This window comes from Microbacterium sp. P5_B6 (assembly GCF_056400345.1).
On sequence record NZ_JBFULL010000005.1, the window covers coordinates 56,768 to 171,172 of the forward strand.

At 69.0% G+C, this 114,405-nt stretch carries 102 protein-coding genes (1 of these 102 running past the window's edge); 31 read left to right on the forward strand and 71 right to left on the reverse strand.

Annotated elements, in window-relative coordinates; all coding sequences use genetic code 11:
• Positions 1 to 36 precede the first annotated feature (36 nt).
• The gene (locus AC1DP3_RS08365) at positions 37 to 462 is read left to right on the forward strand and encodes an OsmC family peroxiredoxin (RefSeq protein WP_477292699.1); all 426 of its coding nucleotides are present in this window, start codon (positions 37 to 39) and stop codon (positions 460 to 462) included.
• 19 nt (positions 463 to 481) lie between these two features.
• A complete protein-coding gene (locus tag AC1DP3_RS08370; RefSeq protein ID WP_477292700.1) occupies positions 482 to 1,456 on the forward strand; it encodes a TIGR01777 family oxidoreductase in 975 nt (324 codons plus the stop codon).
• On the opposite strand, the gene AC1DP3_RS08375 is transcribed toward AC1DP3_RS08370, so the two are convergent.
• Complete coding sequence (locus tag AC1DP3_RS08375) at positions 1,453 to 1,905, reverse strand: hypothetical protein (protein ID WP_477292701.1); 453 nt, start codon at positions 1,903 to 1,905, stop codon at positions 1,453 to 1,455. The two genes, AC1DP3_RS08370 and AC1DP3_RS08375, sit on opposite strands and share 4 nt — an antisense overlap.
• Positions 1,902 to 2,714, reverse strand: coding sequence for a 4-hydroxy-tetrahydrodipicolinate reductase (locus AC1DP3_RS08380; protein ID WP_477292702.1), 813 nt, complete (start codon positions 2,712 to 2,714; stop codon positions 1,902 to 1,904). The genes AC1DP3_RS08375 and AC1DP3_RS08380 overlap by 4 nt, the downstream gene beginning before the upstream one ends.
• Positions 2,715 to 2,770: 56 nt before the next feature.
• Here AC1DP3_RS08380 and AC1DP3_RS08385 point away from each other — a divergent pair, with 56 nt between their 5' ends.
• Positions 2,771 to 3,268: a GNAT family N-acetyltransferase gene (locus tag AC1DP3_RS08385; RefSeq protein ID WP_477292703.1), complete on the forward strand. Its 498-nt coding sequence runs from the start codon at positions 2,771 to 2,773 to the stop codon at positions 3,266 to 3,268.
• On the opposite strand, the gene AC1DP3_RS08390 is transcribed toward AC1DP3_RS08385, so the two are convergent.
• From AC1DP3_RS08390 to AC1DP3_RS08400, 3 genes are all read right to left on the reverse strand, one after another.
• Positions 3,256 to 3,858: a histidine phosphatase family protein gene (locus AC1DP3_RS08390; RefSeq protein WP_477292899.1), complete on the reverse strand. Its 603-nt coding sequence runs from the start codon at positions 3,856 to 3,858 to the stop codon at positions 3,256 to 3,258. The two genes, AC1DP3_RS08385 and AC1DP3_RS08390, sit on opposite strands and share 13 nt — an antisense overlap.
• A 94-nt stretch (positions 3,859 to 3,952) precedes the next feature.
• Positions 3,953 to 4,990 (reverse strand): aldo/keto reductase, encoded by a 1,038-nt coding sequence (locus tag AC1DP3_RS08395; protein ID WP_477292704.1) that lies wholly within the window; start codon positions 4,988 to 4,990, stop codon positions 3,953 to 3,955.
• A 264-nt stretch (positions 4,991 to 5,254) separates the two neighbouring features.
• The gene (locus tag AC1DP3_RS08400) at positions 5,255 to 7,546 is read right to left on the reverse strand and encodes a polyribonucleotide nucleotidyltransferase (protein ID WP_477292705.1); all 2,292 of its coding nucleotides are present in this window, start codon (positions 7,544 to 7,546) and stop codon (positions 5,255 to 5,257) included.
• A 376-nt stretch (positions 7,547 to 7,922) separates the two neighbouring features.
• On the opposite strand from AC1DP3_RS08400, the gene AC1DP3_RS08405 reads away from it, so the two are divergent.
• Genes AC1DP3_RS08405 through AC1DP3_RS08415 form a run of 3 tightly spaced genes read left to right on the forward strand, consistent with a single transcriptional unit; the run spans position 7,923 to position 8,483 of the window.
• Positions 7,923 to 8,105 carry a DUF5302 domain-containing protein gene (locus AC1DP3_RS08405; RefSeq protein WP_477292706.1) on the forward strand — a complete coding sequence of 61 codons (183 nt, stop codon included), beginning with the start codon at positions 7,923 to 7,925 and terminating at the stop codon, positions 8,103 to 8,105.
• 15 nt (positions 8,106 to 8,120) lie between these two features.
• On the forward strand, positions 8,121 to 8,276 hold the full coding sequence (locus tag AC1DP3_RS08410) for a hypothetical protein (RefSeq protein WP_477292707.1): 156 nt from the start codon (positions 8,121 to 8,123) through the stop codon (positions 8,274 to 8,276).
• A gap of 27 nt (positions 8,277 to 8,303) precedes the next feature.
• Complete coding sequence (locus AC1DP3_RS08415) at positions 8,304 to 8,483, forward strand: hypothetical protein (protein ID WP_477292708.1); 180 nt, start codon at positions 8,304 to 8,306, stop codon at positions 8,481 to 8,483.
• Between the two features lie 57 nt (positions 8,484 to 8,540).
• On the opposite strand, the gene AC1DP3_RS08420 is transcribed toward AC1DP3_RS08415, so the two are convergent.
• A complete protein-coding gene (locus AC1DP3_RS08420) occupies positions 8,541 to 9,989 on the reverse strand; it encodes a cation:dicarboxylate symporter family transporter (protein WP_477292709.1) in 1,449 nt (482 codons plus the stop codon).
• 175 nt (positions 9,990 to 10,164) lie between these two features.
• On the opposite strand from AC1DP3_RS08420, the gene AC1DP3_RS08425 reads away from it, so the two are divergent.
• From AC1DP3_RS08425 to AC1DP3_RS08435, 3 genes are all read left to right on the forward strand, one after another.
• A complete protein-coding gene (locus AC1DP3_RS08425; protein ID WP_477292710.1) occupies positions 10,165 to 11,424 on the forward strand; it encodes a sensor histidine kinase in 1,260 nt (419 codons plus the stop codon).
• A complete protein-coding gene (locus AC1DP3_RS08430) occupies positions 11,421 to 12,104 on the forward strand; it encodes a response regulator (protein WP_477292711.1) in 684 nt (227 codons plus the stop codon). The genes AC1DP3_RS08425 and AC1DP3_RS08430 overlap by 4 nt, the downstream gene beginning before the upstream one ends.
• A gap of 129 nt (positions 12,105 to 12,233) precedes the next feature.
• Complete coding sequence (locus tag AC1DP3_RS08435) at positions 12,234 to 13,043, forward strand: DNA/RNA non-specific endonuclease (protein WP_477292712.1); 810 nt, start codon at positions 12,234 to 12,236, stop codon at positions 13,041 to 13,043.
• A gap of 3 nt (positions 13,044 to 13,046) precedes the next feature.
• On the opposite strand, the gene AC1DP3_RS08440 is transcribed toward AC1DP3_RS08435, so the two are convergent.
• Both AC1DP3_RS08440 and AC1DP3_RS08445 read right to left on the reverse strand, forming a co-directional pair.
• Positions 13,047 to 13,691, reverse strand: a complete 645-nt coding sequence (locus tag AC1DP3_RS08440) for an FMN reductase (protein ID WP_477292713.1) — start codon at positions 13,689 to 13,691, stop codon at positions 13,047 to 13,049.
• Between the two features lies 1 nt (position 13,692).
• Positions 13,693 to 14,892, reverse strand: coding sequence for an LLM class flavin-dependent oxidoreductase (locus AC1DP3_RS08445; protein ID WP_477292900.1), 1,200 nt, complete (start codon positions 14,890 to 14,892; stop codon positions 13,693 to 13,695).
• 195 nt (positions 14,893 to 15,087) lie between these two features.
• Here AC1DP3_RS08445 and AC1DP3_RS08450 point away from each other — a divergent pair, with 195 nt between their 5' ends.
• Positions 15,088 to 16,284: an acyltransferase family protein gene (locus AC1DP3_RS08450; RefSeq protein ID WP_477292714.1), complete on the forward strand. Its 1,197-nt coding sequence runs from the start codon at positions 15,088 to 15,090 to the stop codon at positions 16,282 to 16,284.
• Here AC1DP3_RS08450 and AC1DP3_RS08455 read toward each other — a convergent pair.
• Positions 16,272 to 17,150 (reverse strand): SDR family NAD(P)-dependent oxidoreductase, encoded by an 879-nt coding sequence (locus AC1DP3_RS08455; protein WP_477292715.1) that lies wholly within the window; start codon positions 17,148 to 17,150, stop codon positions 16,272 to 16,274. The genes AC1DP3_RS08450 and AC1DP3_RS08455 overlap by 13 nt on opposite strands.
• A 128-nt stretch (positions 17,151 to 17,278) precedes the next feature.
• Here AC1DP3_RS08455 and AC1DP3_RS08460 point away from each other — a divergent pair, with 128 nt between their 5' ends.
• The gene (locus AC1DP3_RS08460; protein ID WP_477292716.1) at positions 17,279 to 18,304 is read left to right on the forward strand and encodes an isopenicillin N synthase family dioxygenase; all 1,026 of its coding nucleotides are present in this window, start codon (positions 17,279 to 17,281) and stop codon (positions 18,302 to 18,304) included.
• A 456-nt stretch (positions 18,305 to 18,760) separates the two neighbouring features.
• Here the strand turns inward: AC1DP3_RS08460 and rpsO are convergent, their stop codons facing one another.
• On the reverse strand, positions 18,761 to 19,030 hold the full coding sequence (rpsO, locus tag AC1DP3_RS08465) for a 30S ribosomal protein S15 (protein WP_019180606.1): 270 nt from the start codon (positions 19,028 to 19,030) through the stop codon (positions 18,761 to 18,763).
• A 193-nt stretch (positions 19,031 to 19,223) separates the two neighbouring features.
• Positions 19,224 to 19,790, reverse strand: coding sequence for a YceI family protein (locus AC1DP3_RS08470; protein WP_477292717.1), 567 nt, complete (start codon positions 19,788 to 19,790; stop codon positions 19,224 to 19,226).
• Positions 19,791 to 19,992: 202 nt separating this feature from the next.
• Here AC1DP3_RS08470 and AC1DP3_RS08475 point away from each other — a divergent pair, with 202 nt between their 5' ends.
• Complete coding sequence (locus tag AC1DP3_RS08475) at positions 19,993 to 21,003, forward strand: DMT family transporter (RefSeq protein WP_477292718.1); 1,011 nt, start codon at positions 19,993 to 19,995, stop codon at positions 21,001 to 21,003.
• Between the two features lie 62 nt (positions 21,004 to 21,065).
• Here the strand turns inward: AC1DP3_RS08475 and AC1DP3_RS08480 are convergent, their stop codons facing one another.
• Both AC1DP3_RS08480 and AC1DP3_RS08485 read right to left on the reverse strand, forming a co-directional pair.
• Positions 21,066 to 21,434 (reverse strand): FKBP-type peptidyl-prolyl cis-trans isomerase, encoded by a 369-nt coding sequence (locus tag AC1DP3_RS08480; RefSeq protein WP_477292719.1) that lies wholly within the window; start codon positions 21,432 to 21,434, stop codon positions 21,066 to 21,068.
• Positions 21,435 to 21,984: 550 nt separating this feature from the next.
• Positions 21,985 to 23,211: a PrsW family intramembrane metalloprotease gene (locus tag AC1DP3_RS08485; protein WP_477292720.1), complete on the reverse strand. Its 1,227-nt coding sequence runs from the start codon at positions 23,209 to 23,211 to the stop codon at positions 21,985 to 21,987.
• 41 nt (positions 23,212 to 23,252) lie between these two features.
• On the opposite strand from AC1DP3_RS08485, the gene AC1DP3_RS08490 reads away from it, so the two are divergent.
• Positions 23,253 to 24,119, forward strand: coding sequence for a fumarylacetoacetate hydrolase family protein (locus tag AC1DP3_RS08490; protein WP_477292721.1), 867 nt, complete (start codon positions 23,253 to 23,255; stop codon positions 24,117 to 24,119).
• Positions 24,120 to 24,148: 29 nt separating this feature from the next.
• Here AC1DP3_RS08490 and AC1DP3_RS08495 read toward each other — a convergent pair whose 3' ends face one another.
• The 6 genes from AC1DP3_RS08495 to AC1DP3_RS08520 form a co-directional block, all read right to left on the reverse strand.
• Positions 24,149 to 25,651, reverse strand: a complete 1,503-nt coding sequence (locus AC1DP3_RS08495; RefSeq protein WP_477292722.1) for an aspartate ammonia-lyase — start codon at positions 25,649 to 25,651, stop codon at positions 24,149 to 24,151.
• Positions 25,652 to 25,787: 136 nt separating this feature from the next.
• The gene (locus tag AC1DP3_RS08500) at positions 25,788 to 26,693 is read right to left on the reverse strand and encodes a phosphodiesterase (RefSeq protein WP_477292723.1); all 906 of its coding nucleotides are present in this window, start codon (positions 26,691 to 26,693) and stop codon (positions 25,788 to 25,790) included.
• Positions 26,694 to 26,702: 9 nt separating this feature from the next.
• The gene (locus AC1DP3_RS08505; RefSeq protein ID WP_477292724.1) at positions 26,703 to 30,134 is read right to left on the reverse strand and encodes an nSTAND1 domain-containing NTPase; all 3,432 of its coding nucleotides are present in this window, start codon (positions 30,132 to 30,134) and stop codon (positions 26,703 to 26,705) included.
• 190 nt (positions 30,135 to 30,324) lie between these two features.
• Positions 30,325 to 33,726 (reverse strand): nSTAND1 domain-containing NTPase, encoded by a 3,402-nt coding sequence (locus AC1DP3_RS08510; protein ID WP_477292725.1) that lies wholly within the window; start codon positions 33,724 to 33,726, stop codon positions 30,325 to 30,327.
• Between the two features lie 66 nt (positions 33,727 to 33,792).
• A complete protein-coding gene (locus tag AC1DP3_RS08515; protein ID WP_477292726.1) occupies positions 33,793 to 34,128 on the reverse strand; it encodes a peptidase in 336 nt (111 codons plus the stop codon).
• Positions 34,125 to 35,342 (reverse strand): inorganic phosphate transporter, encoded by a 1,218-nt coding sequence (locus tag AC1DP3_RS08520; RefSeq protein WP_477292727.1) that lies wholly within the window; start codon positions 35,340 to 35,342, stop codon positions 34,125 to 34,127. The genes AC1DP3_RS08515 and AC1DP3_RS08520 overlap by 4 nt, the downstream gene beginning before the upstream one ends.
• Positions 35,343 to 35,522: 180 nt before the next feature.
• Between AC1DP3_RS08520 and AC1DP3_RS08525 the strand changes: the two genes are divergently transcribed.
• A complete protein-coding gene (locus AC1DP3_RS08525) occupies positions 35,523 to 37,646 on the forward strand; it encodes a S9 family peptidase (protein WP_477292901.1) in 2,124 nt (707 codons plus the stop codon).
• A 98-nt stretch (positions 37,647 to 37,744) separates the two neighbouring features.
• Here the strand turns inward: AC1DP3_RS08525 and AC1DP3_RS08530 are convergent, their stop codons facing one another.
• The 15 genes from AC1DP3_RS08530 to AC1DP3_RS08600 form a co-directional block, all read right to left on the reverse strand.
• Positions 37,745 to 38,743 (reverse strand): hypothetical protein, encoded by a 999-nt coding sequence (locus tag AC1DP3_RS08530; RefSeq protein WP_477292728.1) that lies wholly within the window; start codon positions 38,741 to 38,743, stop codon positions 37,745 to 37,747.
• A gap of 289 nt (positions 38,744 to 39,032) precedes the next feature.
• On the reverse strand, positions 39,033 to 40,061 hold the full coding sequence (locus tag AC1DP3_RS08535) for a 6-phosphofructokinase (RefSeq protein WP_477292729.1): 1,029 nt from the start codon (positions 40,059 to 40,061) through the stop codon (positions 39,033 to 39,035).
• A gap of 181 nt (positions 40,062 to 40,242) precedes the next feature.
• A complete protein-coding gene (locus AC1DP3_RS08540; protein WP_477292730.1) occupies positions 40,243 to 40,419 on the reverse strand; it encodes a hypothetical protein in 177 nt (58 codons plus the stop codon).
• 83 nt (positions 40,420 to 40,502) lie between these two features.
• Entirely contained in the window at positions 40,503 to 42,662 is a 2,160-nt protein-coding gene (locus tag AC1DP3_RS08545; protein WP_477292731.1) for a DEAD/DEAH box helicase, read from the reverse strand.
• A gap of 423 nt (positions 42,663 to 43,085) precedes the next feature.
• The gene (locus AC1DP3_RS08550; protein ID WP_477292732.1) at positions 43,086 to 43,985 is read right to left on the reverse strand and encodes a glycerophosphodiester phosphodiesterase; all 900 of its coding nucleotides are present in this window, start codon (positions 43,983 to 43,985) and stop codon (positions 43,086 to 43,088) included.
• A 131-nt stretch (positions 43,986 to 44,116) separates the two neighbouring features.
• The gene (locus tag AC1DP3_RS08555; RefSeq protein ID WP_477292733.1) at positions 44,117 to 44,980 is read right to left on the reverse strand and encodes an aldehyde dehydrogenase family protein; all 864 of its coding nucleotides are present in this window, start codon (positions 44,978 to 44,980) and stop codon (positions 44,117 to 44,119) included.
• Positions 44,977 to 46,437 (reverse strand): aldehyde dehydrogenase family protein, encoded by a 1,461-nt coding sequence (locus AC1DP3_RS08560; protein ID WP_477292734.1) that lies wholly within the window; start codon positions 46,435 to 46,437, stop codon positions 44,977 to 44,979. The genes AC1DP3_RS08555 and AC1DP3_RS08560 overlap by 4 nt, the downstream gene beginning before the upstream one ends.
• 66 nt (positions 46,438 to 46,503) lie before the next feature.
• A complete protein-coding gene (gene deoC, locus AC1DP3_RS08565; RefSeq protein WP_477292735.1) occupies positions 46,504 to 47,511 on the reverse strand; it encodes a deoxyribose-phosphate aldolase in 1,008 nt (335 codons plus the stop codon).
• A 44-nt stretch (positions 47,512 to 47,555) separates the two neighbouring features.
• Entirely contained in the window at positions 47,556 to 47,921 is a 366-nt protein-coding gene (locus AC1DP3_RS08570) for a hypothetical protein (protein WP_477292736.1), read from the reverse strand.
• 68 nt (positions 47,922 to 47,989) lie between these two features.
• A complete protein-coding gene (locus AC1DP3_RS08575; protein ID WP_477292737.1) occupies positions 47,990 to 48,964 on the reverse strand; it encodes a bifunctional riboflavin kinase/FAD synthetase in 975 nt (324 codons plus the stop codon).
• The gene (locus AC1DP3_RS08580) at positions 48,961 to 49,413 is read right to left on the reverse strand and encodes a hypothetical protein (protein ID WP_477292738.1); all 453 of its coding nucleotides are present in this window, start codon (positions 49,411 to 49,413) and stop codon (positions 48,961 to 48,963) included. Before AC1DP3_RS08580 ends, AC1DP3_RS08575 begins: the two co-directional genes overlap by 4 nt.
• A 44-nt stretch (positions 49,414 to 49,457) precedes the next feature.
• Positions 49,458 to 49,826 (reverse strand): hypothetical protein, encoded by a 369-nt coding sequence (locus AC1DP3_RS08585; RefSeq protein ID WP_477292739.1) that lies wholly within the window; start codon positions 49,824 to 49,826, stop codon positions 49,458 to 49,460.
• Positions 49,823 to 50,716, reverse strand: coding sequence for a tRNA pseudouridine(55) synthase TruB (gene truB, locus AC1DP3_RS08590; RefSeq protein WP_477292740.1), 894 nt, complete (start codon positions 50,714 to 50,716; stop codon positions 49,823 to 49,825). Before truB ends, AC1DP3_RS08585 begins: the two co-directional genes overlap by 4 nt.
• Entirely contained in the window at positions 50,716 to 51,402 is a 687-nt protein-coding gene (locus tag AC1DP3_RS08595) for a nucleoside/nucleotide kinase family protein (protein ID WP_477292741.1), read from the reverse strand. Before AC1DP3_RS08595 ends, truB begins: the two co-directional genes overlap by 1 nt.
• Positions 51,403 to 51,623: 221 nt before the next feature.
• Complete coding sequence (locus AC1DP3_RS08600) at positions 51,624 to 52,454, reverse strand: type IV toxin-antitoxin system AbiEi family antitoxin domain-containing protein (protein ID WP_477292742.1); 831 nt, start codon at positions 52,452 to 52,454, stop codon at positions 51,624 to 51,626.
• A 194-nt stretch (positions 52,455 to 52,648) separates the two neighbouring features.
• Here AC1DP3_RS08600 and AC1DP3_RS08605 point away from each other — a divergent pair, with 194 nt between their 5' ends.
• Positions 52,649 to 53,515: an HhH-GPD family protein gene (locus tag AC1DP3_RS08605; RefSeq protein ID WP_477292743.1), complete on the forward strand. Its 867-nt coding sequence runs from the start codon at positions 52,649 to 52,651 to the stop codon at positions 53,513 to 53,515.
• A gap of 173 nt (positions 53,516 to 53,688) precedes the next feature.
• Here AC1DP3_RS08605 and rbfA read toward each other — a convergent pair whose 3' ends face one another.
• The 4 genes from rbfA to nusA all read right to left on the reverse strand — a co-directional run bounded on the left by rbfA (position 53,689) and on the right by nusA (position 58,655).
• Positions 53,689 to 54,186 (reverse strand): 30S ribosome-binding factor RbfA, encoded by a 498-nt coding sequence (rbfA, locus tag AC1DP3_RS08610; RefSeq protein WP_477292744.1) that lies wholly within the window; start codon positions 54,184 to 54,186, stop codon positions 53,689 to 53,691.
• A gap of 221 nt (positions 54,187 to 54,407) precedes the next feature.
• A complete protein-coding gene (infB, locus tag AC1DP3_RS08615; protein WP_477292902.1) occupies positions 54,408 to 57,227 on the reverse strand; it encodes a translation initiation factor IF-2 in 2,820 nt (939 codons plus the stop codon).
• 112 nt (positions 57,228 to 57,339) lie between these two features.
• Entirely contained in the window at positions 57,340 to 57,594 is a 255-nt protein-coding gene (locus tag AC1DP3_RS08620) for a YlxR family protein (protein ID WP_477292745.1), read from the reverse strand.
• A gap of 74 nt (positions 57,595 to 57,668) precedes the next feature.
• Positions 57,669 to 58,655 (reverse strand): transcription termination factor NusA, encoded by a 987-nt coding sequence (gene nusA, locus AC1DP3_RS08625; RefSeq protein WP_477292746.1) that lies wholly within the window; start codon positions 58,653 to 58,655, stop codon positions 57,669 to 57,671.
• A gap of 196 nt (positions 58,656 to 58,851) precedes the next feature.
• Between nusA and AC1DP3_RS08630 the strand changes: the two genes are divergently transcribed.
• The 3 genes from AC1DP3_RS08630 to AC1DP3_RS08640 all read left to right on the forward strand — a co-directional run bounded on the left by AC1DP3_RS08630 (position 58,852) and on the right by AC1DP3_RS08640 (position 60,927).
• Positions 58,852 to 59,466: an acetate uptake transporter family protein gene (locus AC1DP3_RS08630; protein WP_477292747.1), complete on the forward strand. Its 615-nt coding sequence runs from the start codon at positions 58,852 to 58,854 to the stop codon at positions 59,464 to 59,466.
• 91 nt (positions 59,467 to 59,557) lie between these two features.
• Positions 59,558 to 60,364: a DUF1206 domain-containing protein gene (locus AC1DP3_RS08635; RefSeq protein WP_477292748.1), complete on the forward strand. Its 807-nt coding sequence runs from the start codon at positions 59,558 to 59,560 to the stop codon at positions 60,362 to 60,364.
• 62 nt (positions 60,365 to 60,426) lie between these two features.
• Complete coding sequence (locus AC1DP3_RS08640) at positions 60,427 to 60,927, forward strand: pyridoxamine 5'-phosphate oxidase family protein (RefSeq protein WP_477292749.1); 501 nt, start codon at positions 60,427 to 60,429, stop codon at positions 60,925 to 60,927.
• 111 nt (positions 60,928 to 61,038) lie between these two features.
• On the opposite strand, the gene AC1DP3_RS08645 is transcribed toward AC1DP3_RS08640, so the two are convergent.
• The 6 genes from AC1DP3_RS08645 to ispG all read right to left on the reverse strand — a co-directional run bounded on the left by AC1DP3_RS08645 (position 61,039) and on the right by ispG (position 70,201).
• Positions 61,039 to 62,838, reverse strand: a complete 1,800-nt coding sequence (locus AC1DP3_RS08645; protein WP_477292750.1) for a proline--tRNA ligase — start codon at positions 62,836 to 62,838, stop codon at positions 61,039 to 61,041.
• A gap of 40 nt (positions 62,839 to 62,878) precedes the next feature.
• Positions 62,879 to 64,111, reverse strand: coding sequence for a hypothetical protein (locus tag AC1DP3_RS08650; RefSeq protein WP_477292751.1), 1,233 nt, complete (start codon positions 64,109 to 64,111; stop codon positions 62,879 to 62,881).
• Positions 64,102 to 64,638 carry an RNA polymerase sigma factor gene (locus AC1DP3_RS08655; RefSeq protein ID WP_477292752.1) on the reverse strand — a complete coding sequence of 179 codons (537 nt, stop codon included), beginning with the start codon at positions 64,636 to 64,638 and terminating at the stop codon, positions 64,102 to 64,104. The genes AC1DP3_RS08650 and AC1DP3_RS08655 overlap by 10 nt, the downstream gene beginning before the upstream one ends.
• 132 nt (positions 64,639 to 64,770) lie before the next feature.
• Positions 64,771 to 68,343, reverse strand: a complete 3,573-nt coding sequence (locus AC1DP3_RS08660) for a hypothetical protein (protein WP_477292753.1) — start codon at positions 68,341 to 68,343, stop codon at positions 64,771 to 64,773.
• Between the two features lie 137 nt (positions 68,344 to 68,480).
• Positions 68,481 to 69,038: a pyridoxamine 5'-phosphate oxidase family protein gene (locus AC1DP3_RS08665; RefSeq protein WP_477292754.1), complete on the reverse strand. Its 558-nt coding sequence runs from the start codon at positions 69,036 to 69,038 to the stop codon at positions 68,481 to 68,483.
• 11 nt (positions 69,039 to 69,049) lie between these two features.
• Complete coding sequence (gene ispG, locus AC1DP3_RS08670; protein ID WP_477292755.1) at positions 69,050 to 70,201, reverse strand: flavodoxin-dependent (E)-4-hydroxy-3-methylbut-2-enyl-diphosphate synthase; 1,152 nt, start codon at positions 70,199 to 70,201, stop codon at positions 69,050 to 69,052.
• 108 nt (positions 70,202 to 70,309) lie between these two features.
• Between ispG and AC1DP3_RS08675 the strand changes: the two genes are divergently transcribed.
• Positions 70,310 to 71,542, forward strand: a complete 1,233-nt coding sequence (locus tag AC1DP3_RS08675; protein ID WP_477292756.1) for a low temperature requirement protein A — start codon at positions 70,310 to 70,312, stop codon at positions 71,540 to 71,542.
• Positions 71,543 to 71,745: 203 nt separating this feature from the next.
• Positions 71,746 to 73,683 carry an anthranilate synthase family protein gene (locus AC1DP3_RS08680; protein WP_477292757.1) on the forward strand — a complete coding sequence of 646 codons (1,938 nt, stop codon included), beginning with the start codon at positions 71,746 to 71,748 and terminating at the stop codon, positions 73,681 to 73,683.
• Here the strand turns inward: AC1DP3_RS08680 and AC1DP3_RS08685 are convergent.
• On the reverse strand, positions 73,680 to 74,033 hold the full coding sequence (locus AC1DP3_RS08685) for a hypothetical protein (protein WP_477292758.1): 354 nt from the start codon (positions 74,031 to 74,033) through the stop codon (positions 73,680 to 73,682). The genes AC1DP3_RS08680 and AC1DP3_RS08685 overlap by 4 nt on opposite strands.
• Before the next feature lie 189 nt (positions 74,034 to 74,222).
• Complete coding sequence (locus AC1DP3_RS08690; RefSeq protein ID WP_477292759.1) at positions 74,223 to 75,527, reverse strand: M50 family metallopeptidase; 1,305 nt, start codon at positions 75,525 to 75,527, stop codon at positions 74,223 to 74,225.
• 122 nt (positions 75,528 to 75,649) lie between these two features.
• Between AC1DP3_RS08690 and AC1DP3_RS08695 the strand changes: the two genes are divergently transcribed.
• From AC1DP3_RS08695 to pflA, 3 genes are all read left to right on the forward strand, one after another.
• Positions 75,650 to 77,308 (forward strand): Mur ligase family protein, encoded by a 1,659-nt coding sequence (locus AC1DP3_RS08695; protein ID WP_477292760.1) that lies wholly within the window; start codon positions 75,650 to 75,652, stop codon positions 77,306 to 77,308.
• Between the two features lie 199 nt (positions 77,309 to 77,507).
• Positions 77,508 to 79,790: a formate C-acetyltransferase gene (pflB, locus tag AC1DP3_RS08700; RefSeq protein WP_477292761.1), complete on the forward strand. Its 2,283-nt coding sequence runs from the start codon at positions 77,508 to 77,510 to the stop codon at positions 79,788 to 79,790.
• Positions 79,791 to 79,801: 11 nt separating this feature from the next.
• Positions 79,802 to 80,734: a pyruvate formate-lyase-activating protein gene (pflA, locus tag AC1DP3_RS08705; protein WP_477292762.1), complete on the forward strand. Its 933-nt coding sequence runs from the start codon at positions 79,802 to 79,804 to the stop codon at positions 80,732 to 80,734.
• Here the strand turns inward: pflA and dxr are convergent.
• Both dxr and AC1DP3_RS08715 read right to left on the reverse strand, forming a co-directional pair.
• Positions 80,728 to 81,813 carry a 1-deoxy-D-xylulose-5-phosphate reductoisomerase gene (dxr, locus tag AC1DP3_RS08710; protein ID WP_477292763.1) on the reverse strand — a complete coding sequence of 362 codons (1,086 nt, stop codon included), beginning with the start codon at positions 81,811 to 81,813 and terminating at the stop codon, positions 80,728 to 80,730. The two genes, pflA and dxr, sit on opposite strands and share 7 nt — an antisense overlap.
• A gap of 40 nt (positions 81,814 to 81,853) precedes the next feature.
• Complete coding sequence (locus AC1DP3_RS08715; protein WP_477292764.1) at positions 81,854 to 82,822, reverse strand: FKBP-type peptidyl-prolyl cis-trans isomerase; 969 nt, start codon at positions 82,820 to 82,822, stop codon at positions 81,854 to 81,856.
• Between the two features lie 114 nt (positions 82,823 to 82,936).
• On the opposite strand from AC1DP3_RS08715, the gene AC1DP3_RS08720 reads away from it, so the two are divergent.
• Positions 82,937 to 83,710, forward strand: coding sequence for a lysophospholipid acyltransferase family protein (locus AC1DP3_RS08720; protein ID WP_477292765.1), 774 nt, complete (start codon positions 82,937 to 82,939; stop codon positions 83,708 to 83,710).
• 115 nt (positions 83,711 to 83,825) lie between these two features.
• Here the strand turns inward: AC1DP3_RS08720 and AC1DP3_RS08725 are convergent, their stop codons facing one another.
• Positions 83,826 to 84,302: an OsmC family protein gene (locus tag AC1DP3_RS08725; protein ID WP_477292766.1), complete on the reverse strand. Its 477-nt coding sequence runs from the start codon at positions 84,300 to 84,302 to the stop codon at positions 83,826 to 83,828.
• A 54-nt stretch (positions 84,303 to 84,356) separates the two neighbouring features.
• Between AC1DP3_RS08725 and AC1DP3_RS08730 the strand changes: the two genes are divergently transcribed.
• Positions 84,357 to 85,346: an asparaginase gene (locus tag AC1DP3_RS08730; protein ID WP_477292767.1), complete on the forward strand. Its 990-nt coding sequence runs from the start codon at positions 84,357 to 84,359 to the stop codon at positions 85,344 to 85,346.
• A 33-nt stretch (positions 85,347 to 85,379) separates the two neighbouring features.
• The gene (gene ald, locus AC1DP3_RS08735) at positions 85,380 to 86,495 is read left to right on the forward strand and encodes an alanine dehydrogenase (RefSeq protein WP_477292768.1); all 1,116 of its coding nucleotides are present in this window, start codon (positions 85,380 to 85,382) and stop codon (positions 86,493 to 86,495) included.
• Positions 86,496 to 86,617: 122 nt separating this feature from the next.
• On the opposite strand, the gene AC1DP3_RS08740 is transcribed toward ald, so the two are convergent.
• The 8 genes from AC1DP3_RS08740 to AC1DP3_RS08775 all read right to left on the reverse strand — a co-directional run bounded on the left by AC1DP3_RS08740 (position 86,618) and on the right by AC1DP3_RS08775 (position 99,170).
• Positions 86,618 to 87,847, reverse strand: a complete 1,230-nt coding sequence (locus tag AC1DP3_RS08740; protein ID WP_477292769.1) for a saccharopine dehydrogenase family protein — start codon at positions 87,845 to 87,847, stop codon at positions 86,618 to 86,620.
• A 45-nt stretch (positions 87,848 to 87,892) separates the two neighbouring features.
• Positions 87,893 to 89,458 (reverse strand): APC family permease, encoded by a 1,566-nt coding sequence (locus tag AC1DP3_RS08745; protein WP_477292770.1) that lies wholly within the window; start codon positions 89,456 to 89,458, stop codon positions 87,893 to 87,895.
• 33 nt (positions 89,459 to 89,491) lie between these two features.
• A complete protein-coding gene (locus AC1DP3_RS08750) occupies positions 89,492 to 92,290 on the reverse strand; it encodes an FtsK/SpoIIIE domain-containing protein (protein WP_477292771.1) in 2,799 nt (932 codons plus the stop codon).
• Between the two features lie 66 nt (positions 92,291 to 92,356).
• Complete coding sequence (locus AC1DP3_RS08755; protein ID WP_477292772.1) at positions 92,357 to 93,160, reverse strand: PP2C family protein-serine/threonine phosphatase; 804 nt, start codon at positions 93,158 to 93,160, stop codon at positions 92,357 to 92,359.
• A 66-nt stretch (positions 93,161 to 93,226) separates the two neighbouring features.
• Positions 93,227 to 95,302, reverse strand: a complete 2,076-nt coding sequence (locus AC1DP3_RS08760; RefSeq protein WP_477292773.1) for an ABC transporter ATP-binding protein — start codon at positions 95,300 to 95,302, stop codon at positions 93,227 to 93,229.
• On the reverse strand, positions 95,299 to 97,032 hold the full coding sequence (locus AC1DP3_RS08765) for an ABC transporter ATP-binding protein (RefSeq protein WP_477292774.1): 1,734 nt from the start codon (positions 97,030 to 97,032) through the stop codon (positions 95,299 to 95,301). The genes AC1DP3_RS08760 and AC1DP3_RS08765 overlap by 4 nt, the downstream gene beginning before the upstream one ends.
• 116 nt (positions 97,033 to 97,148) lie before the next feature.
• Positions 97,149 to 98,129: an aldo/keto reductase gene (locus tag AC1DP3_RS08770; RefSeq protein ID WP_477292775.1), complete on the reverse strand. Its 981-nt coding sequence runs from the start codon at positions 98,127 to 98,129 to the stop codon at positions 97,149 to 97,151.
• Between the two features lie 90 nt (positions 98,130 to 98,219).
• A complete protein-coding gene (locus AC1DP3_RS08775) occupies positions 98,220 to 99,170 on the reverse strand; it encodes a hypothetical protein (protein ID WP_477292776.1) in 951 nt (316 codons plus the stop codon).
• 173 nt (positions 99,171 to 99,343) lie between these two features.
• Between AC1DP3_RS08775 and AC1DP3_RS08780 the strand changes: the two genes are divergently transcribed.
• On the forward strand, positions 99,344 to 99,838 hold the full coding sequence (locus tag AC1DP3_RS08780) for a DUF4282 domain-containing protein (protein WP_477292777.1): 495 nt from the start codon (positions 99,344 to 99,346) through the stop codon (positions 99,836 to 99,838).
• A 24-nt stretch (positions 99,839 to 99,862) separates the two neighbouring features.
• Here AC1DP3_RS08780 and AC1DP3_RS08785 read toward each other — a convergent pair whose 3' ends face one another.
• The 9 genes from AC1DP3_RS08785 to atpB all read right to left on the reverse strand — a co-directional run bounded on the left by AC1DP3_RS08785 (position 99,863) and on the right by atpB (position 107,537).
• The gene (locus AC1DP3_RS08785; protein WP_477292778.1) at positions 99,863 to 100,612 is read right to left on the reverse strand and encodes a YaaA family protein; all 750 of its coding nucleotides are present in this window, start codon (positions 100,610 to 100,612) and stop codon (positions 99,863 to 99,865) included.
• A 178-nt stretch (positions 100,613 to 100,790) separates the two neighbouring features.
• Positions 100,791 to 101,051: a F0F1 ATP synthase subunit epsilon gene (locus tag AC1DP3_RS08790; protein WP_477292779.1), complete on the reverse strand. Its 261-nt coding sequence runs from the start codon at positions 101,049 to 101,051 to the stop codon at positions 100,791 to 100,793.
• 1 nt (position 101,052) lies between these two features.
• Complete coding sequence (gene atpD, locus AC1DP3_RS08795; protein ID WP_477292780.1) at positions 101,053 to 102,501, reverse strand: F0F1 ATP synthase subunit beta; 1,449 nt, start codon at positions 102,499 to 102,501, stop codon at positions 101,053 to 101,055.
• Positions 102,502 to 102,523: 22 nt separating this feature from the next.
• Positions 102,524 to 103,417 carry a F0F1 ATP synthase subunit gamma gene (locus AC1DP3_RS08800; RefSeq protein ID WP_477292781.1) on the reverse strand — a complete coding sequence of 298 codons (894 nt, stop codon included), beginning with the start codon at positions 103,415 to 103,417 and terminating at the stop codon, positions 102,524 to 102,526.
• Positions 103,418 to 103,438: 21 nt separating this feature from the next.
• Positions 103,439 to 105,079, reverse strand: coding sequence for a F0F1 ATP synthase subunit alpha (gene atpA, locus AC1DP3_RS08805; protein WP_477292782.1), 1,641 nt, complete (start codon positions 105,077 to 105,079; stop codon positions 103,439 to 103,441).
• Between the two features lie 75 nt (positions 105,080 to 105,154).
• A complete protein-coding gene (locus tag AC1DP3_RS08810; protein ID WP_477292783.1) occupies positions 105,155 to 105,946 on the reverse strand; it encodes a F0F1 ATP synthase subunit delta in 792 nt (263 codons plus the stop codon).
• Complete coding sequence (locus AC1DP3_RS08815) at positions 105,946 to 106,512, reverse strand: F0F1 ATP synthase subunit B (protein ID WP_477292784.1); 567 nt, start codon at positions 106,510 to 106,512, stop codon at positions 105,946 to 105,948. Before AC1DP3_RS08815 ends, AC1DP3_RS08810 begins: the two co-directional genes overlap by 1 nt.
• Positions 106,513 to 106,539: 27 nt before the next feature.
• Entirely contained in the window at positions 106,540 to 106,776 is a 237-nt protein-coding gene (gene atpE, locus AC1DP3_RS08820; protein WP_028496101.1) for an ATP synthase F0 subunit C, read from the reverse strand.
• A gap of 44 nt (positions 106,777 to 106,820) precedes the next feature.
• A complete protein-coding gene (atpB, locus tag AC1DP3_RS08825) occupies positions 106,821 to 107,537 on the reverse strand; it encodes a F0F1 ATP synthase subunit A (RefSeq protein WP_477292903.1) in 717 nt (238 codons plus the stop codon).
• Here atpB and AC1DP3_RS08830 point away from each other — a divergent pair.
• On the forward strand, positions 107,494 to 107,622 hold the full coding sequence (locus tag AC1DP3_RS08830; protein ID WP_477292785.1) for a hypothetical protein: 129 nt from the start codon (positions 107,494 to 107,496) through the stop codon (positions 107,620 to 107,622). The two genes, atpB and AC1DP3_RS08830, sit on opposite strands and share 44 nt — an antisense overlap.
• A gap of 168 nt (positions 107,623 to 107,790) precedes the next feature.
• Here the strand turns inward: AC1DP3_RS08830 and AC1DP3_RS08835 are convergent, their stop codons facing one another.
• Genes AC1DP3_RS08835 through prmC form a run of 4 tightly spaced genes read right to left on the reverse strand, consistent with a single transcriptional unit; the run spans position 107,791 to position 111,084 of the window.
• Positions 107,791 to 108,258, reverse strand: a complete 468-nt coding sequence (locus AC1DP3_RS08835) for a hypothetical protein (RefSeq protein ID WP_477292786.1) — start codon at positions 108,256 to 108,258, stop codon at positions 107,791 to 107,793.
• Positions 108,255 to 109,406 (reverse strand): MraY family glycosyltransferase, encoded by a 1,152-nt coding sequence (locus AC1DP3_RS08840; protein WP_477292787.1) that lies wholly within the window; start codon positions 109,404 to 109,406, stop codon positions 108,255 to 108,257. Before AC1DP3_RS08840 ends, AC1DP3_RS08835 begins: the two co-directional genes overlap by 4 nt.
• Complete coding sequence (locus AC1DP3_RS08845; RefSeq protein WP_477292788.1) at positions 109,403 to 110,155, reverse strand: L-threonylcarbamoyladenylate synthase; 753 nt, start codon at positions 110,153 to 110,155, stop codon at positions 109,403 to 109,405. The genes AC1DP3_RS08840 and AC1DP3_RS08845 overlap by 4 nt, the downstream gene beginning before the upstream one ends.
• A 44-nt stretch (positions 110,156 to 110,199) precedes the next feature.
• Positions 110,200 to 111,084 carry a peptide chain release factor N(5)-glutamine methyltransferase gene (gene prmC, locus AC1DP3_RS08850; RefSeq protein ID WP_477292789.1) on the reverse strand — a complete coding sequence of 295 codons (885 nt, stop codon included), beginning with the start codon at positions 111,082 to 111,084 and terminating at the stop codon, positions 110,200 to 110,202.
• A 167-nt stretch (positions 111,085 to 111,251) separates the two neighbouring features.
• On the opposite strand from prmC, the gene cysK (AC1DP3_RS08855) reads away from it, so the two are divergent.
• From cysK (AC1DP3_RS08855) to epsC, 3 genes are read left to right on the forward strand one after another with little or no spacing between them, the layout of a single operon-like run.
• Positions 111,252 to 112,190 carry a cysteine synthase A gene (gene cysK, locus AC1DP3_RS08855; RefSeq protein WP_477292790.1) on the forward strand — a complete coding sequence of 313 codons (939 nt, stop codon included), beginning with the start codon at positions 111,252 to 111,254 and terminating at the stop codon, positions 112,188 to 112,190.
• Positions 112,191 to 112,217: 27 nt separating this feature from the next.
• Positions 112,218 to 113,171 (forward strand): cysteine synthase A, encoded by a 954-nt coding sequence (gene cysK, locus AC1DP3_RS08860; RefSeq protein WP_477292791.1) that lies wholly within the window; start codon positions 112,218 to 112,220, stop codon positions 113,169 to 113,171.
• The gene (gene epsC, locus AC1DP3_RS08865) at positions 113,168 to 113,761 is read left to right on the forward strand and encodes a serine O-acetyltransferase EpsC (RefSeq protein ID WP_477292792.1); all 594 of its coding nucleotides are present in this window, start codon (positions 113,168 to 113,170) and stop codon (positions 113,759 to 113,761) included. The genes cysK (AC1DP3_RS08860) and epsC overlap by 4 nt, the downstream gene beginning before the upstream one ends.
• Before the next feature lie 113 nt (positions 113,762 to 113,874).
• Here the strand turns inward: epsC and prfA are convergent, their stop codons facing one another.
• A protein-coding gene (prfA, locus tag AC1DP3_RS08870; RefSeq protein ID WP_477292904.1) for a peptide chain release factor 1 crosses the window boundary here: on the reverse strand, positions 113,875 to 114,405 show its final stretch. Its footprint extends 549 nt past the window's final position; the window shows 531 of its 1,080 coding nt (coding positions 550–1,080); its start codon lies beyond the right edge, outside the window — the gene reads right to left on this strand; the stop codon is at positions 113,875 to 113,877.

Here is a 114,405-nt window from a genome sequence, read left to right on the forward strand (position 1 = left end):
CGTCACGAGCCCGTCACCGCCGACACGGAGGAACCCATGAGCGTTACGAGCGAAGCCACCACGTCGTGGAAGGGAACCCTCACCGAGGGATCAGGGCAGGTCGCCCTGGAGAGTTCCAACCAGGGCCCGCTCGCCGTGAACTGGAAGGCTCGCAGCGAGGGATCGACCTCGGTCACGACACCGGAAGAGCTCATCGCAGCGGCGCACTCCTCGTGCTTCAGCATGGCCTTCTCAGCCACCCTCGCGAAGAACGGCACCCCTCCGGAGAGCATCGAGACGACGGCATCCGTCACCTTCATCCCCGGCACCGGGATCACCGGAAGCCACCTGAACGTCGAGGCATCCGTGCCCGGCCTCAGCCCCGAGGACTTCGCGACGCTCGCGAACGACGCGAAGGCGAACTGCCCGGTCTCGAAGGCGCTCGCCGGGATCGAGATCACCCTCGAGGCGACGCTTGCCTGACCCCGCCGGGGATCAAGGGATGCCGCGCCGCGTCGTCGTCGCGGGCGCTTCGGGCCTGATCGGCTCGGCGCTGATCGACAGCCTGCGCGCCGACGGCGTCGCCGTCACTCGTCTCGTGCGGCGCGCCGCGAAGGCGCCCGACGAGGTGGAATGGCTGACGAGTGACGCCCCCCTCGATCCCGCTGTGCTCGAAGGAGCGGAGGCCGTCGTCGGACTCAACGGCGCGAGCATCGGCCGCTTCCCGTGGACGGCCTCGTACAAGCACACGCTCGTGTGGTCGCGGATCGCGCCGACGCAGGCACTCGCCCGCGCGGTGCGCGAACTGGGTGAGGGTGCGCCCGCGTTGGTCTCCTCCTCGGCGGTCGGGTTCTACGGCTCGGCCCCGCCCGGAGTGATCACCGAGAACTCGCGGAGGGGCGAATCGTTTCTCGCCGACCTCTGCGGCGAGTGGGAGTCGGCGGCGCGGGCAGCCGGTCTGCACGCGCGCGTCAGCCTTCTGCGCACCGCGCCGGTGGTCCACGCGGAGGGCGTCCTCAAACCCCTGCTCCTGCTGACGAAGCTGGGAGTGAGCGGGCCGATCGGCCGCGGAACGCAGATCTGGCCGTGGATATCGCTCGTGGACGAGATCGCCGGCATCCGGCATGTCATCGACCACGGCATCGAGGGTCCGGTGAATCTCACCGGCCCGACGCCGGCCCACGCGAACGACCTCGGCTTCGCCCTGGCACTGCGCCTCAACCGCCCTTACCTCGTGCGCGCACCGGAATGGGCGCTGCGCCTGGCCCTCGGCTCGGACGCGACCGAGGCGCTTCTCACGACTGACGCCGACGTCCGGCCCACCGTGCTCGAACGCACGGGCTTCGCCTTCACCCACCCGACGGTGGAGGAGGCGGTCGCCGCGGCGGTTCCCGCCCACCGGTCCGCGACGATCGTGGTCGGCGATCGATCAGGGACGCTCGAGCGCGGGTCGCAGGCTGACGTCCGCGCCCGTTAGGACGTACGGCGCTCAGCGCCCTCGAGGGCGATCGCCTTCCGGACGGCGGCCCTGGCGCGCCTCCGGTCTCCTGCGGCGTCGTAGGCGAGCCCCAGCCGGTACCAGGCGCGCCACTCGTCGGGGTGTGCCTCGACGTCGGCGCGGAACTGGGGGAACGCGGCATCGCCGTCCTCGCGGATCACGCGTCCGCTGGGACGGACGGCGACCTCCTGATCGGGAAGTCCGCCCTCGTTCTCGAGCTTGCGCCCGATGCTCTCCGCGCGTACCCCGAACCACAGCTCGCGCCCCAGGGCCCACACGGCGATGAGCGGCAGCACGAAGAGCGCGACCCCCATCGCGATGCCGATGGGCTCTCCGCTCGTGAGCAGCAGCCATCCTCGCTGGGCGACGAGCCCGATGTACAGGGCGAGGAGCACCGCCATGACGGCGACGCCGATGCGTGCGCTCACGCTCCGGTCGCCCGGGCCACCTGGCCGGGGACGCCGCCCTCGTCGAGCGGCCCGGGCTCGTCGGCGCCCCGCAGGCGCAGCCCGATGTCGATGAAGCTGTCTAGCCCTACCGCGACGCCCTTGGCGTCCCGTGCGGCGGCAAGCGCCAGCCGGATGCCGGGCGTGTAGGCCGGGGCGGGGTCGACGGTGTCGTGGACGATCGACAGGGACTCGCCCGGGCCCGACAGGATCGTCTCCTGACGTGCGACGACGCCGGGACGGCGCAGCGAGTGGACGGGGACGCTCGCCACCTGCTGACCACGGGCCCGCTGATCGACGTGCGGCGACTCCACAGGCCCGACGGTCGAGCGCGCAGCGGCGATGAGCTCGGCCGTGCGCACGGCGGTGCCGCTCGGAGAGTCGATCTTGGTCTCGCGGTGCGCCTCGATGATCTCGACGGAAGGGAAGAAGGGTGCTGCGGCCGCCGCCAGGGCTGAGCCGAGCACCGACCCGAGCGAGAAGTTCGGGATGAAGACGGCGCCGGTTCCAGACGCCTGCACCAGGGGCCGGATGAGCGCGATGCGCTCCGCGGACCACCCGGACGTCCCCACCAGGACGTTGATGCCCCGCTCGACCGCGGCGCGCACCACGTCGATCGAGACGGCGGGTGTCGAGGCGTCGACGACGAGGTCGGCGCCCTCGAGGTCGGACAGCGAGGAGCGGGACGACAGCACAGCGACAAGCTCGAACCCGGGCTCGGCCTCCACGACATCGCGGATGATCCCGCCGAGCTTGCCGGTCCCGCCCACGAGGGCCACGCGCGTCGTCATGCGCTCCAGCCTAGACGCGGCGCGCTGAGCCGGCCGGCCGCGTCTAGGCTCGACGCATGGTCGAGCTGCGCCCCGTTTCCGTCGACGATCCCGTCTCGCGCGAACTGCTCGCCGAGTACTTCGCGATGCGCGCCGAGACCTTCCCCGGGCAGAGGTACACGACGGTCTTCCCCTCGCCGGATGTCTTCACGGAGCCGGCCGGGGTCTTCATCGTGCTGACCGACGACGACGGCCGCCCGGTGGGATGCGGCGGCATCCGCCGCACCGCGGACGGCGAGCGCGGCATCCGGTACGAAGTCAAGCATCTCTACCTGCGGCCCGAGACGCGCGGTCGGGGCTGGGGCCGGCTGCTCCTGGATGACCTCCGTCGGCGTGCTTCGCAGTGGGACGCCGCCGAGCTCGTGCTCGACACGCATCACACGCTCGAGGCAGCCGGCGGCCTCTACGCGAGTTCCGGGTTCCGCGAGATCGCCCCATACAACGACAACCCGAACGCGACCCGGTGGTACGGTCTGCCGCTCGCGGCGGTCGACGACCCTGATCAGACGGAGTAGGCGTCGGGAAGGCCCGTCCGCAGCTCGACCGGGAGATGCGCGAGGTCGTTGTGCGCCACGAGCGTCCACGGCCGGCCCTGCTTCTGCGCGAGGACGGTGAGCCCGCAGTGCGCCTGGTTGAGCGACATCCAGCGCCACTCGGGCGCCTGCATCACCTCGCGGACGAACCACGCGATGACGAAGTTGTGGGTGATGAGCAGTTCGTGGACGTCGCCCGGCTTGCGCACGAGGAATTCTCCGACGGCATCAGCCATCTGGGCGCGCCCCGCTTCGATCTCGGCCGGCGTGATGCCGCCGAAGAACGGCTCGAAGACCGCGGGGGTCTCGGGCGTCATACCCGTCGGGATGCAGTCGAACAGCAGCGCCGAGGCCTGCGGCGATACGGACGGCAGGCGCTCTGCCACTGCCCGGGCCGTCTGGGCGGCGCGCTCGAGGGGGGAATGCCATACGGCGTCGAGCGGGAGCCCCGACAGGCGATCGGCGATCAGGGCCGCCTGCCTGCGACCGCGCGGCGACAGCGGCCCGTCGATGAGACCGTGCTCGGCATCTTGATGCTCGCCATGCCGCACGAGATAGAGATAGTGCGTCACGACAGCCCGCTTCGTCTGAGGAACCGTGCCTGTCGGCACCCCTCCAGCCTATGTCACCCCTGTGACAGCGTTCGGCTGGCGGCGCGTTCGCCGGTCACTCGGCGGCGCGGGCGATCTCGGCCAGGTGCGACCGGTTGAGATGCACGCCGACACCCTGCACCAGCTCTTCGATGTGCTGGGGCGCGAAGGCGTTGATGATGGGCGCGGTGACGAGCCGCTGTGCGAGGAGCCAGGCGACGGCGACCGCGGCATCCGGGACCCCCAGCTCGGCGCCGACGGAGTCGAGGGCCCGCAGCGTCCGCGTACCTCGGCGGTTGAGGCTCGCCGCAAGCTGGGCTCCGCGCGCCGACAGGCTCCCGCGCGTGCGCGTGCGGTGGCGGCCCGCGAGGAAGCCGTGCTCGAGTGCGTGCGACGGGGTGACCGCCATGCCCTGCGCGCCGGCCACCAGTCGCAGATCGCCGTCGAACTCGTGGCGGCGCAGGATGTTGAACGGGACGTCGAGGACCGTGATGCGCGGGTAGCCGGCAGACGCGAAGATGCGCGCCTCCACGAGCTGCGCGGCGGTGTAGCCGATCACGCCGAGGGTCAGCGCCTTGCCCGACTCCACCAGCCACTCGGCGGTGGCGAGGGTGTCTTCCAGAGCTGTGACGGTGTCTGAGGTGGCATCGAGGTACAGGACGTCGATGCGATCCGTTCCGAGGCGCGTGAGGGATGCCTCGACGGCACGGACGAGATTGACGGGTCCAAGGCCGGGGTTGTCAGGATGGCCGCCGACGCGCGTCGCGAGCACGACCTCGTCGCGAAGGCCCCGCGACGAGAGCCACTGCCCGATGATGTGCTCACTGCGGCCGCCGGAGTAGCTGTCGGCCGTGTGGACGGCGTTGCCGCCCCACTCGACGTAGGCGTCCAGGATGTCGTGGCTCGACTCGAGGTCGACGTTCCAGCCGAACTCGGCGCCGCCGAGTATCAGCGGGAAGACCTTCGGGCCGCCCTCACCGAGCGGCACGCGGAGCTGGCTGCCCACTGGGGGGCCCTGCACCGGAATGGGGGCCGACGGGTGCGGAGGCGCAGCGGAGACTCTGACCTCGGTGCTCGCCGAAGGGACGGCAGAGCCAACGCCGAAGAGAGCCATGTGTCACCCCCCGCACGACGATCCACCTGGGTGGCATCCTCGTGATCGGTAATTCCGCACCCCCCGGCGCGGTAATCAAAGGGTAGGGCGGGCCGAGCGTGCTTCCGTACCAACAGGCGGACGACCGGTAAACATTCGATAACGCTTTTGTCACAGAGTTGCACGAGAGCGCTCCCAGTCCCCCATTCGGGGGACAAGCGAGGCGAAAAGAACGGTGCCCGCCCCCTCGAGAGAGGGGACGGGCACCGGACGGAGAACGAGCGCTCAGCCTTCGGCAGGAGCCTCGGGGCCCTGGCTGGCCGCGGCGCGGCCCTCCTGGTCTGCGGGCTCCTCGACGACGGGCTCGAGCGAGAGCTTGCCGCGGTCATCGATCTTCGTGATCTTCACGAGGATCTTCTGTCCGACGTTCAGGACGTCTTCGACGTTCTCGACGCGCTTGCCGCCGGCGAGCTTGCGGACCTCGCTGACGTGCAGCAGTCCGTCCTTGCCGGGGAGCAGCGAGATGAACGCGCCGAAGGTCGCGATCTTCACGACCGTGCCCAGGAACTGCTCGCCCACCTCGGGGTTGGTCGGGTTGGCGATCGCGTTCACCTGCGCGCGCGCCGCTTCGGCCGAGGGGCCGTCGGTCGCGCCGATGTAGACGGTGCCGTCCTCTTCGATCGAGATCTGCGCGCCGGTCTCGTCCTGGATCGCGTTGATCGTCTTGCCCTTGGGGCCGATCAGCTCGCCGATCTTGTCGACCGGGATCTGCACGCTGATGACTCGAGGAGCAGTCGGAGCCATCTCGTCCGGGCCGTCGATCGCGGCGTTGAGGACGTTCAGGATCGTGATGCGCGCCTCGTGCGCCTGCTGCAGCGCGGCGGTGAGCACCGACGACGGGATGCCGTCGAGCTTCGTGTCGAGCTGGATCGCCGTGACGAACTCGCTCGTGCCCGCGACCTTGAAGTCCATGTCGCCGAGAGCGTCTTCGGCACCGAGGATGTCGGTCAGCGCCGCGTAGCGCGTCTGTCCGTCGACCTGGTCGGAGACGAGGCCCATGGCGATGCCGGCAACCGGCGCGCGCAGGGGCACGCCGGCGTTGAGCAGCGACAGGGTCGAGGCGCAGACGGAGCCCATCGAGGTCGAGCCGTTGGAGCCGAGAGCCTCGGACACCTGGCGGATCGCGTAGGGGAACTCCTCGCGGCTCGGCAGCACCGGCACGAGCGCGCGCTCGGCGAGGAAGCCGTGCCCGATCTCGCGACGCTTGGGGCTGCCCACGCGCCCGGTCTCACCGGTCGAGTACGGCGGGAAGTTGTAGTGGTGCATGTAGCGCTTGTGCGTGACAGGCGACAGCGAGTCGATCTGCTGCTCCATCTTGAGCATGTTCAGCGTGGTGACACCCAGGATCTGGGTCTCGCCGCGCTGGAAGATCGCCGAGCCGTGGACGCGCGGGATGACCTGCACCTCTGCATCGAGCGGGCGGATATCGGCCAGGCCGCGGCCGTCGATGCGGACGCCCTCGGCGAGGATGCGACCGCGGACGATCTTCTTGGTGACCGACTTGTACGCCGCCGAGAACTCGATCGTGGCGACGGCCGGAAGCTCGCCGGACTCGACAGCGGCGACGAGCTCTGCCTTGACGGCATCCTTCAGCGTGTCGTCCGCAGTCTGACGCTCGACCTTGTCGGCGATCTGGTAGATCGGCACGAGCTTGTCGTAGGCCCGGCCCGCGACGAAGTCGTACGTCTGCTGGCTGTAGGGCAGGAAGACCGGGAAGTTCTGGATCTCCTTGGCGGCGGTCGTCGCGACCTGGCTCTGCGCGGCGACGAGCTGCTTGAGGAACGGCTTCGAGGCTTCGAGGCCCTCGGCGACGATCTGCTCGTTCGGCTTGACGGCGCCGGCCTTGATCAGGTTCCAGCTGCCCTCCGTGGCCTCGGCCTCGACCATCATGATCGCGACATCGTCGTTGCCGTCGGCATCGGTGATGACGCGGCCCGCGACGATGAGGTCGAAGACGGCCTCCTCGAGCTGCGCGACAGTCGGGAACGCGATCCACTGGTCGGCGTTCTCGCCGTGACCCGGGATGAGCGCGAGCCGGACGCCCGCGATCGGACCGGAGAACGGCAGACCCGAGATCTGGGTCGAGAGCGACGCGGCATTGATCGCGAGCGCGTCGTAGAACTCGCCGGGGGCGATCGAGAGCACGGTGACCACGATCTGGACCTCGTTGCGGAGACCGTCGACGAACGACGGGCGCAGCGGGCGGTCGATGAGGCGGCAGACGAGGATGGCCTCGGTCGAGGGGCGGCCCTCACGGCGGAAGAACGATCCGGGGATCTTCCCTGCAGCGTACGAACGCTCTTCGACGTCCACCGTCAGGGGGAAGAAGTCGAAGCCTTCGCGCGGGTGCTTCCCGGCGCTGGTCGCCGAGAGGAGCATGGTCTCTTCGTCGAGATAGGCGGCGACTGCGCCCTGTGCCTGCTGTGCGAGGCGTCCGGTCTCGAACCGGATCGTGCGGGTGCCGAAGCGTCCATTGTCCAGGACTGCTTCTGCGGCGGTGATTTCAGGACCTTCCAAGAGGTCACTCCTTCGTTAGTGGTCACTCCCCTACCCGGGGAGGGCCCTTCTTTGGACCTTCCCCTGTCCGGGGAAGGCCTATGCGAGCTCGCGCATCCGTATGACGCGCGAGCGTTCGTGAAGGAGCAAGGAACAGGCAGATATGGGCGCGCCGCGATGCCGCGAAGTCCGCCTGCGCTGGCCACCAGTAGAAGATCACCCAGCGCGACGCGCGATGGGGAACCCACCACAGGGGACCAGCTTTCTGCCGGGCCTGCTCCATGAGCTCGTATTGAATTGAGCGGATGCCGTGAGGCAACCCTGTCGATCCTATCAGTGGGGTCCCCCGCGGCCGATTCTCTGGCGGGATCCGGGATGCCGCGCCTAGGCTGAGCCCATGAGCACCGACGAGAAACCTGCCGGCGCGGCATCCCATGAGATGAAGCGGAAGTTCAAGGAGGCACTGGAGAAGAAGAACTCTCAGACGCGCTCGGGCGAGGCCCATCTGGACGGCGATTCCACTGTCCATGGCACGCACGGCGCGATCACCAAGCGCGAGTTCCGCCGTAAGAGCGGCTGACAGAAGGGATCGGGCATGACCGGTCGTATCCACGAACCCGACGGAGATCGGGCTCACTCGAGCGACGACTCGGGCGACGAGTCGCAAGAGCTCACCCGCGCCGAGGAGATCGAGATCCAGCGGCAGATCCAGCTGGAAGTGCAGCGCTTCGAAGCCGGCATGGAGGGCTGACAGCCCAGGATGCGGAAGGAGGATGGTGTGAGCGATTTCCGCGAGCGCATCCCCGACGACGATCGGGAGGTCCCGATCGACGACGAGCACGAGCTGGAGCTTCCTCCCCCGACGATCGATCCGCTCGAAGCCGTCGAAGACGACCTGGACGAGCTCGCCGACGAAGAGCGCAGGGCCGCCATCGAGGCGGGTGAGATCGACCCCTGACACACGGTTCGGGGCCGTCCGCAGAAGCGGACGGCCCCGAGTCGATCACAGGGTGCGTCAGCGCGAGAGCGCTTCGCGTTCGCGCGCCCGCTCCTCTTTGGCTGCCGCCTCGGCGACCGCGGCCTCTTCGAGACCCTGCGTGCCGACGGCATCCGTCGCGTCCGACATGCCGTCGTGGTCGTCGCCCTGCATCGTCGTCTCGTCGAACGGGATCTCGCCGCGGAGCACCGAGCGGGCCCGGGCGCCGTCGATCTCCTTGACCCACGTGCCGATCAGGATCGTCGCGACCGCGTTGCCGGTGAAGTTCGTCAGCGCGCGGCCCTCGGACATGAAGCGGTCGATGCCGACGATGACCCCCACGCCGTTGACCAGGTCGGGGCGGTAGGCCTGAAGCCCTCCGGCGAGGGTCGCGAGGCCGGCTCCGGTGACGCCCGCGGCGCCCTTGGAGGCGATGATCATGAAGACCAGCAGCCCGATCTGCTCAGGGATCGACATCGGCGCGCCCATGCCCGATGCGATGAACAGCGAGGCCATCGTCAGGTAGATCGCGGTGCCGTCGAGGTTGAACGAGTAGCCGGTCGGGACGGTGATGCCCACCACCGCACGCTGGATGCCGAGGTGCTCCATCTTGGCGATCAGGCGGGGCAGAGCCGACTCGCTCGAGGACGTGCCGACGATGAGCAGGTACTCGCGGGCGAGGTACTTCATGAGGCTGAAGATGCTGATCCGCGTCACGGCGTACAGCAGCGTGCCCAGGATGCCGACGATGAAGAGGATGCACGTGATGTAGAAGGCGACCATCAGGATGCCGAGGCTCCAGATCGCCGCGACGCCGGTGGAGCCCACCACGGCGGCGATCGCGCCGAAGGCGCCGATGGGTGCGAGCCACAGGATCATGCCCAGGATGCGGAACACGAGCGACTGCAGGTGCTTGACCGCCGTCATGATCGGCTGGCCCTTCTGGCCCATCCCCTGCAGGGCGAAGCCGACGAGCAGCGCGATGAACAGCACCTGGAGGACGTTCTCGCCGACGAACGCCGAGAAGAAGGTGGTCGGGATGATGCCGAGCAGGAACTCCTCGGTCGTCTTGGCCTCTGCCACCGCCTCATAGGTCGAGTTCGCCATGTTCAGGCCCTCGCCGGGGTGGATGATGTTGCCCACCACCAGACCGATCGCGAGCGCGAAGGTCGACATCACCATGAAGTAGAGCAGCGCCAGCCCGCCGATCTTGCCCACGGTGGCTGCCTTGGCGATCGAGCCGACTCCCACGACGATCGTGCAGAAGATGATGGGGGCGATCATCATGCGGATGAGCGCCACGAAGGCGGTGCCGAGCGGCTTCAGGGCGATTCCGACCTCGGGCCAGATCAGGCCGATCGTCGCGCCGGCGACGACAGCGATGATCACCGAGATGTAGAGCCACGTGTGCTTGTCCCACGCCTGCTTGCCCTTGCGCCAGTTGTAGCCCGGCAGTCGGAAGGAACTGGTTCGAGTTGAGAGAGCCATCATCGTCTCCTTGAGTGGACTTCATCGTCTGTGCCGTCGCAGCCGGCGGCTCATGCCAGAGTGCGCGCCCTGACTGCTCCTGCGCGTTTGTGGTCGTATTGGTCGCGCGCAGTGCAGGGCAGCGTGAACGACGGTGTGGTGCTATTGACGCGGGAGCTCGGAGAGGAGCGACGCGATGACGGGTCGTAAAGGCGCGACGAGTGCGGCATCGCGCGTCTTCGTCGTGCTGCTCGGCGCTGTGGTCCTCGTGGGGGCGATCGTCGCCCTGCTGCTCGTGTTCGAGGCGCAGCGCGCCGTGAGGGCCGAGGCGGAGCGCGTCACCCGCGCGCTCTCGGAGACGATCGCCGCGACCGATGCCGTCGGCGGGACCCTCACGGAGGACGATCCGTCGGCGGACCTCCAGCCCTACGCCGAGCACATCATGGCCGAGACCGGAGTCGACTTCATCACGATCATGACGCCGGACGGCATCCGGGTGACCCACCGCGACCGGGACGAGATCGGGAAGCACTACCTGGGCACCATCCCCGACGATGGGGCGACTCTGACCGAGGAGTTCGAGGGGACCCTCGGCCCTTCCGTCCGCACGATCTCACCGGTAATCCATGACGGGGAGCTCGTCGGCTGGGCGTCCGTCGGGGTGACCGTCGACTCGCTGTCTTCGGCGTTCCTCCCCCGCCTCCCGTTCGCGATCGTCATCTCGCTCGCCGTGGTCGCGGCGGGGTTCGTCGGCGCGCTCGCGGCGGGGCGGATCACCAAACGCGTCACCGGGGATCTGCCGGCAGGGAGCATCCGGGATGCCGTCTCGTCCTACGAGTCCATCCGCACCCTCGGGGAGGCCTTGCGGGCGCAGACCCATGAGCACGGCAATCGCATGCACACCGCTGTGGCGCTGCTCGAGCTCGGACGCACGGACGAGGCGATCGAGATCCTCACCGAGACGTCGCGGCAGAGCCAGGAGCTCGTGGACCAGGTCACGGCACGCCGCGACGGTGACCCGACCGTGGGTGCGCTTCTCCTCGGCAAGGCCTCGCAGGCGCGTGAGCGCGGCATCGACTGGATGGTGGCGATCGACCCCGCCGCGCCGCGGAGCACCCTGGCTCCGGTGGACGCCGTGTCGGTCGTCGGGAACCTGATCGACAACGCGCTCGACGCGGCGGCGGCCGGGGCCGAGCCCCGATGGGTGCGCGTGGAGCTCGCACCGGCTCCCCGCGGCGCGCTGTCGATCGTCGTCTCAGACAGCGGGAGCGGCATCCCGGCGGATATCGCAGACCGGGTCTGGGAGCACGGCTTCTCGACCAAGCCGGCGGGGGCGGACGGACGCGGCGTGGGCCTCGCTCTGGTGCGGTCGATCGTGGACGGCGCGGGCGGCGCGGTCGAGATTGCGGCCTCCCCCACCGCGTTCCACGTCGTCCTGCCCGGGAGGCGACCATGATCAACGTGCTGCTCGTCGACGACGAGGCACTGACACTCGAGCTGCACCGGTCGTTCCTCGGGCGGCTCGACGGGTTCCGCGTGGTCGGAGAGTGCACTGGCGCCCGTGCCGCCGTCACTGCGATCCTGGAGCATCCGCCGGCCGAGGGCATCGACCTCATCCTGCTCGACATGACGATGCCGGACGGCACGGGCCTCGACGTTCTCCGGCACATCCGCGCGCACGCCTCCGACGTGGATGTCATCGCCGTGACGGCCGTCCGCGACGCGGAGGTCGTCCGGCAGATGGCGTCGCTCGGCGTCGCGCAGTACCTCGTGAAGCCCTTCGCCTTCGGCGTCTTCCGCGAGCGCCTCGAGCAGTATCGCGAGTTCCGCCGCAGGGCGCACGATGCCGCCGGGCAGGCGACGCAGTCCGAGATCGACGCGCTCCTGGGCGCGATGCGGCCCGCCGGCTCCGTCGCACTCCCCAAGGGCCTGTCACCCGAGAGCCTCGAGCGCGTCAGCGCGGCGGTGCGGGACGGAGGGCCGCTGTCGGCCAGCGAGGCCGCAGCGCGGCTCGGGATGTCACGGGTCGCCGCCCGCCGGTACCTCGAGCACCTCGCCGAGGCGGGGCGCGTGGAGCGTTCGGCGCGATACGGAGGCCCGGGCAGGCCTGAGTCGGAATATCGCTGGCGCAGCTGATCGCCCCCGGCACTGGGCCGGCGCCCGGGAGGAGACGTCCCCGATCGGAGGACGGATGCTGCGCCAGAGACCTCCCATCGGCCACAAACCCTCCGATCGGCGCGGCGTGAGCTGCGCCAGTATGGAGGGATGACCGAGCCGAGCGACGACTGGACCGGGTACGACGCGGGATTCCTCGGCATCCCGGTGCCCCTGCCGACGCCGCTGGGCGACACGGCGGTGCGCGCGCTGACGTACCCGCGGTTCACGGTGCTGCTCGAGCCTGTGCGTCGGCTCGCGCTGGCGACGGGCGTCAACATCGACGGTGCGCTGCTGCTCGACCTCGAGCGACGCGGCGAGTGGGATCTCGACCCCCGGGTTCCGGTGGCCGAGCAGGTCGGTCCGGCGGTCTACGCGAAGAACGACCTGGACCGGGGCCACCTGGTCCGACGGCGCGACCCGGGCTGGGGAACGCTCGCCGAGGCGGCCGAGGCGACGGCCGCCACCTTCTTCTACACGAACGCCGCACCCCAAGCCGCGGGGTTCAACCAGTCGAAGGAGCTCTGGCTCGGTCTCGAGGACCACGTCCTGGCCTACGCCGAGACCACCGACCAGCGCATCTCGGTGTTCACAGCGCCGGTCCTGGAGCCCGACGACCCGCCGTATCGCGGCATCCGCGTCCCTCGTCGGTTCTGGAAGGTCGCGGCGTGGTCTCCCGAGCGCGGCCGGCTCGCGTCCGCCGGCTTCATCCTCGACCAGACCGAGCTGATCGACACGCTCGAGCGCGCCATCCCCCCGCTCGGCGCCTTCCGCACCTTTCAGGTGCCGATCGGCGAGATCGAGCACCTCGCGGGCGTCGACCTCGGCCCCCTCTCGGATTCCGATGTCTTCACGACGCCGACGGCGCGTCCCCCGGCGTGGAAGCCGTTGGACGCGCCGTCCGACATCGTGCTGGGCTGAGCGCTACTCCCCGGCGAGGCCGCCGAGCAGATGGCCGAACGAGCGGCCCTCGCCCAGATAGCTCGACGGATCGAACGGATCGACAGACGCCTCGGGTGAGCGGCGTGAGATCGCCTCGGCGAGCTCCGTCGCCGCGCGCTCGATCCGCTCGCCGAGCGGAGCGACCTGATCACCCGATCCACCCCAGTCGCTCGACGCCGCGAAGACGCCGGTCGAGATCGGCTCGGCGTGCAGATAGGCGAACAGCGGCCGGATGGCGTAGTCGATCGCGAGGGAGTGCCGCGGCGTGCCGGCGTTCGCCCCGATGAGGACGGGCTTGCCGGTGAGCGCATCGGGATCGATCACGTCGATGAACGACTTGAACAGGCCCGAGTAGCTCGTCGAGAAGATGGGCGTGACGGCGATCAGTGCGTCAGCCGAGACGACGGTGTTGAGCATCGACTCGAGCGCGGGCGGCGCGAAGCCGGTGAGCAGATTGTTCGTGATGTCGTGCGCGTAGTCGCGCAGCTCGAACACGTCGACCTCCACCTCGATATCGCGCTCGGCGAGGTGCTTGGCCGTTGCGGCGGCGAGGCGATCTGCCAGCATCCGGGTCGACGAGGGATTCGAGAGTCCGGCCGAGACGACGGCGATACGGCGAGCAGTCATGTCATGCCTCCTTGCGGGCGAGTCCGAACGCGGCGCCTGCCGGCACCGGTGTGTCCTGATAGGGCGAGCCGACGGTCAGGTTGTCGCCTCGGTTCGCGTTGGGGCGAGCCTCCCGGGGCGCCTGGCCGTTGTACGCCTTGGCAACCAGGCCGGCGTGGGTGGGGGCATCCGGAACATTCGCGGGACGGTTCTTCGCGAGCTCCTTGCGGAGCACCGGCACCACCTCACCGCCGAGGATGTCGAGCTGCTCGAGCACGGTCTTCAAGGGCAGCCCTGCGTGGTCGACGAGGAACAGCTGGCGCTGGTAGTCGCCGTAGTAGTCGCGCATCGCGGCGTAGCGGTCGATGACCTGCTGGGGCGAGCCGACGGTGAGCGGGGTCATCTCGCTGAAGTCCTCGAGGCTCGGGCCGTGACCGTACACCGGTGCCTTGTCGAAGTAGGGGCGGAAGGCGCTGACGGCGTCCTGCGACTTCGAGGCCATGAAGACCTGGCCGCCGAGGCCCACGATCGCCTGCTCGGGCGTGCCGTGGCCGTAGTGCGCGTACCGCTGGCGGTACAGGGCGATCAGGCGCTGGTAGTGCTCCTTGGGCCAGAAGATGTTGTTCGCGAAGAAGCCGTCGCCGTAGTACGCGGCCTGCTCGGCGATCTCAGGCGTGCGAATCGAGCCGTGCCAGACGAAGGGGGCGACGCCGTCCAGCGGACGGGGAGTCGAGGTGAAGCCCTGCAGCGGGGTGCGGAACTTGCCTTCCCAGTCCACGACGTCCTCGCGCCACAGGCGGTGCAGAAGGTTGTAGTTCTCGATCGCGAGCGGGAGGCCCTGCCGGATGTCCTGGCCGAACCACGGGTACACCGGTCCGGTGTTGCCGCGGCCGATCATGAGGTCGGCGCGACCTCCCGAGAGGTGCTGGAGCATCGCGAAGTCCTCGGCGATCTTCACCGGGTCGTTCGTCGTGATCAGGGTCGTCGCGGTGGAGAGCACCAGGCGCTCGGTCTGGGCTGCGATGTAGGCGAGTGTCGTTGTGGGCGAGGATGACCAGAACGGCGGGTTGTGGTGCTCGCCGACGGCGTAGACGTCGAGGCCGACCTCCTCCGCGTGCTTCGCGATGGTGACGGCGGCGCGGATCTTCTCGCCCTCGCTCGGCGTGGTTCCCGTCGTCGGATCCTCGGTGACGTCGCTCACCGAGAAGATGCCGAACTGCATTCCGGGCCACACTGTGGTCTCGCTCACGATCTCTTCCCGTTCCCGGATGCTGGTGGCATCCGTTTGTATGCAATTGAATGTATCTGCTCCAACGCACGCCATGCCAGGTTATTCCCGGCAGGTGAACGCGGGCCGAGTGGCACAGGCGCAACCCCCCGGCTCCGGCGGGGCGCCCGGGATAGGGTGGCGTCGGTCATGAGCGATCCGACGAACCGCGCTGAACCCGCAGGCCTTCCCGGCCGCGCGGCGCGCGCCGATGCGCCCCGCGCGAAGCGGCGTGTGCCCTTCTGGGACAACGCCCGCTTCGCCTGCATCGTCCTGGTCGTGCTCGGGCACTCCGTGCAGCGCCTCACCTACGACTCGGATGTCGCGCTGGGCCTGTACCTCGTGATCTACGCATTCCACATGCCCGCGTTCGCGATCATCTCCGGATACTTCTCCAAGTCCGGACCTCCGACGCGCACGCAGATGGCCCGCGTGATCACCGACATCGTGCTGCCGTACGTCATCTTCGAGGCGGTGTGGACGCTGACCAAATGGCTCGTCGAAGGGCAGGCGAACCCCAATCTGACCCAGCCGTCGTGGACGCTCTGGTTCCTGCTGGCCCTCGGCATCTTCCGGCTGGTCCTGCCCTACCTCGCACTGCTGAAGTGGCCGCTCCTGTGGACCGTCGTCATCTCCATCGGCGCCGGCTACCTCCCCAACCTCGATTCCACGCTCTCCCTGGCACGGACGCTTGGTCTTCTGCCCTTCTTCACGCTCGGCTGGTGGCTGAGCGAGCACGACATCGTGGATCGGTTCGGCCTTCTCGCACGGCGTCACTGGTGGGTGTTCGCCGGTGCCGTCGCCGCCTTCGCGCTGGCCGGCTTCACCGCGTGGACGTTCATCGACGAGTTCAGGGAGATGAACCTGCGTGAGTGGATGTTCTACGACGAGAGCTACTCCGCGCTCGGCGGCACGCAGTGGTGGGCCGGCGGTGTGCGCGTGGCGCTCATGCTCATCGCCATCGTGCTCACCGCGGCATTCCTGGCACTGGTTCCGCGTCGCACCCACTTCTGGACGCAGTTCGGGCAGTACACGATGTACGTCTACCTGCTGCACTCCTTCGTCCTCTACCCGTTCCGCGAATCCGGGCTGCTGCGCGACCTCGAGCCGACGTGGCTCTGGCTGCCGATCGTGGTGGTGGCCTCCGTGCTGATCGCGCTGGGACTCGCGACGAAGCCGGTGCGTCGGCTCTTCCGTCCGCTCGTCGAACCGCGGCCCGGCTGGCTGTTCGACGACCCCGGGCTCGCTCGTCGTGAGGGCCGACGCAACGACCCGACCGGGTCGCGGCGACCGCGGGAGCACGAGCGGCCGGGGCCGCGGCATCCGGATCCGCGTCAGAACGGCTGATCGGTTTGCCGGCGCACCCCCGGCTCGGGCGATGGGAACTGCGTGCGCAGCACGGCCTCGAACGCCCGCTCTGACAGCATGCGCCGCAGCGAAAGCAGGATCGCGGCGGACGGTGCGACCCGATAGCGTGCGCGCGGCCTCTTGGATGCCGCCGCCCGCAGGACGCGCTCGGCGACGTCGGAGGGATCGCAGGCGATTCTCCCGCGCATGCCCTTATCCCAGGTGCGAGTGGCGCGGTCCACCCGGGCGAGGAAGTCGTCGTACGCTCCATCCACCGGGTCGACCTCGCGGCGGTCGGCCGCCGTTTCGCCGAAGTGGGTGCGCACCAGCCCTGGCGCGATCAAGGAGACGTCGACGCCGAACGGCCGAACCTCGAACCGGAGTGCATCGCTGAGCGCCTCGACCGCGTGCTTGCTCGCGGCGTAGGCACCGAACCCGGGCATGATCCACCGACCGTTCATCGACCCGATCGTGATGACGCGGCCCCATCCCTGCGCCCGCATGGCCGGCAGCGCGAGCTGGGTCATGCGCAGCATCCCGAGCACATTCGTGTCGAACACCCGCTGAACGCGCTCGATCGAGACCGTCTCGGTCGCACCCAGCTCGCTCACCCCTGCGTTGTTGACGAGCACTCCGACGGCGCCCTGCTCGCGGACGACGGTGCCGACTGCCTGGGAGGCCGAGGCGGGATCGGTCACGTCGAGCTGGAGGAGCCGACATCCGCTCGTCGTCAGCTCCTCGATCGTCTCGAGGCGGCGGGCGGTCGCATAGACGGTCCATCCGCCACGGGCGAAGCGCAGGGCCGTCTCGCGGCCGATGCCGGAGGAGCAGCCGGTCACGAGGACGGCCCGCGAGATGGCGGTCATGGTCCATGGGTAGCGCGGAGGGATCGGCGGCGCAATGCCTCACCGTGTTCGCGTGCGGACATCGGGTGCCGGGGTAACGCTCGGCAACATTCGCGACCGGATGCCGCTCCCCGCCTAGCCTCGTCACCATGAGCGAGCTGAACCTTCCGATCCTCGACCTGTCACGGCTCGACGCCGGCCCGGACGAAGCTGCGCGATTCCGCGACGACCTCCGCTCCGCCACTCATGACGTGGGGTTCTTCTACCTGACGGGCACGGGCATCAGCGCCGCCCTGGAAGCACGCCTCCACACGGCGGCCCGCGACTTCTTCGCACTCCCGGAGGAGGACAAGCTCGCCATAGAGAACATCAAGAGCCCCCACTTCCGCGGGTACACGCGCATCGGGGGCGAGCGCACGCAGGGGAAGGTCGACTGGCGCGAGCAGATCGACATCGGACCCGAGCGGGCGGCGATCACCGACCCCGATGCGCCGGACTTCTCACGGCTCATCGGCCCCAACCTCTGGCCGGAGGCGCAGCCCGAGCTTCGTCCCGTGATCGCAGAATGGCACGCGCAGCTCTCGATCGTCGCGCGGCGGCTGCTGCGCGCCTGGGCCCTGGCACTGGGTGCTGATGAGTCCTACTTCGACGACCACTTCGGCGAGCCCTCGACGCTCATCAAGATCGTCCGCTACCCGGGCAAGGACGATCCGACTCCCCAGCAGGGGGTCGGAGCGCACAAGGACTCGGGCGTTCTGACCCTCCTGTGGGTCGAGCCCGGCAAGGGCGGCCTGCAGGTGCAGCGCGACGGCGAGTGGGTGGATGCCCCCTCGGTTCCCGGTGCGTTCGTGGTCAACATCGGCGAGCTGCTCGAATACGCGACCCAGGGCTATCTCATCGCGACGAATCACCGCGTGATCTCGCCGCGCTACCCCGAGGACCGCATCTCGGTGCCCTTCTTCTTCAACCCGGCTCTCGACACGCAGCTGCCCATCATCGAGCTGCCAGCCCAACTGGCGGCGGAGGCCCGGGGCGTGACGCAGGACCCGGCGAACCCGATCCACTCGCTCTACGGCCGGAACGCCCTCAAGTCGCGCCTGCGGGCGCACCCCGACGTGGCCGAGATCCACCACGCCGACCTGCTCGCGGCGCGGGCCTCGGCATCCGTTCTCTGACCACCTCGCTCGCCGACTGCCCCCGAGACCACCGCCTCTCACCGAAACCACCTGGATTGTGGCGCCTAGGCGTGTGGTCTCGGGCGAACTCGGTGGTCTGGGCGAGGGCGGCGAGCGACGGTCCGCGGCGGGACCGGGGGGCGACCTCGCGGGCCCGCCGAATCCGTTCTCTGACCTCGCTCGCCGACTCTCACCGAACCCACCGACCCTCACCGAAACCACCTGCATTGTGGCGCCTAAACGAGTGGTCTCGGGCAGACTCGGTGGTCTCGGCCGCCCGCAGCGGGAGCTGCGGCGACCGGGCCATGGGGGCCGGGCTATGGGGACCGGGCCGCGGTCGCGCCGGCAAGGACCGCAGGATCGCGGGGCGCGGTCGGACGGACGGGCAGCGGGAACGACGAAGGCCGCCCCACACCGTGGGACGGCCTTCGGAAAGCGATTGAACGCTGGCTGCGACTAGCGGCGGAGTCCGAGACGCTCGATCAGCGAGCGGTAGCGCGCGATGTCGATGTCCTGGAGGTAGCCGAGCAGACGACGGCGCTGACCGACCATCAGGAACAGACCACGACGCGAGTGGTGGTCGTGCTTGTGCTCCTTCAGGTGCTCTGTGAGGTCCTTGATGCGCTGCGTCAGCATCGCGACCTGCACCTCGGGGGATCCGGTGTCACCGGGGTGCGTCGCGTACTCTTCGATGATCGCCTTCTTGGCGTCAGATTCGAGTGGCATAGATGGGATCCCCTTCCTGTTCATTGCGCGGCGCCCGACGCCTGATGCGAAGGGCTCTCTTTATCCGCGGCCGATCAAACGGCAACCTCAAGAGTCTACCAGCACTGGGGCGGACGTTCCTCCCCGCCTGACGGTTGCCGCGACGGCGAAAGAGCGGACACCCGTCGGGCATMCGCTCTTTCGCCTGCTGTCGTCAGTCCTGCTGGAGCGCGCCCTGCAGGTCGAGCGTGATGGTGACGTCCTTGCCGACGAGCACGCCACCGGTCTCGAGCGCGGCGTTCCAGGTGAGGCCGAAGTCCTCACGGTTGATGACCGTCTTGGCGGTCGCGCCGGCCTTGTAGTTGCCCCACGGGTCGGCGCCGAAGCCGCCGAAGTCGAAGTCGAACGTGACGGGCTTGGTGATGCCGCGGATGGTCAGGTCGCCGTCGACCAGGAAGTCGCCGTCCTCGATGCGGACGCCGGTCGAGACGAAGTCGATGGACGGGTAGGTCTCGACGTCGAAGAAGTCAGCGGAGCGGAGGTGGCCGTCGCGCCCCTCGTCCTTCGTGTCCAGCGAAGTGGCGTCGACGTGCGCCTCGACCTTGGCCTCGAGCGGGTTCTCGGGAGCGATCAGGGTGGCGCTCTTCATCGCGAAGTGCCCGCGCACCTTGGAGATCATCATGTGGCGGACGCTGAAGCCGACCTCGCTGTGCGAGGGGTCGAGCACCCAGGTGCCCGCGCGGTAACCCGGAACGGTGATGGTCGAGGCGGTGTCGGTCATAGTCAGTCCTTACGTGTGGGGGCCGGCGCAGCGCCGGCGGCTTAGGAGTGGAAACAGCGCGGCGGGGCTGATCTATTCCCATGAATATAAAAGATTCTGGGATGCCGCCCCCGGCCCCCTCTGACAGCCACAGTTCGGCGGATTTCGGACGTGGCATCCGGCCCGTGCCTCACACGGTCGGGCCCGGGCTTAGAGTCGCGTCGTGACATCGACCGCTMCTCGCACCACCTCGAACGCCGCAGCCGCCCGGTCGTCCCGGGTGGCGGTCGCCGTCGCATTCGTGCTGACCGGCATCATCTGGGGCTCGAGCTTCCTCTTCATGAAAGTGGCGCTCGGCGGGCTCTCCCCCGCCCAAGTCGTCTGGTCGCGTCTCGTGCTGGGCGCGCTGACGCTCGGGCTGTTCGTCCTCGTCCGCCGCGAGCCGCTTCCCCGGCGCATCCGGGTGTGGGGTCATATGACGGTGCTCGCGATCACCTTCTGCGTGGCGCCCTTCCTCCTGTTCTCGTGGGCGCAGCAGCACGTGACCTCCGGGCTCGCGAGCATCTACAACGCCACCACGCCGCTCATGACGGCCGTGATGGCGGGACTGCTCTTCCGCGTCGAGAGGGTCAAGGCGGCCCAGCTGGCCGGCATCGCCCTGGGCATCCTCGGCGTCGTCGTGATCATCGCGCCTTGGCAGGGACTCGATCTGTCGCAGAGCCTCATCGCCCAGTTCGCGATCCTGGCAGCGACCGCGTGCTACGGCTTCAGCCTCGCCTACATGCGCAGATTCGTCTCCGACACGGGCATGAGCGCGCTGATGTTCTCCTTCCTGAACATCGGCATCGCGGCCGCCATCATGGTGCTGCTCACGCCCGCCGTCGCCCTCACGCCGGTGACGCTCGATCCGTGGATCGTCGTGAGCATTCTGCTGCTCGGATGCCTAGGCACCGGTGTGGCCTACATCTGGAACCAGAACACCGTCCGGGCATGGGGCCCGACCCGCGCCTCCACGGTGACGTACATCACGCCGCTCGTCGGAGTGCTGCTCGGAGTGATCGTGCTCGGCGAGCACCTCGGCTGGAACGAGCCCCTCGGCGCGCTCATCGTCTTCCTCGGTATCCTGCTCGCGCAGGACCGCCTTCGCCGGCGCACTCAACCCGCCGCACCGCCGGCTGATGTGGCCGCACCTCCGCCGGTATCCGCCACCCCCAACCGAGCCGCGCAGACATGACAAGGGGGCGGATGCCGCAGCATCCGCCCCCGCGCGATTCTTTCGTGCCGTCAGGCTCGGGGTCAGCCGACCGAGATGAGGTCGATGACGAAGATCAGGGTCTTCCCGCCGAGGAAGTGGCCACCGGCCGGCCCGTAGGCCAGGTGCGGCGGGATGACGAGCTCGCGGCGTCCGCCGACCTTCATCCCCGGGATGCCGTCCTGCCAGCCCTGGATGAGACCGCGGAGCGGGAACTGGATGCTCTCTCCCCGGTTCCAGGACGAATCGAACTCTTCGCCCGTCTCGTACTCGACGCCCGCGTAGTGGACGGTCACGGTGTCGCCGGGCTTCGCCTCGGCGCCTTCTCCGACGATCAGGTCGCGGATGACGAGGTCGGTGGGGGCGGGGCCGGTAGGCGCATCGATGTCGGGCTTGGTGCGGTCATCAGTCATTCCTCCATCCAACCCGACGGCGTGAAGAGATTCAACGCGAGCGACATCCGAGGCGACCTCGGGGATATAGGTCTTGACCGGCGGCACGCTGTTTGACACGCTGGGCTCAAGACCAGCTCAGCGCTCGGTAGTCACGCAGGCATCGCCGCGGACACCGAGCGCTGAGTTTTTGCTGCGGCTCGGATCAATGCGAGCGCAGCCCGCGTTGATGCGAGCCGGAGCAAGATTGAGTAGCGCCGCCGAAGGCGCCGCGTATCGAAATCTCCCATTCTCGGGTCAATGCGAGCGCAGCCCGCGTTGACGCGGCTCGGGTCAAGATTGAGTAGCGCCGCCGGAGGCGCCGCGTATCGAAATCTCCCATGCTCGGATCAATGCGAGCGCAGCCCGCGTTGATGCGAGCCGGAGCAAGATTGAGTAGCGCCGCCGAAGGCGCCGCGTATCGAAATCTCCCCGGTTCCGGGTCAATGCGAGCGCAGCCCGCGTTGACGCGGCTCGGGTCAAGATTGAGTAGCGCCGCCGGAGGCGCCGCGTATCGAAATCTCCCGCCTCGCTAGATCGACAGCAGGGCGGCCCGCGCCGCTGCCGTCTTCGCGAGGAGTTCGCGCTCGTCGTCGAGGGCCTGCGGATCGCGCCCCGTCACCGCGCGCTGCCGCGCCATCGCCAGTGACGTGGCATCCGCGATGAACCCCTTCATGATCGGCGTGCGATCGCCCTGCAGTGTCTTCGCCCACGCGAGGCCCGTGCGGCGACCGGCGGGCGTGGCGAGCATGTCGACCTCCTGCGGCGTGAACCAGCCCGCCGCGGCGTACTCCCCCAGCCGCACCCGCGTGAGTCGCGATTCCTCACGGCGGAGCGCCAGCACCCCGATGGTGAACAGGATGAAGAGGGGCACCTGCAGGATCAGGTACACCGAGAAGAAGTCCGTGAACAGCGCGGAGCCGTTCCAGAAGGCGTGGAGCGCGATGGCGCCCGCGAGGCCCAGCATCCAGGGTCCGATCGCCTGCCGGGTCGTCGCCCCCCGTCGCGCAGCAAGACCGAGCGCGAACCCGGTGACGCTGGTGAACATCACGTGCGCGAACGGCGACATGATCCCTCGCACGAAGAAGGTCACGGACGTCTGCCCGACCCCACCCTCGAGATAGCTGATCGCGAAGTACTGGATGTTCTCGGTGAAGGCGAAGCCCGCACCGATCAGCGCGCCGTACACGATGCCGTCGACCGGGCCGTCGATGGCCCTTCGCGCGGTGGCGTAGATGATCAGGATGCCGAGTCCCTTGGCGAACTCTTCGACGATCGGCGCCCGCACGACCGTGCTGAACACCTCGGCCGCGTAGGTGTCCGGACTGCCGAAGACGACGGAGAGTCCGAGGTCGACGAGGAGCGCGATCGCCACCGCGGCGATGGCTCCCCACGCGAGCGCGAACGCGACGAGCCCCCGGGGCTCCGGCTCCCAGCGATCGACCAGGCGAATCGCGAAGAGCACGCCGGCGAGCGGGATGAGCGCGAGGATCGCCCCGAGGAACGATGCCCCGGTGCYGATGAACTCGAGGAAGTACCCCACCAGGGCGATGAGCAGGAGGACGAGGATGCCMCCGATCCAGATCGGCGCGCTGCGTCCGGATCGGCGGGGAGGCTGCGCCTGCAGCGGCACCTGCGACACGGTCGGAGAGATCGGCGCGGGCGGTGTGAGGCCCGGCTGCTGTGCCAGCGGAGAGGGGAATCCGCCGGCTCCGCCGACGGGGTTCTGGTCATACTGGTCGGGCCCCGGGATGGTCATGCACACAGCCTAGAGATCCACCGCCCCTGTAGCGTGGAAGGATGCGCTTCGCCCATGTGACCCGGCCGGGGTCCGACGAACCGCGCCTCGCCGTCATCAAGGACGATGAGGCCTTCCTCGTCTCGGAGCTCTTCCCTGGTGCCCCCCGCGTTCTCGAGGAGCTCATCGCCGGAGGGGACGATCTGCTCGAGCAGGTGCGGAATGCCGCGGCCGGCGCCGAGTCCGGGCGTCCGCTCGGAGAGCTCTCCTTCGCGTCGGCCCTGCTCACTCCCCCGGTGATCCTCGCGATCGGCCTCAACTACGCCGCCCACTCCAGCGAGCTCGGCCTCAAAACAGATTCCACGCCCACCGTCTTCGTCCTCTGGCCGAATTCGCTGACCTCCCACGAGGCGACGATCTCGTGGCCGCGCTCGCTCAGCGAATCGGTGGACTATGAAGCCGAGCTCGGCGTCATCATCGGACGCCCCGCCAAGGACGTCTCGCCCGAGGACGCGCTGTCGCATGTGTGGGGCTACACCGTGGTCAACGACATCACGGCGCGAGACATCCAGTACTCCGAGGCCCAGTGGTCGCGCTGCAAGTCGTTCGACGGCTTCACCCCGACCGGACCGTTCGTTGTCACCGCRGACGAGGTGCCCGATCCGCAGGACCTCCACATCTGGACCGTCCTGGACGGCCACACGCTGCAGGATGCGTCGACAGCGCAGATGGTGCGCCCTGTCGGCACCCTCATCTCGCACCTGTCGAAGTCTGCGACCCTGCTGCCGGGGACGCTCATCTCGACCGGAAGCCCGGGCGGCGCAGGCTACTCGCGGGACCCGCAGGTGTTTCTGCGGGACCGTTCGACGGTGACAGTCGGCATCGACGGCATCGGGCAGCTCACGACGCACTGCCGCATCCTGGACTGAAGCTCCAGGCGCTCAGCAATCCACCGTTGTCATGCGGTCCCTGCGCCGGCCTGCTCTTGCAGAGCCTGGCGCTCGTCCTCGACGTCGACGCCGGCACCGACGATGGGGATCGCCGCGGTGACGGTCTCGAGTCCGGAGAGGCGTGCTGGCGAGAGCTGCTTGGCGACCTCGTCCGGCGACATCAGGCCCGCCTCGATCACGAGGTCGGCGACGTTGCGCCCGGTGAGGAGGGCGGTCTTGGCGAGGGCCGCGGCCGCCGCGTAGCCGATGAACGGCGTGAGCGCGGTGATCACGCCGACGGACGACCCCACCATGGCTCCCAGCCGTTCCCGGTTGGCGGTGATGCCGTCGACGCAGTTGATTCGCAGCGTGCGCATGGCACGACGCATCCAGGTGATCGACTGGAAGATCGAGTGCGCGATCACGGGCTCGAACGCGTTCAGCTGCAGCTGCCCGCCCTCGACCGCCATGGTGACGGTGAGGTCGGCGCCGGCCACCGCGAAGGCGACCTGGTTCACGACCTCGGGGATCACGGGGTTGACCTTGCCCGGCATGATGGACGAGCCCGCCTGCCGGGCAGGCAGGTTGATCTCGCCGAACCCGGCCTGCGGACCCGACGACAGCAGTCGCAGGTCGTTGCAGATCTTCGACAGCTTGATGGCGTTGCGCTTGAGCGATGCCGAGAACGACATGAACGACCCGGTGTCGCTGGTGGACTCGACGAGGTCGGCGGCGGTCGCGAGGTCGAGACCCGAGATCTCGCGGAGATGCCGCACCACCGCGGCGGCGTAATCACGGTGCGTCGTGATGCCGGTGCCGATGGCAGTGGCGCCCATGTTGACCTCGTACAGGAGGTAGGCGTTCTCCCTCAGCCGCTGGTAGTCGTAGCCGAGGGTGCTCGCGAAGCCGTGGAACTCCTGCCCCAGGGTCATCGGAACGGCGTCCTGCAGCTGGGTGCGTCCGATCTTCAGCACGTCATGGAACTCGACCGCCTTCGCGAGGAACGATCTCCGCAGCAGATCGAGCTCTTCGAGGAGCGAGCGGAGGTCGAGGCTCAGCCCCACCTTGATGGCGGTCGGATACACGTCGTTGGTGGACTGACTGCGGTTGGTGTGATCGATCGGCGACAGGTATCCGTAGTCGCCCTTCGGTCGGCCGGCGAGCTCGAGCGCGATGTTGGTGATGACCTCGTTCGCGTTCATGTTCGTCGATGTGCCCGCGCCGCCCTGGATGACGCCCACGACGAACTGGTCGTGGAACCTGCCGTCGATGACGAGCTGAGACGCGCGATCGATCAGGTCTGCGCGCTCCTCGTCCAGCGCCCCGATCTCGCGGTTGGCGCGAGCGGAGGCCTGCTTGACCATCGCGAGCGCCTTGACGAGGTCGGCATAGACCGAGATGGGCCGGCGAGAGATCGGGAAGTTGTCCAGCGCGCGGGCGGTGTGGATGCCCCAGTACGCGTCGGCGGGGATCTCGAGGGATCCCAGGGAATCGGTCTCTGTGCGGGTTCGCGGCGTTGCGTCCTGAGCCATGGGGGCCGTCCTTGTGGGTCGATCACTGCGGTGTGAGGGGGTACCTCGAGCCTACCCAGGGTGTTTCCGAGGCCGATTGGCCATCATGGCGACCCTCCGTCGACCTGGTCGCCGCCGCGTACAGCGAGGGGCGACCTCAGCGCTTGCGAGAGAACTCCTCCAGGCGCTCCTCGGGCGTGAGGAGCGACATCCGCTCCACCCACTCCTCAGAGAAGTAGTCGTTCGTCGCCGCATCGACGACGGGCACGACGGCGTGTGTGATCGTCTCGTCGTACACGTGCACGAGATGGAAGGACTGCCCCGCGTCCATGCCGTTCACCTCTGCCGCGGGGCGAGCCAGGTTCATCGTGTAGCAGGTGGCGGCGGCGACGCTGACCGGGATGCCGGCGAACGTGCCACTGGTGGAGTAGTGGAGGTGACCGGCCAGGATGCCCCGCACGTCCGAGCCGCGCACGATCTCGGCGAGCCGCGGCTGGTTCCGCAGCTCGAGGATGTCGAAGAGCGGGATGTGGCTGGGGATCGGAGGATGATGCATGGCCAGCAGGGTCCCGAGCGGCGCGGGCGTCGACAGGACGCCGGCGAGCCAATCGAGCTGCTCCTCGTCGAGGTCGCCGTGGTGCCAGCCGGGCACCGACGTGTCGAGGACGACCAGGCGGAGGCCGCCGAGGTCGTGGACGCTCGTCACCGGGTCTTGCGTGGGTTCGAGAGCCAGAAGGTCCTGCCGAAGCGCGGGCCGCTCGTCATGATTGCCCGCGACCCAGATGACGGGGGCGCCGAGCCGCTCCGCCACAGGATCGACAGTCGCCCTCAGCGCCGCGTAGGCGTCCGGTTCGCCCAGGTCGGTCAAGTCGCCCGTGAAGACGATCGCATCCGGGCGGATGGAGATCCGCTCGACGGCCTCGAGCGTGCGACCGAGGTTCGCCGCGGTGTCGTAGCGCCCGCCGAGGGGCTGGTTGCCCGCCAGCAGGTGCGTGTCGCTCAGATGCAGAATCGTGCGCCGAGCGGGCGGGTGCTGACCGAACTGCACGGATKCCGCGTCCATGCGCCGAGTCTATGGGGATGCCGCGAACGAGCCGGGCTGACAGGCGGGGTCATAGGGCCTGCCTCCGAAGACGGCCCGCCACTCCTCCTCGTTGAGAGTGCGACCGGCGATGGCGCACGCTCGCTCCAGCCAGATCTGCGGGTCGGCCGCGATGCCCAGCAAGGTCCCATCCGCCAGCTCGGACACGAGCGTGCGGTCATCCCGCGGGACCATGACTTCGTTCCCGGTTCTTTTCCAGTGGCGGAAGGATCTGCTCCAGTCACCGAGCGCCCAGGTGATCAGCGCGCCATCGGTGCCTGCCGTCACGAGTTCTCCGGTCGGAAGGAACGCTGCGCTCATGACCTGACCTGCGTGCCCTTGCAGGGTCTCCTGAAAAGCTCCATTGGGCGCCAGCCACACCGACGCCCCATCGCCGCCGGTGGTGACCACGGTTGTGCCGTCGGGGCTGAACGAGCCGTCCACGACATCGACCGCCATCTCGAGGGGGATTCCATCATCCTGATCTTCCAGCGGGACGATTCGGACCGCTTGGCGACCATCACGCAGGAGCACGGACCCCCCGTCCGGGCTGACGGCGAGGATTCCGTCACCGCCCAGTTCGCCGACGAGGGCGCCGGTCTGGGTGTCGAAGACGGCGGTCGGGCCATAGCCGCTGGCGTAGAGACGTGAGCCGTCGGGAGAGAACCTCACTCGTCCGAACGCGTTCGCCCAGTTGGCGGCTCCCGGGTTCGTCCCCGCGTCCGGGAGGTACAGCAGGATGGGCTCATCGGGAGCCGCCACGCGCCAGATCGCGACATTCCAGGTTCCGTCGATGTAAGGGAGCGGTGCGATCGCCGCCGCCAGCGACTGGTCGGGTGAGAACTCGATGTCGATGGCATAGGTGTCGAACCCCGAGAAGGTGATCTCGCCATGCTGGGGATCATTGAGATCCAGCGAACGGAACGAGGTGATGCCGCACGATCCATCGGGCGCGCACGGATTCTCCATGACGCTGAGTGCGATCCGGCCGTCGGGGGCAGCGGCGGCGTCGAGGACGACGTCGCCCTCGAACTTGGCGCTCGATGTCCCGTCGTCTTCGTATGCGTACTCGCCGACCTGGGCGCGCTGGACGACGTCTATGAGTCGGGCGTCCAGATCCTGGTCGACGACGACGGCGATCGTGCCGCCGGGGGCGATCGACATCTGCTGCACGCCCACGCCCCCGCTCGTGCGTGTGACGCTTTCGATCCGAGGACTCCGTCCCATGAGATCCAGGAGCGCCCGGCGCGTCGTCGGCGCGTCCCAGAGATGGATGGCCTCCAACGAGAGCAGCAGTGCGCGCTCATATTGGGGCTCTGCGCCGGCGAGCGCGACCACGCGACGGGCGTCCTCGACCACTGCCTGCTCATCCGCTGCAACGACCTGGAAGGCTGCGAGGGTGCCTGCCGCGAGCGCGACCACGGCAAGCGAAGCAGCTGTGCCGGCAAGCCAGCGCAAGCGCCTCACCGATCGCCTCTCCTGTTGCAGCTGATGCTGGGTCGAGGCGAGATCGGCCGCCTCCCGTTCGATCGCGGCATCCACGAACGCGGCTTCGACGGCGGCGAGGACGGGCCGCGCCGATTCGCGCCAATACGCGCTCGCGCTCAGCCGCGCACCCCGGTAGAGCTCGCTGTCGGGCCGCCCCATCGCATCCCACGCGTTGGCGGCGGCGTTGAGGTGCCGCATGATCCGCTGACCTTCGACGTCATCCGCCAGCCACTCCCGCAAACGAGGCCACTCGCGGGCTACAGCTTCGTGCGCCAGCTGGAACGACTTCTCATCGCTGGTGACCAGGCGCGCGTCGACGAGTCGGTCGGCGACCCGCGCGTGAGCATCGTCCACCGCGACAAATCCGCGATTCACCCGTTGGCAGATCACCCCGCCACCGTCCGACGGCTCGACGAGGCGCAGCAGGATGTCGCGCGCCTGTCGGCCGCCTTCCTCCGACAGTTCCGCGTACACCTCCTCCGCGGTCTGAGCCACTGCACCGTCGATCTCGCCGGAGGACCGGTAGCCGTCGACGCTCAGCACCCGTCCCTCGCGGCGATGCCAGACCTGCCTGAGCGCGTGCGAGAGCAGCGGCAGATTCCGCCCGTCCGCGTCTCGGATGAGGATCTCCACGAGACCGGGTTCGAGGATGAGTCCTGCCCGCAGCGCGGGCTTCTCGATCACCGCACGCAGCCCCTCCTCCGAGAGGGGTCCGAGCATCAGCAGATGCGACTCGATGAGTCCGGCGAACCCGTCCTGCTCGGCGAGATCCCCGAGTCGATCCGCCCGGATCACCATGACCAGCGCGCCTCGGAAGATCGTCCTCCCCACGTCCTGGAAGAACTGCCTCGTCTCGTCCGCGTCATCGTTGGCGAACGCCTGCTCGCACTGGTCGACGATCAGCAGCGACTCCGCGTCGTGCTCGACGATCTCGCGAAGGGCCTGCACGGGGCGCTCGCCGGGGGTGAAGACCGTCACTCGCCTGCCGCGGGCGGCGAAGCGCGCCGCAATCCCTGCCCGGACGAATGACGATTTGCCCACTCCCGAGGATCCCGAGACGATGAGCACTCCATGCCGCTCGAGTTCCTGCAATCCGCGGTCCAGTTCCGCCTCGCGGCCGAAGTAGCGCTCGCCCTCGTCGACTCCCGCAGGCGGGAGACCGAAATACGGACACTCGGCGCTCGCTGCTCGGAAGACGGTGGACGACTGCAGGTCCCGATCCTGATGAAGGATGGCCTGTTCGAGCGCGGCGAGCGCGGCGCAGGGGTCCAGACCCAGTTCCGCGGCGAGGAGCTCGCGCCCGCGGCGCACGGTAGCCAGCGCGTCAGCCTGTCTCCCCTGTCGATACTGCGCGAGACCGAGGATCACCCATCGGCGCTCGCGCAGCGGTGCTTCGGCCACCCTGGCACGCGCGTGAGCGGCCGCGTCGCGCAGATCACCCGACTGCAGCTTCGCTTCCAGCAGGGACTCTTCGGCGGCAAGGCGGATCTCGTCCAGCCGAAACGACTCGATCCGCGCCGGCTCCCAATCGGACAGCTCGGCGAACGGCTGGCCGCGCCAGAGCGCCAGAGCTGCCGAGAACGCGTGCACGGCACGGTCGGGCTCCGCCAGCTCGAGCAGCTCGGACCCCCGCGCCACCAGTCGCTCGAACTCCACCGCGTCGATCTCCACCCCGTCCGCGACGAGCCGGTACCCCAGCGGGGCGGTCTCGATCGACGCAGGCGCGATCACGCGACGGAGTCGCATGATGCACCCGGGAATCACCTTCGTCCAGGAAGCGGGAAGGTCGTCGCCCCACAAGGCCGTGGCGAGAGACTCGACCGAGACCGACTGGCCCAGACGTGCCACGAGGGCGCCCAGCACAAGCCGGTCGCGCGGGGCAGGAGCGATCCGACCATTGTCGACCGTCAGCGTCCCCAGAACGCGCACGTCCATGTGCACACTGTGCGACCGAAGGCGACCCGCGTCAAGGGCACCGATATCGGGCTGATATCAGGCTCCGCCCACCGCTGTCCGGGTGGTGTCGACCCGCCGTGCGCGCCCTGGTGAGACGATCCCGGCTCCGAGCGCCGGCATCCGTCTCGCGGTGGAGGCAGATGGTGGATGCCGGGTCGCCGCGGCGATCCTATTGGGATGCCGCCGACGACTCCGCCTCGCAGGCCGGGTCGTAGGGGCGGTCGGCGAAGACGTCCTTCCACTCCTCCTCGGTCAGACCACGTCCCGCGATCGGGCACGCCCGCTCAAGCCAGATGTCGGGGTCGGCTGAGACCGCTTCGCGCCTGCCGTTCGGAAGTTCATAGATGAGGGTGCGATCGTCTTCCGGCGTCGTGAAGTCGCTCACGTCCCGAATCCATTCGCGGAACGAAGCTGTCCAATCATCCAGCGCCCAGGTGAAGATGGCACCATCCTTGCCCGCCGTCACCAGTTCTCCTGTCGAACGGAACACCAGGGCCCGGACGACGTCGCGATGGCCATCGAGCGTCTCCTCGAGCTTTCCCGTTGCTGCGCCCCAGACCCACGCTTGCTCGCCTGCGGCGGTGGCGATGTGCTCGCCGTCGGGACTGAATGCGCCGTCCACGACGGAAGCGGTCATCTCGAGCACATGCGAGCGAGCCGGATCCGCAAGGTCGACGATGCGCGCCGCCAGCCGGCCCTCTCGCAGCAGGAGCGAATGCCCGTCGGGACCTACGGCGAGCAGCCCGTCGCCTTCGATCTCGTCGAGCAGTGCGCCGGTGGCAGTGTCGAAGACGGCCGTGGGACCGAAACCGCTCGCATACAGCCGGGTGCCGTCGGGCGAGAACCGCACGCGTCCGAACGACCCCGCCCAACTCGGCGGCCCGGGATTCGTCCCGGCGTGGGGAAGGTGCAGCAAGAGAGGCTCGTTCGGCGCCGCCACCCGCCAGAGCGCGATGTTCGGCCCTGATGCCGTCTCGGGAAGAGGCGCGATCACCGCTGCCAGCGACTGATCGGCTGTGTACTCGATATCGAGGACCTCAGCCGCGAACGCGGGAAAGGCGAGCGCGCGGGTCTCGACGCCGCCCAAGTCGAACGTGCGCAGATCGGGGGAATCGCACCACCCGCCGCGCCCGCAGTCTCCGTGCATGACACTGAGTGCGATCTGCCCGTCCGGGCCCTCCGCGGCGTCAAGGACGATCTTTCCGCCCACTTCTGCCTGCGCGACCTGCACTCGGCGGTCGAGGTCGAAGACCCTCGCCTGGATCGAGTCGTCGATCACCAGCGCGGTGGAGTCGTCCACACCGAGCATCATGGTCTCGATGCCCATGCCGTCGCTGAGCCGAGCCACGCTCACCATCCGCGGGCTCCGGCCCATGACATCCAGCACTGCCCTTCTCGTCGTGGGCGCGTCCCAGAGGCGGACGGCCTCCACCGCAAGGAGAAGGGCGTGGTCATACTCCGGCTCCGCGGCAGAGAGCGCGGCGACACGACGCGCGTCGTCCCTCACCGCCTGCTTGTTGAGCTCGGAGACCTGCACGGCGGCAAGGCCACCGGCGGCGATGGCCACGAACGCGAGCGCTGCGGTCGCTCCGGCCAGCCACCGCAGTCGCCGGACAGAGCGCCGCTCGCGCTGAAGCTGATGGCGCGTCGCTTCGAGGTCCGCCGTCTCACGCTGGACGGAGGCATCCAGGAATGCCCGCTCGACAGGGGCGAGCACCGGCCGGGCCGAATCCCTCCATTGGACGGCCGTGCTGAGCCGGCCGCCGCGATAGAGCTCGCTGTCGGGCCGCGCCATCTCCTCCCATGCAGCCGCCGCGGAGTTCAGATGCCGCATGATCCGCTGGCCCTCGACGTCCTCCGCGAGCCATTCGCGCAGACGTGGCCACTCCCGGGCGAGGGCCTCGTGAGCCAGTTGGAACGACTCCGCATCGCTCGTCACCAGCCGTGCATCCACCAGACGGCCGGCCACTGCCGCGTGCGCATCATCGATCTCGACGAAAGCCCGCTCGACCCGCTGGGAGATCAGTCCCTCCCCCGGTGACGGCTCGACGAGCCGGAGAAGGATGTCGCGCGCCAGGAGCGCGTCGCCATCGGAGAGGTCGCMGAACATCTCTTCCGCAGACTGCGACACCGCGCCGCGGATCTCGCCCGCGGCGACGTAGCCGTCGACGGTCAGGACCCGTCCTTCTCGGCGCTGCCAGACCTGGCGCAGCGCGTGCGAGAGGAGCGGCAGATTCCGCCCGTCGGCATCACGTATGAGGATCTCCACGAGACCGGGTTCCAGAATGAGTCCGGTCTGCTGGGCGGGGTTCTGGATGACCGCCCTCAGCCCGTCGTCCGACAGGGGTCCCAGCATCAGCAGATGCGACTGGATGAGCCCGGCAAACCCGTGGTGGTCGGCGAGATCCCCCAGCCGATCTGCCCGGATCGTCATCACCACCGTTCCACGAAAGACCAGTCGGCCGAGTTCCACGAAGAACTGCCTGGTCTGCTCGGGGTCCTCGTTTGCGAACGCCTGCTCGCACTGATCGACCACCACCAGAGACTCGCTGTCGTGCTGAACGAGCTCGCGGATGGCCTCGACCGGGTGCTCACCCGGCGTCATCACGGTCACGCGCCTGCCGCGCGCGGCGAACTGCGCCGCGAGCCCCGCCCTGACGAATGAGGATTTTCCCACCCCGGACGACCCGGAGACCAGGAGCACGCCGTGCCGGTCGAGCGCCTCCAAGCCCTGCCGCACCTCTTCCTCGCGCCCGAAGAAGCGCTCCGCGTCGTCCACCCCGGCGGGAGGGAGCCCGAAGTACGGGCACTGTGCACTGGCTGCGCGAACCGGGACCGAGAAGTCCAGTTCGGGATCCTGGAGGAGCATCGCCCTCTCGAGAGCCGCCAGCTCGGCGCTGGGGTCGAGCCCGAGATCGGCGGCGAGAAGCTCACGTCCACGACGTACGGCGGCCAGTGCATCCGCCTGCCGACCCTGCCGATACTGCGCCAGGCCCAGGAGCACCCACCGACGCTCGCGCAGTGGTGCTGCATCGACCCTGGCCCCCGCCTCGGCGGCCGCTGCCCCGACGTCGCCCGACTGCAGACGCGCCTCCAGCAGCGACTCCTCCGCCGCGAGTCGCATCTCGTTCAGCCTCGACCCCTCAGTGCGTGCGGGCCCCCAGCCGCTGAGTTCGGCGAAGGGCTCTCCGCGCCACATCGCCAGCGCCTCCCCGAGGGCGTGCACGGCGCGATCGGGCTCGCCGACTTCGAGAAGCTGGCACCCTCGCCCGATGAGCCGTTCGAACCGGTCGGTGTCGAGGTCGACTCCGTCGGGAACCAGGACGTATCCCATCGGAGTCGTCTCGATGCTCGCGGGCGACATCAGCCGTCTCAGCCGCATGATGCAGCCGAGGATGACCTTCGTCGACGAGACCGGCGGTGCACCGGCCCACAGCGCGGACGCGAGGGAATCGACCGACACCGGCTTTCCGACGCGCACGACCAGCGCGCTCAGCACGACACGATCCCGCGGAGCGGGCACGATCCGACCTTGGTCGACCGTCAGTGTCCCCAGAACACACACGTCCATGTGCACATCGTGGGACCGAACCCAGGTGGGGTCAAGCGGACCGATATCGGCGGGGTATCAGCGCGGTCAGTGGTTGAAGAGGATGAGCAGCAGTCCCGCGAGAACCGCGAGCGCGGCCACCCCGAACGACGCATATGCGGCAGCAAGGGAGAACCGTTTCTGCCCGTCCGTCAGCGGATTCTTCCGGGCGGCCTTGAGCGCGCGCTTCTCGGCGCGGGCACGCTCCTTCTCCGTGACGATCGTGATCGCGTCGGTGAACTCCGCAGGTGCGACGACCGGCGGGCGACCCGCTCGCACCAGCAGACGGAGACCGAGCGAGTAGAAGCTGACGACGATCACGGCCGAGATCATCGCCGCGATGAACACCTGGACGAAGGCCAGCCATTCGATGTGGACGTTCACTTGGGCGCCTCCTGATCGCGACGCGCCTGCTTGCGCCGCACGGCCCGGCGGGTGGGCGGCGGATTGTGCGTCACTTTGACGGCTGCCCCGGAGTCGGCCACCTCGCTCATCGCGTTCGCCGCAGTGACGGCGTCCCGGCGCGAGCGCCAGAAGAGCCCGACGATGATGAGGACCGCGAGGATCGTGTCGATCAGGATGCCCCATTCGGGCAGCCAGACCACGATCAATGCGGCGAGCGCTCCGACCGCACCCGCGGCGGGCAGCGTGAGGAGCCAGCCCACCATGATGCGCCCCACCGTCCGCCAGCGGACTTTCGACCCGCGGCGTCCGAGGCCGGACCCGATGACCGAGCCGGACGCGACCTGCGTGGTCGAGAGGGCGAAGCCGAGGGCGCTCGAGGCCAGGATCGTCGAGGCGGTGGAGGCCTCCGCCGAGAACCCCTGCGCCGGCTTCACATCGGTCAGGCCCTTGCCGAGGGTGCGGATGATGCGCCATCCGCCCATGTAGGTGCCCAGGGCGATCGTGATCGCGCACGCGAAGATCACCCAGGTCTCGGGTTCGGGGCTCGTCTGCCAGCCGACCGTGATGAGCAGCAGGGTGATGATGCCCATGGTCTTCTGCGCATCGTTCGTGCCGTGGGCGAGCGCGACGAGCGACGAGGTGAAGATCTGCCCGAAGCGGAAGCCGTCGCGGCCGTCCGCTTTGGTGTCGTAGCGGCGCGTGATGACGTACGCGAGCTTGGTGGCCGTGAAGGCGATGATGCCGGCGGTGAGCGGCGCGATGACCGCCGGAAGGATGACCTTCGACATCACGACGCCGAAGTCGATCGCCGCGGCGCCGACACCGACGATCGTCGCGCCGATGAGGCCGCCGAAGAGGGCGTGCGACGAGCTGGACGGAAGGCCGAGCAGCCAGGTCAGCATGTTCCAGGTGATGGCGCCGATGAGGCCGGCGAAGATCACCGCGGGGAACACCGCCGCCGAGAGCTGGTCCTCATGGATGATCCCGCCCGAGATCGTCTGTGCGACCTCGGTCGAGAGGAAGGCGCCGACGAGGTTCAGGACGGCGGCCAGCAGAACGGCCACCTTGGGCTTCAGGGCACCGGTCGCGATGGGAGTCGCCATCGCATTGGCGGTGTCGTGGAACCCGTTCGTGAAGTCGAAGAACAGTGCCAGTGCGATCACCAGCACGACCATGAGGGCTGCGGTCTCCACCGTTCGCTTTCCGTAGAGGGAATCAGAGGGGTGCCGACGCGATCGGCGTGCGAACGAACAGTTCAGCGAGGTTTCGTGCTCCGTTAACCGAGCCGAGAGGTATCCTCGCACATCCTCCGCGATTCAGATAACCGGTCCGGCGCCCCTCTCAGAAGGCTCGGCTAGCGTGAAGAGGTGACTGTGAACGACGCGCTGAGCGCGGCATCCCTCGTCCCCCCGATCGCCTCGCGCAATCCTGTTCCGCGCTCTCACCACGGCGACTCGTTCGACGACCCCTACGAGTGGTTCCGGGCCAAGGAGGATGCCGCCGTCCTCGGGCACCTCGAGGCCGAGAACGCCTATACAGAGGCGCGCACCGCGCACCTTTCGGGCCTTCGGGAGCGGATCTTCGAGGAGATCAAGGGACGCACCCTCGAGACCGATCTCTCGGTGCCGAGCCGCCAGGGCGCGTGGTGGTACTACGGCCGGACGCTCGAAGGCAGCCAGTACGGCATCCAGTGCCGCGCTCCGCTCGCCTCGCCCGACGACTGGACCCCGCCCGAGCTGGCTCCCGATGTCGAGGTGCCCGGCGAGCAGGTGCTCCTCGACGGCAACGTCGAGGCGGAGGGGCACGAGTTCTTCTCGCTCGGCAGCTTCGAGGTCTCCAACGACGGCACTCGCATGCTCTTCGGAGTGGATGTCGCCGGCGACGAGCGCTACACGATCCGCGTGCGCGACCTCGTCTCAGGCGAGGAGCTGCCCGATGTGATCGAGGGCACCTTCGCGGGCGCCACCTTCTCACCCGACGGCCGCTTCATCATCTACAGCACCGTGGACGACGCGTGGCGACCCGACACCGTGTGGCTGCACGAGCTCGGCACGCCCGTCGCCGACGACGTGAAGCTCTTCCATGAGCCGGACGAGCGCTACTGGGTCGGTGCGGGCTTCACACGCAGCGACCGCTACCTCGTCATCGGGCTGGGCTCCTCCATCACGAGTGAGGAATGGCTCCTGGATGCCTCGGACCTCCGCGGCGAGCCGCGCGTGGTGTGGCCGCGCAGCGAGGGTGTCGAGTACGAGGTGAACCACGCCGTGGTCGACGGCGAGGACGTGCTGTACATCGTCCACAACGACGGGGCCCTCGATTTCGAGCTCGTGCGGGTCGCAGCATCCGATCYMTCAGGCCCTCGCGAGGTCGTCATCGCGCACGAGCCCGGAAAGCGGCTGCTGGGAATGTCGACCTTCCGCGACTGGGCAGTGGTCGCCTATCGTCGCGGAGGCCTTCCGCGACTCGGGCTGCTCGACTACGCCTCGCGCGACGTGCAGGAGATCGAGTTCGACGAGCCGCTGTACTCCGTCGGCAGCGGCGGCAACCCGGAGTGGGCTCCCCCGCTGCTGCGACTGGGGTACGGCTCGTTMACGACGCCCGGCACCGTGTACGACTACGACATCGCGACGGGCGAGCTGCTGCTGCGCAAGCGACAGCCGGTGCTCGGCGGCTATGAGCCGGACGACTACGCCCAGGCGCGGGTGTGGGCGACGGCGCAGGACGGCGCGCAGGTTCCCGTCTCGCTCGTGTGGAAGCGGTCGTTCGGCGACGCCGGGGCCGCTCCGCGACCCGTGCACCTCTACGGCTACGGCTCGTACGAGCACTCCATCGAGCCCGGCTTCTCGGTCGCCCGCCTGTCGGAGCTCGACCGCGGTGTCGTCTTCGCCGTCGCCCACGTCCGCGGCGGCGGCGAGATGGGCCGCCAGTGGTACGAGGACGGCAAGCTGCTCAACAAGCGCAACACGTTCACCGATTTCGTCGACTGCGCGCTGCATCTGATCGATAACGGCTACACGTCGCCCGCTCTGCTCGTCGCCGAGGGCGGATCGGCCGGCGGCCTGCTCATGGGGGCGGTCGCGAACCTCGCGCCGGAGCTTTTCGCGGGCATCCTCGCCGATGTGCCCTTCGTCGACGCCCTGACGACGATCCTCGACCCGTCGCTGCCGCTCACCGTGATCGAGTGGGACGAGTGGGGCAACCCGCTGGACGATCCAGCTGTCTACGCCTACATGAAGTCGTACTCCCCCTATGAGAACGTGCGGGCGGATGCCGAGTACCCGCGCATCCTCGCGGTGACCTCGCTCAACGACACCCGCGTCATGTACGTCGAGCCGGCCAAGTGGGTCGCGCGCCTCCGCGAGGTCGGGGCTGATGCTCTCCTCAAGTGCGAGATGGTCGCCGGGCACGGCGGTGTGAGCGGTCGGTACAACGCGTGGCGCGAGCGCGCGTTCGAGCTCGCGTGGCTGCTGGACGTGCTGGGAGTCGCCGAGGCCTGAGCCCCTGCGGCGGGCCGGCCTCGGCATCCGCTCCTCAGAGCGCCCGCGCGGCACGGCGGGGCCCGGGGCCCCGGCCCTCCCCGCGCCGACACAGGGGATCACGCCCAGGAAGGGCCGCCTGCGCCCCTGTCTCGGCTGGATCCCCTGTCTCGCTGGGTTGGGAGTGAGCGCGGGTTGGTCGTGAGCGTGGCGAGGCCGCGCCGATCCTGGGGGTGGATAGGGAGCAGCCCCGCCGCGCGCAGCGCACGATCAAGGGGTCGCCACGCCATCGTGTCGCCCCAGTCCCAGCGGGCGAACCCGCCTTCGTGGCGGCGCAGCCGATCTTCGCGCAGCTTCTCACGGATGAAGTGCTGCTTGGACGCCTCCGCGTCGGCGGCGTCGTACTTGCCGTACCCGTCAGACTCGCCGATGATGCGGTGCCGCCGGAAATAGAAGTCGACACGATCCTGGACACGCTCGTAGGCGAACTCAACCTGCGAGTCGGGACGCTCGTATCCCAGCCAAGTGATGACAGCCCGGCTGCAGGACTCACCCACGGACTCGGCGTCCGGGTCCACGTGATCATCGATCCAGTCCAGTTGCCGGACGCCGCGACGGTTCGACTGATCGCGTCCGCGCTCTCCGAGACGAGCCGCTACGGACACCCCCAGCCTGCGTGCCGTGTGATCGGCGACAGCGAGTGCGAACGCCGGCGGCAGGACGCGACACAGATCGAGCATGGTGTCCTCGATCGATGTTGTCAGCATGCCGTCGACGGCTCGAGGAGCACTGGCATCTCGCGTTCCATGGACGACGACATCCCCCTCCCGCCACGATGTTCCGCCGGCGTGCATCAGGTGAATCAGACGCGGCTCACCGAACACCGGCATCCGGTGAAGGGATGCGGCGGACTCGAGGCAGAACACAGGCTCGGTCCAGGTGCGTGCAACCGCGTGGACGCGCAGCCGATAGCGGTCCCAGGGGGCGAGCGCGTTCCACTCCCGTCGCAGCACATAGGCGCCCGCGCGGATCCGGTGGAGAGCGGCATCCCGATCGAGTCGAAGGAGTGTGGGCGGGTGCTCACGCACCAGCAGGAGGGGTGGAACTGGTTCAGTCACGCGACAATCTCGGCACCATGGCCGCCGAGCCCGCCGACTCTGGCCCCGATCTGTGGACTCCCACGTCCCACGAACACCTGTGCAGGGCCGCCCTCGCGTCGAAACGGGGCGTCTCGTCGAGACAAGGCGGTCCGACGCCCTGTCTCGGCGCAACTCCCTGCCTCGGCGGAAGCTTCTGCAGGTTGCGCACCACTCCGGCGGGAGAAAGTCGGAGACGGCACGAGGGGCAAGACACGCGGAAACGGGATGCCTCGAGCGAGGCATCCCGTCTCTGGTCCGTCTTCCGGGCTCAGCCGAAGAGCGCGGCGGCCTCGTCGTACCGGTACTGGGGAACGGTGTTGAGCTCGCCGAGCGCGTCGGCGAACGGAACGCGGACGATGTCGGTGCCGCGGAGGGACACCATCTGCCCCCAGGACTCGCTCACCACGGCGTCGGCGGCGTGGAGGCCGAGGCGGGTCGCGAGCACCCGGTCGAAGGCGGACGGCGAGCCGCCGCGCTGGATGTGGCCGAGCACGGTCGCACGGGTCTCGATGCCCGTGATGCGCTCGATCTCGGGCGCCAGGACTTCGCTGATCCCGCCCAGCCGCGGCCGGTTGAACGCGTCGAGGCCCTTGTCGCTGAACGCCTCATCCATGCCGGTGAGCGTGAACCCTTCGGACACGACCACGAGCGGCGCGCGGCCGCGGTCGTGCGCCTTGCTCACCTGGCTGGCGATCTCGGTGATCGACAGCGGCACCTCGGGGATGCAGATGACGTGGGCGCCCGCCGCGATGCCGGCGTGGAGCGCGATCCAGCCCACGTGGCGGCCCATGACCTCTGCGACCATGCAGCGCTGGTGCGAGTCGCCCGTCGTGCGGAGTCGATCCATCGCGTCGGTCGCGATGTTGAGCGCGGTGTCGAAGCCGAACGAGTAGTCCGTCGCGCGGAGGTCGTTGTCGATCGTCTTCGGGACGCCGAGCACGTTGATGCCGTCGTTGGCGAGGCGGTTCGCGGCCGCCAGGGTGCCCTCGCCGCCGATCGCGATGATGCCGTCGATCCGGTGACCGTACAGGGTCTTCGAGATGTTCTCGGCACCCCCGCGCGGGCCCTCGTAGGGGTTGGTGCGGCTGGTGCCCAGGATGGTGCCGCCGACCTTCGACAGGCCCTTCACCTCGTGGCGGGTGAGCGGGAAGAAATCACCGTCGACGACCCCGCGCCATCCGTCGCGGATGCCGACGAACTCGAGATCGTAGTTCGTGGTGCCCTTCAGGACGACGCCGCGGATGACCGCATTGAGCCCCGGGCAGTCGCCGCCGCTGGTGAGGATGCCGATCTTCATGTGTGGTCCTTAGGTCAGGGGGTTCTTCAAGCGGCGTCGCAGCCTCTCCCGACACTATCGCCGGATGCCTCGCCCCTGCCACACACGCGACCTTCAGTATCCGAGCCGCTCGAGCCCCGCCGCGCGACGACGGGCGCCCCCGTGGGAGCGCCCGTCGTGTCGACTCGGACCTCGTGGTCTGTCAGTCGTGCTTCGTCCCCTCGCGAGCGGCCTGCTCGTCGGCAGCGGCGCTGTCGAGCGAGTCGTCGTCGAGGTCGCCGTCCAAGGGCTGCTCGTCACGGTCGCCCGAGAGCGCATCCGCAATCGTGCCCCCGACCGTGACGTCGTCATCCCTCGTCCGGTGGTTCGGATCGGACATGTCGGCCTCCTTCGTCTCCGTGCCTCGACGGTACGAGTCCGGGAGGAGACGAGGCGAGGCCTTGACGAGCAGACGAACCCTGGCTACGCAGCGCCGAGTGCTCGTCGCAGCACGTGCATGAGCGCCGACAGCTGCACCGAGTCACTCGACTGCGGGTCGACGGCCTCGCCGTCGAGCGCGCGCGCCGCGAGCCCCTGCTTGGAGTCGATGAGCTCGGCGATCTTCGTGTCGATCGTGTGCGCGGCGATGATGCGCCACGCCGTGACCGGCTCGTCCTGGCCGATCCGGTGCACCCGGTCGATCGCCTGAGTCTGCTCGGCGGCCGTCCACGACAGCTCGGCGAGCACGACGTTCGACGACGCCTGCATGTTCACGCCGACGCCCGCCGCGGTGAGCGAACAGACGGCGACGCCCACGGCGGGGTCGTTGTTGAACGCGTCGATCGCCTGCTGGCGCGCGATCGTCGTCTGGTCACCGCGCAGCGACACCGTCTTGAGGCCGGCAGAGGCGAAGTGCGCCTCGGCCTGGTCCATGACGTCGATGTGCTTGGCGAAGAAGACGACCTTGCCGACCGAGCGCTGCAGCTGGACGGTGTAGTCCGCCGCGAGCTGCGCCTTGGCCTGCCCGATCTTGCGGACCATCGTGAAGACGTTCTCGGCGCCTGTTCCGGCCGCCTTCGACTCCTCGAGCTCATTGTGCGAGACGAGGCGCACGATGTCCTCGTCGATCTCTCCGGGAGCGAGGCCTCGGTCGCCGCGCGCATCGATGATGCGGCGGTACTTGCCCGCGAGCCGATCGCCGAGCTCGCGCTCGGCCTGACGGATCGAGCGGCCGAACTCGTCGTCCAGTTCGACGGGCAGGTCGGCGATGAGCTTGTCGGGGAGGTCGGCGGCGACGTCCTTCTTCTTGCGCCGGACGATGCCCATGGAGATGACCGCGTTGCGCGCTTCGGGGTAGAAGGCCTTGTCGGCCGGGGTGAGGCCCGTCTCGTCGAGCCTCTCCATCAGCACCGGGCCCGGCTTCTCGCCGTTGGTCCAGCCGAGGAACCGCCAGATCGCGTCGAAGTCCTCGACATCGTTGATGAGCGGGGTTCCGGTGAGGGCGAGCAGCAGGGGGTTGCGCACCTGCTCCCGGATCCGGGCGCCCAGCGCGAGCACGTTCTGGGAGCGCTGCGACGTGAGGTTCTTGATGAAGTGCGCTTCGTCGACGACCATGCCCTTGAGCCCCAGCGAGCTCAGCCAGGACAGGTGCCGGTCGAGGATCTCGTAGTTGACGATGAAGATGTCGGCGAACGCGTCGACGGACTCGCCGTCGCCGTGGATGACGGTGGCCCGGCGCTGCGGCGTCCACCGCTCGACCTCGCGGGCCCAGTTCATCTTGACGACGTTAGGGACGACCGCGAGCAGGGGGTACGCATCGGCGACGGATGCTGCCAGCACCGACTCCGCCGTCTTTCCGAGGCCGGGCTCATCGGCGAGGAGGAAGGTGCGGTGACCCTCGCGCACGGCCTCGAGGAACTTCGACTGGTGCGGCATGACCTCGAGGCCCCTCGGTGAGAGGCGATCGAACTCGGGAATCTCGGGGAGGTCCATCGTCGCCGCACCGCCGCCGGCGCCGGTCTCGAACGCCTTGTAGAGGGGACCCATGAGCTCCCAGCCGTCGAGCCGGCGACGAGGCGTCTCCTTGCTGACGCGCGCGCTCAGGTCGGGGGCGAGGAACGGGTGGGCCATCTGGCGCGACTCGATCTGCACGGGGACGACCTGCCGCTGGGCGAGAGCCGGCGGGACGACGGGCGCACTCGCGGGGGCGGTGTCGGTGATGATCAGCTCGTCGGGCGGCAGTTCGGCGCCGGATTCGAGGAGCCAGTCACGGCGCATGCGACGGGCGACGGGCGATGCCGCCTGGTCGACCTCGAGCAGCTGAATGAGGCTCGTGTCGCGCGCGGCGGTCTTGGCGAGGATCGTCGCCACGCCGTCCAGGCGCTTCAGCAGCTCAGCGCGCGCGGCATCAGTGATCGCGGTGTCGGCCTTGACCCGGGCACGCTCCTCGCGGACGAGGAACGCGATCACCTGGAACTTGACGCGGTTGGTCGGTCCGAGCTTTCCTCGCTGGGCCTTGGCCTCGACCTCGCGCACTTTGCGGGCGAGGATCGGGATGACGGGGGCCTCGTCGTCGCGCCGCGACGTCGTGGGCTTCCTGCGCCGCTGGTTGGCGGAACGTGCGGTGGATGCCGTGGTCGGCATGCTCCTCCTGAGCTTCGTGTACCGGGTGCTCCGGCTGGCGACCGGTCGGGCGACCGGCTGTGATGTGCACAGCTCCCGCGGGCGGCGAGGGCCGTCACGGACGCGGGACGGGATGCCTCTGCCCCCGGCCGCTGGCACTCGCTTCAGCGAGCCGCGGCGTCGAGATCAGGAATCCCCGACATTCAGTCTAGCGCGCGGACGCCCCGATCATCCCCAGAGCGTCTGGGCGATGTCCTCGGTGTATCCTTCGGGCGCGAAGTTGATCCACGCCGTCGAGACCCACCCGTTGCCGCGGACGAAGTGCGTCTCGCCCAGCGCCACCTCGTTGTCGGCGAGGTCGATTCGCTTCTGCTCGATGCGGCAGATCGTCCCGCCGTCCTGCTCCGCGCACCGAAGCCCGACCCCTGCAGTGCGGCCAGATCCCTATCCGGCTGAGCGCGCGATCGTGTCCTGCCACTCCCTGAGCCGGACAGGCTCATCGGTCACGATCCCGTCCACGCCCGCGGCGATGGTGTCCTGCCATTGGACGTCGTCGTTCAACGTGTAGACGACCACACGGAGTCCCAGATCGTGAAGCTGCTCGACGACCTCCGGACGCCCCGCGACCGCGCTGCCGTCGACGAGGATGCCGCGGGCGTTCGCGCCCTTGACGGCTCGCTCGACGTCGTGGGGAAGGCGGCGGAGGATCAGCAGCCGGAACGCGAGCTCGGAGGCGCCGCTCGTCGAGAGCAGGGAGCGTGGGTTGAAGCTCGCGATCGCCACCCGACGCTCGAGGTCGTGCTGTCGCAGCGTCGCGATGAGCGCGGCGCCGGCCTCGGCATCCCACTCCCCCTTCAGCTCGAGAAGCGCACGGGCACCCGAGGGGGCGAGCACCGCGAGGAACTCCTCGAGCGTCGGGACCGACGTTCCGACGTACTCCGGTGAGAACCACGCGCCGGCGTCCAGCGCCTTCACCTCGGCGAGCGTGAGGTCGGACACCCGGCCGGTGCCGTTGGTGGTGCGGTCGACCTTCTTGTCGTGCATGAGGACCGGCACACGGTCGGCGGTGAGGACGAGGTCGATCTCGACGTAGTCGAATCCCGCCTCGAGCGCCGCCGAGACCGCCGGGAGCGTGTTCTCGGGGGCAAGGGCTCCACCACCCCGATGGCTGACGACGAACGCCGTCTGCTCGGGTGCACGCGCATCGCCCATGAGCTCCGTCGCACTCACCCGCGCCGGGACGGCTCCGAGGAAGGCGATCACGAGGCTCACGACGGCGAGCACGCAGACGGTCACGAGGGCCTGGATCCGATCTCGCGCGTCGGATTCCGGGTGGGCGGGCATCGGGCATGTCCTCCGGGGTGGTCACGTCGTCGTCGACGTGCCGCCACTCTACATGCGGCGTTACCTTTCCGTTACCTTTTGGTGACCCCCGCGATGTTCGCGTGTCGGGATGCCACTCCCGGGCGTGCCGATCAGACCAGACTCTTGGGGTGCCAGACGGTCTTGGTCTCGGTGAAGGCGGCGATGCGCTGCAGGCTGGGGGCTGCGGCATCGGCCCCCCGCTCGGGAGGGAGGACCCGGGTGAGCGTCTCCGCCGCCGCGATCTGCAGGTCGACCCAGTCGAGGTCGCCGGCGCCGACGAGGTCGAGGCCGTGCACCTCGGGGTGCGAAGCGAGCCACGGCGCGATCTCGGCGGGAGAGCCGGTGAGGATGTTGACCACGCCGCCGGGCACGTCGGAGGTGGCGATGACCTCGGCGAGGCTGATCGCCGAGAGCGGGTAGCGCTGAGATGCGACCGCGACGACCGCATTGCCCGTGACGAGGGCCGGAGCGATCGCCGACACGAGCCCGAGGAGGGCGGTGTCCTGCGGTGCGATGACGCCCACGACACCGGTCGGCTCGGGCACCGAGATGTTGAAGTACGGCCCGGCGACGGGGTTGCCGTTGCCTGCGACCTGTGCGAACTTGTCGCACCACCCGGCGTACCAGACCCAGCGGTCGATGGCCGCGTCGACCTCGGCCTGGGCCGTGGCCGTCGACGCGCCCGACTGCTGGACGATCTCGTCGACGAACTGCCCGCGGCGGCCTTCGAGCACCTCCGCCACGCGGTAGAGCACCTGACCGCGGTTGTAGGCGGTCGCGCTCGACCACGGCTTCACCGCCGCGCGTGCCGCTGTGACGGCATCCCGGGCATCCTTGCGCGATGCGAGGGCGGCGTTCGCGAGGAAGTCGCCCTTCGGTGACACGACCTCATAGGTGCGTCCGGATTCGCTTCGCGGGAAGGCTCCGCCGATGAACAGCTTGTACGTCTTCGGCACGGTCAGTCGCTTGCTCATTTTCCGCTTCCTGCGCTCGTCGATGGCGCCTTGAGGTACGCCAGCAGGCCCTGCCTGCCGCCCTCGCGGCCGTAGCCCGACTCCTTGTAGCCGCCGAAGGGGCTCGCCGGGTCGAACCGGTTGAACGTGTTGGCCCACACCACACCGGCGCGGAGGCGATCCGCGACCGCGAGGATCCGCGAGCCCTTCTCGCTCCAGATGCCCGCCGACAGTCCATAGGGGGTGTTGTTCGCCTTCTCGATGGCCTCAGCCGGTGTGCGGAACGTCAGGACCGAGAGGACCGGCCCGAAGATCTCGTCGCGCGCGATCCGATGGCTCGACTGCACGTTCGTGAAGATGGTCGGCGCGAACCAGAAGCCCTTGTCGGGAATGACGCAGTCCGCCGTCCACCGATCGGCGCCCTCCTCGTCGCCGATGCGGCTGAGTTCGCGCACGCGATTGAGCTGTTCCAGCGAGTTGATCGCCCCGATGTCGGTGTTCTTGTCGAGCGGATCGCCGAGGCGCAGGGTGGACAGCCGCGTCTTCAGCCGGTCGACGACCTCGTCGTGGATGGACTCCTGCACGAGGAGGCGGCTGCCGGCGCAGCAGACCTGCCCCTGATTGAAGAAGATCCCCGTGACGATCCCGTCCACCGCCTGCTCGATGGGGGCGTCCTCGAAGATGATGTTCGCGGCCTTTCCGCCGAGCTCGAGCGTCACCTTCTTGTCGGTGCCCGCGACCGCCTTCGCGATCTCGCGGCCGACCGGGGTCGATCCGGTGAAGGCGATCTTGTCGACGCCCGGATGCCGCACCAGCGTCGCACCGGTGGCACCCGCGCCCGTCACGATGTTGACCACGCCCGCGGGCAGATCGGCCTGCTGGAGGATCTCGGCGAACAGCAGCGCAGTCAGCGGAGTGGTCTCGGCCGGTTTCAGCACGACCGTGTTGCCCGCGGCGAGCGCAGGGGCGATCTTCCACGCGAGCATCAGCAGCGGGAAGTTCCAGGGGATGATCTGGCCTGCGACACCCAGAGGCTGGGGACCGGCCCCGAGCCCCGCGTAGTCGAGCTTGTCGGCCCAGCCTGCGTAGTAGAAGAACCATGCCGCCACGAGGGGGATGTCGACATCCCGGCTCTCCTTGATGGGCTTGCCGTTGTCGAGGCTCTCGGCGACGGCGAGCTCCCGCGCGCGCTCCTGAATGAGCCGCGCGATGCGGAAGAGGTACTTGCCGCGGTCGCGGCCGCTCATCGTCGACCACGTCTTTTCGAACGCGCGGCGCGCGGCGGCGACGGCGGCGTCGACATCCGCCTCGCTCGCCGATGCGATCGTCGCGATGTGCGATTCGTCGGCGGGCGAGATCGTCGCGAAGCTCTCGCCGGTGCCCGGGCGGAACTCGCCGTCGATGAACAGCCCGTACTCGTCGCGCAGACGGAGGATCGCGCGCGACTCGGGAGCGGGGGCGTATTCGAGGAAACTCATCTGCATCTCACCTGGGGTTCGGGCCGGTTGTTCGGAAGCGCCGGGGGCGCGGAGCGACACGAGAAGTCAGTCGATCGTGACGTAGTCGGCGCCGGAGTAGTGCCCGGTGCGCAGCTTCTGCCGCTGCAGCAGCACGTCGTTCAGCAGACTCGACGCCCCGAAGCGGAAGAGGTGCGGCTGGAGCCACTCCTCGCCCGCGATCTCGGCGACCGTCACGACGTACTTGATCGCGTCTTTGGAGGTGCGGATGCCGCCCGCGGGCTTCACCCCCACCTTCTCGCCGGTGGCGCGGTACCAGTCGCGGACGACCTCGAGCATCAGCAGGGTGGTCGGGAGGGTCGCCGCCGGCTGCACCTTGCCCGTGGAGGTCTTGATGAAGTCGCCGCCGGCGAGGATCGAGAGCCAGGACGCCCGCTTGATGTTGTCGTAGGTCGTCAGCTCGCCGGTCTCGAGGATTACCTTGAGCGAGGCGTACGTGCCGTCCTCGCGCCGGCACGCCTGCTTCACACGGGCGATCTGGTCGAAGACGAGTCCGTAACGGCCCGACAGGAAGGCGCCGCGGTCGATCACCATGTCGATCTCATCCGCGCCGTGGGCGACCGCCTCTGCGGTGTCGGCCAGCTTGATCTCGAGCGAGGCGCGGCCGCTGGGGAAGGCGGTGGCCACCGCCGCGACGCTGACTCCCCCGTCATCGGGGTCGCCGTGGGCCGAGCCGAGCGCCTCGACGGCGTAGGGCACCATGTCGCCGTAGACGCAGACCGCCGCCACGCGGGGGCAGGTCGGGTCCGAGGCATCCGGATTGAGAGCCTTGGCCGCCAGCGAGCGGACTTTGCCCGGGGTGTCTGCTCCTTCGAGGGTCGTCAGGTCGATCAGCTGGATGATCCGATCGAGCGCCCAGGCCTTGGAGGTGGTCTTGATCGAGCGGGTGCCGAGGTCAGCCGCTCGCTGCTCGAGACCGACGGCGTCGACGCCGGGAAGGCCGTGGAGATACCGACGCAGCGTGGTGTCGTCGGGCTGACCGCCCAGCAGCTGGACGGCGCGCTCCGGGAGCGTCTGCAGTTCGGTCCGGCTCATGGTTCTCCTTGTCGTGGCTGTCGGGTCGGCGCGGTCCTCGCGCATCATCCTCCGGGTGGCGCCGCCGCGGCGACGACCCTCGCGTGCCTCACCAGCACGGCGAGCCCGATCGCGACGACGACGAGGAAGGCGATCGTGAGGCTCGTGAAGGCGAACCAGTTCTCGTCCAGGGCGAGCACGATCGCGGCGGCGATCACGGCGATCGCAGCAGCGGCGATCTTCGACCCGAACTTCAAGCCTACCGCCGGAGTCAGCCGCCCAGCCGGCGAGTCGTCCCTCGCGAGGATCAGATCGGCGAAGGCGTCGAGGGTCGCCAGCAGCGAGGCGGAGTAGGCCACGGCACACCCCAGCGCTCCCCAGAGGTTCACCGAGGGGGCCGCGGCATCCGCGACGGCGAGGAGGGCGTTCACGGTCTCGATCGTAGGGCGGGCCCCGTGCTCGGTCTACGGCCGCTGCCCGGTCTACCGCTGCCGCCCGGTCAGGCCAGGAGGGTGCGAACCTTCACGACGTCGTCGCACATCTGCTCGATGAGCGCATCGATGCCGTCGAACGCCACCATCCCCCGCACCCGCATGGCGAACTGCACCTCGACCAGCCGCCCGTAGAGATCGAGATCGGTCTCGTCGAGGACGTACGCCTCGACCTGGCGGCTCGTGACATCGTCGAAGGTCGGGTTGGACCCCACACTGATGGCCGCCGGGTAGCGGGTGGTGCGCCGGGCCGCTGCGAGGGGCTGTGCCGCGTCGGCGGCCCCCTCGTCCACGAGCCACCCCGCATAGACGCCGTCAGCCGGGATGAAGCCTTCGAGATCGCTCGAGAGGTTCGCCGTGGGGAAGCCGAGCTCACGCCCGCGCTTCGCGCCGTGCACGACCTCGCCCCACACCGCGTGCGGACGCCCGAGGAGCCGCGCAGCGGTCTCGACGTCGCCCTGCGAGAGGAGGTCGCGGATCCAGGTGGACGATACCCGGCGATCCGCATCGAGGGAGCGGACATCGCCGATCACGTCGACGCGGAAGCCGAGCTCACCGCCGAGCTCGTGCAGGACGTCGGGATTTCCCGCGCCGCCCCGGCCGAAGCGGAAGTCGGTGCCGACCAGGACAGTCCGCGCACCGAGGGCATCGACGAGGATGCGCTCGACGAACTCCCGCGGGGTGAGGCTCGCCAGCGCCTCGTCGAAGCGCAGGAGCAGGGTGGCATCGATCCCCGTGCCGGCGAGCAGCTGCAGCTTCTGCGTGACCCCGATGAGGTCCTCGGGGCAGAGCTCGGGACGAAGGAGGCTGAGCGGATTGCGGTCGAATGTCACGGCGACGACCTTGGCGTCGGCGGCGGCATCCACCTTCGCCCGCTCCAGCACCGCACGATGGCCGGCGTGCACCCCGTCGAACTTGCCGATCGCGACGACGGACGGACCGAAGCCGGCGGGAACCTCGGCCGGGTCGCGGAAGACGATCACGACGTCACCGCGGCGGGTGCGGCATCCGTCGTCTCGCGATCATCGACCGGCGGATGCTTGACGAGCCACCACAGGCCGAAGAACGGCAGCACGAGCGGGATGAACACGTACCCGAGGCCGAACAGCGACCAGACGGTCGGATGCTGGAACAGCTCGGGGAAGGCGAGGCTCAGTGTGCCGATCACCAGGACTCCGACGAGCTCGAACCCGATCGCGATCCAGGCGACGCGGTACCAGCGACGGGATCCTGCGAACACGAGCGCGAGCGTCGCGACGATGTAGACCACCGCGGAAAGCGCCGACAGCGTATAGGCGAGCGGCGCCTGGTCGAACTTCTCGACGATCTGGACGAAGGAGCGACCGGTCGCGGCGAGCGCCATGATGCCGTAGACGATCACGAGCACACGGCCGACGCCGGTCATCCGGCGGGAACGGGAGGGGGAAGACATCGCCCCACGATTCTAGTCGCTGGCATCCGGGCCCCCGGCTCCGGTCAGGCGACCTGGACGGTCCAGATGATGTGCATGCGCCAGAGCATGACCGCGATCGCGAGCGCCGCGACCCCCATGATGACCGTGCTCCAGCGGCTGCGCTCCAGCAGCGCCCAGAACACGGCGGCCGGTGGCAGGAGGGCGGCCGATACGAGATACACCCAGAACTCCAGGAGCGACCCGGTGGGCGGATTGCCGACGAGGGGCGCGACGATCGCGATCACGATCTGGGCGATGAGGAGCAGCTCGACGAGCGCCAGTGAGCCGACCGTCCAATCGCTGGGACGCCGGCCGGCGAGGCCGGTGATGAAGCAGAAGAGACCCGCGCCGACGGCGATCCCGATCTGGACGTAGGTGAACCAGAGGATCATCGCGCCTGCTCCTCGGGCATGTTCATCGCGCTCTTGAGGTCGCTCCCACGGAGCTCGACGATGCCGACGAGCGATCCGTCGGGCGCGATGGCGGCCGCGTGAACGCCCTCGAGCCGCGTGGCGGCGCCGGCGAGGCGCTTGCCGTGGCGGAGGTCTCTCGCCTCGTCTGCCGTCACGTCGATGCGACCGAGGACGGCCGCTGCGGTGTCGGCCGGTGAGGCCAGTCGCGCGTCGGCGAGCTCGTCGAGGGATGCCGCATCAGCCACATCGAACGGCCCGATGCGCGTACGGCGAAGCGCCGTGAGGTGGCCCCCGACGCCGAGGGCGGCGCCGAGATCGCGCGCGAGCGCCCGGATGTAGGTGCCGCTCGAGCAGTCCACGACGACGTCGAGGTCGACCGTCTCGCCCTCGCGCCGCTCGGCGAGCACGTCGAAGCGGCTGACGGTCACGCTGCGGGCGGCGAGCTCGACCTCGACTCCCTCTCGGGCGAGGTCGTAGGCCCTGCGCCCGTCCACCTTGATCGCCGACACCCGGCTCGGCACCTGCGAGATCGCGCCCGTCAGAGGTTGGAGGGCGACGCGGATCCGGTCTGCGTCGAGGGCCGAGGCATCCGTCACCTCCGTCGTCTTCCCGTCCGCATCGTCGGAGTCGGTCGCGACCCCGAGGCGGATCGTCGCCTCGTACGTCTTGTCGAGCCCGACGATGAAGGTGAGCAGGCGCGTGGCTCCCTCGACCCCGAGCACCAGCAGGCCGGTCGCCATCGGGTCGAGGGTTCCGGCGTGCCCGATCTTGCGAGTGCCGAGCGCACGCCGCGCGCGAGCGACGACGTCATGGCTCGTCATCCCTCCCGGCTTGTCGACCAGCAGGATGCCGGGACTCACCGCGGGCATCAGCAGTAGTCCTGGAAGACGCGCTGCGGATGCGCGAAGTCGGTGTTGTCGACGATCGCCGAGGCTGCCGCGCGCGGATTCGCGTCGCGCAGGTAGAGCTCGTGACCCTCGCGATAGCGGGCGTTGGAGGCAGCCATGAAGTCCGGGTCGGTGCGGTCGCGCTCTGCCATCCGCTGGAATGCCACGTCGACGGGAACATCGAGCCAGACTGACCAGTCCCAGATTCCGCGCAGCTCAGGACGGTGCAGGAAGATGCCGTCGACGATCAGCACGGCATCGCGGGGAGCCGTCACCCACGCGGACTCGACCGAAGTATCGCGGGCGAGGTCGAACGCGGCGAGCTGGAAACCGGTGGTCGCTGAGGTCTGGCGCCCATCGCGGAAGGGGTCGATGAGCACGCGGCGGAAGGTGGCGTAGTCGTAGGAGTCCCGGTAGAAGCCCTCGGGCGAGGTGCGGCCGCGGGCGTAGCGCTCGGCGCGCGGCCGGTGGAAGTCGTCGATGCTCGCGCGGAACACCGCCGAGCCATCCTCGGCGAAGACCGCCGCCAGTCCATCGGCGAACAGCGTCTTGCCCGCGCCGTCCCGGCCGTCGACCGCGACGATGACCCGCCCGGCGCGATTGTGCTGGCGGACCTCGCCGCGGAGTCCGCGCAGCACGGTCGTGGCCGGGGTCGTGGGCAGGCGCATGCATCCAGCCTACGGTCGGGCGGATGGCGGATCTGCCGTCGGTTCGGGCCTCAAAGCGGGTCGCCCGCTGCCGCGCCTCCGCAACGCGGGTCGCGCACTGCCGCGCCTGCGCGAGGAGATCCGCGATTCCGAGGAGCATTGAGCAGGAATCCCCCCTCGGAATCGCGGATCTCCTCGGCAATGCGCACGGCGCACGGGTGCGAGCGACACCTCGAAGGCCCTCAGGGGGCGCGGTGAAGGCCCTGCGCGACAGCTCGAATAATCATGTCCTGCACCGTCTGCCAGCCCTCGACGACCTGTCGATAGCCCACGCGGATCACGTGGTATCCGAGGAGCATCAGCTGCGCGTCGTGCTCGATGTCGGCCCCGCGCTGGATTCCCACATGATGACCGCCGTCGATCTGCAGCACGAGGCGGTCGCCGATGAGGAAGTCGACCCGGCGCTCCGCGATCCACGCCTGCGGCCGGATCGGCAGCTTCATCCATCGCAGACGCGGCACTACGAAGGACTCGAGACCGGAGTCGGACCACGGCACCGCCTGCTCGCAGAGCCATCGGGCGGCGGGCGGCAGCGCCAGCCTTCGCAGAGCCTCGAGCGAGACCAGCCTCTGATTGAGCGCCGACTCCCAGATCGCGAGCGCCGCTTCGAAGGGCTGACACGCCGCAGCGAGCGCCAGGACGTTCTCGATCGAATCGACGAGGGCATCGGGATGCCGCGGCACGACCGGGATCGCCCAGTGCACCGTCGAGTCGCCCGCTGTGACACATCCGGCATGCGGCGGGGCGGCCACATGCGGGCGATCCTCGTCGAGCACCCAGAGTCCGAGCCGGCGCGCCTGCGTGACGCATGTCAGCACGACGCCGGCACGGGCCACCGCGACCAGGTGGGCATCCGCTCCAGGAGCGGCGAGCCATCCCTTCCGCACACGCAGCACGTCGCCTCGAGCGACCGCGCGGTCGATGCGGTGACGGCTGATGCCGGCATCCGTCACCCTCCTCACGCGAGCCACTCCCCCGGCCGCACGCACCAGCTCTTCGATCCGATCCGTCATGGTCAGACAGTGACCGAGGCCGCGGGTCGGAAAGGCGGGCGCAGTGGGGGTGAGGGATAAGCCCTTTGCGCGAGGCGGTTGAGGAGGAGCGGCCGCGGCCGCGAGGAGATTCGCGATTTCGAGGAGCGTTGGGCGGGAATCCCCCCTCTGATTCGCGGATCTCCTCGGCAAAGCGCGCGCCTAGGCTGAAGCGCATGCCCGACCTCGCGACGCCCCTCATCGCGTGGTACCGGGAGAACGCCCGCGACCTGCCGTGGCGCCGGCCCGGGTACAGCGCGTGGGGCGTGCTGGTGAGCGAGTTCATGCTCCAGCAGACGCCCGTGAACCGCGTGATCCCCCACCTCGAGGCGTGGCTCGCGCGATGGCCCACGCCGGCCGCGCTCGCCGACGAGGCGCCGTCGGAGGCGGTGCGGCAGTGGGCGAACCTCGGCTATCCGCGCCGGGCGCTGTGGCTGCACCGGGCGGCGGTGGAGATCCGGGATCGCCACGGCGGCACCGTGCCCCGGGACGTCGATGCGCTCCTCACGCTCAGCGGCATCGGGGATTACACCGCACGAGCGGTCGCGGTCTTCGCCTACGGCGAGCGGCATCCGGTCGTCGACACCAACACCCGGCGCGTGCTCGCCCGGGCGATCGACGCTCGCTCACAGCCGGGGCCGCCCGCTCGCCGTGACCTCGGCGCCATGACAGAGGTGCTGCCCGACCTGGATGCAGACGCCGCGATCGTGAACGCCGCTGCCATGGAGCTGGGCGCCACCGTCTGCACGGCGCGCATTCCTCGGTGCGGCCTCTGTCCCCTGCAGGACCGGTGCGCGTGGCGTGCGGCAGGCTACCCCGACACGGGTGACGAACGACGCAGGCAGGCGCGCTACGAGGGCAGCGACCGCCAGGCGCGCGGCGCGGTGATGAAGGCGCTTCGGGATGCCGCACCCCTCCCCGTCGGAATCCACGAGGTGCTCTCGGATTGGCCCGATCCGCACCAGCGTGACCGCGCGATCGACTCGCTCATCGCCGACGGACTGGCCGAGGGACTCGATGGGATGCTGCGGCTGCCGCACTGATCCCACCCGGCGCACGGCCTGATCGGTCTCTGCGGCCCCTACGGCTGCCGCGCTGACCTGACCGTCTCGGCGCCGACCGCGACGGCATGGCGTGCGAGAGCCAACTGACACGTCTGCCCTCAATGCGGAAGGACGGGCTCGTCGCATGGCGACCGGCCCGTCCTTCTGCTCGATCAGACGTCGGCGGGTTCGGACTCGTCCTCGGCGTCGGCCGGAGTCTCCGCATCATCCGATGCGTCGGTCTCGTCGTACTCCCGAGGCTTCACGTACGGGTCGGCGTCGCCTGCATACGTCGCCGTGGCGGCGAGGCCGGCCACGGCGGCGTCGCGCTCGCGGGCCTCACGGAGGAGATCCGCGATCTGGCCCGCGTTCTCGGGGATCGCGTCGGCGATGAACTCGATCGACGGGATGAGGCGCACATTGAGCTGCTTCCCGAGCTCGCTTCGCAGCATCCCGGTCGCAGATTTGAGCGCCTGGGCTGACCCCTCGCGCTCCTCCTCGGAACCGAGGACCGTGTAGAACACGGAGGCGTGCTGAAGGTCGCCCGTCACCCGGACGTCCGTGATCGTGACGAAGCCGAGGCGCGGGTCGCGCAGCCCCTTGTCGAGGCGCTCGGCGAGGAGGACTTTGATCCTGTCCGCGAGTCTGGCCACTCGGGCGTTGTCCGCCATGGCGGTCTCCCATCTGATGACGCGGCACGGGGGTGCCGCCGAGGACGCTCAGCCCCGATTCAAGGATAGTCGGACGCGTTGAAGCCCCCGACCCTGCCGCCTCCACCTGGAAGCAGGCGGGGCGAGCTCATGGCGGGGTGGGGCCGGGTGTCGCTCCCGCACGCGAAAAGAGGATCGCCCCCGCCAGAACTGGCAGGGGCGATCCTCTGTGCTATCCGAGATCAGCCGCGAGGCTTCTCGATGAGTTCGGTCGTCTCGATCTCATCGCCGATCTGGATGTCGTTGTACTTGCCGAGGCCGATACCCGCCTCGAAGTCCGTGCGGACCTCGGTGACGTCGTCCTTGAAGCGGCGCAGCGACTCGATGGCGAGACCATCGGCAAGGACGACACCGTCGCGGATGACGCGCGCCTTCGCATTGCGGGTGATCGTGCCGGAGCGGACGATGACACCGGCGATGTTGCCGAACTTGGAGGAGCGGAACACCTCGCGGATCTCGGCGACACCGGACTGGACCTCTTCGTACTCGGGCTTGAGCAGACCCTTGAGCGACTGCTCCACATCGTCGATCGCGTTGTAGATGACCGAGTAGAACCGCGTGTCGACACCCTCGCGAGCGGCGCGCTCGCGCGCCTTCGTGTCGGGGCGGACGTTGAACCCGATGATGATCGCGTTGTCGATCGTCGCGAGGTTCACGTCCGACTCGGTGATCGCACCGACGCCGCGGTGGATGATCCGCAGCTGCACCGAGTCATCGACCTCGATCTTGAGGAGCGACTCCTCGAGGGCCTCGACGGCACCCGAGACGTCACCCTTGATGATGAGGTTGAGCGACTCGACCTTGCCCTCTTCGAGCGCGCGGGTGAAGTCCTCGAGCGAGATACGCTTGCGGGCCTTCGCCAGCTGGGCGTTGCGCTCGGCCGCTTCACGCTTCTCAGCGATCTGACGGGCCAGGCGGTCCTCCTCGGTGACGATGAACGTGTCGCCGGCGCGGGGCACGGAGTTGAGACCCTGCACCTGGACCGGGCGCGACGGCCAGGCCTCGAGGACCGGGTCGCCGTTCTCGTCGGCCATGGCGCGCACTCGGCCGTAGGCCGTGCCCGCGACGATCGCATCGCCGACGCGAAGCGTTCCGGACTGGATGAGCACCGTGGCCACCGATCCGCGGCCCTTGTCGAGCTTCGCTTCGATCGCGACACCGCGAGCGGCCTTGTTCGGGTTCGCCGTGAGGTCGAGCCCGGCATCCGCCGTCAGCAGGACCGCGTCCAGCAGCTCCTGGATGCCGATGTTCTGGCGAGCCGAGACGTCGACGAACAGCACGTCGCCGCCGTACTCCTCAGCGACCAGACCGTATTCGGTCAGCTGCTGACGGACCTTGGCCGGGTTGGCGTCGGGCTTGTCGATCTTGTTGACCGCGACCACGATCGGCACGCCGGCGGCCTGGGCGTGGTTGAGCGCCTCGACCGTCTGGGGCATGATGCCGTCGTCGGCGGCGACCACGAGGATCGCGAGGTCGGTGACCTGCGCACCACGGGCACGCATGGCGGTGAACGCCTCGTGGCCCGGGGTGTCGATGAAGGTGATCGCGCGCTCGATGCCGTCGTGCTCGGTCCAGACCTGGTACGCACCGATGTGCTGTGTGATGCCGCCGGCCTCGCCCGCGACCACATTGGTCTGACGGATGGCGTCGAGCAGTCGCGTCTTACCGTGGTCGACGTGGCCCATGACGGTGACGACCGGCGGACGGATCTCGAGGTCGTCCTCGCTCTCGGCCTCCAGCTCCGCTTCGAGGTCGAGACCGAAGCCCTCGAGGAGCTCCTTGTCTTCGTCCTCGGGCGAGACCATCTGGATCTTGTAGCCGAGCTCGGCGCCGAGCACCTCGAACGTCGCTTCATCCAGCGACTCGGTGGCCGTGGCCATCTCGCCGAGGTTGAAGAGGATCGTCACGAGCGTGCCGGGCTGCACGGTGTAGCCCGTGATGGCCTCGATCTTGTCGGCGAAGTCGGCGATCGATGCGCCGCGGCGCATGCGGATGATCTCGCCGTTGCCGCGCGAGACGTTGACGCCGCCGACGACCGGCGCCGACCGCATCTCGAATTCCTGCCGCTTCGCACGACGCGACTTGCGCTGCTTGGACTTGCCGCCGCCCTTGCCGAAGGCACCCGCGGTGCCGCCGCCGGGCCCACGGCCACGACCGCCACCGCCGCCGGGACGACCGGCGAAGCCGCCAGCCGGTGCACCGGCACCGGGTGCGCCGCCGGGGCGCTGGAACCCGCCGGCGCCGCCGGGACGACCGGGGCCGCCGGGGCGCTGCTGGAAGGGCGCGCCGGGACGACCGCCGCCACCGGGACGACCCGCACCACCGGGGCGCGGAGCGCCGGGACGCGGGGCGCCGGGACGGGGAGCCTGCGGACGGGGGATGTTGCCGGGCGTCGGGCGCTGGCCCATGCCCTGCGCCGACGCGAACGGGTTGTTGCCCGGACGCGGGCCGGCGGGGCGCTGGCCCATCCCCTGCGCCGAGGCGAAGGGGTTGTTGCCGGGGCGGGGAGCGCCACCCGGACGCGGCGGTGCGGGGGTCGCGCCACCGGGGGTGGGTGCTGCCGTGCCACCCTGACCGGGTGCGGCCGGCGCTGGGGACTCAGCGGGCGCTGCGGCGGCAGCCGGAGCGGCCGGGGCAGGCGTGACCGCTGCGGGAGTCGGCGCGGCTGCGGCCGCGGGAGCGACCGGAGCAGCAGGCTCGGCGGGACGTGCGGGTCCGGGTGTGGGACCCGAGGGGCGTGCTGCGCTCGCCGGGGTCGACGGTGCAGCCGGGCGCACGGGGCCGGGGCGGCCCGTGGGGCGCGCTGCGCCCGCCGACTTCTGCTCACCGGCGCCGGAGGCGGCCGGCTTTCCGGCACCGTCTGCCTCGAGGGCAGCACGAAGCTTGCGAGCCACGGGGGGCTCGATGGTGGACGAGGGGCTCTTGACGAATTCGCCGAGCTCCTTCAGCTTGGCGAGGGCCACCTTGCTGTCGACTCCGAGTTCGGAGGCGATCTCGTGCACGCGTGGTTTGGCGTTTGCCACAATTCTCCTGTCTGGGATCTACCCAGACAGGGCAGACCGTTAGTCGCGGACGGGACTCATTTCGAGCCGTTCACTTTGTTTCCATAGCCATTCAGCCTTTTGTCTGCTGGAGGTGCTGTTCGATGGTCTGCGTGTCAAGCGGGCCTGACACACGCAATGCCCGCACGAAGGCGCGGCGCCGGATTGCGGCATCCACGCACTCGAGCGTCTCGTGCACCCACGCGCCCCGCCCTGGCATCGCCGCACGCTCGTCGATGACGAGCACGGAATCGATGGAGACCACCCTGAGGAGGGAGGACCGGGGAGCACGCGCGCGGCATCCGACACACGTTCGTACAGGTTCCATGTTACACCTTCGAGCCGAGCCGGCCGTCCGGCCCGGAGGCTGGGGACCGCGCTCGGCTGCGGTTCTCGATGGGTTCAGGACTCGAGGATCGAATCCGGCTGGATGTCGATCTTCGCGCCAGTGAGCTTGGCGGCGAGGCGGGCGTTCTGGCCTTCCTTGCCGATCGCCAGCGAGAGCTGGTAGTCCGGCACGAGAGCGCGGACGGCCTTGCTGGTCACATCGAGCACGAAGCTCGACGTCACCTTCGCCGGCGACAGTGCGTTCGCGACGAACTTCGCGAGCTCCGGGTCGTAGTCGACGATGTCGATCTTCTCCCCGCTCAGCTCTTCGGTCACCGCGCGCACGCGCCGGCCGAGTTCGCCGATGCAGGCGCCCTTCGCGTTGATCGTCGGGTCGTTCGCCTTGACGGCGATCTTGGTGCGGTGGCCGGCTTCGCGCGCGAGCGAGACGATCTCGACCAGGCCGGAGGCGATCTCGGGCACCTCGAGCGCGAACAGCTTGCGGACAAGACCCGGATGGGTGCGCGACACCGTGATCTGCGGGCCCTTGGTGCCCTTGGCGACGGAGGTCACGTAGACCCGAAGGCGCGAGCCGTGCGTGTACTGCTCGCCGGCGACCTGCTCTTCCGGAGGCAGGATCGCCTCGACCGTGCCGAGATCAACATGGACCATGCGCGGGTTGGGGCCCTGCTGGACGACGCCGGCGACGATGTCGCCTTCCTTGCCCTTGAACTCTCCGAGCACGGCGTCATCGGCGATGTCGCGCAGCCGCTGGCTGATGACCTGCTTCGCGGCGAACGCGGCGATGCGGCCGAAGTCTTCGGGGGTGCTCTCCTCTTCGCCGATGACGACGCCTTCTTCGTCGCGGAGCGGGATGAAGACGGCGACATGGCCGGTCTTGCGGTCGAGCTCCGACCGCGCCCCTTCGGGCAACTCGCCCGTCGGCGACGTGTGCTTGGCGTACGCCGTCAGAATCGCCTGCTCGATGATGCGGACGAGTTCCTCGAAGGGGATCTCCTTCTCGCGTTCGACCGTTCTCAGCAGTCCGAGATCGATGTTCACCGGGGCCTCCCTATTCAGCTCTTCGCCGGGCGCGCGCTGCGCGTCGGCATCCCCCCTACGTTACCGGATGCCCCGTTCCGCGGGCTGTGAGCAGGCTGGTGGCCCCGCCGCGATTCGCCGCGCGAAGGCGTCGGCCGGGCGACATACTGGCTGTGCTGCGGCGCCCGGCCGTCGCTCGGAAGAGCAAGGACTGCACGTGAACGATCCGGCGAGCATCACAGGCCACCGCACTGTTCGCACGGCCGACCCCGGGCTCATCGGCCTCCTCGGGTTCGTGATCGCGACGATGACCGCCCAGCTGGCTCATCTGGGAGTGCAGGACGAGTCCCCGGTCTTCTGGGTGGGTGCCGTCTTCGGAGGGGTCGTCCAGGTGACGGCCGGGATGCTGTCGTACTTCATCGGCGACAACTTCCACTTCATCGTCTACAACGCGTTCGGCTGGTACTGGATCGTCGTTCCGGGCTTCCTCCTGGGTGAGGAGCTCGGATTCTTCGAAGTGACGAGCACGGCCCGTGGCCTGTTCTCGCTGACTTTCGCGATCCTGGCGCTGGCCTTCGCTCCGGCCGGGGCGGTGCACAACTCGGCGCTTCCCATCACGCTTCTCCTGGTGTCTGCGGGGCTCGGCTTTCAGGCGGCGGGCGCGTTCTCGGGCGCGGAGGCGCTCGGCGTCGCCGGCTCGGTGCTCCTCATCGCCGCGTCCGCCCTCGCCGCCTACATGCTGGTCGAGAAGTTCTACTGGCGCACGATGGGCAGGCGAGTGGTTCCGCTCGGTCCCCCGTGGATCGCCGGCAGCCCCGACCCGGAATCCTGACCAGCGCCCGGCAGGGGTCACAGCATCACCCCTCCCCCAGGCCGCGTCAACCCCGCGGGGAGTGCCGCACCGCGCTCCTACACTCGTGCGGGTGAGGGCCGAGGCGAAGGAGGCTGCCCGGAACGCCGAGTCCAGTTCGGCCTTTCGAGGTCTCGCCCGTGCGGGTTACGTCGCGAACGGCGTCGTCCATGCACTCATCGCCGCGATCGTGATCGCCGTCGCTTTCGGAGGACGAGGCGAGACCGATCAGACGGGCGCCCTCAACGCCATCGCCGCAGCTCCCATCGGTGTCGCCGCCCTCTGGGTGCTGGCCGTCACCCTCTGCGCTCTCGGCCTCTATCACGCGGCCGAAGGGCTCCTGGCGAAGGACGCTGACGGCACCGCGCAGAAGTGGGGGCGCCGGGCCGCCGAATGGGCGCAGGCGCTCGTCTTCATCGCGCTCGGGCTCGTGGCGGCATCCGTCGCTCTGGGTGCACGCCCGGATGCCGAGAAGACCACCGAACAGGCCAGCCGGGGTGTGCTCTCGGTCGTCGGCGGGCCGATCCTGCTCGGCATCGTCGGCATCGGCGTGGCGGTGGGAGGCGCGACATTCATCGTCATGGGCATCCGGCGCAGCTACGAGAACCGGGTGGAGATCCCGCGCGGCAGGCGGGGAATCGTCGTGACGATCCTGGGCGTCGTGGGATTCGTCGCCAAGGGGGTGGCGCTCGTGATCATCGGTGTCTGCCTGCTGGTCGCGGGCGTCCGGGACGACCCGCGCGCGGCGGGCGGGCTCGACGGCGCGATCCAGGCGATCCTCGTGCTCCCGCTCGGTCCATGGATGGCGGGGCTCGTCGGGGTCGGATTCTTCGCCTATGCGATCTTCTGCATGTTCCGCGCGCGATACGCGCGCCTTTGAACCGCTCGCTCCCCGTTGTCAAGGGCTCGCGCGGCAGGGGTGCGACGGCCAGCCTGGAATCCATGAGCGAAGTGACGGGACCACAGGCGATCGCCCGGCTGAAGGAACTGGTGGAGGACATCGACTTCACCATGCTGACGACGCAGGATGCCGCAGGCAATCGGGTGAGCAGGCCGATGAGCACGCGGCAGATGGATGACCAGGGCGACATCTGGTTCTTCACCGCCGAGCAGACCAAGAAGGTCGACGAGGTGGAAGCCGATCACGACGTGGGTCTGGCCTATTCCGATGCGAAGGGGATGCGGTTCGTCTCGGTCGCCGGGCGGGCGCGAGTGGTCCACGACCCCAGCAAGATGGAGGAGCTCTACAGCCCCTCCCTCGACATCTGGTTCGCGGACGGGCTCGATACTCCCGGAATCGCGCTGCTGCGCGTCACGCCGGTCGAGTGCGAGTACTGGGAGCCGGCGCACGGCAAGCTCGCCTCGACCGTCGCCATGGCCAAGGCCCTCGTGACGCACGACACGCCCGACGACATGACGGACCACGGCCGGGTGAGCTGCTGAGCTACGCGGTGAGCCGGGCGTGCGCGGGTGTCTCCTGCGAGCGCGCCAGGAATCGGCGCCGCGCTGGCAGGAGACTGCAGCGCTCGCGAGCGCTCTGGACCGTGAGTTGAGTTACGCGGTGAGCCGGGCAACCGCCTCGGCGACCGGCACGACCTCACGCTCACCCGTGCGGCGGTCCCAGAGCTCGACCTGACCGTCGGGTGCGCCTCGGCCCACGATGACGATCCGGGGCACGCCGATCAGCTCCGCGTCGGCGAACTTCACGCCGGGTGAGACCTTGCCGGGACGGTCGTCGTAGAGCACATCCAGGCGCGCCGCCTCGAGCTCGGCGGACAGCGACCCGGCCAGCTCGAAGGCGACGGCATCCCGGCCCGTCGCGATCACGTGGACGTCGAACGGCGCGACCGCCTCGGGCCAGATGATGCCCTTGTCGTCGTTGTTGAGCTCGGCGAGGATCGCGAGGATGCGCGTCACGCCGATGCCGTACGAACCCATCGTGACCGTCACGAGCTTGCCGTTCTCGTCCAGGACCTTCAGGCCCAGAGTCTCGGCGAAGAAGCGGCCCAGCTGGAAGACGTGGCCGATCTCCATGCCGCGAGCGAGTTCGAGGGGGCCGGAGCCGTCCGGTGCGGGGTCGCCCGCTCGGACGTTCGCGACCTCGACGAAGCCGTCGCCGGTGAAGTCGCGACCCGCCACCAGGGTGTGGACGTGCTTCTGGTCGATGTTGGCGCCGGTGACCCACGCGGTTCCATCCGCCACTCGCGGATCGAGCAGGTACCGGATGCCGGTCGCGGACTCCTCGCCGAGGATCGACCCGGTCTCGGACCAGGGGCCGATGTAGCCCTTGACGAGTAGCGGGTTGTTCTCGAAGTCCTGTTCGCCGGCCGCTTCGACGGATGCCGGGGCGAACGCCACCTCGGCGCGCTTGTCGTCGATCTCGCGGTCGCCCGGAAGCCCCACGATCACGAGCTCCCTCGTGCCGTCGAGGTGGGTGAGGGCGAGAACGACGTTCTTGAGGGTGTGGGCTGCGGTCCACTGGGATGCGCCGTCCGTCCCGGGTCCGGCGACTCCCGGCGCGGGAGGCTCGAGGTGCGCGTTGCAATGGTCGACCAGTGTCTGGATCGTCGGGGTGTCGGGCGAGTCGAACACGACCGGCGCGCCCAGTCCGTCGAACGGAACCGGCTCGGGAGCGGTCGTCGTATAGGCCTCGACGTTGGCGGCATATCCGCCTGCCGATCGCACGAACGTGTCTTCGCCGACCGGCGTCGGGTGGAGGAACTCCTCGGAGCGCGCGCCGCCCATGAGGCCGTTGTCGGCGGCCACGATGACGTACTCGAGGCCGAGCTTCTGGAAGATCCGCTCGTACGCGTCGCGCTGCGACTGGTACGAGGCATCCTGCCCCTCGTCGGTGTAGTCGAACGAGTACGCGTCCTTCATGGTGAACTCGCGCCCGCGCAGGAGGCCGGCGCGCGGGCGAGCCTCGTCGCGGTACTTGTCCTGGATCTGATAGATCGTCAGCGGCAGGTCCTTGTACGAGGAGTAGAGGTCCTTGACGAGGAGTGTGAACATCTCCTCGTGCGTCGGCGMGAGCAGGTAGTCGGCGCCCTTGCGATCCTGCAGGCGGAAGATGCCGTCGCCGTAGGAAGTCCAGCGGCCGGACGCCTCATACGGGTCGCGCGGCAGCAGCGCCGGGAAATGCACCTCGTATGCGCCCGCGCTGGTCATCTCGTCGCGGATGATCTTCTCGATCTTCCCCTTGACCCGGAGTCCGAGCGGCAGCCAGGTGAACACGCCCGGCGCGGCACGCCGGATGTAGCCGGCGCGGACGAGCAAGCGGTGACTCGTCACCTCCGCGTCGGCGGGGTCTTCACGAAGCGTGCGGAGGAAGTAGTGCGACAGACGGGTGACCACGAGGGTCAAGTCTACGGATGCCGCGGGCCTCGGCCCGCGATCACCCGTTCAGCATCGCGAGCGCCGCCGCGGCGAGGGGTGCGGCCTTCGCGGTCTCCGTCGCCATGTCTGGCGTGACAAGGAGCACGTTGACACCGTCCGTGGCGACGATCACCGCCCCTGAGCCTTCGTACCGGTCGAGGCCGCCCGCGATCACCGCTGCTTGGGCCCCGTCGACCTGCACCGGCACCGAAAGCTCGGCATCGACGGCGGTCTGGAAGACAATCGCGCCCCCTGGGACGACGGCGAACCTCACAACCTCGCCCGAGGTCGCGTCGCCTGATCCTGATGTGAAGTGCAGGTCGCAGGATGACGTGGCACCGGCCAGGGTGGGGATGCCCTCGGCGCGCTCCGTCGACGGGCCGGTATACCCCTGGGCGTCCAGGATCGCGACCCGCTCGTGACCGTACGACATGGGATCGATGCGGGCGAGGAGCGCGGCGCAGTCGAGAGTCGGCCACCACTTCGCAGTTCGCGTCGCCGGCACCCCTGGGGCGTACGCGCTGAGGCGCGCCACCGCACTCGCATAGAGGGCGTCCACTCCGCCCGCGGACAGCTGGTCATCGCGGGCGACAGCGCGCAGTTGCAGCCACATCCCATCGACCGTTCCTGCAACAGAGCACTCGACGAAGGAGCCCTCCCCGTTGACCGGCTGACACCCCGGCACGACCCCTTCGCGCACCTCATCGGGCACCACCGATTCGGGGTACGCGAACAGATGGATCGTGGCTGATAGGTACTCTTCGGCCGATACCCAGACACAGTCGATTCCTCCGAGGACGACGTTGGCGCCGGTCTGCCACCGATAGTCCGAACGGACCATGGGGATCCCGCGGAGGGCGTCGACCTCCTCGTCCGTGAGCGCGTTGGCGCACTCGCCTCCGAACGGCGTGGTGCCGGCCGACGGAACCTCCAGGACCGGCGGTGCCGGATCGGGCGCGGGCGGGGGGACGACCGTTGGTGTCGGAGTGGCGGTCGGCGTCGGTGTGCTCTCCGGCGACGTCGTGGGTTCCGGCGATGACACTGACGGTGCATCGCGATCCGAGCTGATCAGAGCCGCAGTGGTGACGGCACCGCCGGTCACCGCTGCCACGAGCGTCACGGCGACAGCCGCAGTCATGAGTGAGACGCGACGGGCATGCTGCGGGCGGATGCGCTGCGTCCCCGCCAGCACGAGGTCCCGCATCTCTGCGTGCTCACGCGGCGAGAGCCCCCCGCTGTCGTTCACGTCCACGATGCCTCCAATGCGGCCATGTCTTCACGAAGCCTCGCCTTCGCACGCGAGAGGCGTGATTTGACGGTGCCGATGGGAATGCCGAGCGTCTCTGCGGCCGCCCGCTCCGGGTAACCTTCGAGCACCGTCAGCACGACCACGCTCTGCTCTTTCGCGGGGAGCCTCTTCAATGCGGCGAGGACGCCGCTTTCGTCCCGTGCAGACGGCGATGCTCGGTGCTCCGCGATCGGTGCGCGCGCGATCAGCACCCGATACCGGCGACCGGACCGTTCGAGGTTCCTCGCAGAATTCGACACGGTGTTCAGGAGCCATGGCAGCGGGGATCCGTCGACGAGCCGCACGGAATCTCGCTTGCGCCACAGCTCGAAGAACGCGATCGTGACGGCATCCTTCGCGTCTTCACGGGTGGTCAGCAGTCGACGTGAGTGTCGGAAGAGGCGCGCTTCATGGCGGTCGAACAGGGCAGCGAGGGCGCTCTCATCGCCCGCTGCCACCCGTTCCCACAGCGACTCATCCGATTCGCTCATACCTAGTAGTGTCCGCGAACGCGGAAAAGGTTCACAGATCTCGCGACGCGAACGTCCCGGAACGCACGGATGCCGCGAGCCTCGGCCCGCGGCATCCGCATCCCCGCCCCCCCGAACCCCCGGCATCCGACCTCAGAAGGTGGAGCCGAACTGCTCGCTCGTGCTGTTGCCGTATCCGGTGGTGCCGAGGTATTCGGCCTCCATGATCCAGGAGTACTCCTGGGCGACGTCCCCGCGACCGAGGATGCGCGGGTCGGCGATCTGGATCTCCTCGCGCAGGCGGTCGGCGCGCAGCCCGCCCCCGTTGCCGGGCTTGGGACGGAGATGCCCGTTGGCTCCCAGGTCGACCAGGTGCTTGGGCAGCCGACGCAGCCGACGGAACCGCACGTGGAACTGGCCCTCCGCGTCGACGTCTCCCGAGGCGTAGAGCTCCTTGTCGGGATCCTCCTTCAGCCGGGCCGACACCAGCACCCGCCCGCGCGGCACCCCTGTGCCGTTGCCCTTGTCGACGACCCGCCCGTACACGTCGGCGCCCTCGACCTTGATCCAGTCGAACTTCGTGGCCCGTGCGGCCGCCACCTGGATGGTGGCGCCTCCGACGACCTCGGCGTTGTGCGGCTTCTCGTGCGGGTTCTCAGCGAGTCCGACGAGCGAGACGACGTTCGGCACCTTGTACACGCGCTGCCGCATCTCGCCCGCGGTCGATGCGAATGCCGGGTCGCCGACGAGCGACTMGTACATCACCTCGACGGTGCGGGTGGTGCCTGCCGGAACCTTGAGCCACTGGTTCCCCACATACGTGCGGAAGAAGTTCGACGTCTGCGACGGCACGACCCAGAACCGCGTCTCCTTGTCGTAGGGATTGTGCACGTCGACCGACGAGATCCCTCGGACGGCGGGCGAGGCATCCGAGGAGATGAACCGCGAGTAGTTGCTCTGCGCGACGTTGTTCAGCTCGGTCAGCTCGACGATCGCCGGATTGGCGGCGTCCTGGAACAGCGGGATCCGCACCACGATGCAGAAGTGCGCGTTGCCGGTCGTCGCCGATGCCGGTGGCGTCCAGTTGATCTCGGCCGGAACCGAGGCGCCCGGCGGGATGTCGATCGTCACGGAGCCGATCGGCACCTCGGGAGCCCCCGAGATCGCGAAGTTCTTCACGAAGAAGTTCACGCGCACATCGTTCGCGACGAAGTCCCCGCCGTTCGTGATCGTCGCCCGCACCCGGTTGGTGTGTCCCGCCCATGGGACGTTCAGCCACGACGAGTCGGCGTCGCTCTTGGCATTCATGATCAGGATGTCGGGGCTCTGCCAGTTGTTGCCGCCCGGCCACGGCCGGATCGAGGGGTCGGGCTTGCCGCCTGCGCCGTAGTTGAGCTGCACCTGAGCGCTGTCTCCGCTGCGGCTGATCACCTCGAGGCTGAACTCGGCGGGACCCGACGGATCGTCTTCCTCATAGTCCGCGGGCTCGCGCAGCACGGGTCCGTCCCCGTCGACGTCGGTCGGGATCTGCACGATCATGCGCCGCGCGAGCGGAGGCTCGAAGATGCCCGATACGACGTCCGTGCCGATGACCGATCCGCTCTGCGGCAGCTGCCGGTCGGCGATGTCGGATCCCTGACCCTGGCGGTACTCGAAGTAGTAGTTCCAGCCGTCTGCGCGACGCACCTCGATCCCGGCGAGATCGGTCCCGACCACCGCCCCGCCGAGATTGCTGCTGGCCTTGAGAGTCAGGGTGTCGCTGACGCCCCCGCCGGCGAGGGCGAAGTTGTACGGACGGACCAGTGCCGGATCGATCCAGCCCAGCATGAGCTTGGCCGCCACGCTCAGGTGAGGCAGCGAGCCGTCGTGCGACATGAGATCCCAGTCGCCGACATCGCGCGCCTGGATGGACGGATCGAAGCCGGTCACGTTCATGTAGAGGTCCGGCAGGCCCAGGTTGTGGCCCAGCTCGTGCGACAGGGTCTCGTGCACGCGGCGCCCGTCGACGGCCGTCCAGTCGGTCGGCATCGAGATGACCGGAAGCGTCTTCTGCTTGACCGTCGAACTTCCCGGGCTGGTGTACGAGATGTTGACGCCGGTTGCGATCGGCCAGACGAACAGATCCGGAGTGGCGGGGTCGATCGAGGCCGTGAGCGAGAACGTGATGATCACCAGCGTGTCGACGTTGTCGAAGTCGATCATCCCCTGGGCCGCGGTGGCCGCCGCCTGGAAGAGGTTGCCCTTGGTGCCCCAGAAGTCGCGGTCGTCGTTCCACTCGAAGTAGTCGGTCCACGAGCCCGGCAGGCTCGCGGGTCCGGCGACAGCGCCCCCCGTGAGCGAGACGTCGAATCGCCCATCCGAGACTTCCCGGAAGTAGTGCGACGAACTGCGCAGCACCCCGTCCGGGTCGGGAGTCGTCGCGACGACCTCGTTGGCMCACGATGTGCGGATGTCCGCCGTCGTCGTCCCTGTGGTCGGAAGCCGGCTGCTCGACGTGTCGACCAGCACGATTCCCACCCGCCGGACGCCGGTGGCAGGCATCACGTTGACGTTCTGCACGCCCGCCGGACCGCCGCCCCACGCACCGCCGGTGACCCACGGCTGGGACTCCCCGACGAACGCGAGCGGCGGACCGTCGTGCTCATCCGCCCATTCCGTCGAGACGTCGAAGGGGACCTTGGCCAGCGTGTCCCCCGTCACCGAGTGCGTGACGACGAGGGTGAAGGTTCCGGTGCGTGGACCTGCGAGCAGCATGACATGGGGATTCGCGTCGTCCCAGGTGGCGTCCTTCGACGGCGAGATCGCTCCGGCCTCCGGGCCTTCACCGACGAAGAACTCGAGTTCGTCGGGGGTCAGGCCGCCCGCCAGGCGGTAGAACACGCGACGGTATCCGCCGGGGAACATCGCATCGGTCGGCATGTCGATCATCACGGGCGGCTGCAATGCCGGGGTGAGATCGACGGTCGCGATCTCGGAATCGGCGGCGATGACGCCGGTGGGCGTGCCGCCGTCATCCCAGACGGCGACGCTCGACGGCCGGAAGGGCGTTGTGGTGACGGTGCTCACGATGGGCGTTCCGAAGCCGAGCTGGATGACGGTGAGCGCGTGGATGGGGTCGCGCTGCGTGACCAGCAGGGTCTGGCGGACAGCATCCGTCCAGCTGAGGAAGAACGGAGCGACGATTCCGGTCGCGACGACCGCGATCGCCCCGCCTGTCGTGGGGACGCTGACGAGCCGGCCGCCGAGCCCCTGCTCGGTGATGTAGGCGGTTCCCTCCCCCGGACCGAGTGCCAGGCCGACCGCCTGCTGGAAGCCCGAGGCGACAGTGGTCACCGTGCCCGACGCCGTGTCGATGCTGAGGAGGGATCCGGAGGGGCCGTACTCGATGGCGTAGAGCGTCGCGCCGTCGGCAGTGGCGGCAAGCTGCTGCACCGCGCCCAGGCCGCTCGCGAGCACCGGTGCCGACGCCTGCTCGAAGCCGTCAGGGGCGGCGACCGCGTAGATGGTCCCGCCGCGCTCGCTCAGGTAGTAGGTGGCGCCGTCCGGCGAGATCTCGATGTCCTCGAGCTCTGTGAAGCCCTTGCCGATCGTGTCGGTGGTTCCCGTCGCGGGGTCGATGCGGCGGACCGTGCCCGCGTACTCGACGAAGACGACGCCGCCTCCTGCGGCGTCGGCTCTGCTCCCGATGGCTCCCTGAAGACCCGTGGCGATGGTTGTCGTGGCCATTTCCGTACCTCCGAAGTGGGTCGCCGCACGGCGGCGTCCATCCCGGCGGCTGCCGGGGCCGGCACTCTGCCGACACACCGAAGGAGGGTGGTGCGACGGTGGTGATACGTCTGCTTGCGGCGCGATGCGATCGGCGGTCAGTCCGCGGTGGCGAGGGCGGGCAGTCCGTCGAGGCTCGAGGCGTTCTTCTCGGCGCGGTACCTCGCGAGCCCTGCATCGCCCTTCCGCTCTGCCCAGGGACCCATGATGCCGCGATCGCCGCCACCCACGAGCTCCATGCGGGGGACGCCCCAGCCGCACGAATCAGCGATTCGGTCGACATCCACGACGATCACCGCACGGGGCCCGACGAGCGACGGATGCTGCGCCACGACGTCGTCGAAGAGCTCATCGTCTGCTGTCACGACCCGCCCTCGGCCATGTAGCCGCACGATGCGCGGCTGCGCGTCGACAGCGGCGAACATCACGCAGATGCGGCCGTTCTCCCGGAGGTGGGCGATCGTCTCCGCGCCGCTGCCGGTGAGGTCGACCCATGCCACCGTGTGCTCGTCCAGCACGCTGAAGCAGTCGAGTCCGCGCGGTGAGACGTTGACATGGCCGTCGGCCGACATCGGCGCCGTTCCGACGAAGAACATCGGCTGGCGGGTCATCCACGCGCTGAGCTTCGCGTCGATCCCCTCGTACACGGTGCCCATGATGCGGCGGCTCAGGCCGTGACGACCTGAGCGGTGCCGATGGGCGCGTCTGGTCCCAGCTCGGCGGCGAGGCGGTTCGCCTCCTCGATGAGGGTCGCCACGATGTCGGCCTCCGGCACGGTCTTGATGACCTGCCCCTTGACGAAGATCTGACCCTTGCCGTTGCCGGATGCGACACCGAGGTCGGCTTCGCGCGCCTCGCCCGGCCCGTTGACGACGCAGCCCATGACTGCCACGCGGAGCGGCACGGTCATGTCCTTGAGGCCCTCGGTGACGTCGTCCGCGAGCGTGTAGACGTCGACTTGCGCACGCCCGCATGACGGGCACGAGACGATCTCGAGCTTGCGCTCGCGCAGGTTGAGCGACTGGAGGATCTGGTGGCCGACCTTGACCTCTTCGGCGGGCGGCGCCGACAGCGAGACGCGGATCGTGTCGCCGATCCCCTCGCTGAGCAGGATGCCGAACGCCGTTGCGCTCTTGATCGTGCCCTGGAATGCCGGGCCCGCCTCGGTGACGCCGAGGTGGAGCGGCCAGTCGCCCATGCCGGCGAGCAGGCGGTACGCCTTCACCATGATCACGGGGTCGTTGTGCTTGACAGAGATCTTGAAGTCGTGGAAGTCGTGCTCCTCGAAGAGGCTCGCCTCCCACCGGGCGCTCTCGGCGAGCGCCTCGGGTGTGGCCTTGCCGTACTTCTCGAGCAGCCGCGGATCCAGCGATCCCGCGTTCACGCCGATGCGCAGCGACACCCCCGCATCCTTCGCGGCCTTGGCGATGGCACCCACCTGGTCGTCGAACTTGCGGATGTTGCCCGGGTTCACCCGCACGGCCGCGCAGCCCGCGTCGATCGCCTGGAAGACGTACTTCGGCTGGAAGTGGATGTCGGCGATGACCGGGATCTGGCTCTTCTTCGCGATGATGTGCAGCACATCGGCGTCATCCTGCGACGGCACTGCGACACGCACGATCTCGCAGCCGGACGCGGTGAGCTCGGCGATCTGCTGGAGCGTCGCGTTGATGTTCGTCGTGGGCGTCGTGGTCATCGACTGAACGCTGACCGGCGCATCGCCGCCGACGAGCACCTTGCCGACCTTGATCTGGCGGGACCTGCGACGGGGGGCGAGGACTTCGGGCACCTTGGGCATCCCGAGATTCACTGCTGGCACTGCTCCAGCCTACGCCGGGACAGGAGGGGGGTGCCGAGGGCCTGATCCGGTGACGGATGCCGGTCCCCTCGAGAGTCTTCGGAAACAGGGGCCGTGTATCTTCTGGCCATGAGTTTGAGCCACCGCATCGCCCCGATGACCGGCCGCGACCCTCATGAGGCGAATCGCGCCTCAACCCCCCTCGAGCTGCTGTTCGACCTCACTTTCGTCGTCGCGTTCAGTCAGATCTCGGCCGAGGCGGCGCATTACCTCGAGCTCGGGGACGTCGCCACGGCGCTGGGCGGATTCGCGTTCACGACGTTCGCGGTGTCGTGGGCGTGGATCAACTACTCCTGGCTCGCCTCCGCGTACGACAACGACGACCTGTTCTTCCGCATCGCCACGCTGGTGGTCATGCTCGGCGTCCTCGTCGTGGCGCTCGGCGTCCCCGACGTGTTCCATTCCCTCGCCAAGGGCGAGCACATGAACAACGCCGTGGTCGTCGCGGGCTACGTGGTCATGCGCATCGCGACGGTCGCACTCTGGCTGCGAGTCGCCCGGGAGGATCCAGCGCACCGGAGAACGGCCCTCGCGTACGTCGCCAACATCGCCGTCGCCCAGGTGTTCTGGGTCGCGCTCATCTTCGTCGACCTTCCGGCGGGCCCGACGTTCGCCGTCGCAGGGGTCCTCATCGTCATCGAGCTCGCCGGCCCGCTGTTCGCCGAGCTGAAGTTCGGTCGCACACCGTGGCACGGCCATCACATCGCCGAGCGCTACGGCCTGCTCACGATCATCACGCTGGGCGAGGTCGTGCTCGGGACGATCCTGGCGATCTCGGCCGTCGTCCAGTTCGAGGGGTGGAGCTTCGAGGCCGCCCTCATCGCGCTCGCGGGCATCGCCCTGGTCTTCGGACTCTGGTGGGTGTACTTCATGATGCCGTCAGGCCGAATCCTCCACCGCTATCGCGAGCGCGGGTTCGTCTGGGGCTACGGGCACATCGTGCTGTTCGGCTCCCTCGTGGGCGTCGGAACGGGTCTGCATGTCGCCGCTCAGGTGATCTCGCACGAGGCGCACGTGGATGCCACCTTCGCGCTGATGTCGGTCGCCGTGCCGGTGCTCGTCTTCGAAGTGGTGCTCTTCTCGCTCTACACGTTCCTCGTGAAGGAGTTCGACCTGTTCCACGTCTGGCTCTCGGTCGCCGGCGTCGCCGTACTCGTTCTCAGCGTCGTCGCGGTCCAGGCTGGGCTGTCGATCGGCGGCTCGCTCCTCATCGTGGCCGCCTCGCCGCTCGCGATCGTGGTCGGCTACGAGACGGTCGGCTACCGGCACCAGGCAGCCGTGCTCGAGCGCAACGGCGTCTGACGGAGCGGAGGGCGACGCGGGGCACGACGTGGGCTCTGCGGAGCGGAGGGCAGCGTCGTTCTGCTATCGTGACCGCATGTTCGCGAACCTCACCACGTGGTGGCCCGCCCGCTGACGGCGGTGTGTTCGCGTTCCCCAGACACAGACCGCCCGAGGGCGGTCTTTCTGTTTGAGCGACCGCCCGACCCGATGAAAGGCCGGCGATGACCCCGAGCCCCTCCCCCCTGACCGCGGCGCTCGCGAAGGCGGAGTCCTTCGCGCTCATCGCGCGCGACGGCGTCACCGTCGAGCTGCTGACCGGCGAGATCCTCGATGTGGACCTGCTCGCCGACATCCCGCTCTCGGGCGCCGACGGCGCAGCACGAGAGGTGCTGGCTCTGGTCCCCTTCCGCCAGGTGGTGGAGCGCGGGTTCCAGTGCCACGACGACCGCGCGCCGCTGCGCTGCCTCATCGTCGAGGGCCACGAGTCGTTCCCCCGCGCAGATGCTCTCGCGGAGCTGCCGTCCGCTCCGATCGCGCTGCAGGACGCGGGCTTCGACATCCCGGACGACGAATACGCAGCCATCGTCCGCCGCGTCATCGCGGATGAGATCGGAGCAGGCGAAGGTGCGAACTTCGTCATCCGGCGCGACTTCACCGCGTCCGTCGACGCCGATCCGAAGACGGCGGCGCTGACGTGGTTCCGCGCTCTGCTCGAATACGAGCGCGGTGCCTACTGGACCTTCGCCATCGTGACTCCGGACCACATCGCGGTCGGCGCGAGCCCCGAAGCGCATGTCAGCGCACAGGCCGGCGTCGTGACGATGAACCCGATCTCGGGCACCTTCCGCCACCCGGCGGGCGGGGCCACGACCGAGACCCTGACGGAGTTCCTCGAGTCGGCCAAAGAGACCGAAGAGCTCTTCATGGTGGTCGATGAGGAGCTCAAGATGATGAGCGCCGTCTGCTCCGACGGCGGCCGGATCACCGGGCCGCACCTCAAGGAGATGTCGCGTCTCACCCATACCGAATACGTCCTGCGCGGCCGCAGCCGACTCGACCCGCGCGACATCCTGCGCGAGACGATGTTCGCGCCCACAGTGACGGGGTCCCCCATGCAGAACGCCTGCACCGTCATCACCCGGCACGAGCGCAAGCCCCGCGGCTACTACTCAGGCGTGGCCGCGCTCTTCACGCCCCGCCCGTCCAGCACCGCACCCGTTCCAGCCGACGAGCCGACGCACGACCTCGATGCGCCGATCCTCATCCGCACGGCCTACCTCGTGGACGGTCAGCTCCGTGTACCCGTCGGCGCCACCCTCGTGCGCCATTCGGACCCCGAGGGAGAGGTCAACGAGACGCACGGAAAGGCGGCGGGCGTCCTCGGCGCCATCGGCGCCATCCCGCGCGACACCATCGCCCCGTCGTCGGACGCGATCGACGAGGATGCCCCGGCGGCTGAGCCGGAGCGGCTCGCAGACGATCCGGGAATCGCCTCGCTCCTGACGTCGCGCAATGCACGACTGGCCCCGTTCTGGCTGAATCCGCAGGATGCCGGCGGCTCGGGCCCATTTGCGGGCCGGTCTGCGATCGTCGTCGACGTCGAGGACCGCTTCACGACGATGCTCGCGCACCAGCTGCGGCATCTGGGTCTCTCGGTCGAGATCGTGCCGTGGAACATCGTCACCGACGACCAGCTGGACGAGGTCGAGCTCGTCGTCTGCGGACCCGGCCCCGGTGATCCGCGTGACCCGGTGAGCCCGCGCATCCGCCGCATGCGCGAGATCGTCGGGCGGAGACGGGCATCGGGGCGCCCGCTGCTCGCGGTATGCCTCAGCCACCAGATCCTCGCCGACTCTCTCGGTCTCGAGCTGGCACCGCTCGCGCGCCCGCACCAGGGTCTCCAGAAATCCGTCGACATCTTCGGCGCCCCGGCATCCATCGGCTTCTACAACACCTTCACCGCACGGGTGGAGCCGGGCAGTGCGCGGGTGGCCGACGCGGAGGTTTCATCGGATGCCGAAACGGGAGATGTCTACGCCCTTCGGGGGCACGGCTTCGCCTCGGTGCAGGGGCACCTCGAGTCGATCCTGTCGCGCGACGGGATGTCCGTCCTCGAGCAGCTGGTGGCTCAGGCGCTCACGCCGACCCCGACGCGCTAGTCCGAGCCCCACTCCTCGGTGCGTGCGTCGTCGTAGATCTGCTGCGCTTCGTCCTCCATGGGCTGCCCCTCAGGAGGATTGCGGATGAGCTCTATGCGCTCCAGCATGTAGGCGACCTCGGTGGGGTTGGAGGGAGGCTCGAGGCCGGCATTAGTGGTTTCTGAAGCTAGGGCCGTTCCGGCGTTGAGGACGATCGATACCTGGACTTCGTTGCCGTCTTGACCGATCGCGCGGACTGTGACGGTGTCACCGCTCTGCTCTGCAGCGATGAGGCCCGCATACTCCACAAGTGCGTCGGCTGTCGCGTCATCGACGAACAACGTCTTATCTCCGTACGAGAGGTGCTTCATGCCCCCTGTTCTAGAGCCTCAACGTCCAACCGAGGCAGACGGTTGACAAGCGCATGATGACCTGCAGAGCCTGGCCGTCGTCGACAGTGCGCTCTCTCGCCGAGGGAGCGGCTTACGGATGCGAAGAGCGTGTGCGCTCGACGACAGAGCGCTCTGTCAACCGGGGCCCCGGCATCCGCCCCGGGATTCCTACGGGCCGAGGATCGAGATGGGGTTGAAGATGTCGGCGAGGATCAGCACGCCGCCCATGACTACGAGCGCGACGACCACGATGAACGTGACGGGGACGAGCTTGGTCGCATCCACGGGCTTCGGGGCGGGCAGGCGGAAGATCCTGGCCCAGACGCGCTTGATCCCTTCCCAGAGCGCCACGGCGACATGCCCGCCGTCCAGCGGCAGCAGCGGGATGAGGTTGAAGACGAACAGTGCGATGTTGAGCGAGGCGAGGAGGCCCAGCATCGCCGAGACGCGGTTCAGGATGGGAGCGTCGACGGTCGCCACCTCTCCCGCGAGGATGCCTGCGCCCACGACACTGAGGGGACCGTTGGGGTCGCGCTCCTCGCCGGTCACGAGCGATACACCGGCCTGATAGATCTTGGCGGGCAGCTGCCAGATGATCCCGGCGACCGCGCCGACGTTCTCCACCGCCGCCTGGGCGCCCGCCCACACGGGCTGGCGCACGTAGTCGACCTCGGGACGGATGCCGACGAAGCCCACGGCTTCCGGCTCGGCGGCCGGATCATCCGAGGACGCGGTGATCTCGGCCGGCGTCACGACGATCCGCTGCTCCTCGCCGCCCCGTTCCACCACGAGCACGAGCGGCTCGCCGGGGGATTCGCGGATGATGGCGGATGCCTCGGCGAAGGTGTCGACCGGCGTGCCGTCGACCGAAAGGATGACATCGCCGGACTGGATGCCCGCTTCCTCGGCCGGAGGGGCGGGATCGTCGGGCGCGCACTCGGCAGACAGCGAAGCCGGAACGCATTCCGAGACTCCTGCGACCGTCGTGGTCGCCGTCTGCACGCCGATCCCGCTGAAGATGATGGTGAAGAGCACGATCGCGAGGAGCAGGTTCATGAACGGCCCGCCGAGCATCACGACGATCCGCTTCCAGATCGGCAGCCGGTAGAAGACCCGATCGTCGTCCTCGCCCTGGAGGGTCTCGTCGTTCGCCGTGCGCGCGTCCTGGACCATCGTCGCGAAGAACCCGCCGGCGGCGCGGCCGGCCCGGCTTTCGGAGCCGGCGGCAGTCGGCGAGGGCGGATACATCCCCGCCATCGAGATGTAGCCGCCCAGCGGAATCGCCTTGAAGCCGTACTGGGTCTCACCCCTGCGCCGCGACCAGAGGGTGGGCCCGAACCCGATCATGTACTGTCCGACGCGCACCCCGAACCTCTTCGCGGGCCACAGATGGCCGAGTTCGTGCAGCGCGATCGACACGGCGAGCCCGACGACGAGCACGAGGACGCCGATGATGAAGGCGATGACGGTCACACGGCAACCGTACCCGCGCCAACCCTGGAGTTGGCCTGAGAACGCCAGCAGGCGGCTGAAGGCATCCGGCTCCCCGTGTGCCGGGTGTCATGCGGGAGCCGCGATGAGAGGATTGACGAGACATGTCGACTGACGCGCCCTCGAACCTGCCCCCCGTTCTCCGACCGGAGAACCCCCCCGTCCGCTCCCTCGCCGAACTGGCCAGCCGCTTCGCCCGCGAGACCCGCGGTGAGCTGGACGGCGTGTCGGTGAGCGGCATCACACTCGCGACCGCCGACCTGCGCGCCGGCGAGGCGTTCGTCGCCATTCGCGGCGTGAACCGCCACGGGGCCGAGTTCGCGCGGGCCGCGGCCGACAAGGGAGCCGTCGCGATCGTGACGGACGCGGCGGGAGCGGACATCGCCGCGAGCGCCGGCCTTCCCATCCTCGTCGTCGACGACCCGCGGGGCCTGCTCGGCGAACTGTCGGCGTGGGTGTACGGCACCGGCGCGGACGACGATCTGCCGCTGCTGTTCGGCACGACGGGAACCAATGGCAAGACCAGCGTCTCGCACATCCTCGAGGGCATTCTCGGCCAGCTGGGCGTCGTCACCGGCCTGTCGTCGACCGCCGAACGCCACATCGCGGGCGAGGTCATCGTCTCGCGGCTGACCACTCCTGAGGCATCCGAATTCCACGCGCTCCTGGCCCTCATGCGCGAGCGGGGCGTCGAAGCGGTGGCCGTGGAGGTCAGTGCGCAGGCTCTCAGCCGCCACCGTGTCGACGGACTGGTCTTCGATGTCGCCGGCTTCACCAACCTCAGTCACGACCACCTCGACGACTACGCCGATATGAGCGAGTACTTCGAGGCGAAGCTGCCCCTGTTCCGCCCCGACCGCTCCCGCTCTGCCGTGATCTCGCTGGACTCCACGCCGGGCCTCGAGGTCGTCGAGCGCTGCGAGGTGCCGTTCGTGACGGTGGGGACGCCGGCCATCGCCGCGGATCCGGATGCCGCGGCCTCAGCCGACTGGACGGTGGAGATCCTCGACGAGCGACCCGCCGGCACGGCCTTCCGCCTCCAATCGAGGGACGGCCGCACACTCACGACCGTCGTACCTGTGATCGGCCCGCACATGGCCGCGAACGCCGGCCTCGCGATCGTGATGCTGCTCGAAGGCGGCTACACGTGGGAGGACCTCGTCGCAGCACTCGACGGCGGCAGCATCGAGGCGTTCCTCCCCGGTCGCACGCAGCTCGTCTCGGGCGACGCCGGACCGGCCGTCTATGTCGACTTCGGCCACTCCCCCGACGCCTTCGAGAAGACGCTGGCGGCGGTGCGGCGCGTGACCCCGGGCAAGGTGGTCATGGTGGTCGGGGCCGATGGCGACCGCGACGCCACCAAGCGCCATGACATGGGCCGCACAGCCGTCGAGGGCAGTGACATCCTGGTCATCACCGACCATCACCCCCGCTTCGAGGATCCCGAATCGATTCGCGCGACGCTGATCGAGGGCGCGCTGCGAGCACGACCGGATGCCGACATCCACGATGTCACTCCCCCCGAGCGGGCGATCATCGAGGCGGTGAGCCTGGTCGGCGAGGGCGACGCGATCCTCTGGGCCGGTCCCGGGCACCAGGACTACCGCGACATCCGCGGTGTCCGGACGCCCTACTCCGCCCGCGAACTGGCGCGGCGCGCTCTGGCGGACGCGGGCTGGCCCGTTCCCGCGCCGCACTGGCCTGTCCCGTACCCCTCCGACGCGACTCCGCTCTCGGATCCGTCGCGCGAGTGGCGTCATTGAACCAACGCTGATCAGACAATGGCTTTGTGGTCTGACCACAAAGCCATTGCGCTTCCACGGCCCGAGTTTGTGCACTGCCCCAGACTCCTGGAATGTGGTCTGACCATAGCGCTACCCTGGGGGAAAGGCGCGTCGGACGAGTGCTGCACATAAGGCAAGCCGCAGGCGCGACCTTTCTCGAAGGAGAAGGAAGCGGATCATGAGCATCGTCATCCCCGCAGCTCAGCGCGCCACCGTCGAACCTGCGGACGGGCAGCCGGCCGCGTGGAAGGGCTTCACACCGGGCCCATGGCAGGACGCCATCGACGTCCGCGACTTCATCCAGTGCAACTACACGCCCTATGAGGGAGCGGCTGCGTTCCTCGCGGGCCCCACCGCTCGCACCACCCGCGTGTGGGACACGATCGCGGCGATGTTCCCGGAGGAGCGCGAGAAGGGCGTCTACGACGTCGACCCGCACACACCGGCGGGGATCACCGCCCATGGGCCCGGCTACATCGTGAAGGACGACGAGCTCATCGTGGGCCTGCAGACCGATGCACCGCTGAAGCGCGCCATCATGCCCAACGGCGGATGGCGCATGGTGGAGGGCGCGCTGGAGACGTACGGGTACGAGGTCGACCAGACGCTCAAGACCGCTTTCACCGACTACCGCAAGACGCACAACGCCGCCGTCTTCGACATCTACCCGCCGTCGGTGCGCGCGGCCCGCTCGTCCCACATCATCACGGGTCTGCCMGACGCGTACGGCCGCGGTCGCATCATCGGCGACTACCGCCGCGTCGCCCTCTACGGCGTCGACGCGCTGATCACGGCGAAGAAGCTCGACAAGCTCGGGCTGGACGTCCTGCCATTCACCGAGGACATCGTCCGCCAGCGCGAGGAGCACGCGGAGCAGCTGCGCGCGCTCGCCGAGCTCAAGGCCATGGCGGCCTCCTACGGCTTCGACATCTCGGGCCCTGCCACCACCGCCCAGGAAGCCGTGCAGTGGCTCTACTTCGCCTACCTCGGCGCCGTCAAGGAGCAGAACGGGGCCGCGATGTCGCTCGGCCGCACCTCGACCTTCCTCGACATCTACATCGAGCGCGACCTCGCCGCCGGGCGGATCACCGAAGAGCGCGCGCAGGAGCTGATCGACGACTTCGTCATCAAGCTGCGGATCGTGCGGTTCCTGCGGACGCCGGAGTACGACGCCCTCTTCTCGGGCGACCCCACCTGGGTGACCGAGTCGATCGGCGGCATGGGAGAGGACGGACGCACGCTCGTCACGAAGAACTCGTTCCGCTACCTGCAGACGCTCTACAACCTGGGCCCGGCCCCCGAGCCGAACATGACCGTCTTCTGGAGCCCGAGCCTTCCCCAGGGCTTCAAGGACTACTGCGCGAGCGTCTCGATCGACACCTCGGCGGTGCAGTACGAGTCGGACGACACGATCCGCGAGTACTGGGGCGATGACGCGGCCATCGCGTGCTGCGTCTCGCCGATGCGCATCGGCAAGCAGATGCAGTTCTTCGGCGCCCGGGTCAACCTCGCCAAGACGCTGCTCTACGCGATCAACGGCGGACGTGACGAGAACACGGGTGCGCAGGTCTCGCCCGCCGTCGCTCCGGTGGAGGGGGACGTGCTCGACTTCGACGACGTCATGGCCCGCTTCGACGACACGATGGACTGGCTCGCCGCGACATACGTCGAGGCGCTGAACACGATCCACTGGTCGCACGACAAGTACGCGTACGAGCGGCTGGAGATGGCGCTGCACGATCGCGACGTCCTGCGGACGATGGCCTGCGGCATCGCGGGGCTCTCGGTCGCCGCCGATTCGCTCTCGGCGATCAAGTACGCCACGGTCCGGCCCGTCCGTGACGAGCGCGGCATCGTCGTCGACTACGTCACCGAGGGAACCTTCCCCTCGTACGGCAACGACGACGACCGCGCCGACGAGATCGCGGTCGACCTGGTCGAGCGCTTCATGGCCAAGGTCCGCAGCCATCCGATGTACCGCGACGCCGTGCCCACCCAGTCGGTGCTGACCATCACCTCGAACGTCGTCTACGGCAAGGCGACCGGCAACACCCCCGACGGCCGTCGCGCCGGCGAGCCGTTCGCCCCGGGCGCCAACCCGATGAACGGACGGGACACGCACGGGATGCTGGCATCCGCGCTCTCTGTCGCGAAGCTGCCCTACGACCAGGCGCAGGACGGGATCTCGCTCACCAACACGGTGGTTCCCGCCGGTCTCGGCCGGACGCACGAGGAGCAGGTCGCCAACCTTGCGAGCCTCCTTGACGCGTACGTGGGCTCGAAGGGCTACCACATGAACGTCAACGTCCTCAATCGGGAGACCCTCGAGGATGCCATGGAGCACCCCGAGAACTATCCCCAGCTCACCGTCCGCGTGTCGGGCTACGCCGTGAACTTCGTGCGACTGACTCGCGAGCAGCAGCTCGACGTGCTCTCCCGCACCTTCCACGGCTCGATGTGAGCTGATCCATCATGGCCGCCGTCCTCATCGCCGCACCGGTCCTCCCGTGCGACGCGAGCATGCTCGCTTCCCCCACCGAGCTCTCCGCCCCCGAGCGCGCGATCGCGCGCCGGGGCGGGGCAGGGGTCGACGGCCTCTCCGTGGCCGAGCTCGACCGCTCCGATCGCCTCGCGGCGATGCGAGCGGGCGAGCTCGGCTCCGTGCACTCCTGGGAGCTCGTCACCGCCGTCGACGGTCCGGGAACCCGCCTGACGGTCTTCCTCAGCGGGTGCCCGCTGCGGTGCCTGTACTGCCACAACCCCGACACCCTCGCGATGAAGGACGGCGAACCGGTGACCGCCGAGGAGCTGCTGAGCCGCGTCCGCCGCTACGAGGCGGTGTTCCGCGCCACCGGCGGCGGTGTCACGCTCTCCGGCGGCGAGGTCCTCATGCAGCCCGGGTTCGCAGCCCGCATCCTTCGCGGCGCCAAGGAGCACGGAATCCACACCGCCCTCGACACCTCGGGCTTCCTCGGCGCCCACGCGACGGACGCGATGCTCGATGACACCGACCTCGTGCTCCTCGACGTCAAGGCAGGCGATCCAGACACGTACCTGCGCGCCACCGGTCGCGACCTCGAGCCGACCCTCGCCTTCGGGAGGCGACTCGCGGAGCGGGGACTGAGCGGCCACGGCCCCGAGGTGTGGGTGCGGTTCGTCCTGGTGCCCGGCCTCACCGACGACCACGACAACGTGGCGAAGGTCGCCGGATATGCGGCATCCCTCAATCGCATCCGGCCGGGAACGGTGACGCGCGTCGAGGTGCTGCCGTTCCACCAGATGGGCCGCGACAAGTGGGAGTCGGTCGGCCGCGCCTATGAGCTCGCCGACACCCTGCCGCCGAGCGCCGAACTCGTCGAGCGGGTGCGGGATCAGTTCCGCGCCGAAGGCCTCACGACCTACTGACGCGCGGCGATGCCCCGGTCTGCGGCATCCCTCGCCCACGTCTCCGCCGCTGCCAGCGACTCGCGGGTGAGTGTCGCAGGCGCCTCGTGCGCCTCGACCACGCGCTCGACGATCTCGAGGATGCCGAGGAAGGGCAGCCTCCCCTCGTGGAAGGCATCGACCGCCTGCTCGTTGGCCGCGTTGAAGACCGCCGGATACGTGCCGCGCGCACGTCCGACGCGCTTGGCGAGCCGCACGGCGGGGAATGCCTCGGCGTCGAGCGGCTCGAAGTCCCACGACGACGCCTTGGTCCAGTCCAGCGGACGGCCCACTCCCCCCACCCGGTTCGGCCAGTCGAGGGCCAGCGAGATGGGCAGCCGCATATCGGGCGGCGATGCCTGGGCGATCGTGGACCCGTCGACGAACTCGACCATCGAGTGCACGATGGACTGCGGGTGCACCACGACGTCGATCCGGTCGAGGGGGATGTCGAACAGCAGGTGCGCCTCGATCACCTCGAGTCCCTTGTTGACCAGAGTCGCCGAGTTCGTGGTCACGACCCGGCCCATGTTCCAGGTCGGATGCGCGAGCGCCTGGGCGGGGGTCACGTCTGCGAGTGAGACTCGGTCGCGACCGCGGAAAGGGCCACCGGATGCTGTCAGCACGAGCCGCCGCACCTCTTCGGCCGCGCCGGCGCGGAGCGCCTGTGCGATCGCGGAGTGCTCCGAGTCGACGGGGACGATCTGCCCCGGCTTGGCGCGAGACGTCACGAGATCGCCGCCCACGATGAGCGACTCCTTGTTGGCGAGGGCGAGGGTTCGCCCGCACTCGAGCGCTGCGAGGGTGGGCCCGAGCCCCACGGATCCCGTGATGCCGTTGAGCACCACGTCCGCCTCGACGTCACGGACGAGCTGCTCGGCCTCCACCGCGCCGAAGGCGGTGTGCTCGACGTCGAACTCCTCGGCCTGCGCGGCCACGAGTTCCCGGTTGGACCCGGCGGCGAGCCCGACGACCTCGAACCGGCGCGGATTCGCGCGGATGACCTCGAGGGCCTGCGTGCCGATGGAGCCGGTGGAACCGAGGATCAGGACGCGACGCACGTCGTCAGCCTAGACCGCGGCGCCGCATCCCGTTCCGGCTCTACTGCGGGGTGGCGGCCGTCGCCTTCTGCACCGCAAGGATGTCGACGACGAAGACGAGCGTCTGGCCCTTGAGATCCGCCTCGGTGATCTCTCCCTCGCCGTACGCCGCCGCGGGGGGAAGGACGGCGATGACCTGCGAGCCGACCGTCTCTCCGGTCACGGCGTCCGTGAAGCCCGGGACGACGCCGCTTCCGACCGTGAAGCTGAACGGCTGCTTGCCCCAGGACTCGTCGAAGACGTCCCCGGTGTTCCACGAGACGCCGTGGTACTGCACGAGCACCTGATCGCCGGCCTCGACGACGGCTCCATCGCCCTTCTTCAGGGTCGCCTTGGAGAACTCGGTCGGGATGTCACCTTCGGGCAGGGTCACCGTCGGAGATCCGTCGTCATCGAGCTCGACCGTCGGCATTCCGTCGACCGGCTCCTGCGGCTCGCCCCACGCCTCGGTCGGCGCCGTTCCGAAGACGTCGATGAGGTACACCAGGGCCGGGCTGCTGCCGTCGGCCGCCGCGGGCACCGCCACGGCGTAGCGGGAACCGGGCTTCGGGCAGCCGAGCAGCTGGCCGACGCCGCTGTCGGGCGAGATCTGCTGCGGGAGGAGATCGTCGTTGTAGCCCTGCGCCGCGACCTTCTCGCCGGAGGTGGCGTCGTAGGCCGAGAGCCCGATCCGAATCAGGTCTCCGGATTCCGCCTCGTCGCCCGAGCCCTCCTCGACCACGGTCGACTGCGGCTCGGTGATCTCGAGCGGGGCGGTGAAGGTCGCGGTCGGCTCCGCGCCCACGTCGCCCTCGGCGGTGACCGCGTCGGATGCCGCGCCTGACGCGACCTTGGCACCGCAGAGGTCGCCTGCAGCCGACGCCGTGGGGGTCGGCTCGGAGTCGTCCGTTGTCGACGGCGTACAGCCGGCGAGCAGCAGGACCGAGAGGACGGCTGCTGAAGACAGGAGGGCGATCGGGCGAGTGCGCACGGCAGAAACCTCGTTCATCGATGGGCGGAACCTCCATCCTCGCCCATACTTTCTCTGCCGATGCTGAGAACCGCCATGCCGTGACCGGAATGGAACCCGGAGTACCCTCGACGGGTGACTTCCGCGGATACCCCTGCCCTCTCGACTCCTGACGAGGAGCCGGCTGCAGGCCGCATGGGCCTCACCTACGCGGTCGGCCGATTCATCCTCACACCCCTCGGCCGCCTCATGTACCGCCCTCAGGTCGACGGCCAGCACAACGTGCCCAAGTCCGGCGCCGTCATCTTCGCGAGCAACCACCTGTCGTTCCTCGACTCGATCGCCATCCCGATCGCGTCCCCGCGACCCGTTCACTTCCTGGCGAAGGCCTCGTACTTCGACGGCACGGGCTTCTCCGGGTGGGCGTCACGCGAGTTCTTCACCGCCATCGGCGCCGTGCCCGTCCAGCGGGGCGCAGGCCAGGCCGCGCTCAATGCCCTCGACCAGCAGCGCCGCCTCCTCGAGGACGGCAACGCCGTCGCGCTGTACCCCGAGGGCACGCGCTCGCTGGACGGCCGCCTCTACAAGGGCCGCACGGGCGTCGCCTTCCTCGCACTTCAGACCGGAGCACCGGTCGTCCCGGTCGGGCTCATCGGCACCGATCGCGTCATGCCCGTCGGCGCCAAGATGCCGTCGATGAAGGAGCGCGTCGCCGTCCGCTTCGGCGAGCCGCTCGACCTCTCACACCACGGTCCCGCCGAGTCGGGCCGCGCGCGGCGCCTTGCGACCGACGACATCATGGCCGCGATCCACGCCCTCTCCGGACAGGAGCTCGCCAACGCCTACAACGAAACGCCCGCACACGGCATGGACCGCATCAAGCAGGTCCTGCCGCACGAGCGACGCTGACTCTTCACCGGCGCCCGCGCACCCACCGTTTCACAGGTCAACCACGCGTCTACAGGACGATTTCGGCCGCATCGCCCTGTAAGGGCGTGGTTGACCTGTCGTTCCGGGGTCGGGGTCAGGGCCCCGCGACCTCGATCGTGGGCTCGTGCCGCACGGGGAAGTTCACCGAGCTGGCGATGAAGCACCACTCGTGAGCCTGCGTGTGAGCGGCGGTCGCGGCATCCGTCATCGAAGAATCGGCGACCGTCACGTGCGGCCGGAGCACGACCTCGGTGAATCGCCCGCCTCCGCGACCGTCCTCGACCATGATTCCGGATGCCTCGTCCCGATAGTCGACGACGATGACCCCCGCCTGTACGCACGCGTGCAGGTACGACAGCAGGTGGCACTCGCTGAGCGAGGCGAGGAGCAGATCCTCCGGATTCCACTTCGCGGGATCGCCGCGAAAGGGCTTGTCGCTCGAGGCGTGGAGGGTCGGCTTGCCATCGATCTCGACCGTGACGGAACGGTCGTAATCGCGGTAGCCGCTCGTGCCCGTGCCGCGGTTGCCCGCCCACGTGGCCTGCAGACGGTAGCGGTGTTCGCCGAGCATCGCCCCAGTCTCGCACGCGTCATCGCCGCGGGGGCCCGGCGGTAGGCTGGCGTGGTGCCGCAGACTTTCGCCGCCGCCGACGCCGTCGAGCTGGCCGTCGTCGAACGGAGCGGATTCGTCGAATCCCGGCATTCCGGCTCGGCGATCGTGCTGTCGCCGGACGGGATCGTCGTGCAGCAGCTGGGAGATGCGACCTCCCCGATCCTCCCCCGGTCGAGTCTCAAGCCGCTGCAGGCCCTCGCCTGCCTGACAGCCGGCGCCCCCCTCGAGGGTGAACGGCTCGCCCTTGCGACGGCGAGCCACTCCGGCTCCGACCGCCATGTCGCGGTGGTCCGAGACATCCTGGATGCCGCTCGCCTCGGCGAGACGGCCCTTGCGTGCCCCGCCGCGTGGCCGACCGATCAGGCGACGCGCGACGAGCTCGTCCGCGACCACTCCGAGCCGTCCGCCATCCGCATGAACTGCTCCGGAAAGCACGCCGCGATGCTGCTGGCCTGCACGGTGAACGGCTGGGACACGGACGGCTACCTCGCGCCCGAGCATCCGGTGCAGGTTCATATCCGCGACGTCATCGAGCGCCTGGTCGGCCACAAGGCGGCAGCGACAGCGGTGGACGGATGCGGTGCTCCCGTCTACTCGACGAGCCTCTCGGCGCTCGCCAAGGCGATCCACCGCGTGGGGACGGCCTCACCGACTTCGCCGTTCGCGCTGCACCGCAACGCCGGCGCCCTCGTGCGCGCTGTCCGGGAGAATCCGTGGGCGATCGACGGACCCGGCCGCCCTGACACGATCGTCATCGAGCGGCTCGGCGTCTTCGCCAAGACCGGGGCCGAAGGCGTCATGGTGATGGTCGCGCCGAACGGCACGACCGTGGCGCTGAAGATCCTCGACGGGAGCGGCCGCGCCGCATCGGCCGTCGCGCTCCGTCTGCTCGAGCGCGCCGGCGCCCTCAGCGCGAAGGACGTCGCCGAGACCCTCGCGAGGCTTCCGCTGTCGGTCTCGGGCGGCGGCACAGCGGTCGGGGCCATCCGCCCCACCATCTAGCGGGCTCCCACGAGGAGCGGAAAGGAACGATCGATGAGGATCTCCGTACCGAGCGAAGTCAAGAACAACGAGTACCGCGTGGCGCTCACCCCTTCGGGTGTGCACGATCTGGTGGCGGCAGGACACGAGGTGTTCGTGCAGCGCGGCGCCGGCGAGGGATCATCCATGCCGGATGCCGAGTACGACGCGGCAGGCGCGACGCTGCTCGACGACGCCGCCGAGGTCTGGGCGCGGGCCGAGCTGCTCCTCAAGGTCAAGGAGCCGATCGAGAGCGAGTACGGCTTCTTCCGAGACGACCTGGTGCTGTTCACCTACCTTCACCTCGCCGCCGATCGCCCGCTGACCGACCAGCTCGTCGCCGACGACGTCACCGCGATCGCCTACGAGACGGTGCAGCTCGCAAGCGGCGGGCTGCCCCTCCTCGCCCCGATGAGCGAGGTTGCAGGGCGCCTCGCGCCCACCGTCGGCGCCGCGACGCTCATGCGCTCTTCCGGCGGGCTGGGCCTGCTGATGTCCGGAGTGCCTGGCACGCGTCCCGCGCGGGTCACCGTCATCGGCGGCGGTGTCGCCGGAGCGAATGCGGCCGTGATCGCCGTCGGCCTCGGAGCCGACGTCACGGTGTTCGATACCAATGTGCAGCGGCTGCGGTACCTCGACGACCACTTCCAGGGACGGGTCAAGACCGCGGCATCCAATCCGCTCGACCTCGATCGCGCCGTCGTCGATTCGGATCTCGTCATCGGCTCAGTGCTCATCCCGGGCGCGAAGGCGCCGAAGCTCGTGACGAACGACATGGTGCGGCGCATGCGTCCGGGGAGCGTGCTCGTGGACATCGCCGTCGACCAGGGCGGATGCTTCGAGGACACGCGCCCGACGACCCACGCCGATCCCACCTTCCCCGTCCACGGGAGCATCTTCTACTGCGTCGCGAATATGCCGGGGGCGGTACCCAACACGTCGACCTCGGCGCTCACGAACGCGACGCTCCCCTACATCCGGCAGATCGCGCGGTCGGGATGGAAGGAGGCGCTGCGCGCCGACGCCGCCCTCGCCGCCGGCCTCAACACCGTGGCCGGAACGGTCGTGAATCCGGGAGTCGCAACTGCCCACGGGCTGGAGCTCGCTCCGCTGGCGGCCGCGATCGCCTGACCCATCGGCTCGGACGCCGGACGGGACGCCCTTCGGCGGGCAGCCGCTCGGCTGCCCGCACCCCGGCTCCGAGACGCCGCTCGGCGCGGCAGCCGCACCCGGCTCCCAGGTCAGTGCCGTGATCAGCCGATCGGCTTCTCCTCGATGCCCCACGGGCTTCCGTAGCCGGCGGGAGCGGGAGCTGCGAGCAGCTCGAGGAAGGGCTTGGCGTCGAACGCCTCGGGCCCGAGGATCCCGGCGCCCGACCAGGTGCCGTTCGCGAGCAGCTCGAGGGCGATCACGGGGTTGAAGGCCGTCTGCCACACCACCGCCTGGGAGTTGTACTCCTTCATCGTCTGCTCGTTGTCGGCGACATGGTACAGATAGGTCGAGCGCGGCTGACCGTCCTTTCCCTTGCCCCTCACCCAGACGCCGGCGCAGGTCTTGCCGGTCATCTTGTCGCCGAGCGTCGCCGGATCGGGAAGCGCGGCGGCGACGACATCGCGCGGAGAGACCTGCACCCCCTTGACCGACAGCGGATCCGTGCGGTCCAGGCCCAGCTTGTTGAGCACCTTCAAGACCTCGATGAACTCGTCGCCGAGGCCGTACTTGAATGTGACGCGCTTCGCTTTCGTCCAGCGCGGCATGAGCAGGACCTCCTCGTGCTCCACATTGACGCACTCGACCGGTCCGATGCCCTCGGGAAAGTCGAAGACCTCGGGCTCGCTGAAGGGCGGCGTCGTGTACCAGCCGCGGCCCTCCTCATAGATCACGGGAGGGTTGAGGCACTCCTCGATCGTCGTCCAGATGGAGAACGAGGGGGCGAAGTCGTAGCCGTCCACGACCAGGTTCGCGCCGTCGCGCACTCCCAGCTCGTCGATCTCGCTGAACAGCTCGTCCTCGGCGTACCGCGCGAAGACATCCGACAGTCCGGGCTCGACGCCGACTCCCACCAGGGCGAGGCGGCCGGCATCCTTCCACTGCTGCTCCTTGGCGAACTGCTCATCCCCGAGCTTCACGCCGGTCAGCTCATGCGGCCGTTCGGGATGCCGGTGCGACAGGCTCATGGCCATGTCGAGGTAGGTCGCGCCGGCGGTGAAGCATCCGTCGAAGATGGGCATCACGAATCGGGGATCGACCGCATTGAGGACATGGGTGACGCCGTGCTCGCGGATGAGAGCGGCCACGGAGTCAGCGCTGGATGCGTCGACCTGCGCGCCCGCGAGTCGCCCATCCCCCAGCTCCGCGATCAGCGCCGCGGGCCGAGCGGGGTCGTAATCCGCGATGACAAGCGACTCGAAGAAGCTGCGGCGGACGGCGATGCGCGCCGCTGCCGAGCCGACGCCGCCGGCGCCGACGATGAGGATGCGCATGGGTGAGCTCCTGGTGGTGGTGATCGGTGGGGACGGCGTGTGGCCTCAGACGAGCCCGCCGTCGATGGAGCGTGCGAAGTCGGCGGCGTCCTCGGGCACGAGCACCTCGGTCTGCTTGTTGAGGCTCTCGCCACGGAAGAAGGGCTTGGCCCGCGGGAAGAAGAACCACAGCACCATGAGGAGCACGCCGAAGGCCAGCGAGCCCACCCCGAGCACGAAGGTCCCGCCGATCCCGAGCAGCACGGTGTAGCCGTAGTCGACGTCGTACATGTCGATGGCCGACTGCACGAAGGCGTACGTCAGCATGAGCGAGCCGAGCAGAGGGAAGAGGAACTTGTAGAAGAAGTTGTAGGTCGAGGCGAACAGCTCCCTGCGGAAATACCAGACGCACGCGAAGCCGGTGACGCCGTAGTAGAAGGCGATCGCAAGGCCCAGGGAGAGGATCGAGTCCTGCAGGATGTTGTCGCTGATCAGCGTCATGCCCACGTAGTAGACGGACGCGACCACGCCCATCACGACCGTGGAGAAGGACGGCGTGCGGTAGCGCGGATGCACGTCGGCGAACTTCCGCGGCAGCGCCTTGTAGGCGGCCATCGCAAGGGTCCCGCGTGCCGTGGGAAGGATCGTGGTCTGCGTCGAGGAGATCGCCGAGATCATCACGGCGACCACCAGCACCCAGCCCACCGGTCCCAACAGCCCGTCCTTGATGGCGAGGAAGAAGTCGTCGGCATTGGCCTCGTTGCCCAGGCCCGTGCCCTCTGTGCCGAGTCCGGCATACATCATCGCGGCGACGGTCACGCCGACGTACGTGACGAGCAGGATCACGGTGGTCAGGAGTGCCGCGCGGCCGGGGATCCGCTTGGGGTCCTTCGTCTCCTCATTGAGGGCGAGGCAGGTGTCCCATCCCCAGTAGATGAACAGCGCCAGGAGGACCGCCTCGATGAACGCGCTCCAGTCCGTGAAGGCGAAGGGGTTGAACCATGACCAGTCGAACGGCGTGGGGTTCGGGGCTGTGCCCGCGAAGAACTGCCAGAGGGCGGCGACGACGAAGATGGCGAGCGCCGCGTACTGGATGGCGAGCAGGACGTTCTGGATCTTCTCGCCGATCTCGACACCGCGCCAGCTCACCCACGTCATCGCCGCGATGAAGACGACACCCGTGAACGTGACGAGCGGGACGTTCTCGGAGAGCAGCGCATCGTCGGAGCTGCGGACGATGCCGTCGATCAGCGCCCAGAAGTAGATTCCGGCGATCTGCGCGAGGTTCGCGAGCACGACCATGCCCGCGACGGCCACACCCCAGCCCCCCATCCATCCCACCCACGGGCCGAACGCCTTCGTGCCCCACGTGAAAGTGGTGCCGCAGTCGGGCACGGCATTGTTCAGCTCTCGGTAGGCGAAGGCGATGAACAGCATCGGGATGAAGGCGAGCACGAACGCGATCGGAGCCTGGGCGCCGACGGCGAGGACGACGAAGCCGAGCGTGGCGACGAGCGAGTACACGGGCGCGGTCGAGGCCAGTCCGATGACGGTTGAGCCCCAGAGGCCCAGCGATCCCGCCTTCAGACCTTTTCCGTCGGGCCGGTTGAGGTCGATAGGGGTGGTAGACACGATGCCGAAGGTATGTGGAGGAATACATTCCGGTCAAGAGCTCTGCACTCCTCCTCCACCGGGAAGGGCGATGCGCTCCGCCGGGTTGGCGTCGTGGCACAGCCATGCCCGCGCTCGGCCCGGCGCGCAGTACGGCGGAAGGGCCCGATCGGCACTCAGGGCGCGGAAATCGGCGGCCAGCGTGGCGTCCACCACCAGCGAGTATTCATTCCGGACCCTCGTCAGCAGCTGCCACTGTCGCTGCCAGTCGTCGGCGTCACCGACGAACACTGTCGCACCGGAGCCGCCCTCGATCCCGGCATCCGCGACGGGAACGACCCGGATGCCTCGCCCCTCCCACTCGGCGAGCGCGGCGCGTGAGGCGGGCGACCTCCGTGCGACGAAGCCTGTCACGCCCTCGACGGGGAACCACGGCGGCGGCTCGGTCAACGCCCGCGGTGCCGTATGCGGGGTCACCGCGACCTGGACGGCGCGACCGTCGAGGCGGGCCCGGCCCGCGGGCTGGTCGCCCGCGTAGTGCACCCCTTCCCCTCCGATGGCCAAGTACTCCGCGCGCGTCGATGCGGGCAGGAGCACCCGGCGGGGCAGCAGTTCGGCGATGCGGGACGCCGAGCCGGTGAGCCGCTGGGCGGCGGCGACCACCAGCACGCCCTGGTCGCCCGCGCCGCGGACGAATCGCTCCAGGCGCTCGCCGAGCTCCGCCGCGTATTCGTGCGGGAAGCGCCCGGAAAGGGCGTCCAGATCGTCGATCAGGATGGTCGAGCCGCGCGGCGGAGGCGCATCGACCAGCTGAGCGACGGCATCCCATGCCGCCTCGGGATCAGAAGGGACGACGAACGCAGCGACCGACTGCGCCGCGAGCGTGCGGAGAGCCGTCGACTTGCCGGTGCCTGACGCTCCGACGACGAGCACCCCGCGGTCGTCGACGTGCACGACGGCCGGTACCTGGCGCTGGCGGTCCGGCTCGTCGGCGAGCCCCAGCAGGAGCTCACCCGGCCCTATGCCTTCCCGAGAAAGCTGGTGCAGTTCGATCCGGGTCGGAAGATCGGGGAGCCACGGCCTGCGCGGACGGTGGCCGTCGGAACCCTCGATGATCCGCGTGATGTCGGCCGGAGACGACAGCGCGACGCGCAGGCGTCGTGGGGCGGGGTCGCCGGCTCTCCGCATCAGCGCCACACCGCGATCCGCCAGCCCGCCTGCCAATCGCGCGGCGTCATCCGTTCCGATGACCGCCCGGCTGTCGGCGGCATCGGCGACGCGGAGGCTCACGCGCAGCGGGCAGTTCGCCAAGAGGGCGTCGCGCACCACCCCGGCTACCCGCTGCGTGCCGAGCACGAGGTGCATGCCGAGTGCGCGTCCTCGCGCCGCGATGTCGGTGAAGACGGCATGCAGTTCGGGATGATCGCCGAGCAGCGCGGCGAATTCATCGACGACGACCACAAGCCGCGGCAGCTCCACGCGAGGATCCAGGATGTCGCGTGCGCCGCAGCGCGCCAGCTCGGCTTCGCGCCATCTCACCTCGGCGCGGAGGCTCTCGATGGCGCGGCGCGCGCCCGCTCCGTCGAGATCGGTGATGACTCCTGTGACGTGCGGCAGGTCGGCGAGGGCGTCGAAGGCGGTGCCGCCCTTGAAGTCCGCGAGGAGGAAGCTCACCTCGCGCGGCGAGCGGGAGGCGCACAGCGCCAGCACCCACGTCACCAGAAGCTCGCTCTTTCCGCTTCCCGTCATTCCGGCGACCACCGCGTGCGGCCCGTCCGCGACGAGATCCACGACGGCCTCTCCGGTGTCTTCGAGCCCGATCACCGCGCCGAGGCCCGCGAGGGCGACCCCCGGAAGGAGCGAGCCGAGAGCCACCGGGGCCGCGGCCTCGACGCGTGGCAGTTCCCCCGCGAGGGCCGCCAGCTGCGCCGCGATGTGCTCGGCCTGCGCGAGCGCGACGGCCTCCACCGCGATGTGGCGTGCCTCACCGCCTGCGTCCAGTCGGGCGTCGGCCGGTGAGCTGACCGTCAGCACAGCGGCGCACGCCGGGGGAACGCGGGCTGACGGGTCCACTCGCACGATGGCGAGTTCAGCGTCCGGCGGTACCGGCGCCCCCTGGGCGACAAGGGCCAGGGCGGTGCCGGCCGTCGCCGCGCGGTGCGGCAGCCGCTCCACCCAGCTGTCCTCGGCTGCCAGGGGACCGACGATCCTCAGCTCGCCGGGAGGCTGGGCGAGACACGCCTGCAGGACGAGGGCGCGCGCAACGGCCGCCGCGAGCACGGGCGTCGCGACGACGGCGATCGCCCCTGACGCGGGGAGGATGACGGGTGCATCCTTGACGATCCGCGCCCGCCGACGCAGCGCGGCGCTGCGTTCGTCCGGGCCGCCCCCCGAGAGCTGCAGGCCGGTGGGTGCATCCCCTGTCCCCGCCACGAGACCCTCACCGCGCGCCGCGACGGCACGCCAGATCTCGTCCGCGTCCATCAGGAAGCCGGCGACGTCGGGATGCTGCGCCCGTCGTCGCGCTCGCTCGCGCTCGTGTCGCGCCGCGATGTCGTCCTCCACCCGGGCGAGCGCGGCATCCCTGTTCCGCTCCGCCCGCCGCCGCTCCTTGCGCCCCGCGCGTCTGCCGTCGAGGAACGTCGCGCCGGCGATGAGCGGCCCGAGGAGAGCAAGCCACAGCGAGAGCATCGACCCCGTCACGAGCCACAGCATGACCGCCCCGACCAGTGGCACGACCATGGCGAGGATCGGCAGGGGCGCGCGCAGCGGAGCCGGGGCTTCGGGAGGAAGCGTCAGCGGCTCGTCGTAGTACTCGAGCGGATCGTGGCGCAGAGAACCAGGGAATGACACGATCCCAGCGAACCGCTGCCGCGGCCCCCGGCCGAGCCGGGTGTCGAGGGTCGGGGAGAAGCTCTGTCAGCTCGCCGCTGTGGAGGACTCGGTCTGCACCGCGACGTCGAGGACGATGATCGTGATGTTGTCGCGGCCGCCGTTCTCGAGCGCGGCGTCGAGCATCGCCTTCACCGCATCGGCGGGATCCGCATGCTCGTCGAGGAAGTGCTGGATGCCGTAGTCGGTGAGCTCCTTCGTGAGCCCGTCTGAGCAGATCACGAAGCGGTCGCCGTTGACGATGTCGAGACGCACATAGTCGGGCCGTGCACCCTCGCTGGGACCCACCGCGCGCGTGATGACGTTGCCGTAGGGATGGTTCTCGGCCTCTTCGGGGCTCAAGCGGCCAGCCGCGACGAGCTCCTGCACGACGGAGTGATCGGTGGTGATCTGAACCAGAGTCCCGTCACGAAGCAGGTACACGCGCGAGTCGCCGATGTTGAGCGTCACCCACTGCGGCTGGTCATCGGAATCATCGAGGAAGACGCCCGTCAGCGTGGTGCCCGTGCCGTCGTCGGTCGTCTCGGGATGCGAGGCGATGTCTTTGACAGCGCGAACGAGGCCCTTCTCGATCGACTTCGCCGTCACCCGGCCTGCATCGACGACTCCGCGGAGCCGGTCGACGGTGCTGGAGCTCGCGATCTCACCGCCGAGGTGGCCGCCCATGCCGTCCGCGACCACGAAGAGCGGATAGGCCGTCAGCACGGCGTCCTGGTTGATCTCGCGCCGGCGACCGGTATCGGTCACCGCGGCCCACGAGAGCTCGATGGTGCCGGCGCGGTCTCCCTCGCCGAAAGGCACCGAACGATGCTGGGTGGATACTTCGGGCACGCCGCTATCCTCCCTGAGTGAAGCGGACCGATTGGACCGCAGACGTGCTCACATCCTAGTAGACGCTCACTCCTCTGCTTCGAGCAGGGCCTCGATCACCGCCGCACGCGCTCCGCCATCCGCCGGCATGGTCGCTCCGGCTGCGGCGAAGGGCGGCGCCTCCTCGCTCTCGTCATCGATCGCGGCCTCGAACTGGGCGTTGTACAGGCGCCAGTACGCACCCCGGGCGCGCAGGAGCTCGTCGTGGGAACCCTGCTCGACGATCGCGCCGCTCTCCATCACGAGGATGAGGTCGGCATCCCGGATCGTCGAAAGGCGATGCGCGATGACGAAGGCGGTGCGGTCTGCGCGGAGGCGTGACATCGCGCGCTGGATGAGCAGCTCGGTGCGGGTGTCGACCGATGACGTCGCCTCGTCGAGGATGAGGATGCGCGGATCGGCGAGGAAGGCGCGCGCGATCGTGATGAGCTGCCGCTCGCCCACGCTGAGGTTCGTGGCGTCGTCGTCGAGCGGAGTGTCGTATCCGTCCGGCAGTGCGTGCACGAAACGGTCCACGTAGGCCGCCGTCGCCGCCTCGATGATGTCGCCCTCAGTGGCGTCCGGGCGCCCGTAGGCGATGTTCTCGCGGATGGTGCCGGAGAACAGCCAGGTGTCCTGCAGCACCATCCCCGTGCGTGAGCGCAGGTCGTCGCGGGTCATGCGGCGGGTGTCGATGGGGGCCCCGTCGATCCCAGGGGCCTCGAGGGTGATGCGCCCGCTGTCGACGTCGTAGAACCGCATGATGAGGTTKACCAGCGTGGTCTTGCCGGCACCCGTCGGTCCGACGATGGCGACCGTGCTTCCCGGCTTCGCCTCGAGCGAGAGGTCGTCGATGAGCGGCTTGTCTTCCGCGTACCGGAACGACACGTTCTCGAACGCCAGGTGGCTCGCCGAGGGCGACGCCGTCTCGGCGTCGGCGTCGTCGGGCGTCTCCTCGTCTTCGTCGAGGAGCTCGAAGACCCGCTCGGCGCTCGCCACCCCGGACTGGAGGAGGTTCGCCATCGAGCCCAGCTGGCTGAGCGGCTGGGTGAACTGGCGCGAGTACTGGATGAACGCCTGCACGTCGCCGATCGACATCTGCCCGTTGGCGACCATCAGACCGCCGACCACCGCGATGGCCACGTAGACGAGGTTTCCGATGAACATCATGGCGGGCATGATGATGCCCGAGAGGAACTGCGCCCCGAAGCTCGCCCGGTAGACCTCTTCGTTCTCGGTGCGGAATTGCGCCTCGGCCTCTTTCTGGTGGCCGAAGACCTTCACGATCGAGTGACCCGAGAACGTCTCCTCGACGCGGGCGTTCAGGACGCCGGTCGCCGCCCACTGGGCGATGAACATCTTCTGCGATCTCTTCGCGACGATCACCGTGATCACGATCGTCAGCGGGATGGTGACGAGGGCGATCGTGGCGAGCAGCGGCGAGATGATGAACATCATCACGAGCACGCCGATGACGGTCAGCAGCGAGATGACGACCTGCGACAGCGTCTGCTGCATCGTCTGCCCGATGTTGTCGACGTCATTCGTCACGCGGCTGAGCAGCTCTCCGCGCTGCACCCGGTCGAAGTAGCGCAGGGGCAGACGGTGGATCTTCGCCTCGACCTGGAGGCGGAGGCGGTTCATCGCCCGCTGGACGATTCCGTTGAGGATGCGGGCCTGCAGCCACGCGAAGAGGCTCGCGAAGACGTAGACGGCAAGCGTCACGGCGACGATCCTGAACAGCTGCTCGAAGTCGATGCCGGCGCCGGGGACGAAGTCCATCGCCGAGAGCATCTCGGCCTGCTGCGAGTTGCCCTGGGCGATCAGGCCGTCGATGACCTGCTGCTTCGTCAGACCCTCGGGGGTCTGAAGCGACACGTAGCCGGCGAACACGATGTTGGTCGCCTCGCCGAGCAGCTTGGGTCCCATGACGGAGAGCGCGACGCTCACCACGCCGAGCACGAGGACCACGATCAGCAGCGGAGTGTCGGTGCGGAGCGTGGCGAGCAGTCTTTTCGCGCTCGGGCCGAAGTTCTGCGCCTTCTCCCCCGGGCCCGCCTGGCCCATGGGGCCGCGCTGCATGGGCATCCGGCGGGGAGCCGCCGTGCTCTGTGCGCCGCTCATGCCGTCGCCTCCGCCGCGAGCTGCGACTCGACGATCTCGCGATACGTCTCATTCGACTCGACGAGCTCGTCGTGGGTGCCGACCCCGACCATGCGGCCGTGGTCGAGGACGATGATCTGGTCGGCGTGCTGGATCGTCGTCACGCGCTGCGCGACCACGATCCGGGTCGCCTCGGGCAGGTGCGTGTCGAGTGCGTGCCGGAGGGCAGCATCCGTTCGCAGATCGAGTGCCGAGAACGAGTCGTCGAACACGTAGATGCCGGGTCTCTTGGCGAGTGCGCGCGCGATGGYGAGGCGCTGGCGCTGTCCGCCCGACACATTGGTGCCGCCCTGCGCGATGGGCGCCTCGAGACCGCCCTCCATCGAGGCGACGAAGCGCTTGGCCTGTGCGAGCTCGAGCGCCCGCCACAGCTCCTCGTCGGTGGCCTGGTCATCGCCGTAGCGCAGGTTCGAGGCGACGGTGCCGGAGAACAGGAAGGCCCGCTGCGGGATGAGTCCGATGCGCTTCCAGAGCAGGTCGGGCTCATATCTGCGCACATCCACGCCGTCGACGCGCACGGCTCCCGCCGTCACATCGAAGAGCCGGGCGACGAGACCGACGAGTGTGGTCTTGCCCGAGCCGGTCGAACCGATGATGGCGGTGGTGGTGCCGGGTTCGACGGTGAAGGTGAGGTCGTGGAGCACGGCCTCCTCTGCCCCGGGGTAGGCGAAGTCGACGTGCTCGAACTCGACCCGGCCGACAGCGGAAGGGGCAGCCGCGGGGTCTGCGGGCGCCGCAACCGACGGGTCGGTGTCGAGCACCTCGCCGATGCGGTTCGCGCAGACCGCCGCGCGCGGGATCATGACGAACATGAAGGTCGCCATCATGACCCCCATGAGGATCTGCATGAGGTAGTTGAGGAACGCGAAGAGGGTGCCGATCTCGACGCCGTTCTCCTGCACCTGGAATGCGCCGAACCAGATCACGGCGACGCTGGAGACGTTCATGACGAGCATCACCGCGGGGAACATCAGCGCCATGAGATTGCCGGCCCGAAGGCCTGTCGCCATGACGTCCTCGCTCGCCGTCTCGAAGCGGTCGCGCTCCTCGCTCTCGCGGACGAAGGCACGGATGACCCGGATGCCGGTCAGCTGCTCGCGCATGATCTGGTTGACGCGGTCGATCTTCTTCTGCATCTGGGTGAACGCGGGAACCATCCGCACCACGATGAGTCCCACGATGATGAGGAGGATCGGGATCGCGACGGCCATGAGCCACGACAGCCCCGCATCCTGGCGGACGGCCATGATGACGCCGCCGATCGCCAGCATGGGCGCCGAGATCATCAGCGTCGCCGAGACCTGCACCAGCATCTGCACCTGCTGCACGTCGTTGGTGTTGCGCGTGATGAGGGATGGGGGACCGAACTGGCCGACCTCGCGCTGCGAGAAGGCGACGACGCGGTGGAACAGGTCTCCGCGCACATCGCGGCCCATCCCCATCGCGAGGCGCGAGCCGAAGTACACCGCGACGACGGAGCAGACGACCTGCACGAGGCTCACTCCCAGCATGACGACGCCCGTCTGCAGGATGTAGTCGATGTCGCCCGTGACCACGCCGTTGTCGATGATGTTGGCGTTGAGCGTCGGGAGCATCAGCGACGCGATGGACTGCGCCAACTGGAAGATGACGACGCCGACGATCAGGAGCCACGCGGGACTCAGATATCTGACGAGGAGTTTGCCCAGCACGAAGGGTCCTTCCGCGCGCGTTGTCACCCGCTCTGGCGGTCCGTGCGCGAGATTCGACGCTACGCCCCAGCGCCGACACCAGACAAACCCTGAGCGTGCGCTGTGAGCGAACCGCGCTATGAGCCGTCGGGCGCGGGGAAGATCACGTCGATCTCGTACAGGTCTGCGACGGTGGGTGCCCACGCCGTGGCAGCGGCCGCGTTCGCGTGAACCTGCTCGGGGCTGGTCGCGCCCGCGATGACGCTCGACAGCGCCCCATGCGACAGCAGCCACCCGAAGGTCGCCTCGAGCATCGTGATCCCGCGCTCATCGCAGAACGCCTGGTACGCGTCGAGCGCCTCCCACGGCGCGTTCTGGTACAGGTGCGGCCGCTGACGCATGATGCGGCTGTCGGCGGGAGCGGCATCCCGGGTGAACTTGCCGGTCAGCAGCCCGTTCTGAAGCGGGAAGTAGGGGAAGAATCCGAGTCCGAAGCGCTCGGCCGCCGGCAGGATCTCCCTCTCGGCACCCCGTGCCAGCAGGCTGTAGTTGTTCTGAGCCGACACGAACGGCACAGTACCGCGGTCCCGTGCGACGTAGTGGGCTTCGGCAGTCTCCCAGCCGGTGAAGTTCGAATGCCCGATGTAGCGGACCTTCCCCTCGCGCACGAGATCGGTCAGTGCGTCCAGTGTCTCGTCGATGGGCGTCTGAGGGTCGGGCGTGTGCAGCTGGTAGAGGTCGATCCAGTCGGTCTGAAGACGGGAGAGGGATGCCTCGACCGCACGCCGCACGTGAGTGCGAGAAGCCTTCGCGCCGCCGAGGACGCCCCTCGCGAAATCGCTGTGCCCGAACTTGGTCGCGACGACCACCTGGTCGCGGCGACCCTTGAGAGCGTCGCCCATGAGCGTCTCAGAAAGCCCCGGCTCCCGGCCGTAGATGTCTGCGGTGTCGAGGAATGTCACCCCGGCGTCGATCGCGGCATCCAGGACATCGCGGGTGCCCGCGAGGGTCTCGGTCTTGGTGCCCGCCCGGCCGAAGTTGTTGCAGCCGAGGCCTACGGCGGACACGAGCAGACCGGACGCGCCGACGCGACGCAGGGGAACGGGGATCGAAGTCATGCGGTCCACGCTATCCCGCGGGTCGGCAGCGATGGCAAGGGCCGCACGCAGAAGTGAGCCCCCGCCGTTSGGCGGGGGCTCACGACATGATCAGACGATGCGCGGGTTCTCCGGCTCCGGCGACACCGGCGGCTCCGGCGTGATCGGAGGCGCCGGCTCGGGCACCACCGGGGGTGCCGGCTCAGGCGTGACCGGCGGCGGAGGCTCCACCGGAGGCGCCGGGAAGGCGGGCGGTTCGGCGGGAGCGGGAGGCTCGGGCGCGATCGGGGCCTGCGGGGCCGCGGGCGGCTCGGGCGCGACAGGCGCCTGAGGGGCCGACGGCGGCTCGGGCGCGGACGCAGCGGATGGCGCCGGTGCGTAGCCCTCCGGCGGGGCAGGCGGGGGGCTGTAGCCGGCCGGCGGGGCGGCGTAGTCCGCGGGCGGAGGCGTGTAGGCAGGTGGCTCCGCATACGCGGTAGGTGCGGCCGCATATCCCACCGGGGGCGCTCCGGGCGGGGGCGGGTAGGCGCCGGGTGCGCCGTAGCCCGGGGCGGCGGGGTAAGACCCTGCCTGCGCGGGCACGCCGGCCCATGTCGTGCCGTCGCGGAGGAACCCGTTTCCGGCCCACGGCGCGGGCGCGATGGCGGGGTTCCAGCGCGAGCGGTCGAACCCGAGGATGCCGAGCCAGACGAGGGGCAGGAAGAAGTAGAGGATGAGCCACGCTGCTTCCTTCTGCAGCTTGAGCCCGACCCGCCACGCGGCGAGCAGTGTGACGACGAAGACCGCGATCGACCCGATCCAGCCGAGTCCGATGAATCCCAGGACGAAGGTGAGCCCGATCCCGTAGAGCACCAGCCAGGGGCTGAGATCGCCGAGCTTCGAGAAGATCGTCAGGTTGTAGACGGGGACCCACGCACGCCAGCGGCCCTGCACGCCCGCCTTGTCGAAGATCTTCATCAGGAACCACGACCCCAGCACGTAGGTCGCGAGCGCGAAGATCGTCAGGATGAAGAAGAGCAGTCCGAAGATCGCCAACCCCGCCCCGTCGTAGTAGTTGTCCATCGCGTTCCTTTCCGGAATCTCTGCGGACGTGTGACCACGCCACGGGACACGAGCCCGCCGAGTCACATGCTAGCGATGAGCGAGGCGCGAAGTCGGGCAATTCGGCGGGGATGCCTCGCCGCGTCGTGACAGGCTCGCTAGCCTGGCGAGTGCCCCTCCGCGAAAGGATCACCATGAGCGAGACCACCCCCACTCCCCCGCCCCTGCCTGAGCAGCCGGCCGACCAGGCAGCCGCGCGCCTCGCCGCGACCCCTCCGGAGACATCAGCCGGCCCCGCCTACAGTGCCGCGAGCGACCCCGATGACACAGGCGTGCCCACCGTGGTCGGTGAAGCATCGGACATCGGGCGCGGGTTCCTCAGCGCTCTCTTCGACATCTCGTTCCGCACGTTCATCACGCGCCGCCTCGCGAGCGCGTTCTACGTCGTCGGCCTCATCGCCATCGGCATCGGCTTCCTGGTGTGGTTCGTCCGGGGCATCTGGGTCGGCATCGACCTGATCTCGTTCAACCCGGGCGCCGGGGTGTCGCTGCTCGTCTCGACGCTCATCCTGGTGCCGATCGCGACGTTCCTCGCGATCGTGGTGCTCCGGTTCATCATCGAGGCCGTGGTGGCACTCATCGCGATCGCGGAGAACACGCAGCGAACGGCCGACAACACGGAGCGCTGACCGCCGCGAGGCACCGCCGCGCTGTCACGCGAAGAGCTCGATCTCGCCAGCCGGGTTCTCGCGCACACGCAGGTCGGCGGCATCCGCCCATCGGAGGAAGCCCGTGCGCGAGGCGACACGCGGCCGATCGACGGCGAGCCGTCGCACGAGCGCGCCCTTCGCGTGCTTGTTGAAGTGATTGAGCGCCCTCACCGCGCCGTCCTGGCTCTCCGTGACGACGCGCACATACGCGGAGGGGACGGATGCCGGCACCGGGCCGAGTCCCACGTAGGCCTCCGACCGCAGATCGAGGATGAAGCGCGGCGCCGAGGCGTCGATCGCCGCCGAGACCGCTGCGGCCCAGAGGCGGCGGAGCGGCGGCACGCCGGGCAGCGACGTCGCCGCGCCGAGCCGGTACGTGGGAATGCGGTCGAGCGCGCCCACCGGCCCGAGGGGCGCCGAGTGGATGAGGACGTGCCTGCCCAGCCATGAACGGGCGGTGGAGTCGAGGGATGCCGGATCCAGGGCGTCGTAGAGCACGCCGGTGTAGCGGTCCACGGCGGGCATGACGGGCGCCGTCATCACGCGGGCGTTGTCGTCGATGTCGCCGAGCTGAGTGGCGCCGAGCTTGAGCACGCGGGCGGCGTTCGCGGCATCCTTCGACAGATCTTCGAGCGCTCTCAGAACCTGCGCACGCTGCTCGCGCAGGGAGGGCAACGCCAGGGCGTCCAGGTCGAGGGCCCGCCGCGACCCCCCGCTTCGTTTTGTCTCCGACGGCGGAAGAAGAATCAGCATCGAGTGCCGGCGGTTGTTGAGCAGCCCGCGAAGCGCGCGTATCGAAACACGGACGGCGGGAGGAGGATCAGCATCGAGTCCCAGCGGTTGTTGAGCAGCCCGGGTAGCGGGCGTGTCGAAACACGGAAATGCGACGCGCCGCCCGGACGAATCCGGACGGCGCGACAGCGGAGTGCGATCAGGCGATGAGGGCGGCGTTTCCGGCGACGATCGAGACCTCGTCGCCATCCATCGACAGGAACCCGTCCTGCGCGTTGGCGATGATCTTCGATCCGTCGGCCTGGGTGATCCGCACCTGGCCCTCGGCGAGCACGGCGAGGACCGGCTCGTGACCGGGCATGAAGCCGATCTCACCCAGGACGGTCTTGGCGACGACGAGCGACGCCTCTCCCGACCAGATCTCGGACTCAGCCGAGACGAGGCTCACCTTGAGCGGCATGTCAGCCGTTCTCCTTCTGGATCTGCGCCCACTTCTCCTCGACGTCGCCGATACCGCCGACGTTGAAGAACGCCTGCTCGGCGACGTGGTCGAAGTCGCCCTTGACGATGGCGTCGAACGACTCGATGGTCTCCTTGATCGGGACCGTGGAGCCCTCGACGCCGGTGAACTTCTTCGCCATGTAGGTGTTCTGCGACAGGAACTGCTGGATGCGGCGCGCGCGCGCGACGACGACCTTGTCTTCCTCGGAGAGCTCGTCGACACCGAGGATCGCGATGATCTCCTGGAGCTCCTTGTTCTTCTGGAGGATCTGCTTCACGGCGGTGGCCACGCGGTAGTGGTCGGCGCCGATGTAGCGGGGGTCGAGGATGCGGCTCGTGGACGAGAGCGGGTCGACGGCCGGGTAGAGGCCCTTCGACGCGATCTCGCGGCTCAGCTCGGTCGTCGCGTCGAGGTGCGCGAAGGTCGTCGCCGGGGCCGGGTCGGTGTAGTCGTCGGCGGGGACGTAGATCGCCTGGAGCGACGTGATCGAGTGACCGCGGGTCGAGGTGATGCGCTCCTGCAGGACACCCATCTCGTCCGCGAGGTTCGGCTGATAGCCGACCGCGGACGGCATGCGACCGAGCAGAGTCGAGACCTCGGAGCCGGCCTGCGTGAAGCGGAAGATGTTGTCGATGAACAGCAGCACGTCCTGCTTCTGGACGTCGCGGAAGTACTCCGCCATGGTCAGCGCCGACAGCGCGACGCGCAGGCGCGTCCCCGGCGGCTCGTCCATCTGGCCGAACACGAGGGCGGTCTTGTCGAAGACGCCCGCCTCTTCCATCTCGTGGATGAGGTCGTTGCCCTCACGGGTGCGCTCGCCCACACCGGCGAACACCGACACGCCGCCGTGGTCCTGTGCGACGCGCTGGATCATCTCCTGGATGAGGACCGTCTTGCCGACGCCGGCACCGCCGAACAGGCCGATCTTTCCGCCCTGCACGTACGGCGTGAGCAGGTCGATGACCTTGATGCCCGTCTCGAACATCTGGGTCTTCGACTCGAGCTGGTCGAAGCTCGGTGCCTGGCGGTGGATGCCCCAGCGCTCGGTGATCTCGATCTTCTCGTCCGGGTCGGCGTTGAGGATGTCACCGGTCACGTTGAAGACGCGACCCTTGGTGACGTCGCCCACGGGGACCGTGATGGGGCCGCCCGTGTCGCGCACCTCCTGACCGCGGACGACGCCGTCGGTCGGCTTGAGCGCGATGGCGCGAACGAGGTCGTCGCCGAGGTGCTGTGCGACCTCGAGCGTGAACTCGGTCGTGACGCCCTCGACGGTGACGGTCGTCTTGAGGGCGTTGTAGATGTCGGGGATCGAGTCGTGCGGGAACTCGATGTCGACGACAGGACCCGTGACGCGGGCGACGCGCCCGACGACAGGGGCTTCCGTCTTCTCTGCGGTGAGGCTCATGGCTTCATTCTCTTTCGTATGTCTACTTGCCCGACGCCAGAGCGTCGGCGCCGCCGACGATCTCGGCGATCTGCTGCGTGATCTCGGCCTGGCGTGCGTTGTTGCGCAGGCGTGTGTAGTCGGTGATGAGGTTGTCGGCGTTGTCGCTCGCGCTCTTCATCGCCTTCTGGGTCGCGGCGTGCTTCGCAGCCGAGGACTGCAGAAGCGCATTGAAGACGCGGCTCTGGATGTACACCGGCAGGAGTGCGTCCAGCACGACGCCCGCTTCGGGCTCGAACTCGTACAGCGGGTACACCTGGGTGCTCGACGCATCCGCTTCCACGACCTCGAGAGGCAGCAGACGGACAGTCTCGGGAGACTGCGTCATCATGCTCACGAAGCGGTTGTACACGAGGTTGATCTCGTCCACGCCGCCCTGCTCGCCGCCGCGGTCGTAGGCATCCAGCAGCACACCCGAGATCTCCTCCGCCGTGTGGAAGTGCGGCGTATCGGTGTCGCCCGTCCACTCGGCAGCGCTCGCCATGCGACGGAACTGGAAGTACCCGACGGCCTTGCGGCCCACGAGGTAGTACACCGGCTCCTTGCCCTGCGAGCGCAGGAGCTCGGCCAGCGCCAGGCCCTCGCGGAGGATCTGCGAGTTGAAGGCTCCTGCGAGGCCACGGTCGGACGCGAAGATCACGACGGCGGACCGCCGGATGACCTCACGCTCGGTCGTGAGCGGGTGGTCGACGTTGGAGTGCGTCGCGACCGCCGAGACGGCCCGCGTCACGGCGCGCGCGAACGGCGCCGAGGCGCGCACCCGCGCCATCGCCTTCTGGATGCGCGAAGCTGCGATGAGCTCCATCGCCTTCGTGATCTTCTTGGTCGTCTGAGCAGAAGCGATCTTCTGCTTGTAGACCCTGAGTTGTGCGCCCATGGTTGCTGTCCAGGGGTGCCGTTACCGGCGGCCCTTGACGATCTTCTCCTGGCTGACGTCGGCGGCGACCGCGGCCGCGTGCTCCTCGTGGCCCGGCTGGTTGATCGACTGACCGCCCTTGCCCGACTGGAATTCGAGGATGAACGCGTCGGTCACCTTCTCGAGCTCGGCGGCGGTGTCGTCGTCGAGCACGTTCGTGTCGCGCAGCGTCGTGAGGATGGACGTGCTGCGACGCAGGTAGTCCAGCAGCTCGCGCTCGAAGCGCAGGACGTCCTCGACGGCGATGCTGTCGAGCTTGCCCTTGGTCCCTGCCCAGACCGCGACGACCTGCTCCTCGACCGGGTACGGCGAGTACTGCGGCTGCTTCAGCAGCTCGGTCAGGCGCGCCCCGCGAGCCAGCTGGCGACGGGATGCTGCATCCAGGTCGCTCGCGAACATCGCGAACGCCTCGAGCGAGCGGTACTGGGCGAGCTCGAGCTTGAGCGTGCCGGAGACYTTCTTGATCGACTTCACCTGCGCATCGCCACCGACGCGCGACACCGAGATGCCCACGTCGACAGCGGGACGCTGGTTGGCGTTGAACAGGTCGGACTGCAGGAAGATCTGGCCGTCCGTGATCGAGATGACGTTGGTCGGGATGTACGCCGAGACGTCATTGGCCTTGGTCTCGATGATGGGGAGACCCGTCATCGAACCGGCGCCGAGCTCGTCGGACAGCTTCGCGCAGCGCTCCAGCAGACGGGAGTGCAGGTAGAAGACGTCACCCGGGTAGGCCTCGCGGCCCGGCGGGCGGCGCAGCAGCAGCGACACGGCGCGGTAGGCCTCGGCCTGCTTGGAGAGGTCATCGAAGATGATCAGGACGTGCTTGCCCTGGTACATCCAGTGCTGCCCGATCGCCGAGCCCGTGTACGGGGCGAGGTACTTGAAGCCGGCGGGGTCCGAAGCCGGAGCCGCGACGATCGTCGTGTACTCCATGGCGCCGGCATCTTCGAGGGCACCCTTGACGGATGCGATCGTCGAGCCCTTCTGGCCGATCGCGACGTAGATGCAGCGAACCTGCTTGTTGGTGTCGCCCGACTCCCAGTTGGCACGCTGGTTGATGATCGTGTCGATCGCGATCGCGGTCTTGCCGGTCTGGCGGTCGCCGATGATCAGCTGGCGCTGACCGCGGCCGATCGGGATCATGGCGTCGATCGCCTTGATGCCGGTCTGCATGGGCTCGTGGACGCTCTTGCGCTGCATCACGCCAGGTGCCTGCAGCTCGAGTGCGCGACGACCCTCGTTGGCGACGGCGCCGAGTCCGTCGATCGGGTTGCCGAGCGGGTCGACGACGCGACCCAGGTAGCCGTCACCCACGGGCACGGACAGGACCTCGCCGGTGCGCGTGACGGGCTGCCCGGCCTGGACGCCGGAGAACTCGCCCAGGACGACCACACCGATGGCGTGCTCGTCGAGGTTGAGGGCGAGACCGCTGGTGCCATCCTCGAAGGTCACCAGTTCGTTCGCCATGACGCCGGGCAGTCCCTCGACGTGGGCGATGCCGTCGCCGGCGTCGACGACGGTGCCGACCTCGGTCGCCGCCGCCCCGGTGGGCTCGTACGCGGCGACGAAGTCCTTCAGCGCGTCACGGATGACGTCGGGGCTGATAGTGATTTCTGCCATTGTCTTCCTTCGTTAAGTGGGGCCGTCCGCGAGTCGGGCCCCAAAGCCTCCGCGCGCGGGGGCGGGAAATCTGTGTTAGCCGGCGAGACGCTGGCGGAGGTCCGCGAGGCGTGCCGAGACGCTCGCGTCGATGACATCGTCTGCGATCTGCACGCGCACACCGCCGACGACCGAGGGGTCGACGACCGTGTTGAGCGTCACGACAGCGCCATATCGCTTGCCCAGTGCCGCAGCGAGTCGCTCGGACTGCGCGGCGCTCAGCGGAACAGCCGACACGACTGTGGCGACCTTGCGACCGCGCTCGTCGGCGACGAGGTCCATCGCGTGGGACAGCAGCTCCCGCACTCGGCGCTCGCGCGGCTGCTCGACGAGCGACGACGCGATCAGGACGGTGGCGGAGCTGGCGCGACCCTCGAGCAGCGAATGCACGAGAGCGCGCTTGGCTGCGGCATCCCCCAGTCGGCTGCCGAGTGCGAGTTCGAGCTGGGGGTTCGCCGCGATCGTGCGGGTGAACCCGAAGATCTCGCCCTCGACGTCGGCGCCGACGGCCGAACGCGCCGCAGCGCGCACCCCGAGCTCTTCGATCGAATCGACCAGGTCGTCCGCGGACGACCATCGCTGGGAGACGGCCGAGGTGAGCAACGACACCGTCGTGGGTCCCAGCGCCTTTCCGAACACGTCCGCGACCACCCGGGCACGGCCTTCGGCCGACGCCGACGAGTCGGCGAGGGCGCCCGCGAGCGGCGCCGACTCGCCCAGGGTGCGGGCGGCTGTGAACAGCTCGCTCGCGACCGTGAGGTCGACTCCCACGGCGGCGTCGAGCGCCGCCGTGGTCTTCGCGAGTGCCTGCGTGGTCGCGCTGCCCATTACGCCCTCGGTCCCGACGAAGCGGTCTCGGAAGCCTCGAGCTCCGCGAGGAAGCGATCGACGACGCCCTGGGCCTTCTTGTCGTCGGCGAGCGATTCGCCGATGACGCCGCCGGCCAGATCGATGGCGAGCGTGCCCACCTCACTGCGCAGCGACACGAGCGCGGTCTGACGCTCCGCTTCGATCTGCGAGTGAGCGGATGCCGTCAGACGAGCGGCCTCCGCGGATGCGGCATCCTTCGCCTCGGCGATGATCTTGCGGCCGTCCTCACGGGCGGCATCGCGGATCTCACCGGCCTCCTTGCGTGCACCGGCAAGCTGCGCCGTGTACTCCTCAAGAGCAGCCTCGGCACGCCGCTGAGCGTCGTCGGCCTTCGCGATGTTGCCCTCGATGGCCGTCGCACGCTCGTCCAGCAGCTTCTTGAGTCGCGGCAGCGCGACCTTCCAGAAGATGAAGAGGATGACGATGAAGCACACCGACGACCAGATGATGTCGTACCAGGCCGGGAGGAGCGGATTAGGCGTCTCGTGCTCTTCAGCGGCGAGTGTGACAAGAGCGTTGAGCATCCTGTCTCCTTACGTCGAAAGCTGAAATCAGTAGCCGAAGATGAATGCGGTCGCGATGCCGATGAAGGCGAGCGCCTCGGTGAAGGCGATACCGATCCACATCAGGACCTGGAGGCGGCCGGCGAGCTCGGGCTGACGTGCCACGCCCTCGATGGTCTTGCCCACGACGATACCCACACCGATGGCGGGGCCGATCGCTGCGAGACCGTAGCCGACGGTCGCGATGCTGCCGGAGACCTCGGCGAGAACCGTAGTTGCGTCCACGGGATTGTTTCCTTTCGGTTATGGGCGGCGCGAAGCCGACCCGCTCAGTGCTCTTCCGCCACCGCGAGCTGGATGTAGACCGCGGTGAGGAGGGCGAAGACGTAGGCCTGGAGGACGGCCACGAGGATTTCGAAGAGTGTGAAGGCGAACCCGAACGCGAGGCTTCCCGCGGCGAGGATGCTCCACCAGCCACCGGCCGTGAGGAGGAAGAACGAGGTGGCCGAGAAGAACAGGACGAGCAGCAGGTGGCCGACCATCATGTTCATGAGGAGTCGGAGCGTCAGCGTGATGGGCCGGATGATGAACGTCGAGATGAACTCGATCGGCGTCACGATGAAGTAGATCGGCCACGGAACGCCCGACGGGAAGAGCGAGTTCTTGAAGAAGTTCTTCGGGCTCTTCTTCACGCCGGCGTAGATGAACGTGACATAGCTCACGACCGCGAGCGTGAGCGGAACGGCGATGATCGCCGTTCCCGCGATGTTCAAGAACGGGATGATGCCCGTGATGTTCATGAACAGGATCATGAAGAACATCGTCGTGAGGATCGGCAGGAACCGATCTCCGTCCTTCTTGCCGAGCAGGTCGTGCGCGATGTTGGTGCGGACGAAGCCCAGACCCATCTCGACGAGGCTCTGGAATCGGCCCGGGATGATCGTCATCTTGCGGGTGCCGAGCCAGAACACCAGCACGACGGCGATGGTCGCGAGGATCTGGATGATGTGGATCCGCGTGATCGGAACCCCGAAGACCGTCGTGATGACGGCCGGGAAGAATTCATCGATCGACGGGGCGTGGAATTCGCCGCCGTCTTCGGCGGTGGTGGCGATCAGTGTCGCAGCGTGAATGAACAGCGCGGGCTCCAGCTTCGGGGCATCGGGATCAACCGTTGCGACGATGGTCGGTGAGCGTCACTCCGCAGAAGTCGCTCTGAGCGAACGGGCGGGCGCGAGATCAACCCTACCAAACTCGGGAGCCCCCTGAGTGCGCACTGGACGTTCGCCGGGCATATGGTCAGACCTCGCCGTGGGCGTCGGGGTCGGTGGGCAGCTCCACATCGCTCACGTGGGGCATGCGCATCCTGGTCAGAACCACGACGTCCACGACGAGGGAGGCGATCACGCTGACGACCACCGAGAGGAAGAAGATCGTCGGATCGACCCACGGCTGACCGCGCAGCACCAGGAGGACGACGATGAACACGACGAACTTGAGGATCCAGCCGCCGAGGACGATGCCGAAGAACACGGGCACGTAGAGGTCGTCGCCGTACCAGCGGTTGGCGATGAGGATGCTGATCCCCGTGATGGCGAGGAACACCGCGGCCACGAGAACGCCGGCGAGCCCGCTCCACAGGCCCGACGCCCCGGCGACCAGATAGCCGAGGACGCCGGCGACGATCGCGAGGACTCCTGTCACGATGCCGCCCCAGGTCAGCGTCGTCCGCAGGATCGGGGTGCTCGAGACGGGACTCGGACTCATGATGCGCTCTCCAGAGTGGATCGGGGCGCTCGCCGGCGCGAAGGCAGAAGGGTCAGCACGAGGCACGCGGAGGCGCCGACGATGCCGTAGACGATGCCGAGGATGTAGTCCCCCGGCCAGCTCTGGTGCGTGCCGATGTACATCAGCAGCACCGCGAGCCCCACGATCGCCGTCCATGCGTAGAAGATCAGCACGGCCCCGCGGTCGCTGTGCCCCATGTCGAGCATCCGATGATGCAGGTGCTTGCGGTCAGGTGAGAACGGGGACTTGCCGGCTCTCAGGCGCCGGAGGACGGCGAGCCCGAAATCGAGGAGCGGCAGGAGGACGACGATCACCGGCAGCAGGATCGGGATGAACGCGCCGAGCAGCTGCGAGCGCCCGAAGTCCTCGGGGTCGAGCACCGATGGTTCGAGCTGCCCGGTGATGGCGATGGCCGAGCACGCCATCAGGAGGCCGAGCATGAGGGCGCCGGAATCGCCCATGAAGAGCTTCGCCGGGCTCCAGTTGATGGGCAGGAATCCGAGGCACGTGCCGATCAGCACAGCCGCGATGAAGGTCGCCAGCGAGAAATTGCTCGCCGCGAAGTCCCTCGAGAGCATGTACGAGTACGCGAAGAAGACGGCATTCGCGATCAGGCACACGCCGGCGACGAGACCGTCCAGGCCGTCGATGAAATTGACCGCGTTCATCACGATGACGATCGAGAACACGGTGAGCGCGAAGCTCACCGGACCCGAACCCACGGTCAGTCCGCCGATCGGAAGCGAATAGATCTGCAGCTCCCCGAACCACGCGATGATGCCCGCGGCGAGGAACTGCGCACCGAGCTTGACGAACCAGTCCAGGTCCCAGAGGTCGTCGGCGATCCCGACGAGCACGATGATCACGGTCGCCGCCAGGATCGCCCACACCTGCTCGGGCTCGGCCCAGAAGATCGCGAAGTAGGGATTCGCCGCCGACACCCCGATGGCGGCCACGACCCCGAAGAACATCGCGATGCCGCCGAGACGCGGAGTCGGCGTCTTGTGCACATCTCGCTCCCGGATGCCGGGATAGAGCTTGAACTTGATGCTGAGCCGCCATACGGCCCAGGAGAGGGCGAAGGTCACGCTGGCGGTGAAGAGGATGGTGAAGACGTACTGCTTCACGCGCCGCCGCCGCCCGGCTGCGGTTCGGCATCCGGGATCTCGGCAGTCGAGTCTGCGGCGACCCAAGGCGGGGGTGCGTCGTCAGGATCGTCCTCGAGGAGGTCTCCGAGCACCTCCCGCAGTCGCGCCCGGTCGATCGCGCCCTCGCGGAGCACGCGGACCCTCGGTTCGGCACCGCCGACGAGGCTGGTCGCGTCGATGATCGTCGACGCGACGCCCGTGTGGGACGGACCGCCGTCCAGATAGACGCCCACGCTCTCTCCGAGCATGCCGCGGGCGTCCTCGATGCGGACGGCGGCGGGACGCCCCGTCAGATTGGCGCTGGACACGGCGAGGGGGCCCGTCTCCTCGAGCAGCTCGAGTGCGATGCGGTGCGCGGGCATCCGCACAGCCACTGTCCCGCGCGTCTCGCCGAGATCCCATGACAGCGACGGCTGCGAGGGCAGGACGATGGTCAGCCCGCCGGGCCAGAACGCCTCGACGAGACGCTCCACGGGCTCGGGCACCTCCGCCACGAGGGCTCGAAGGGTCGTGAGTCCGGCGACCAGCACAGGCGGCGGCGACTGCCGGCCGCGGCCCTTGGCATCGAGCAGCCGCTGGACGGCGCTCGCGCTGAAGGCATCCGCGGCCACGCCGTAGACGGTATCGGTGGGGATGACGACGAGCTCGCCGCGGCCGATCGCCTGGCGGGCCTGGCGCATACCGGGGAGAAGCTGCGCCTCGTCGCGGCAGTCGAAGACGGAGGACATGACGCGCCCAGTCTAGCCGCGGAGGCGCCGGCGCCCTGCGCGGCTCACGGTCGGATGGCCGTCGTGGCGCGGTCGCGCATGGTGAGGTCGGGGTGCGTCGCCGTGGCGCGCCAGCCGTCGGCGGTCAGGAGGTCGCGGATGGGCTCGCCCTGCCACTCGCCGTGCTCGATCACGATCGTTCCGCCGGAGTGCAGCAGGCGCAGGCCCACCCCGCTCAGCACGCGCACGACGTCGAGACCGTCCTCGCCGCCGTAGAGCGCCGCGGGAGGATCGAAGAAGCGCACCTCCGGGTCGCGCGGGATGGCGGCATCCGGAACGTAGGGCGGATTGGAGACGAGCACCGAGACCGTCCCGGCGAGTTCGGGGAATGCGTGGGCGAGGTCGACGAAGGCCAATCGCGCATTGTCGGCGCCCACCGCGCGGAAGTTCTCCTCCGTCCAGACGAAGGCGTCCACGGAGTTCTCTGCGGCATGCACCCGCGCGTGGGGCACCTCGGTTGCCAGCGCGAGGGCGATCGCTCCGCTGCCGGTGCCGAGATCGACGGCGACCGGAGAAGGGGATGCCGCGGCGATGAGCGCGTCGATCGCGAGCTGCGCGACCATCTCGGTCTCGGGGCGGGGCACGAAGACGCCGGGGCCGACGCGGAGCTCGAGATGGCGGAACGGCGCCGTGCCGATGATGTGCTGGAGCGGCTCGCGAGTGGCCCGCCGGTCGATGAGCCGATCGATGCGAGCGGAAGCCACGGAGTCGATCCCGGCGCCTCGGATGGCCGCGGCCTGCACGGCGCCGCGGCCCGCGCCGAGCACGTGCCCGGCGAGCAGCTCGGCGTCGACGACAGGATCGGGCACGCCGACACGGGCAAGACGCTCGGAGGCGCGGCGGAGCGCGTCGGCGAGTGTTTCGGGGGAATCGGATGCTGCGGGGGCCATGAGCGGACTACAGCCTACGTGGCACCGCAGACGGGAGGGGTCCCCCAGCGCAACCGCACCCCGTCACAAACCGTCATCCAGCGCGAGGACTCCCTTAGGCTGACAGCGTTCTGATCACCCGCGCCGCTGGTCGCCCGGGTGAAGCTGCTCACCCGAAAGGCCGCCACATGCCCGGCATCCACTCCGACATCACGAGCGCGTTCGGCGACACTCCGCTCGTCCGCCTCAACCACGTGACCGAGGGCCTCCCCGGCACTGTTCTCGCCAAGCTCGAGTTCTACAACCCGGCCTCGAGCGTCAAGGACCGTCTGGGCATCGCGATCGTGGATGCGGCAGAGGCATCGGGCGAGCTGAAGCCCGGCGGCACCATCATCGAGGCGACGAGCGGCAACACCGGCATCGCGCTCGCCATGGTCGGCGCCGCTCGCGGCTACAAGGTGATCCTCGCCATGCCCTCCTCGATGTCGGTCGAGCGCCGCCTGCTCCTCAAGGCCTACGGCGCCGAGCTCGTCCTCACGGAGCCTGCCCTCGGAATGAAGGGCGCCGTCGCGAAGGCCGAGGAGCTCGTCGCCGAGACGCCTGGTGCGGTCCTCGCGCGCCAGTTCGAGAATGAGGCGAACCCCGCCATCCACCGCAAGACCACCGCCGAGGAGATCCTCCGCGACACCGACGGCGAGATCGGCTATTTCGTCGCCGGCATCGGCACGGGCGGCACCATCACCGGTGTCGGCCAGGTGCTGAAGGAGCGGGCGCCCCAGGCCAAGGTCATCGCGGTCGAGCCCGCGGATTCGCCCCTGCTCACCAAGGGCACCCCCGGCCCCCACAAGATCCAGGGCATCGGACCCAACTTCGTGCCCGCCATCCTCGACCAGAGCGTCATCGACGAGGTGATCGACGTCGAGTTCGACGACTCGATCCGCACCGCCCGGGAGGTCGGCGCGAAGGAGGGCATCCTCGTCGGCATCTCGAGCGGCGCGGCCATCTGGGCGGCGCTGCAGATCGCGGCACGTCCCGAGGCCGAAGGCAAGAACATCGTCGTGGTGATCCCCTCCTTCGGTGAGCGCTACCTCTCCACGGCTCTCTACGAGGACCTCCGCGAGGGCTGAGCCTCAGGACTGCGAGAGCATCGCCTCATGGCCCGCATCCATTCCGACATCACGACTGCCTTCGGCGACACGCCGCTCGTCCGCCTCAACAGGCTGACCGAGGGTCTGGGCGCCGAGGTGCTCGTCAAGCTCGAGTTCTACAACCCCGGCGCCAGCGTGAAGGATCGCCTCGGGGTCGCGCTGGTCGCGGCGGCCGAGGCGTCCGGCGAGCTGCGTCCGGGCGGAACGATCGTCGAGTCGACCAGCGGCAACACGGGCATCGCCCTCGCGCTCATCGGCGCCGCCCGCGGCTACCGCGTGATCCTGACGATGCCCGCATCGATGTCGAAGGAGCGCAGGACGCTGCTCAAGGCGTACGGCGCGGAACTGGTGCTCACCGATCCCTACAAGGGCATGACCGAGGCCGTCGAGACGGCCAAGCGCATCGCCGCGGAGACGCCTGGGGCGGTGCTCGCCCGTCAGTTCGAGCATGCCGCCAACCCTGAGATCCACCGCCGCACGACGGCGGAGGAGATCTGGCGCGACACCGAGGGCCGGGTCGACTGGTTCGTGGCGGGGTCGGGGACGGGCGGCACCATCACGGGCGTCGGCCAGGTGCTCAAGGAGCGGAACCCGGCCGTCCGGAACATCCTCGTCGAGCCCAAGGACTCCCCCGTCCTGACGGAGGGACGAGCCGGTGGGCATCGGATCCAGGGCGTCGGTCCGAACTTCGTCCCCGACGTCCTCGATCGGAGCGTCGTCGACGAGATCTTCGACGTCGAGTTCGACGATGCCATCCGGGTGGCGCGCGATCTCGCCACTCAGGAGGGCATCCTCGCCGGCATGTCGGCCGGTGCGGCCGTCTGGGCGGCGCTGCAGATCGCGGCTCGTCCCGAGGCTGCGGGTCAGCGGATCGTGGTCATCGTGCCGGACGCGGGCGAGCGCTACCTCTCGACGGCGCTCTACCAGCACCTGCGGGAGCCCGAGGAGGGCAAGGCATGACCATCGAACCCCACGAGGCGCTCGGCGTCCTCGGCCGGATCCGCGAGGACCTCGCTGCGGCGAAGCTGCGAGACCCCGCGGCGCGCACATCGATCGAGATCGCCGTGCTGTACCCCGGCCTGCACGCCATCTGGGCGCACCGTGTCGATCACTGGCTGTGGCAGCGGGGATTCCGGTTCCTCGCACGTGCCGGCTCGCAGATGACACGCTGGCTGACCGGTATCGAGATCCATCCCGGCGCCACCATCGGGCGGCGCTTCTTCATCGACCACGGGATGGGCGTCGTCATCGGCGAGACCGCCGAGGTCGGCGACGACGTGATGCTCTACCACGGCGTCACGCTGGGTGGTCGCACACGGGACGGCGGCAAGCGGCATCCCACGATCGGAGACGGCGTCGCAGTCGGCGCCGGTGCCAAAGTCCTCGGCCCCATCACCATCGGCGAGGGCTCGGTCGTCGGCGCGAACGCCGTGGTCACGAAGGACGCCCCAGCCGACAGCGTCCTGGTCGGCATCCCCGCGAAACCTCGCGCCCGCCGGGTCGGCGAAGACACGCGTGCCCTGCTGACGGCGCCCGAGTACCACATCTGATCGCTCGCGGCGCCGTCCCGTCGAGACAGGGAATCTCGCCGAGACAGTGCGGCGTGCTGCCCTGTCTGGGCGAGATCCCCTGTCTCGGCGGTGACCGTCTCCGCGTGGCGGGGTCAGGCGTCGGAGCCCAGAGCGGCCAGTCGCGCCTCTTCGTCGGCCTGGATGGCCGACTCGATGATCGGCTCGAGCGCGCCGTCCATCACCTGGTCGAGGTTGTAGGACTTGTAGCCGGTGCGGTGGTCGGCGATCCGGTTCTCGGGGAAGTTGTACGTGCGGATGCGCTCGGAGCGGTCCATCCCGCGGATCTGCGACTTGCGGGCGTCGGAGGCGACGGCATCCCGCTCCTCCTGCTGCTTCGCGAGCAGCCGGGCACGCAGCACCCGCATGCCGGCTTCGCGGTTCTGCAGCTGCGATTTCTCGTTCTGCATCGAGACGACGATGCCCGTCGGCACATGGGTGATGCGCACGGCGGAGTCGGTCGTATTGACGGACTGACCACCCGGACCGGAGGAGCGGAAGACGTCGATCTTGAGGTCGTTGGGGTTGATCTCGACTTCGTCCGGCTCGTCCACCTCAGGAAAGACGAGCACACCCGTCGTCGATGTGTGGATCCGGCCCTGCGACTCGGTCGCCGGCACCCGCTG

What these genes read in the sequence shown, in the direction of transcription:
- epsC (WP_477292792.1), top strand. Translation starts at nt 113,168, where the DNA reads ATGACCATCGAACCCCACGAGGCGCTCGGCGTCCTCGGCCGGATCCGC.
- AC1DP3_RS08505 (WP_477292724.1), bottom strand. Translation starts at nt 30,134, where the DNA reads ATGGACGTGCGCGTTCTGGGGACGCTGACGGTCGACAATGGTCGGATC.
- AC1DP3_RS08815 (WP_477292784.1), bottom strand. Translation starts at nt 106,512, where the DNA reads ATGCTCAACGCTCTTGTCACACTCGCCGCTGAAGAGCACGAGACGCCT.
- AC1DP3_RS08560 (WP_477292734.1), bottom strand. Translation starts at nt 46,437, where the DNA reads ATGAGTTTCCTCGAATACGCCCCCGCTCCCGAGTCGCGCGCGATCCTC.
- AC1DP3_RS08810 (WP_477292783.1), bottom strand. Translation starts at nt 105,946, where the DNA reads ATGGGCAGCGCGACCACGCAGGCACTCGCGAAGACCACGGCGGCGCTC.
- AC1DP3_RS08385 (WP_477292703.1), top strand. Translation starts at nt 2,771, where the DNA reads ATGGTCGAGCTGCGCCCCGTTTCCGTCGACGATCCCGTCTCGCGCGAA.
- cysK (WP_477292790.1), top strand. Translation starts at nt 111,252, where the DNA reads ATGCCCGGCATCCACTCCGACATCACGAGCGCGTTCGGCGACACTCCG.
- AC1DP3_RS08550 (WP_477292732.1), bottom strand. Translation starts at nt 43,985, where the DNA reads ATGCCCGCCCACCCGGAATCCGACGCGCGAGATCGGATCCAGGCCCTC.
- AC1DP3_RS08470 (WP_477292717.1), bottom strand. Translation starts at nt 19,790, where the DNA reads ATGACCGACACCGCCTCGACCATCACCGTTCCGGGTTACCGCGCGGGC.
- AC1DP3_RS08430 (WP_477292711.1), top strand. Translation starts at nt 11,421, where the DNA reads ATGATCAACGTGCTGCTCGTCGACGACGAGGCACTGACACTCGAGCTG.
- pflA (WP_477292762.1), top strand. Translation starts at nt 79,802, where the DNA reads ATGGCCGCCGTCCTCATCGCCGCACCGGTCCTCCCGTGCGACGCGAGC.
- AC1DP3_RS08595 (WP_477292741.1), bottom strand. Translation starts at nt 51,402, where the DNA reads ATGCGCCTGCCCACGACCCCGGCCACGACCGTGCTGCGCGGACTCCGC.
- AC1DP3_RS08545 (WP_477292731.1), bottom strand. Translation starts at nt 42,662, where the DNA reads ATGCCGACCACGGCATCCACCGCACGTTCCGCCAACCAGCGGCGCAGG.
- AC1DP3_RS08775 (WP_477292776.1), bottom strand. Translation starts at nt 99,170, where the DNA reads ATGGACAACTACTACGACGGGGCGGGGTTGGCGATCTTCGGACTGCTC.
- AC1DP3_RS08655 (WP_477292752.1), bottom strand. Translation starts at nt 64,638, where the DNA reads ATGAGCGAATCGGATGAGTCGCTGTGGGAACGGGTGGCAGCGGGCGAT.
- AC1DP3_RS08680 (WP_477292757.1), top strand. Translation starts at nt 71,746, where the DNA reads ATGACCCCGAGCCCCTCCCCCCTGACCGCGGCGCTCGCGAAGGCGGAG.
- AC1DP3_RS08495 (WP_477292722.1), bottom strand. Translation starts at nt 25,651, where the DNA reads ATGGCTCAGGACGCAACGCCGCGAACCCGCACAGAGACCGATTCCCTG.
- AC1DP3_RS08420 (WP_477292709.1), bottom strand. Translation starts at nt 9,989, where the DNA reads ATGGCTCTCTCAACTCGAACCAGTTCCTTCCGACTGCCGGGCTACAAC.
- AC1DP3_RS08450 (WP_477292714.1), top strand. Translation starts at nt 15,088, where the DNA reads ATGAGCGATCCGACGAACCGCGCTGAACCCGCAGGCCTTCCCGGCCGC.
- AC1DP3_RS08620 (WP_477292745.1), bottom strand. Translation starts at nt 57,594, where the DNA reads ATGGAACCTGTACGAACGTGTGTCGGATGCCGCGCGCGTGCTCCCCGG.
- AC1DP3_RS08725 (WP_477292766.1), bottom strand. Translation starts at nt 84,302, where the DNA reads ATGCTCGGCGAACACCGCTACCGTCTGCAGGCCACGTGGGCGGGCAAC.
- AC1DP3_RS08695 (WP_477292760.1), top strand. Translation starts at nt 75,650, where the DNA reads ATGTCGACTGACGCGCCCTCGAACCTGCCCCCCGTTCTCCGACCGGAG.
- AC1DP3_RS08585 (WP_477292739.1), bottom strand. Translation starts at nt 49,826, where the DNA reads ATGATCCTCTGGTTCACCTACGTCCAGATCGGGATCGCCGTCGGCGCG.
- AC1DP3_RS08535 (WP_477292729.1), bottom strand. Translation starts at nt 40,061, where the DNA reads ATGAAGATCGGCATCCTCACCAGCGGCGGCGACTGCCCGGGGCTCAAT.
- AC1DP3_RS08440 (WP_477292713.1), bottom strand. Translation starts at nt 13,691, where the DNA reads ATGACTGCTCGCCGTATCGCCGTCGTCTCGGCCGGACTCTCGAATCCC.
- ald (WP_477292768.1), top strand. Translation starts at nt 85,380, where the DNA reads ATGAGGATCTCCGTACCGAGCGAAGTCAAGAACAACGAGTACCGCGTG.
- AC1DP3_RS08685 (WP_477292758.1), bottom strand. Translation starts at nt 74,033, where the DNA reads ATGAAGCACCTCTCGTACGGAGATAAGACGTTGTTCGTCGATGACGCG.
- rpsO (WP_019180606.1), bottom strand. Translation starts at nt 19,030, where the DNA reads ATGCCACTCGAATCTGACGCCAAGAAGGCGATCATCGAAGAGTACGCG.
- AC1DP3_RS08480 (WP_477292719.1), bottom strand. Translation starts at nt 21,434, where the DNA reads ATGACTGATGACCGCACCAAGCCCGACATCGATGCGCCTACCGGCCCC.
- AC1DP3_RS08540 (WP_477292730.1), bottom strand. Translation starts at nt 40,419, where the DNA reads ATGTCCGATCCGAACCACCGGACGAGGGATGACGACGTCACGGTCGGG.
- AC1DP3_RS08425 (WP_477292710.1), top strand. Translation starts at nt 10,165, where the DNA reads ATGACGGGTCGTAAAGGCGCGACGAGTGCGGCATCGCGCGTCTTCGTC.
- AC1DP3_RS08365 (WP_477292699.1), top strand. Translation starts at nt 37, where the DNA reads ATGAGCGTTACGAGCGAAGCCACCACGTCGTGGAAGGGAACCCTCACC.
- AC1DP3_RS08800 (WP_477292781.1), bottom strand. Translation starts at nt 103,417, where the DNA reads ATGGGCGCACAACTCAGGGTCTACAAGCAGAAGATCGCTTCTGCTCAG.
- AC1DP3_RS08640 (WP_477292749.1), top strand. Translation starts at nt 60,427, where the DNA reads ATGAGCGAAGTGACGGGACCACAGGCGATCGCCCGGCTGAAGGAACTG.
- atpD (WP_477292780.1), bottom strand. Translation starts at nt 102,501, where the DNA reads ATGAGCCTCACCGCAGAGAAGACGGAAGCCCCTGTCGTCGGGCGCGTC.
- AC1DP3_RS08435 (WP_477292712.1), top strand. Translation starts at nt 12,234, where the DNA reads ATGACCGAGCCGAGCGACGACTGGACCGGGTACGACGCGGGATTCCTC.
- AC1DP3_RS08675 (WP_477292756.1), top strand. Translation starts at nt 70,310, where the DNA reads ATGAGTTTGAGCCACCGCATCGCCCCGATGACCGGCCGCGACCCTCAT.
- AC1DP3_RS08455 (WP_477292715.1), bottom strand. Translation starts at nt 17,150, where the DNA reads ATGACCGCCATCTCGCGGGCCGTCCTCGTGACCGGCTGCTCCTCCGGC.
- AC1DP3_RS08445 (WP_477292900.1), bottom strand. Translation starts at nt 14,892, where the DNA reads ATGCAGTTCGGCATCTTCTCGGTGAGCGACGTCACCGAGGATCCGACG.
- AC1DP3_RS08370 (WP_477292700.1), top strand. Translation starts at nt 482, where the DNA reads ATGCCGCGCCGCGTCGTCGTCGCGGGCGCTTCGGGCCTGATCGGCTCG.
- AC1DP3_RS08845 (WP_477292788.1), bottom strand. Translation starts at nt 110,155, where the DNA reads ATGTCCTCCGTCTTCGACTGCCGCGACGAGGCGCAGCTTCTCCCCGGT.
- AC1DP3_RS08835 (WP_477292786.1), bottom strand. Translation starts at nt 108,258, where the DNA reads ATGAGTCCGAGTCCCGTCTCGAGCACCCCGATCCTGCGGACGACGCTG.
- prmC (WP_477292789.1), bottom strand. Translation starts at nt 111,084, where the DNA reads ATGGCCCCCGCAGCATCCGATTCCCCCGAAACACTCGCCGACGCGCTC.
- AC1DP3_RS08600 (WP_477292742.1), bottom strand. Translation starts at nt 52,454, where the DNA reads ATGACGGATCGGATCGAAGAGCTGGTGCGTGCGGCCGGGGGAGTGGCT.
- AC1DP3_RS08395 (WP_477292704.1), bottom strand. Translation starts at nt 4,990, where the DNA reads ATGGCTCTCTTCGGCGTTGGCTCTGCCGTCCCTTCGGCGAGCACCGAG.
- AC1DP3_RS08830 (WP_477292785.1), top strand. Translation starts at nt 107,494, where the DNA reads ATGATGTGGATCCGCGTGATCGGAACCCCGAAGACCGTCGTGATGACG.
- AC1DP3_RS08785 (WP_477292778.1), bottom strand. Translation starts at nt 100,612, where the DNA reads ATGCTGATTCTTCTTCCGCCGTCGGAGACAAAACGAAGCGGGGGGTCG.
- cysK (WP_477292791.1), top strand. Translation starts at nt 112,218, where the DNA reads ATGGCCCGCATCCATTCCGACATCACGACTGCCTTCGGCGACACGCCG.
- AC1DP3_RS08380 (WP_477292702.1), bottom strand. Translation starts at nt 2,714, where the DNA reads ATGACGACGCGCGTGGCCCTCGTGGGCGGGACCGGCAAGCTCGGCGGG.
- deoC (WP_477292735.1), bottom strand. Translation starts at nt 47,511, where the DNA reads ATGAGCCGGACCGAACTGCAGACGCTCCCGGAGCGCGCCGTCCAGCTG.
- rbfA (WP_477292744.1), bottom strand. Translation starts at nt 54,186, where the DNA reads ATGGCGGACAACGCCCGAGTGGCCAGACTCGCGGACAGGATCAAAGTC.
- AC1DP3_RS08605 (WP_477292743.1), top strand. Translation starts at nt 52,649, where the DNA reads ATGCCCGACCTCGCGACGCCCCTCATCGCGTGGTACCGGGAGAACGCC.
- AC1DP3_RS08460 (WP_477292716.1), top strand. Translation starts at nt 17,279, where the DNA reads ATGAGCGAGCTGAACCTTCCGATCCTCGACCTGTCACGGCTCGACGCC.
- AC1DP3_RS08740 (WP_477292769.1), bottom strand. Translation starts at nt 87,847, where the DNA reads ATGCGCATCCTCATCGTCGGCGCCGGCGGCGTCGGCTCGGCAGCGGCG.
- AC1DP3_RS08580 (WP_477292738.1), bottom strand. Translation starts at nt 49,413, where the DNA reads ATGTCTTCCCCCTCCCGTTCCCGCCGGATGACCGGCGTCGGCCGTGTG.
- truB (WP_477292740.1), bottom strand. Translation starts at nt 50,716, where the DNA reads ATGCCCGCGGTGAGTCCCGGCATCCTGCTGGTCGACAAGCCGGGAGGG.
- AC1DP3_RS08780 (WP_477292777.1), top strand. Translation starts at nt 99,344, where the DNA reads ATGAGCGAGACCACCCCCACTCCCCCGCCCCTGCCTGAGCAGCCGGCC.
- AC1DP3_RS08405 (WP_477292706.1), top strand. Translation starts at nt 7,923, where the DNA reads ATGAGCACCGACGAGAAACCTGCCGGCGCGGCATCCCATGAGATGAAG.
- AC1DP3_RS08410 (WP_477292707.1), top strand. Translation starts at nt 8,121, where the DNA reads ATGACCGGTCGTATCCACGAACCCGACGGAGATCGGGCTCACTCGAGC.
- AC1DP3_RS08770 (WP_477292775.1), bottom strand. Translation starts at nt 98,129, where the DNA reads ATGACTTCGATCCCCGTTCCCCTGCGTCGCGTCGGCGCGTCCGGTCTG.
- AC1DP3_RS08790 (WP_477292779.1), bottom strand. Translation starts at nt 101,051, where the DNA reads ATGCCGCTCAAGGTGAGCCTCGTCTCGGCTGAGTCCGAGATCTGGTCG.
- AC1DP3_RS08665 (WP_477292754.1), bottom strand. Translation starts at nt 69,038, where the DNA reads ATGGGCACCGTGTACGAGGGGATCGACGCGAAGCTCAGCGCGTGGATG.
- AC1DP3_RS08555 (WP_477292733.1), bottom strand. Translation starts at nt 44,980, where the DNA reads ATGAGCAAGCGACTGACCGTGCCGAAGACGTACAAGCTGTTCATCGGC.